Source organism: Streptomyces sp. NPDC025793 (genome assembly GCF_055558375.1).
Genome location: NZ_JBVHMR010000005.1, coordinates 313997 through 426362 on the forward strand (window position 1 = coordinate 313997; position 112366 = coordinate 426362).

At 72.3% G+C, this 112366-nt stretch carries 104 protein-coding genes (2 of these 104 cut by a window edge); 40 read left to right on the forward strand and 64 right to left on the reverse strand.

Annotated features, from left to right (window positions below):
- The 6 genes from ACZ4MF_RS13725 to ACZ4MF_RS13750 form a co-directional block, all read right to left on the reverse strand.
- Positions 1 to 349: the 5' portion of a DUF6271 family protein gene (locus tag ACZ4MF_RS13725; protein ID WP_467492200.1), read on the reverse strand. The gene continues 941 nt to the left of window position 1, outside the view; the window shows 349 of its 1290 coding nt (coding positions 1–349); its start codon is at positions 347 to 349; the stop codon falls past the left edge of the window.
- Positions 346 to 1380, reverse strand: a complete 1035-nt coding sequence (locus ACZ4MF_RS13730) for a phytanoyl-CoA dioxygenase family protein (RefSeq protein WP_467492201.1) — start codon at positions 1378 to 1380, stop codon at positions 346 to 348. The genes ACZ4MF_RS13725 and ACZ4MF_RS13730 overlap by 4 nt, the downstream gene beginning before the upstream one ends.
- Positions 1381 to 1500: 120 nt before the next feature.
- On the reverse strand, positions 1501 to 2988 hold the full coding sequence (locus ACZ4MF_RS13735) for a glycoside hydrolase family 3 protein (protein WP_467492202.1): 1488 nt from the start codon (positions 2986 to 2988) through the stop codon (positions 1501 to 1503).
- A gap of 8 nt (positions 2989 to 2996) precedes the next feature.
- The gene (locus ACZ4MF_RS13740; protein WP_467492203.1) at positions 2997 to 3827 is read right to left on the reverse strand and encodes a carbohydrate ABC transporter permease; all 831 of its coding nucleotides are present in this window, start codon (positions 3825 to 3827) and stop codon (positions 2997 to 2999) included.
- Positions 3824 to 4822 carry a carbohydrate ABC transporter permease gene (locus ACZ4MF_RS13745; protein ID WP_467492204.1) on the reverse strand — a complete coding sequence of 333 codons (999 nt, stop codon included), beginning with the start codon at positions 4820 to 4822 and terminating at the stop codon, positions 3824 to 3826. Before ACZ4MF_RS13745 ends, ACZ4MF_RS13740 begins: the two co-directional genes overlap by 4 nt.
- 82 nt (positions 4823 to 4904) lie before the next feature.
- Positions 4905 to 6182, reverse strand: coding sequence for an extracellular solute-binding protein (locus tag ACZ4MF_RS13750; RefSeq protein ID WP_467492205.1), 1278 nt, complete (start codon positions 6180 to 6182; stop codon positions 4905 to 4907).
- 313 nt (positions 6183 to 6495) lie between these two features.
- Between ACZ4MF_RS13750 and ACZ4MF_RS13755 the strand changes: the two genes are divergently transcribed.
- Positions 6496 to 7284, forward strand: a complete 789-nt coding sequence (locus ACZ4MF_RS13755) for a GntR family transcriptional regulator (RefSeq protein WP_467492206.1) — start codon at positions 6496 to 6498, stop codon at positions 7282 to 7284.
- Between the two features lie 23 nt (positions 7285 to 7307).
- Here ACZ4MF_RS13755 and ACZ4MF_RS13760 read toward each other — a convergent pair whose 3' ends face one another.
- The 3 genes from ACZ4MF_RS13760 to ACZ4MF_RS13770 all read right to left on the reverse strand — a co-directional run bounded on the left by ACZ4MF_RS13760 (position 7308) and on the right by ACZ4MF_RS13770 (position 10350).
- Positions 7308 to 8876 (reverse strand): MmgE/PrpD family protein, encoded by a 1569-nt coding sequence (locus tag ACZ4MF_RS13760; RefSeq protein WP_467492207.1) that lies wholly within the window; start codon positions 8874 to 8876, stop codon positions 7308 to 7310.
- A gap of 93 nt (positions 8877 to 8969) precedes the next feature.
- The gene (locus ACZ4MF_RS13765) at positions 8970 to 9338 is read right to left on the reverse strand and encodes a nuclear transport factor 2 family protein (RefSeq protein ID WP_467492208.1); all 369 of its coding nucleotides are present in this window, start codon (positions 9336 to 9338) and stop codon (positions 8970 to 8972) included.
- Between the two features lie 49 nt (positions 9339 to 9387).
- Positions 9388 to 10350 (reverse strand): diacylglycerol/lipid kinase family protein, encoded by a 963-nt coding sequence (locus ACZ4MF_RS13770; RefSeq protein ID WP_467492209.1) that lies wholly within the window; start codon positions 10348 to 10350, stop codon positions 9388 to 9390.
- Between the two features lie 229 nt (positions 10351 to 10579).
- Here ACZ4MF_RS13770 and ACZ4MF_RS13775 point away from each other — a divergent pair, with 229 nt between their 5' ends.
- A complete protein-coding gene (locus ACZ4MF_RS13775) occupies positions 10580 to 11467 on the forward strand; it encodes a maleylpyruvate isomerase N-terminal domain-containing protein (RefSeq protein WP_467492210.1) in 888 nt (295 codons plus the stop codon).
- 83 nt (positions 11468 to 11550) lie between these two features.
- On the opposite strand, the gene ACZ4MF_RS13780 is transcribed toward ACZ4MF_RS13775, so the two are convergent.
- The 7 genes from ACZ4MF_RS13780 to ACZ4MF_RS13810 all read right to left on the reverse strand — a co-directional run bounded on the left by ACZ4MF_RS13780 (position 11551) and on the right by ACZ4MF_RS13810 (position 24080).
- Positions 11551 to 12732: a cytochrome P450 gene (locus tag ACZ4MF_RS13780; RefSeq protein WP_467492211.1), complete on the reverse strand. Its 1182-nt coding sequence runs from the start codon at positions 12730 to 12732 to the stop codon at positions 11551 to 11553.
- Positions 12733 to 12875: 143 nt separating this feature from the next.
- Complete coding sequence (locus tag ACZ4MF_RS13785; RefSeq protein ID WP_467492212.1) at positions 12876 to 14345, reverse strand: MFS transporter; 1470 nt, start codon at positions 14343 to 14345, stop codon at positions 12876 to 12878.
- Between the two features lie 169 nt (positions 14346 to 14514).
- Positions 14515 to 15282 (reverse strand): thioesterase II family protein, encoded by a 768-nt coding sequence (locus tag ACZ4MF_RS13790; protein ID WP_467492305.1) that lies wholly within the window; start codon positions 15280 to 15282, stop codon positions 14515 to 14517.
- A 29-nt stretch (positions 15283 to 15311) separates the two neighbouring features.
- A complete protein-coding gene (locus ACZ4MF_RS13795) occupies positions 15312 to 16304 on the reverse strand; it encodes an LLM class flavin-dependent oxidoreductase (RefSeq protein WP_467492213.1) in 993 nt (330 codons plus the stop codon).
- A complete protein-coding gene (locus ACZ4MF_RS13800) occupies positions 16301 to 17902 on the reverse strand; it encodes a long-chain-fatty-acid--CoA ligase (RefSeq protein WP_467492214.1) in 1602 nt (533 codons plus the stop codon). Before ACZ4MF_RS13800 ends, ACZ4MF_RS13795 begins: the two co-directional genes overlap by 4 nt.
- Before the next feature lie 26 nt (positions 17903 to 17928).
- Positions 17929 to 23769: a type I polyketide synthase gene (locus tag ACZ4MF_RS13805; protein WP_467492215.1), complete on the reverse strand. Its 5841-nt coding sequence runs from the start codon at positions 23767 to 23769 to the stop codon at positions 17929 to 17931.
- 11 nt (positions 23770 to 23780) lie between these two features.
- On the reverse strand, positions 23781 to 24080 hold the full coding sequence (locus ACZ4MF_RS13810) for an acyl carrier protein (protein WP_071380245.1): 300 nt from the start codon (positions 24078 to 24080) through the stop codon (positions 23781 to 23783).
- A gap of 161 nt (positions 24081 to 24241) precedes the next feature.
- On the opposite strand from ACZ4MF_RS13810, the gene ACZ4MF_RS13815 reads away from it, so the two are divergent.
- From ACZ4MF_RS13815 to serS, 12 genes are all read left to right on the forward strand, one after another.
- A complete protein-coding gene (locus tag ACZ4MF_RS13815; RefSeq protein ID WP_467492216.1) occupies positions 24242 to 25873 on the forward strand; it encodes an aldehyde dehydrogenase family protein in 1632 nt (543 codons plus the stop codon).
- A gap of 45 nt (positions 25874 to 25918) precedes the next feature.
- A complete protein-coding gene (locus tag ACZ4MF_RS13820) occupies positions 25919 to 27061 on the forward strand; it encodes an acyl-CoA dehydrogenase family protein (protein WP_467492217.1) in 1143 nt (380 codons plus the stop codon).
- A 126-nt stretch (positions 27062 to 27187) separates the two neighbouring features.
- Positions 27188 to 28483, forward strand: a complete 1296-nt coding sequence (locus tag ACZ4MF_RS13825; protein ID WP_467492218.1) for an aspartate aminotransferase family protein — start codon at positions 27188 to 27190, stop codon at positions 28481 to 28483.
- Between the two features lie 2 nt (positions 28484 to 28485).
- A complete protein-coding gene (locus tag ACZ4MF_RS13830; RefSeq protein WP_356021639.1) occupies positions 28486 to 28968 on the forward strand; it encodes a type II toxin-antitoxin system RatA family toxin in 483 nt (160 codons plus the stop codon).
- 20 nt (positions 28969 to 28988) lie between these two features.
- A complete protein-coding gene (locus ACZ4MF_RS13835; protein ID WP_467492219.1) occupies positions 28989 to 29522 on the forward strand; it encodes a hypothetical protein in 534 nt (177 codons plus the stop codon).
- On the forward strand, positions 29519 to 30064 hold the full coding sequence (locus ACZ4MF_RS13840; RefSeq protein ID WP_467492220.1) for a flavin reductase family protein: 546 nt from the start codon (positions 29519 to 29521) through the stop codon (positions 30062 to 30064). Before ACZ4MF_RS13835 ends, ACZ4MF_RS13840 begins: the two co-directional genes overlap by 4 nt.
- Positions 30061 to 31059 (forward strand): ferritin family protein, encoded by a 999-nt coding sequence (locus tag ACZ4MF_RS13845; protein WP_467492221.1) that lies wholly within the window; start codon positions 30061 to 30063, stop codon positions 31057 to 31059. Before ACZ4MF_RS13840 ends, ACZ4MF_RS13845 begins: the two co-directional genes overlap by 4 nt.
- Complete coding sequence (locus ACZ4MF_RS13850) at positions 31056 to 32063, forward strand: beta-ketoacyl-ACP synthase III (RefSeq protein WP_467492222.1); 1008 nt, start codon at positions 31056 to 31058, stop codon at positions 32061 to 32063. Before ACZ4MF_RS13845 ends, ACZ4MF_RS13850 begins: the two co-directional genes overlap by 4 nt.
- Before the next feature lie 44 nt (positions 32064 to 32107).
- On the forward strand, positions 32108 to 32347 hold the full coding sequence (locus ACZ4MF_RS13855; RefSeq protein ID WP_376286796.1) for a phosphopantetheine-binding protein: 240 nt from the start codon (positions 32108 to 32110) through the stop codon (positions 32345 to 32347).
- The gene (locus tag ACZ4MF_RS13860; protein WP_071374140.1) at positions 32347 to 33567 is read left to right on the forward strand and encodes a beta-ketoacyl-[acyl-carrier-protein] synthase family protein; all 1221 of its coding nucleotides are present in this window, start codon (positions 32347 to 32349) and stop codon (positions 33565 to 33567) included. The genes ACZ4MF_RS13855 and ACZ4MF_RS13860 overlap by 1 nt, the downstream gene beginning before the upstream one ends.
- Positions 33568 to 33657: 90 nt before the next feature.
- Positions 33658 to 35142 carry an APC family permease gene (locus ACZ4MF_RS13865; protein ID WP_467492223.1) on the forward strand — a complete coding sequence of 495 codons (1485 nt, stop codon included), beginning with the start codon at positions 33658 to 33660 and terminating at the stop codon, positions 35140 to 35142.
- Complete coding sequence (gene serS, locus ACZ4MF_RS13870; protein ID WP_467492224.1) at positions 35135 to 36412, forward strand: serine--tRNA ligase; 1278 nt, start codon at positions 35135 to 35137, stop codon at positions 36410 to 36412. The genes ACZ4MF_RS13865 and serS overlap by 8 nt, the downstream gene beginning before the upstream one ends.
- 65 nt (positions 36413 to 36477) lie before the next feature.
- Here the strand turns inward: serS and fabI are convergent, their stop codons facing one another.
- The 6 genes from fabI to ACZ4MF_RS13900 form a co-directional block, all read right to left on the reverse strand.
- Positions 36478 to 37245, reverse strand: coding sequence for an enoyl-ACP reductase FabI (gene fabI / locus ACZ4MF_RS13875; RefSeq protein WP_467492225.1), 768 nt, complete (start codon positions 37243 to 37245; stop codon positions 36478 to 36480).
- On the reverse strand, positions 37242 to 37571 hold the full coding sequence (gene fdxA / locus ACZ4MF_RS13880) for a ferredoxin (RefSeq protein WP_467492226.1): 330 nt from the start codon (positions 37569 to 37571) through the stop codon (positions 37242 to 37244). Before fdxA ends, fabI begins: the two co-directional genes overlap by 4 nt.
- 28 nt (positions 37572 to 37599) lie before the next feature.
- The gene (locus tag ACZ4MF_RS13885; protein WP_467492227.1) at positions 37600 to 38967 is read right to left on the reverse strand and encodes an MFS transporter; all 1368 of its coding nucleotides are present in this window, start codon (positions 38965 to 38967) and stop codon (positions 37600 to 37602) included.
- A gap of 59 nt (positions 38968 to 39026) precedes the next feature.
- Positions 39027 to 40142 (reverse strand): fatty acid desaturase family protein, encoded by a 1116-nt coding sequence (locus ACZ4MF_RS13890; RefSeq protein ID WP_467492228.1) that lies wholly within the window; start codon positions 40140 to 40142, stop codon positions 39027 to 39029.
- A gap of 257 nt (positions 40143 to 40399) precedes the next feature.
- Entirely contained in the window at positions 40400 to 40549 is a 150-nt protein-coding gene (locus tag ACZ4MF_RS13895) for a hypothetical protein (RefSeq protein ID WP_356021618.1), read from the reverse strand.
- 52 nt (positions 40550 to 40601) lie between these two features.
- The gene (locus ACZ4MF_RS13900) at positions 40602 to 41621 is read right to left on the reverse strand and encodes a DUF2156 domain-containing protein (RefSeq protein ID WP_467492229.1); all 1020 of its coding nucleotides are present in this window, start codon (positions 41619 to 41621) and stop codon (positions 40602 to 40604) included.
- A gap of 431 nt (positions 41622 to 42052) precedes the next feature.
- Here ACZ4MF_RS13900 and ACZ4MF_RS13905 point away from each other — a divergent pair, with 431 nt between their 5' ends.
- The 3 genes from ACZ4MF_RS13905 to ACZ4MF_RS13915 all read left to right on the forward strand — a co-directional run bounded on the left by ACZ4MF_RS13905 (position 42053) and on the right by ACZ4MF_RS13915 (position 44717).
- Positions 42053 to 42838, forward strand: a complete 786-nt coding sequence (locus tag ACZ4MF_RS13905; protein WP_356021614.1) for an AfsR/SARP family transcriptional regulator — start codon at positions 42053 to 42055, stop codon at positions 42836 to 42838.
- A 110-nt stretch (positions 42839 to 42948) separates the two neighbouring features.
- Positions 42949 to 44493, forward strand: a complete 1545-nt coding sequence (locus ACZ4MF_RS13910; protein WP_356021612.1) for an acyl-CoA carboxylase subunit beta — start codon at positions 42949 to 42951, stop codon at positions 44491 to 44493.
- 11 nt (positions 44494 to 44504) lie between these two features.
- The gene (locus ACZ4MF_RS13915; RefSeq protein ID WP_467492230.1) at positions 44505 to 44717 is read left to right on the forward strand and encodes an acyl-CoA carboxylase epsilon subunit; all 213 of its coding nucleotides are present in this window, start codon (positions 44505 to 44507) and stop codon (positions 44715 to 44717) included.
- 66 nt (positions 44718 to 44783) lie between these two features.
- Here the strand turns inward: ACZ4MF_RS13915 and ACZ4MF_RS13920 are convergent, their stop codons facing one another.
- Positions 44784 to 45242, reverse strand: a complete 459-nt coding sequence (locus ACZ4MF_RS13920) for a DUF6299 family protein (RefSeq protein WP_467492231.1) — start codon at positions 45240 to 45242, stop codon at positions 44784 to 44786.
- Positions 45243 to 45487: 245 nt separating this feature from the next.
- Between ACZ4MF_RS13920 and ACZ4MF_RS13925 the strand changes: the two genes are divergently transcribed.
- A complete protein-coding gene (locus ACZ4MF_RS13925) occupies positions 45488 to 45682 on the forward strand; it encodes a DUF5999 family protein (RefSeq protein ID WP_467492232.1) in 195 nt (64 codons plus the stop codon).
- Positions 45683 to 45702: 20 nt separating this feature from the next.
- Here ACZ4MF_RS13925 and ACZ4MF_RS13930 read toward each other — a convergent pair whose 3' ends face one another.
- Both ACZ4MF_RS13930 and ACZ4MF_RS13935 read right to left on the reverse strand, forming a co-directional pair.
- Positions 45703 to 46110, reverse strand: a complete 408-nt coding sequence (locus ACZ4MF_RS13930) for a RidA family protein (RefSeq protein ID WP_467492306.1) — start codon at positions 46108 to 46110, stop codon at positions 45703 to 45705.
- A 35-nt stretch (positions 46111 to 46145) separates the two neighbouring features.
- Positions 46146 to 47297 (reverse strand): acyl-CoA dehydrogenase family protein, encoded by a 1152-nt coding sequence (locus ACZ4MF_RS13935; RefSeq protein ID WP_467492233.1) that lies wholly within the window; start codon positions 47295 to 47297, stop codon positions 46146 to 46148.
- Positions 47298 to 47462: 165 nt separating this feature from the next.
- Between ACZ4MF_RS13935 and ACZ4MF_RS13940 the strand changes: the two genes are divergently transcribed.
- A complete protein-coding gene (locus tag ACZ4MF_RS13940; RefSeq protein WP_467492234.1) occupies positions 47463 to 49055 on the forward strand; it encodes an AMP-binding protein in 1593 nt (530 codons plus the stop codon).
- Between the two features lie 15 nt (positions 49056 to 49070).
- The gene (locus ACZ4MF_RS13945; RefSeq protein WP_467492235.1) at positions 49071 to 49883 is read left to right on the forward strand and encodes a PaaX family transcriptional regulator; all 813 of its coding nucleotides are present in this window, start codon (positions 49071 to 49073) and stop codon (positions 49881 to 49883) included.
- Between the two features lie 34 nt (positions 49884 to 49917).
- Here the strand turns inward: ACZ4MF_RS13945 and ACZ4MF_RS13950 are convergent, their stop codons facing one another.
- Both ACZ4MF_RS13950 and ACZ4MF_RS13955 read right to left on the reverse strand, forming a co-directional pair.
- Positions 49918 to 52185: a bifunctional salicylyl-CoA 5-hydroxylase/oxidoreductase gene (locus ACZ4MF_RS13950; RefSeq protein ID WP_467492236.1), complete on the reverse strand. Its 2268-nt coding sequence runs from the start codon at positions 52183 to 52185 to the stop codon at positions 49918 to 49920.
- 7 nt (positions 52186 to 52192) lie between these two features.
- Complete coding sequence (locus ACZ4MF_RS13955) at positions 52193 to 53020, reverse strand: enoyl-CoA hydratase family protein (RefSeq protein WP_467492237.1); 828 nt, start codon at positions 53018 to 53020, stop codon at positions 52193 to 52195.
- 283 nt (positions 53021 to 53303) lie between these two features.
- Here ACZ4MF_RS13955 and ACZ4MF_RS13960 point away from each other — a divergent pair, with 283 nt between their 5' ends.
- The gene (locus ACZ4MF_RS13960; RefSeq protein ID WP_467492238.1) at positions 53304 to 53759 is read left to right on the forward strand and encodes an ATP-binding protein; all 456 of its coding nucleotides are present in this window, start codon (positions 53304 to 53306) and stop codon (positions 53757 to 53759) included.
- On the opposite strand, the gene ACZ4MF_RS13965 is transcribed toward ACZ4MF_RS13960, so the two are convergent.
- From ACZ4MF_RS13965 to ACZ4MF_RS14000, 8 genes are all read right to left on the reverse strand, one after another.
- The gene (locus tag ACZ4MF_RS13965; RefSeq protein WP_467492239.1) at positions 53716 to 55164 is read right to left on the reverse strand and encodes an amino acid permease; all 1449 of its coding nucleotides are present in this window, start codon (positions 55162 to 55164) and stop codon (positions 53716 to 53718) included. The two genes, ACZ4MF_RS13960 and ACZ4MF_RS13965, sit on opposite strands and share 44 nt — an antisense overlap.
- A 191-nt stretch (positions 55165 to 55355) precedes the next feature.
- Entirely contained in the window at positions 55356 to 56363 is a 1008-nt protein-coding gene (gene argF, locus ACZ4MF_RS13970; RefSeq protein WP_467492240.1) for an ornithine carbamoyltransferase, read from the reverse strand.
- A 148-nt stretch (positions 56364 to 56511) separates the two neighbouring features.
- On the reverse strand, positions 56512 to 57735 hold the full coding sequence (locus tag ACZ4MF_RS13975) for an arginine deiminase (RefSeq protein WP_467492241.1): 1224 nt from the start codon (positions 57733 to 57735) through the stop codon (positions 56512 to 56514).
- A 375-nt stretch (positions 57736 to 58110) separates the two neighbouring features.
- Positions 58111 to 60654 (reverse strand): polynucleotide kinase-phosphatase, encoded by a 2544-nt coding sequence (locus ACZ4MF_RS13980; protein WP_467492242.1) that lies wholly within the window; start codon positions 60652 to 60654, stop codon positions 58111 to 58113.
- The gene (locus ACZ4MF_RS13985; protein WP_467492243.1) at positions 60651 to 62117 is read right to left on the reverse strand and encodes a 3' terminal RNA ribose 2'-O-methyltransferase Hen1; all 1467 of its coding nucleotides are present in this window, start codon (positions 62115 to 62117) and stop codon (positions 60651 to 60653) included. Before ACZ4MF_RS13985 ends, ACZ4MF_RS13980 begins: the two co-directional genes overlap by 4 nt.
- A 71-nt stretch (positions 62118 to 62188) precedes the next feature.
- The gene (locus tag ACZ4MF_RS13990; protein WP_467492244.1) at positions 62189 to 63136 is read right to left on the reverse strand and encodes a hypothetical protein; all 948 of its coding nucleotides are present in this window, start codon (positions 63134 to 63136) and stop codon (positions 62189 to 62191) included.
- A gap of 125 nt (positions 63137 to 63261) precedes the next feature.
- Complete coding sequence (locus tag ACZ4MF_RS13995; RefSeq protein WP_467492245.1) at positions 63262 to 64041, reverse strand: CbrC family protein; 780 nt, start codon at positions 64039 to 64041, stop codon at positions 63262 to 63264.
- Between the two features lie 431 nt (positions 64042 to 64472).
- Complete coding sequence (locus ACZ4MF_RS14000; RefSeq protein WP_467492246.1) at positions 64473 to 65396, reverse strand: LLM class F420-dependent oxidoreductase; 924 nt, start codon at positions 65394 to 65396, stop codon at positions 64473 to 64475.
- A 205-nt stretch (positions 65397 to 65601) separates the two neighbouring features.
- Here ACZ4MF_RS14000 and ACZ4MF_RS14005 point away from each other — a divergent pair, with 205 nt between their 5' ends.
- On the forward strand, positions 65602 to 65814 hold the full coding sequence (locus ACZ4MF_RS14005; protein ID WP_467492307.1) for a hypothetical protein: 213 nt from the start codon (positions 65602 to 65604) through the stop codon (positions 65812 to 65814).
- Positions 65815 to 66237: 423 nt separating this feature from the next.
- Here ACZ4MF_RS14005 and ACZ4MF_RS14010 read toward each other — a convergent pair whose 3' ends face one another.
- The 4 genes from ACZ4MF_RS14010 to ACZ4MF_RS14025 form a co-directional block, all read right to left on the reverse strand.
- Positions 66238 to 66708 carry a DUF6099 family protein gene (locus tag ACZ4MF_RS14010; protein ID WP_356021576.1) on the reverse strand — a complete coding sequence of 157 codons (471 nt, stop codon included), beginning with the start codon at positions 66706 to 66708 and terminating at the stop codon, positions 66238 to 66240.
- A 177-nt stretch (positions 66709 to 66885) separates the two neighbouring features.
- Positions 66886 to 67254, reverse strand: a complete 369-nt coding sequence (locus ACZ4MF_RS14015) for a nucleotide pyrophosphohydrolase (RefSeq protein WP_467492247.1) — start codon at positions 67252 to 67254, stop codon at positions 66886 to 66888.
- A complete protein-coding gene (locus ACZ4MF_RS14020) occupies positions 67238 to 68545 on the reverse strand; it encodes an AAA family ATPase (RefSeq protein WP_467492248.1) in 1308 nt (435 codons plus the stop codon). The genes ACZ4MF_RS14015 and ACZ4MF_RS14020 overlap by 17 nt, the downstream gene beginning before the upstream one ends.
- 114 nt (positions 68546 to 68659) lie before the next feature.
- On the reverse strand, positions 68660 to 69049 hold the full coding sequence (locus ACZ4MF_RS14025; RefSeq protein ID WP_356021570.1) for a cell division protein SepF: 390 nt from the start codon (positions 69047 to 69049) through the stop codon (positions 68660 to 68662).
- Between the two features lie 278 nt (positions 69050 to 69327).
- On the opposite strand from ACZ4MF_RS14025, the gene ACZ4MF_RS14030 reads away from it, so the two are divergent.
- Positions 69328 to 71040, forward strand: a complete 1713-nt coding sequence (locus ACZ4MF_RS14030) for a hypothetical protein (protein ID WP_467492249.1) — start codon at positions 69328 to 69330, stop codon at positions 71038 to 71040.
- 43 nt (positions 71041 to 71083) lie between these two features.
- Here the strand turns inward: ACZ4MF_RS14030 and ACZ4MF_RS14035 are convergent, their stop codons facing one another.
- Positions 71084 to 71599 (reverse strand): YceI family protein, encoded by a 516-nt coding sequence (locus tag ACZ4MF_RS14035; RefSeq protein ID WP_467492250.1) that lies wholly within the window; start codon positions 71597 to 71599, stop codon positions 71084 to 71086.
- A 96-nt stretch (positions 71600 to 71695) separates the two neighbouring features.
- Between ACZ4MF_RS14035 and ACZ4MF_RS14040 the strand changes: the two genes are divergently transcribed.
- The 4 genes from ACZ4MF_RS14040 (at position 71696) to meaB (ending at position 77312) form a co-directional block, all read left to right on the forward strand.
- Positions 71696 to 72199: a MarR family winged helix-turn-helix transcriptional regulator gene (locus ACZ4MF_RS14040; RefSeq protein ID WP_467492251.1), complete on the forward strand. Its 504-nt coding sequence runs from the start codon at positions 71696 to 71698 to the stop codon at positions 72197 to 72199.
- Positions 72200 to 72326: 127 nt separating this feature from the next.
- Positions 72327 to 74132, forward strand: a complete 1806-nt coding sequence (locus ACZ4MF_RS14045) for a methylmalonyl-CoA mutase family protein (RefSeq protein ID WP_467492252.1) — start codon at positions 72327 to 72329, stop codon at positions 74130 to 74132.
- Positions 74132 to 76300: a methylmalonyl-CoA mutase gene (gene scpA / locus ACZ4MF_RS14050; RefSeq protein ID WP_467492253.1), complete on the forward strand. Its 2169-nt coding sequence runs from the start codon at positions 74132 to 74134 to the stop codon at positions 76298 to 76300. The genes ACZ4MF_RS14045 and scpA overlap by 1 nt, the downstream gene beginning before the upstream one ends.
- Before the next feature lie 7 nt (positions 76301 to 76307).
- The gene (meaB, locus tag ACZ4MF_RS14055) at positions 76308 to 77312 is read left to right on the forward strand and encodes a methylmalonyl Co-A mutase-associated GTPase MeaB (RefSeq protein ID WP_467492254.1); all 1005 of its coding nucleotides are present in this window, start codon (positions 76308 to 76310) and stop codon (positions 77310 to 77312) included.
- A 138-nt stretch (positions 77313 to 77450) separates the two neighbouring features.
- On the opposite strand, the gene ACZ4MF_RS14060 is transcribed toward meaB, so the two are convergent.
- On the reverse strand, positions 77451 to 78491 hold the full coding sequence (locus ACZ4MF_RS14060) for a cation diffusion facilitator family transporter (RefSeq protein ID WP_467492255.1): 1041 nt from the start codon (positions 78489 to 78491) through the stop codon (positions 77451 to 77453).
- Between the two features lie 454 nt (positions 78492 to 78945).
- Here ACZ4MF_RS14060 and ACZ4MF_RS14065 point away from each other — a divergent pair, with 454 nt between their 5' ends.
- Both ACZ4MF_RS14065 and ACZ4MF_RS14070 read left to right on the forward strand, forming a co-directional pair.
- On the forward strand, positions 78946 to 79452 hold the full coding sequence (locus ACZ4MF_RS14065; protein ID WP_467492256.1) for a hypothetical protein: 507 nt from the start codon (positions 78946 to 78948) through the stop codon (positions 79450 to 79452).
- A 15-nt stretch (positions 79453 to 79467) separates the two neighbouring features.
- Positions 79468 to 80166, forward strand: coding sequence for a histone deacetylase (locus ACZ4MF_RS14070; protein WP_467492257.1), 699 nt, complete (start codon positions 79468 to 79470; stop codon positions 80164 to 80166).
- Between the two features lie 9 nt (positions 80167 to 80175).
- On the opposite strand, the gene ACZ4MF_RS14075 is transcribed toward ACZ4MF_RS14070, so the two are convergent.
- The 5 genes from ACZ4MF_RS14075 to ACZ4MF_RS14095 form a co-directional block, all read right to left on the reverse strand.
- Complete coding sequence (locus ACZ4MF_RS14075) at positions 80176 to 81897, reverse strand: LCP family protein (RefSeq protein ID WP_467492258.1); 1722 nt, start codon at positions 81895 to 81897, stop codon at positions 80176 to 80178.
- A gap of 249 nt (positions 81898 to 82146) precedes the next feature.
- Complete coding sequence (locus ACZ4MF_RS14080; protein ID WP_467492259.1) at positions 82147 to 82644, reverse strand: DUF1877 family protein; 498 nt, start codon at positions 82642 to 82644, stop codon at positions 82147 to 82149.
- Between the two features lie 265 nt (positions 82645 to 82909).
- Positions 82910 to 83902 (reverse strand): MerR family transcriptional regulator, encoded by a 993-nt coding sequence (locus ACZ4MF_RS14085; RefSeq protein ID WP_467492260.1) that lies wholly within the window; start codon positions 83900 to 83902, stop codon positions 82910 to 82912.
- On the reverse strand, positions 83896 to 84615 hold the full coding sequence (locus ACZ4MF_RS14090; protein WP_467492261.1) for a HEAT repeat domain-containing protein: 720 nt from the start codon (positions 84613 to 84615) through the stop codon (positions 83896 to 83898). The genes ACZ4MF_RS14085 and ACZ4MF_RS14090 overlap by 7 nt, the downstream gene beginning before the upstream one ends.
- 66 nt (positions 84616 to 84681) lie before the next feature.
- Positions 84682 to 85650, reverse strand: a complete 969-nt coding sequence (locus tag ACZ4MF_RS14095) for an MmyB family transcriptional regulator (RefSeq protein ID WP_467492262.1) — start codon at positions 85648 to 85650, stop codon at positions 84682 to 84684.
- Between the two features lie 80 nt (positions 85651 to 85730).
- On the opposite strand from ACZ4MF_RS14095, the gene ACZ4MF_RS14100 reads away from it, so the two are divergent.
- Positions 85731 to 86513, forward strand: a complete 783-nt coding sequence (locus ACZ4MF_RS14100) for a class I SAM-dependent methyltransferase (protein WP_467492263.1) — start codon at positions 85731 to 85733, stop codon at positions 86511 to 86513.
- 142 nt (positions 86514 to 86655) lie between these two features.
- On the forward strand, positions 86656 to 88116 hold the full coding sequence (locus tag ACZ4MF_RS14105; protein ID WP_467492264.1) for a sensor histidine kinase: 1461 nt from the start codon (positions 86656 to 86658) through the stop codon (positions 88114 to 88116).
- Positions 88117 to 88127: 11 nt separating this feature from the next.
- Here the strand turns inward: ACZ4MF_RS14105 and ACZ4MF_RS14110 are convergent, their stop codons facing one another.
- Together ACZ4MF_RS14110 and ACZ4MF_RS14115 are read right to left on the reverse strand one after the other, a co-directional pair.
- Positions 88128 to 88391, reverse strand: a complete 264-nt coding sequence (locus ACZ4MF_RS14110; protein ID WP_467492265.1) for a hypothetical protein — start codon at positions 88389 to 88391, stop codon at positions 88128 to 88130.
- A 7-nt stretch (positions 88392 to 88398) separates the two neighbouring features.
- Positions 88399 to 88800 (reverse strand): hypothetical protein, encoded by a 402-nt coding sequence (locus ACZ4MF_RS14115; protein ID WP_467492266.1) that lies wholly within the window; start codon positions 88798 to 88800, stop codon positions 88399 to 88401.
- Between the two features lie 289 nt (positions 88801 to 89089).
- Between ACZ4MF_RS14115 and ACZ4MF_RS14120 the strand changes: the two genes are divergently transcribed.
- On the forward strand, positions 89090 to 89653 hold the full coding sequence (locus ACZ4MF_RS14120) for a hypothetical protein (RefSeq protein ID WP_467492267.1): 564 nt from the start codon (positions 89090 to 89092) through the stop codon (positions 89651 to 89653).
- 669 nt (positions 89654 to 90322) lie between these two features.
- Here ACZ4MF_RS14120 and ACZ4MF_RS14125 read toward each other — a convergent pair.
- Positions 90323 to 90856, reverse strand: a complete 534-nt coding sequence (locus ACZ4MF_RS14125; protein ID WP_467492268.1) for a hypothetical protein — start codon at positions 90854 to 90856, stop codon at positions 90323 to 90325.
- A 314-nt stretch (positions 90857 to 91170) separates the two neighbouring features.
- Between ACZ4MF_RS14125 and ACZ4MF_RS14130 the strand changes: the two genes are divergently transcribed.
- Both ACZ4MF_RS14130 and ACZ4MF_RS14135 read left to right on the forward strand, forming a co-directional pair.
- Complete coding sequence (locus ACZ4MF_RS14130; RefSeq protein ID WP_467492269.1) at positions 91171 to 91815, forward strand: TetR-like C-terminal domain-containing protein; 645 nt, start codon at positions 91171 to 91173, stop codon at positions 91813 to 91815.
- Between the two features lie 44 nt (positions 91816 to 91859).
- The gene (locus ACZ4MF_RS14135) at positions 91860 to 92261 is read left to right on the forward strand and encodes a BlaI/MecI/CopY family transcriptional regulator (protein WP_467492270.1); all 402 of its coding nucleotides are present in this window, start codon (positions 91860 to 91862) and stop codon (positions 92259 to 92261) included.
- Between the two features lie 424 nt (positions 92262 to 92685).
- On the opposite strand, the gene ACZ4MF_RS14140 is transcribed toward ACZ4MF_RS14135, so the two are convergent.
- Positions 92686 to 94017, reverse strand: coding sequence for a class I SAM-dependent RNA methyltransferase (locus ACZ4MF_RS14140; protein ID WP_467492271.1), 1332 nt, complete (start codon positions 94015 to 94017; stop codon positions 92686 to 92688).
- Positions 94018 to 94141: 124 nt separating this feature from the next.
- Positions 94142 to 96217, reverse strand: coding sequence for an APC family permease (locus ACZ4MF_RS14145; RefSeq protein WP_467492272.1), 2076 nt, complete (start codon positions 96215 to 96217; stop codon positions 94142 to 94144).
- Positions 96218 to 96378: 161 nt separating this feature from the next.
- On the opposite strand from ACZ4MF_RS14145, the gene ACZ4MF_RS14150 reads away from it, so the two are divergent.
- The 3 genes from ACZ4MF_RS14150 to ACZ4MF_RS14160 all read left to right on the forward strand — a co-directional run bounded on the left by ACZ4MF_RS14150 (position 96379) and on the right by ACZ4MF_RS14160 (position 98071).
- Positions 96379 to 96507: a hypothetical protein gene (locus ACZ4MF_RS14150; RefSeq protein WP_256256021.1), complete on the forward strand. Its 129-nt coding sequence runs from the start codon at positions 96379 to 96381 to the stop codon at positions 96505 to 96507.
- Between the two features lie 221 nt (positions 96508 to 96728).
- A complete protein-coding gene (locus tag ACZ4MF_RS14155) occupies positions 96729 to 97400 on the forward strand; it encodes a potassium channel family protein (protein WP_356021493.1) in 672 nt (223 codons plus the stop codon).
- The gene (locus tag ACZ4MF_RS14160) at positions 97400 to 98071 is read left to right on the forward strand and encodes a potassium channel family protein (protein WP_356021491.1); all 672 of its coding nucleotides are present in this window, start codon (positions 97400 to 97402) and stop codon (positions 98069 to 98071) included. The genes ACZ4MF_RS14155 and ACZ4MF_RS14160 overlap by 1 nt, the downstream gene beginning before the upstream one ends.
- An 88-nt stretch (positions 98072 to 98159) precedes the next feature.
- Here the strand turns inward: ACZ4MF_RS14160 and ACZ4MF_RS14165 are convergent, their stop codons facing one another.
- From ACZ4MF_RS14165 to ACZ4MF_RS14195, 7 genes are all read right to left on the reverse strand, one after another.
- Positions 98160 to 98930, reverse strand: a complete 771-nt coding sequence (locus tag ACZ4MF_RS14165) for a DUF3159 domain-containing protein (protein WP_467492273.1) — start codon at positions 98928 to 98930, stop codon at positions 98160 to 98162.
- A 3-nt stretch (positions 98931 to 98933) separates the two neighbouring features.
- Entirely contained in the window at positions 98934 to 99332 is a 399-nt protein-coding gene (locus tag ACZ4MF_RS14170; protein WP_467492274.1) for an OB-fold nucleic acid binding domain-containing protein, read from the reverse strand.
- A gap of 73 nt (positions 99333 to 99405) precedes the next feature.
- Positions 99406 to 100092: a response regulator gene (locus tag ACZ4MF_RS14175; RefSeq protein WP_467492275.1), complete on the reverse strand. Its 687-nt coding sequence runs from the start codon at positions 100090 to 100092 to the stop codon at positions 99406 to 99408.
- Positions 100089 to 102644 (reverse strand): ATP-binding protein, encoded by a 2556-nt coding sequence (locus ACZ4MF_RS14180; RefSeq protein ID WP_467492276.1) that lies wholly within the window; start codon positions 102642 to 102644, stop codon positions 100089 to 100091. The genes ACZ4MF_RS14175 and ACZ4MF_RS14180 overlap by 4 nt, the downstream gene beginning before the upstream one ends.
- A gap of 168 nt (positions 102645 to 102812) precedes the next feature.
- Positions 102813 to 103571 (reverse strand): DUF3710 domain-containing protein, encoded by a 759-nt coding sequence (locus ACZ4MF_RS14185; protein ID WP_071374222.1) that lies wholly within the window; start codon positions 103569 to 103571, stop codon positions 102813 to 102815.
- Position 103572: 1 nt separating this feature from the next.
- Entirely contained in the window at positions 103573 to 104124 is a 552-nt protein-coding gene (dut, locus tag ACZ4MF_RS14190; protein WP_467492277.1) for a dUTP diphosphatase, read from the reverse strand.
- A complete protein-coding gene (locus tag ACZ4MF_RS14195; RefSeq protein WP_362822528.1) occupies positions 104121 to 104705 on the reverse strand; it encodes a PaaI family thioesterase in 585 nt (194 codons plus the stop codon). Before ACZ4MF_RS14195 ends, dut begins: the two co-directional genes overlap by 4 nt.
- A 58-nt stretch (positions 104706 to 104763) precedes the next feature.
- Between ACZ4MF_RS14195 and ACZ4MF_RS14200 the strand changes: the two genes are divergently transcribed.
- On the forward strand, positions 104764 to 105243 hold the full coding sequence (locus ACZ4MF_RS14200; RefSeq protein ID WP_362822527.1) for a DUF3093 domain-containing protein: 480 nt from the start codon (positions 104764 to 104766) through the stop codon (positions 105241 to 105243).
- A gap of 137 nt (positions 105244 to 105380) precedes the next feature.
- On the opposite strand, the gene ACZ4MF_RS14205 is transcribed toward ACZ4MF_RS14200, so the two are convergent.
- From ACZ4MF_RS14205 to ACZ4MF_RS14220, 4 genes are all read right to left on the reverse strand, one after another.
- A complete protein-coding gene (locus tag ACZ4MF_RS14205) occupies positions 105381 to 106295 on the reverse strand; it encodes a hypothetical protein (RefSeq protein ID WP_467492278.1) in 915 nt (304 codons plus the stop codon).
- 13 nt (positions 106296 to 106308) lie between these two features.
- On the reverse strand, positions 106309 to 106605 hold the full coding sequence (locus ACZ4MF_RS14210; RefSeq protein WP_071374226.1) for a DUF4193 domain-containing protein: 297 nt from the start codon (positions 106603 to 106605) through the stop codon (positions 106309 to 106311).
- Positions 106606 to 106995: 390 nt separating this feature from the next.
- Positions 106996 to 108243, reverse strand: coding sequence for a sensor histidine kinase (locus tag ACZ4MF_RS14215; protein WP_467492279.1), 1248 nt, complete (start codon positions 108241 to 108243; stop codon positions 106996 to 106998).
- Positions 108244 to 108248: 5 nt separating this feature from the next.
- Entirely contained in the window at positions 108249 to 108902 is a 654-nt protein-coding gene (locus tag ACZ4MF_RS14220) for a response regulator transcription factor (protein WP_055494404.1), read from the reverse strand.
- 416 nt (positions 108903 to 109318) lie between these two features.
- Between ACZ4MF_RS14220 and ACZ4MF_RS14225 the strand changes: the two genes are divergently transcribed.
- Positions 109319 to 109492 carry a hypothetical protein gene (locus ACZ4MF_RS14225; RefSeq protein ID WP_167381439.1) on the forward strand — a complete coding sequence of 58 codons (174 nt, stop codon included), beginning with the start codon at positions 109319 to 109321 and terminating at the stop codon, positions 109490 to 109492.
- Between the two features lie 97 nt (positions 109493 to 109589).
- Here ACZ4MF_RS14225 and ACZ4MF_RS14230 read toward each other — a convergent pair whose 3' ends face one another.
- Both ACZ4MF_RS14230 and ACZ4MF_RS14235 read right to left on the reverse strand, forming a co-directional pair.
- Entirely contained in the window at positions 109590 to 110405 is an 816-nt protein-coding gene (locus ACZ4MF_RS14230) for an inositol monophosphatase family protein (RefSeq protein WP_467492280.1), read from the reverse strand.
- 8 nt (positions 110406 to 110413) lie between these two features.
- A complete protein-coding gene (locus ACZ4MF_RS14235) occupies positions 110414 to 111541 on the reverse strand; it encodes a ferrochelatase (RefSeq protein ID WP_467492281.1) in 1128 nt (375 codons plus the stop codon).
- A 182-nt stretch (positions 111542 to 111723) separates the two neighbouring features.
- Here ACZ4MF_RS14235 and ACZ4MF_RS14240 point away from each other — a divergent pair, with 182 nt between their 5' ends.
- A protein-coding gene (locus ACZ4MF_RS14240; RefSeq protein ID WP_467492282.1) for an MFS transporter crosses the window boundary here: on the forward strand, positions 111724 to 112366 show its 5' portion. The gene runs 596 nt beyond the window's last position; 643 of the gene's 1239 nt are visible here — the first part of the coding sequence; the start codon lies at positions 111724 to 111726; its stop codon lies off the right edge, out of view.

Here is a 112366-nt window from a genome sequence, read left to right on the forward strand (position 1 = left end):
CGGCGAGCAGGAAGGCGCGGTCGGTGCAGGCGCCGTAGGAGACGGCGGGCGGGAGCAGCAGGCCGAGCAGCCGGTCGGGGTCGGGCAGGTCCGCGCGTTCGATCGTCCGGAGCAGGAAGACCCGCTGGGCGTCCTCGTCGAGGTGGTGGACGGTGACGCCGGCCGTCCGGGGCAGTCCGGCGACGACCCGGGTGTGTGCGGCACGGGTGTGCTCGTCGGAGGAGTCGAGGATCAGCACCTGGACGTCGGCGTCGAAACGCTCGGCCGCGTAGCCGGCTTCCTGGTGGAGGGCGGCGATGGTGGCGGGGCAGGGGCGGTTCGTGGGCAGGCAGAGGCAGACGCGGTTCACGGTGCCTCTTCCGCCGGGGTGGTCCAGGAGTCCAGGCCGAGGAGTCTTCTGCCCAGGGGGTCGAGGGTGGCGGGGCCGTAGCGGTGGGCCTCGGGGGTGCGGGCGTCGCCGAGGAGGGTGGCGTTCCAGTCGGGGGTCGCGAGGGTGCGCCAGGAGGCGACGCGGGAGTCGCGCAGGGCGGTGTGCTCCTCCAGGGCGGGCATCATCGACAGGTACTGGACGGCTCGGACACCGTTGTCAGAGCGGTTCGGTGCGACGCCGTGCGCCAGCAGCCCGTTGAAGATCAGCAGGTCACCGGCCTGGAGGTCGGGGCGGATCACCGGGAACCCGGCTCGGTCGGTGCCGGGGCGGACGGGGTCGCGGCCCGGTGGCTGGGCGAGGCGCCACTCCTCGAAGCGGCGGAAGAGCTCCGGGGCGCACTGGAAGCCGCCGAGTTCGGGCCGTGTGTCGTTGAGGGCGATGATGCCCTGGACGCGCTGGGGCAGTACGGCGACGGTGGTGTCGACGTCCCAGTGCAGCTCGATGTCGAAGCCCTCGTCGGTGGGCTCGATCAGGGAGCGGGAACGGGTGCGGACGTTGGGCGGGTTGAGGTTGAGCCGGTCGAGGGTGACCCACAGCTCCTCGCAGTCCCAGACGTCCGCGAAGGCGTCGTGGACCCGACGGCTCTGGCGGCTGTCCCAGAGGAGCTGGTGGTGGTACGCCTCGACGAAGCCGTAGATGAACAGGTGCCGGTCGAGTTCGGAGCGGAACTCCGGCTCCTCGTACCAGGACTCGGGGTCGTCGGGGTCCAGGCCCTGGAACTGCCAGGCGAAGTCGAGGAGTTGTGCGGCCTCGCCGGGGGTGATGGCCTCGCGGACGACGACGTAGCCGTACGTCTGCCAGAAGGCGAAGTCGTCTTCCGAGAGCACCCGCAGGGGCTGGGACTTCTTCAGGTCGCGCAGGGGGGTCGGGGCGAGGTAGGTCTCGCCGTCGGCGCTGAAGTAGGGGCGCGGGGAGGCGGCGCGATGGAGGAAGGGGTAGGGCGTCTGCATGCGATTCCTCTGGAAAACAAGGTCGAACAAGTGCGAGCACGTGCGGTTGAGATCCGGGAGAAGAGCACGATCGAGCGGGCCGCCCGCGCAGGTGCGGGCGGCCGGCGGTGGCCGCTTCGGTCAGCCGGCGACGACGGCCTCGGCCGCCGCCACGCCGCAGACGCGGGCGGCGCCGTAGGTGGCGATGTGCAGGGCGCCGCGCGGGGCGGCCTGGGGCAGGCCCATCTCCACGACGATCGTGTCGGGGCGGGCGGCGAGCAGGGTGTCGAGGGCGGCGGCCATCCAGGGGTGCCGGTGTTCGTCGCGGACGACGGCGACGACGCGGCGGCCGCCGGCGGCAGCGAGGACCTGCGCGGCGGCGTCGTCGCCGGTGCAGGAGCCGGTGGTGGTGCCGGGCAGCAGGCGGCGCAGTTCGGTCGCCGGGCCCCAGGGGGTCTGGTCGCCGACGGCGATGTTGCGGGCGGGCTCGAACTGGGCGACGTGCACCGGGGTGTCGAGCGGTGCGACGGCGCCGGTGCGGGTCACGCGCAGCGCGCGGCGGGCGGCGATCAGGCCGATCGCGGGGTCGGGTGCGGTGCCCGGTCCGGCCGTGCGGGCCTCGGCGGTCCAGCGGGCGAGGTCACGTACCCGGGCGGCGGCGTCGGCGAGCCGTTCCTCGGGCAGTTCGCCGGAGCGCACGGCGGCCACGAGCGCGTCCCGCAGGCCGAGGACGGTGCCCTCGTCGCACAGGCCGCCGCCGACACAGATGGCGTCGGCGCCGGCCGCGATGGCGAGGACCGCGCCGTGCTCCAGGCCGTAGGTGCCGGAGATCGCGCGCATCTCCATGCCGTCGGTGACGATCAGGCCCCGGTAGCCGAGTTCGTCGCGCAGCAGGTCGGTGAGGACGCGCGAGGAGAGGGTGCCCGGCCGGTCGGGGTCGAGGGCCGGGACGAGGATGTGCGCGCTCATGATCGCGCGGGTGCCGGCGGCGATGGCCGCGCGGAACGGGGGCAGTTCGCGGGCGTACAGGGTCTCGGCGTCGACGTCGATGCGGGGTACGGCGTGGTGGGAGTCGACGTTGGTGTCGCCGTGGCCGGGGAAGTGCTTGGTGCAGGCGGCGACGCCGGTGGACTGCAGGCCCTCGACCCAGGCGGCGGTGTGCCGGGCGACCAGGCCGGTGCTCGCGCCGAAGGAGCGCACGCCGATGACGGGGTTGTCGGCGTTGGCGTTGACGTCGGCGGACGGCGCCCAGTCGAAGTTGACGCCGCAGGCGGCGAGGCGCCGGCCGAGCTCGCGGGAGACGGCCCGGGTGAGGTCGGGGTCGTCGACGGCGCCGAGGGCGTGGTTGCCGGGGAAGGAGGAGCCGGTGCGCACGTCGAGGCGGGTGACGTCGCCGCTCTCCTCGTCGATGGCGACGAGCAGGTCGTCCCGTTCGGCGCGCAGTTGCCCGGTGAGCGCGGTGACCTGTTCCTCGGTGACGACGTTGCGGCCGAACAGGGCGACGGAGGCGAGGCCCTCACCGAGGCGGCGGCGCACCCAGTCGGGTGCGGTGGTGCCGTCGAACCCCGGCTGGAGGACGGCGAGGGCGTCCCGGGTGAGGGTGTCAGGGCCGGTGGCGAGTGTGGTCATCGGCGGGGTCATCCCTTCACGGCGCCGTCGGTCAGACCGCTGACAGCCTTGCGTTGCAGGAAGATGAAGAGGATCAGGATGGGCAGCGCGAACAGGGACGAGGCGGCCATGGTGGCGCCCCAGTCGTCGCCGAAGGCGGTCTGGAACTGCGACAGCCACAGCGGCAGGGTCTGCTTGTCGTTGGCCTTGTTGAGGATCAGGACGAGCGGGAACTCGTTCCAGGCGGTGATGAAGCCGAACAGCGAGGTCGCCATCAGACCGGGCGCGAGCAGCGGGAAGATGACCTTGACGAAGGCCTGGGTGCGGGTGCAGCCGTCGACCATCGCGGACTCCTCCAGCTCCTTCGGCACGGCGGCGACGTAGCCGCGCAGCGTCAGGACGGTCAGGGGCAGCACCATGACGGCGTAGAAGGCGGTCAGCGGGACGAGGCTGTCCAGCATGTCGGCGTCGCGGACGATCATGTAGATGGCGATGATCATGACCTCCCAGGGGGCCATCTGCGCCAGCATGAACGTCACGATGAAGGCGCGCCGGCCCTTGAACCGCAGCCGGGCGAGGGCGAAGGCGGCGAACAGGGCGATGACGAGGGAGATCAGCACCGAACAGACGGTCACCGTCACGGAGTTGCCGACCAGCGTCCAGAAGTTGTCCGCGTCGACGGCCTTCTGGAAGTGGCTGAAGGTGAGGTGCGTCGGGAACCACACGGGGTTCTCGGAGATGATGTCGCCGGTCGGTTTGAAGGCCGTGGCGAACATCCAGTAGACGGGGAACACGAGGCCGGCGAAGAGGACGACGGCCGTCGCGTTGGGCCAGATGCGGCCGAAGAGCGAGCGCTTCACAGCTCGTCCTCCTCTTGCTTGAGGACCATGCGCAGGTAGTACGAGGTCATGACGAGCAGCACCAGGATGGTCAGGAACGAGATGGCCGCGCCGACGCCGAAGTGCTGGTTGCCGACGCCCTGGACGAAGGCGTAGATCGGCAGGGTCTCGGTGAGGTGGTCCGGGCCGCCCTCGTTGATCGCGAAGATCTGCGGGAACGCCTTGAAGATCCAGATGACTTCCAGGAAGGTCGTCGAGTACAGGAAGGGCTTCAGGAACGGGAAGGTCACCGAGGTGAAGCTCTTCCAGGCGCCGGCGCCGTCCAGGGCGGCGGCCTCGTACAGCTCCCTGGGGATCGTGGTGGTGGCGGCGTAGAGGTTGATCGCCACGAAGGGGATCGACTCCCAGACCAGCAGCAGGATGACCACGGAGAAGGTGGAGGTCTGGGTGCCGAACCAGTTGTAGTCGGCCATGGAGTGCCAACCCAGCTTGTCCAGGACCCAGTTGACGACGCCGAAGCGCTGGGCGAACAGCCACTGGTAGACGGTGGTGGCCGCGATGACCGGCATGGCCCAGGCGAGGACGAGGCCGATCATGAGCAGCAGCCGCATCTTCCTGCCGAGGCGGGCGAGCAGCAGCCCGATCAGGGTGCCGAGCACCATGATCAGGGCGACGTTGATCGCGGTGAAGACGATGGAGCGCTCGACGACGTGCCAGAAGTCCGAACCCGTCAGGACCTCTTTGTAGTTGTCGGTCCCGTTCCACTCGGTGAGGTGCTGGATGAGCTGGCGCGGGTTGAGGTTCTGGAACGACAGCATGCCGTTCTTCACCAGGGGCCAGCCGAGCAGGACCAGGGTGGCCAGCAGCGCCGGCAGCAGGAGCAGATAGGGGGCGGCGGCGCCGCGGCGGGACGGGGACCGGGAGCCGCGGTCCTCACCCGTCGGCGGCCCCGCCGTCCGGGCCTTGCGGACAGCGGGCTCCCCGGCCGTGTCCGTGCCTTCGGTCTGCACTGACATGAGTTGTCATCTCTTCCGTGGCCGAACCGGCCGTACGAACGACTGCGCCGGGGGCGCCGGGTGCGGGCGCCCCCGGGACTGCTCAGTTCTGCTGGGCCAGGCGCTTGTCGATCTCGGACTCGACGTCCTTGGCGGCCGCCGCGGGGTCCTTGCCGTTCAGGACCGAGGTCATGTACGACTTGATCGGGTTCGGGGTGTTCTCCACCGCGGCCCACTCGGGGATGAGCGGGGTGGTGCCACCGCCGGCCGCGGCGGGGGCGGCGGCCTCGGCGGCGGGGTTGCCCTTGACGTTGCCCTCCAGGGACGCCTTGTTCGGCACGATGCCGCTGAGCTTGGCCAGTTCGCCCTCGTACTGGTCGGACAGGGCGACCTTCAGGAACTCCTTGGCCAGGGACTGGTGCTTGCTGTTCTGGGCGACGGCCAGGTTGGAGCCGCCGAGGAAGACGCCCTCGGGCTTGTCGGCACCGGCTCCGGGGATGGTGAAGTAGCCGAGGTCCTTCTCGATGGCCTTGTTGGCCTGGATGGCGGTGGCGGCCTCCCAGCCCATGCCGATGAACGCGCCGGTCTTGCCCTTGGCGAAGACCTGGGCCTGCTGCGGGGTCGCCTCGTCCTTGTCCTTGGGGGCCTTGGAGTAGGAGGCGTACTTCTTGTAGAGCTCCATGGCCGCGGCGACCTTGGGGTCGGCGAGGTTGGAGACGTACTTGCCGCCCTGCTTGGTGACCAGCTCGCCGCCCTGGCCGATGATGAGGCCGTCGAGGAAGTACCAGTTCTGGCCGGGCAGGTAGAGGGGCTCGGCGTCGGTCTTCTTGCCGATGGCCTCCAGGTCCTTGAAGAACTCGTCGCGGGTCTTCGGGGTGGTGGTGATGCCCGCCTTGGCCCAGATCGCCTTGTTGTAGATGACGACGCGGTTGGCGAAGTACCAGGGGGCGGCGTACTGCTTGCCTTCGTAGACGGAGGACTGCGAGACCGACGGCGTCCAGTCGGCGCCTATCTCCTTCTTGACGTCGGCGAGGTCGGCGAGGCCGCCGGTGGCCGCGTAGGCGGGGGTCTGGGTGTTGCCGACCTCCAGGACGTCCGGCGGGGTGTTCTCGGAGAGGGCGGTGGTGATCTTCTGCTGGATCCCGTCCCACTTCTGGATCTGGAAGTTCACCTTGGCGCCGGTCTGCTTCTCGAAGGCGGCCTGTACGTCCTTGGTCCACTGCGGCGGCGCCGAGCCGTCCATGGTCCAGACGGTCAGCGTCTGACCCTTCCAGCTGCTCGGTCCCGCGTCCTTGGAGTCGTCCTTGCTGTTCCCGCCACACGCCGCAACGGAGACCATCATGCCCGCGATCGTGATCGCGGCAGCGAGCTTGCGCTTCACGCCACCCTCCTCAGGGATGCCACTTGCCCCCCACGCCCTCGGCGGTGATCTGCGTACGACGCTGGTGCACACAGGGCTCGGGACCTGGCCACTAATGGTGTAGACCAGTACGGTGGAGCTTGGCCTAGACCTTTCGGGGTGTCAAGGGTGGTCCCGGAAGCCGATTCCGGCCGTTACGAGAACGTCACCGGAGGGCGTCCGTCCGCATCCGCCCCCTTCGTCCCGGCCCTCCGTGACACCGGACCGTTGGACTAGACCATAAGGCAGTCGACCGCTATAACGGGAGACCGTCGACACAGCCGGGAAGGCAGGCATGACCACCGACGTCAGCAGCGCCCAGTCGTACGAAGGGGCGCCCGGCCGCACCGCGCGCGTGCCGAAGTACTACCGGATCAAGCAGCAACTCCTCGCCATGACCGAGGCGTTGCAGCCCGGCTCGGCCATGCCCGCGGAACGGCTGCTGGCCGTCCGGTTCGACACCTCACGCACCACGATCCGGCAGGCGCTCACGGAACTCGTGGGCGAGGGCCGCCTCGACCGGATCCAGGGCAAGGGCACGTTCGTCGCCCAGCCCAAGCTGTACCGCACGCTCCGGCTGACCTCGCACACCGAGGACATGCGCGCCCAGGGACTCACCCCGGCCTCACGGATGCTGGACATCGGGGAGATCCCGGCGGACGAACAACTGGCGGGGCTGCTCGGCATCGGGCTCGGCGAGCGGGTGCTGCGCATCGAGCGGCTGCGGCTGGCGAGCGGCGCCCCGATGGCGATCGAGACGACCCATCTGTCCGCCCGGCGCTTCCCCGGACTGCGCCGCACGCTCGCGGACCGGCCCTCGCTCTACACGGCGCTCACCGAGGTGTACGGCGTCCATCTCGCCGAGGCCGACGAGACCATCGAGACCTCGCTGTCCACCCCGCGCGAGGCGCAGTTGCTCGCCACGGACGTGGGGCTGCCGATGCTGCTGCTGTCCCGGCATTCCCGGGACGCGCAGGGCACCCCGGTGGAGTGGGTGCGCTCGGTGTACCGGGGGTCGCGGTACAAGTTCGTCGCCGCGCTGAGCCGTCCGGCGGGGGAGACGGCGGTTCGACGGCGTCCCTGAGGGGCCTGCCGAACCGCCGGCCGTCAGTCCAGGAACGCCGTCTCGATCCAGCGGCGTACCGCGCGCGGGCGCATGCGGTGCAGGCGGTCCACGGTGTCGGCGACCTCCTGGGCGCCGCCCACCGACAGGAACTTCTCGCGCACCAGGTCGGAGTGGGCCGCCCGGGTCTCGGGGCCCGCCGCGCCGATCGGGATCAGCCGGGTGCGCGAGAGCGTACGGCCGTCCGTCAGCCGTACGGTGACCCGGGCGCCGGTCGCCTTGGTGGAGCGGGAGAAGTCCCGGCCGTCGGCCTCCAACGCGCCCACCAGATCGACCAGTTCGTCCCCGCCGAAGTTGCGCAGCCAGGGCACGGCCAGCTCGCCGGCCTCGCGCACCGCCTCGCCGAACGGCGCGTCGGACAGGAAGAGTTCGCGGGTCATGTCGGTGTCGTGGCGCAGCTGGATCCGCTTGGCCAGCGCCCAGCGGTCGGGGTCGTCGAGGTGCGGCGAGGAGAAGTCGTCCACACCGAACCCGCCGGTGAGCAGCGTGGTCGCGACGGGGTACGGCACGTCGAGGACCAGCGCGCCCAGCGGGGAGCCGGGGCCGGTGACGTAGCGGGCGGCCCGCTCCCCCGCGAACAGGGTGTACAGGGAGGCCTCGACGACGACCTCGGCCACGTCCTGCGGCCGCAGTGCGCCGAGTTCCCTGTGGATCTCGGCCGCGCAGTCCACGGCGGCGTCGATGCCGGGGCCGCCCGGGTGCATCTTGAACGAGAGGGTGTCCGTGTGCCAGCGGCGGCCGAGCCCCTTGGCCACGGCCTGCGGCAACGGCACGGTCGCGAACCGGGCGAGGAAGCCGTCGCTGTGCTCGATGATGTCGGGCGCCCCGCGCAGCCCCGCGTACGCGGCGTCGCAGGCGTCCATCGCGGTGCGCACCGGGGTGAAGGTGTTGAACAGCCGGGCGTCGCTGGCGAGGAAGGCGCGCATCAGCGGCCAGTTGGGCATCGCGAAGGCCAGTCCGAAGGCGTTCTCGAAGTGCGTCGCCGGTGCCCGGTCGCAGTGCAGCCGTCCGGCGACCGCCCCGGCGAGGTGGGTGTGCACGGCGCTCTGGCCGCGCAGCGGACCGAGGGTCGCGGAGGCGGTGATCCGGGCCGCGCACTCGTTGGCCGCGACCACCGCGGTCAGCAGCGACAGCCCGTCCAGCCGACGGGCGTAGGCGAAGGCGAGCGGCACGGCGACCGTGGAGTTCGACAGGTGCCCGGCGTACGCGGTGTCGTCCAGGTTGAGCCAGGAGCCGAGCGCGGCGAACACCCCGGCCGCCTGGCGCGGATCGCGCTGCATGGGGTGCCCGAAGGCGGCCACCAGCCGTCTGCCGAGCGGGTGTTGCAGACCCGCGCGGATGGAGGCGACCTGGGAGAGCACCTGGCTCGCGGCCAGTTTCAGCACCCGGCACGGGATGTCGCTCGGGCGCAGCGTCGCGGCCCAGTGCGACAGTTCGCGCAGCGGGGTGTCGGCGGGGGCGCGGCGGCGGCCGACCCGGGACGGGGTGCCGTACGGCTCGCCCCAGTCGGCGCACAGCGCCCGGGCGACGCTCTCCGCGAGGACGGCGGTCATGGCGGATACACCTTCCGTGCGTCGAGGGGGACACGGCTGCGGGAGCACCGACGGTCCCGGTGCTCCCGCAGGGTCGGACGTGCGTGGGCGGTGTTACGCGGCCGGGACCTTGTCGAGGAAGCCGTAGACACCCTTGATCCGGCCGGCGTCGTCGGTCACGAGGACGTCGAAGCCGATGGCGATCGGCTCGGCGCCCGGCTCGGTCACCAGGCCCCACTGGAAGCGGGCCTGGTTGTGGTGGGCGTCGACGGTGCCGTGCAGTTCGAAGGCGAGGCCCTGGAACTGCTCGCGGGCACCGGCCACCACGGCCCCGAAGCCCTCGTGGCCCTCGACCGCGGCGAGCGGGTCGATGTACGGGGCGTCGGCGGTGAACAGCTCGGCGATGGCCGCGGCGCGCTTGTCGGCGTCCGCCTCGTTCCAGATGTCGAGGTAGCGGGTGACGGTGGTGGTCAGGTCGCTCATGCGGGCGATCTCCTTCGTGGTGTACAACTTCGGTTCTCGGACAGGTGGTTCAGGGGGTGGCCGGCGCCCACACCGGGAGGGCTCCGGGGAGCACCTCGAAGGTGGCCGCGCTGCCGATGCCGGGCTGGTACTCGCCGTCGTGCTCCAGCGGGAGGCGGCGGCCGTCGGTGCGCTCGACGGTGATCGTGCGCCCGCGGGCGTAGACGGTCGCCGGATGGTTCATGTGGGCGGCGTTCAGGGTCAGTTCGGGCACCTGGTCCGCCGGGACGCCGCCGCCGATGACACAGACGTCCAGCAGTCCGTCGTCCAGCAGCGAGTCGGGCAGCACCAGGAACCGGCCGCCGCGGTAGCGGCCCCCGCCGACGTTGGCGAGGACCGTGGGGCCCTCGTGCACCACCCGGCCGTCGACCGTCACCCGGCCCGGGTACGGCGGGTATCCGGCGGCCGTGTCGGCATAGGCGCGGGCGTAGCGCTCCCGGCCCCTCAGCGGCAGCTGCCTGGCGGTGAGCAGCGCGTCGGCGATCACGCCCGAACAGGCGCCGAGGTACACGTAGTTGCGGGTCTCGGCGAGGCGGGCCAGGTCGAGGCGGCGCAGCCGGACGCTGCCGCCGACGCCGGTGTCGGTCAGGATCGCCTTCAGCGACTCGCTCCAGGGCCGCTCGCCCCACAGCATCTTGTAGCCGGAGTTGCCGGTGCCGCCGGGCACGACCGCGAGGGCGGCGTGCGTGGCGGTGGGCACGAGTCCCTGTACGGCCTCGCGGACGGTGCCGTCCCCGCCGATGACGACGATCAGATCGGGCGCGCCCGGGGCGGCGGCGGCCGGCCGCCCCAGGGCCCGGCGCACGGCGGCCGTGGCATCGCCCGGTCCGGTGGTGAGGTGCACCTCGGTGTGCTCCAGGCAGGAGGCGCACAACTGGCGTACCTCCTCGACCAGTTCGGGCGAGTGGCTGCCGGAGGCGGGGTTGCCCAGGACGAGTGCCCGGGTGGGGGCCGGGGCTGCGGTCTCTGCCATGTCGGGCGTGCTCCTTCCCGTCGGACGCACCGGCGGTGGACCGGCCATCCATGACTCTGCCAAGCGCGGCTGATCCGGCGCTGACGCGCGGCTGACACCGCTCCGGGCGGCACCGGTCGCGTCAGTGTCCGGTCAGGTCCGGGGTCTCGAATGGACGAATCGGTGCGTTGGCGGCAACTCTCGCCTCGGCGCACCGACTTCCGCATACACCGCGAAAGGAGTGATGCCCATGACCGCGCCGACCCGTCCGGCGGCCCTGCCTCCCGGCAGGTACACCGCCGAACTGCGCCGTGAGGCGGCCCGGTTCGCCGGGGCCGCCCGGGCGATACCGCTGTCCGAGCCCGTCCCGGCCTGCCCGGGGTGGACGCTGGGCGACCTGGTCCGGCATGTGCGCCAGGGCCACGACTGGGCCACCACGATCCTGGCCACGCGCAGCACCGAGTTCATCCTGCCCGGCGGCGACCTGTCCGGGTCCGGCTCCCCCGACGAGGACAGGAGCTGGACCGAGCGGGTGGCCGAGCTCGGTGCCCGGGGAGGGGCCCAGGAGAGCCGGCTCGCCGACCCGGAGCTGCGCGCACGGTTCGTCGTCGAGGGCGCGGACCGGCTCGTCGAGGCGATCGACGGGGTGGGCCCCGAGGTGCCGGTGTGGGCCCCGCACGGCAGGCAGAACAAGGAGTTCTGGCCGCGCTGGGCGGTGTTCGAGACGGCCGTGCACCGGGCCGACGTGTACGGCATGGCCGGTCTGCCGTTCACACCGGCCGCGGAGGTCGCGCTGGACTGCGTGGACTTCTGTCTGGCCGCCTTCGGGGTGCCCGAGGCGAGGCCGTTCCTGTCGCCGCTGTTCGCCGAGGTGCCCCGCGGCGGACAGACGCTGTGCTTCCGCTCGACGCGGGAGTCGGTGTACGGCCCGTCGAGCTGGCTGGTCACCTGCGCCGCGGGGGGCGTCGAGGTGACCCGGGAGATCCCGGCCGGCACACGGGCGGACGCCACCGTGGTCGCCGCGCCCGCGGACCTGCTGCTGGTGGTCAAGGGGCGGCTGCGGCCGGGGAGCCCGCGCGTGACGGTCCGGGGCGACCGCGAGCTGCTGGACTTCTGGCTGAGCCACGCCGTCTCCTGAGCCCCGGTCACCGGTACGGCGAAGGACCCGGGTCCGCCGAGCTCTCCCTCGGCGGACCCGGGTCCTTCGGCGTCGGCGGCCCGTCACCAGGTGACGGGCAGTTCCTCCAGGCCGTAGACGATCGTGTTCTCGCGGAAGCGGACCTCCTCGGGCGGCACGGCCAGGCGCAGCGTGGGGAAGCGGGCGAAGAGGGCGCTCAGGCACACCTCCAGCTCCATCCGGGCCAGCGAGGCACCGGGGCACAGGTGCGCGCCGAAGCCGAAGGCGAGGTGGCCCGAGGCGTTGCGGCGGATGTCGACGCGGCCGGCGCCGGGGTAGACGGACTCGTCGTGGTTGGCGGCGGGGATCGCGACGATCACACCGTCCCCCTTGCGGATCGTGGCCCCGTTCAGCTCGACGTCGTCCACGGCCGCGCGGACCTGGTTGTCCTGCGAGATGGACCAGTAGCGCAGCAGCTCCTCGACCGCCGGCCGGTACAGGGCGGGATCGGCGCGGAGTTCGGCCAGTTGGGCCGGGTCGCGCAGCAGGCTCAGGACGCTGAGGCTGATCTGGTGGGCGGTGGTCTCGTGCCCGGCAACGAGGAAGAAGCGGGCCATCGCGACGAGGTCCGCGTGCGTCAGCTCGCCGGCCGCCACGTACCGCGTGGCCAGCCGGCTGATCAGGTCGTCGCGCGGCTCGGCGGTGCGCTGCGCGGCCAGGCGGTCCAGGAACCGCGTCATCTCGGCGAAGGCGGCGTACGTCTCCTCGGGGCCGGCCTCCTGGGAGAGGATGACCTGGCTCTGCTCGGTGAAGTCCGCCTCGTCCTGCTCCGGGACGCCGAGCATCCGGGCGATCACCAGCGAGGGCAGCCGGAGCGCGAAACTCCGTACCAGGTCGACCGGGTTGGGGCCCTGTTCGATCTCGTCCAGCAGCCGCGCGACGAGCAGTTCGACCTCGGGGCGCAGGGCGCGGGTGCGGCGGGCGGTGAACTCGGTCAGCGCCATCCGGCGCAGCCGGCCGTGCTCGGGGTCGTCCATGCGGCTGAAGGACATGACGCCGGGCTCGGGCGGCAGCTGGATCCGGATGGGGAAGCCGGGCTGCTGGTCGTCGGAGCTGAACCGGTGGTCGCCCAGCACCTGGCGGACGTCCGCGTGCCGGGTCACCAGCCAGGCCTCGCCACCGCGGATCCGCACGCGCAGCGGGGGTCGTTCTCTCAGCTCCGCGTAGGCGTCGGGCGGTGTGTAGGGGCAGGAGCGGGGCATGGGCCAGGCGGGGAGTTCTGACATGGAGTCCTCCGGCGGTGTGGCAGGAACGGCGATGTTTCGGCCATGTTGACGAAGGGAGCTGACCGGATTCTGATGTACGGCTGACGGGCACGCGGAGTGGTGTCCGCGTGCCCGTCGGGTGTGGCCGGCGCTGTTCGCCCGGCTCAGGAGGCCTTCGCCCGGCCGGGCAGCAGCTGGACCAGGGCGGCCACCACCGCGCAGATCCCGGCCTGCACCAGCAGGCTCGTGCCGAAGGCGTGGGCGTAGGGGTGGGCGCCGGTGCCGTGGCCGACGACGCCGAAGAAGACGACGCCGATCACCGCGATGCCGATGGCGTTGCCCATCTCCTGTGCGGTGGAGAACACCCCGGAGGCGGCGGCCGCGTGGTGCGGGGCCACGCCTTCCAGGACCAGGGAGGCGAGCGGGGCGATGACGAAGCCCATGCCGAAGCCGGCGACCACCATGGCCGGAATGCACCAGACCACGGAACCGCTGCCGTCCAGCTCCCACGCGGTCACGGCGAGGGCCACGTTGCCGACCGCCTGGATCAGCGCGCCGATGGTCAGCACCTGCTTGCCGAGCCTGGCCGCGACCTTCGGCGACTGCGCGGAGCCGATGAAGAAGCCGAGGCCGAGCGGGATGAACAGCAGCCCGGAGCGGAGCGCGGACAGCCCGCGGCCCTCCTGGAGGTAGAGCGCGAGGACCAGGAAGAAGGAGGCCATCGCGGCGAAGAACACCAGCAGGGAGACCACGCCCACGCCGAACGCCCGGTCCTCGAACAGGCTCGGGTGGACCAGCGGCGACTTGTCGCGGGCGGCCTTGCGACGCTGGGTCCACCAGAACGCGGCCAGCAGCGGCACCGCCGCGATCAGGCACTCCCAGGTCCAGGTCGGCCAGCCCTGCTCGCGGCCCTGGACCAGCGGCAGCACGATGGCGGTGAGGCCGGCGGTCACCAGGATCACGCCGGTCCAGTCGAGGCCGGTGCGGCCCTCGGCCCGGGACTCGGGCACCGTCTTCGGGGTGAGCAGCAGGACGACGGCGCCGATCGGGGCGTTGATCAGGAAGATGGTCCGCCAGTCCCAGCCGAAGATGTCGGCCTTGATCAGCAGACCGCCGATCAGCTGACCGAACACGGCCGAGGCGCCCATCGTGATGCCGTAGGCGTTGAACGCGGCGACCCGGGCCTTGCCCGTGTAGGCCGTGGTCAGGATGCCGAGCACCTGCGGGATGACGAGGGCCGCCGCGGCGCCCTGCACCGCGCGCGCCACGATCAGCTCGGCCATGTTCGGGGCGATGCCGCAGACCAGCGAGGACAGCGTGAACAGGGCCAGGCCGATCGAGAACACCTTGCGGCGGCCGTAGAGGTCGCCGAGCCGGCCGCCGGTGATGAGCATGGCGGACAGGCCGATGTTGAAGGTCGCGGCGACCAGCTGGATCTCGGCGCTGGTCGCGTGCATGTCGCGTTGGAGCGAGGGGATGGCGACGTTGACGATGAAGAAGTCGACGTTGGCGATGAAGAGGCCGGCCAGCACCACCAGGAGTGCACCCCAGGCGGGCTTGCCTCCACCCTCCTCGATGTCCGGTGGCGGGGCGGCCGAGGCCGCGCTGCCGGTCAGTTCCGCTTCGGTGGTCATGGACGACCCTCCTAGGTCGTTTCTGTGCTGGTGGGGGGCGTGCCGGCGGGTCTCCGCGCGGCGTGCCGGGGCACGGGACGGCACTCGGTGCGACAGTCCTTCCGAGCACTGTCCCGCGCCCCGCTGACACGGCGCTGACGCGGACCTCGGCACCCGGTGGCCGCGGCGGTCAGCCCACCGGTCCGGCGGTCAGCCGCTGGAGCCGGTGCGCGAAGTGCGCGGTGACGGCCTGGGCGTGGGTGTCGATGTAGAAGTGGCCGCCCTCGTACTCGTTGTGCCCGAGGTACCGGGGGGTGCGGCCGGCCCAGTGGGACATGGCGTCCGGGGCCTCCTGGAGCGGGTCGCTGCGCCCGCCGTAGGAGGCGAGCGGGCAGCTGACGCCGGCGCCGTCGTCGTCGTAGTCCCCGGCGACCCTGAGATCGGCGCGCAGTGCGGGCACGACCAGGGCGAGCATCTCGGGGTTGTCGTAGACCTCGGCCGGGAAGGAGCCCAACTTCTTGATCCACTCGATGAGTTCGGGCTCCGGCATGCGGCTCTGCTCCTCGGTCGGCTTGAAGAAGCCGACGGGCGACCAGCCGGACATGCCGACCATGACGGGGGCCGGGCCGCCCTCCTCCTGCATGCGGATCGCCAGCCGGAACGCCAGCTGGGCGCCGAGGCAGTGCCCGAAGAAGGCGAACGGCCGCTCGTCCAGGTCGTTCAGCACCGCCTCGTGCAGGGCGTCCAGCAGGGGCCAGAAGTTCTCGTACGTCTGCTCCTCGCGGCGATTGTGCCGGCCGGGCAGGGTGACGGCCTGTGCGGCGATGTCCGGCGGGAGCAGGCGTTCCCAGTCGCGGTAGATGATGGCGCCGCTGCCCGCGTGGGGCAGCAGGAACAGCCGGATCGAGGCGTCGGGCGAGGGCTCCACGGGGTGGAACCAGTGGCCCTCGCTGGACATCTGGCTGCCCGGGGCGGCGGTGGCGGTGGTCACGGCTGCGTACTCCCAACGGTGGTGGACGGGCCGAGGGCGCGCAGCGCGGGCAGCAGCACCTCGGCGATCTCCTTCAACTGCGGCTCCGGATCGAGGGATCCGATCCGTACGACCAGGTGCCGGGCGCCGGCCCGGACGTAGCCGCCGAGCCATGCGGCGCACTTCTCGGCGCTGCCCCAGGCGTAGGCCTGGATGGTGCGCATCTGCTCCAGGGAGCGGCCGTAGTAGTGGCTGATGTAGTGCTCCAGTTCGGCCCGGGCGGTGCGCTCGTCGCTGTTCACGGTGACCGTGGCGTACAGCGCGGGCGTGACGGTGCGGCCGGCCTCCGCGGCGATCTCCGAGAGCCGGTGGCGGGCGCGGGCGTAGGCGTCGACGTCGGGCAGGAACGGCAGCCAGCCGTCGTAGCGGGCGGCGGCGCGGGCGAGGACCTTGGGGGTGTCGCTGCCGGCCAGCCAGAGCGGCGGCCCGCCGGGGACGGCCGGTGCGGGCAGCCGGTCCAGGTGCTCGGCCTGCCAGAACCTGCCCTGGAACTCGCTGGGTTCGCCCTCCTCGCCGGACCGCCAGGCCGCGCGCCACAGCGCGGTGATCTCGTCGAGGCGCCCGACCCGGCCCTGGAAGGAGGCGCCGACGGAGGCGAACTCCTCCTCGGTCTCGGCCATCGGGAAGCCCGAACCGAGGCCCAGGATCAGCCTGTTCGCGGCGACGTGGCTCAGGCTCGCGACCAGGTTGGCGCCGATGAGGGGGTGGCGCAGGGCGGGGGTGAGGGCGGCCGTGCCGACGGTGATGTGCCGGGTGGCGGCGGCCGCGGCCGAGAGGACGACCAGGGGGTCCAGCCGGGGGCGGGCGGTCAGGGAGTCCCCGGCCCACAGGGAGTCGAAGCCGAGCGCTTCCGCGGTCCTGGCGAAGTCGAGCAGAGGGGCCGCGGCGTAGGTGCCGTTGATGGCCTGCTCCCGGGTGGGCAGGAGGATGCCGATGCTCAGTGCGGTCACAGTGTGCTCCCCAGGGGGTGCCGGGCCGGTGCCGTCAGCCGGTCGCGCACCGCGCGGCGCAGGATCTTGCCCGACGGGTTGCGCGGCAGGGCGTCCACGACGTGGTAGGTGCCCGGGATCTTGTAGTCGGCGATGCGGCCCCGCAGGGACAGCAGGAGTTCGCGGGGGGTGGCGCTCGTGCCGGGCCGCAGGACGACGGCCGCGTGGACGCTCTCGCCCCAGCGGTCGTCGGGCAGGCCGACCACGGCCGCCTCGGCGACCGCCGGGTGCGCGGCGAGGGCCTTCTCGACCTCGGCCGGGTAGATGTTCTGTCCGGCGACGATGATCGTGTCGTTGATGCGGTCGCACAGGTGGAGGTGGCCGTCCTCGTCGAGGTAGCCGGCGTCGCCCATGTGCAGCCACTCCCCCACCAGGGTGCGGGCGGTGGCCTCGGGCAGGTTCCAGTAGCCGAGCATCCGGGAGGGTGTGCGGACGCAGATCTGGCCGATGGCGCCGGGCGGCAGGGTGTCGCCGTCGGGGCCGACGACCTTGATCTCGGTGCCGGGGCAGGGCAGGCCCACCGAGGTGAGTCTGGTGCTGCCCGGGTGATGGGCCGCCGGCGGCAGGCACACGGCCACGCTGCCGGTCTCGGTGCTGGCGTAGATCTGGGCGAACTCGCAGTCGTAGGTGGCCAGGCACTGTTTGAGCAGGGTCTCGGACATCGGCGCGGCGCCGTAGGCGATCTTGCGCAGTGAGCTGAACGCCTCGGGTCCGGCACCCCGTTCGGCCGCCATCGCCTGGAGCATCGCGGGCGCGGCGAAGGTGGTCGTCACGCGGTGCTCGCGGATGAGGCGGACCGCTTCCTGCGGGTCGAACTGCGGCATGATCACGCTGGTGCCGCCTGCGTTGAAGGTGTGCAGGAACCAGCCGATGCCGGCGACCCCGAAGCCCGGCAGCGAGATCAGGGCGACGTCCTCGGGCAGCCAGTCGATCCAGTCGACGCCCGCGGCGCGGCTCGCGTGCGGCAGGGTGAAGAAGCTGCGGTGGGCGAGGACGGCGCCCTTGGGCAGGCCGGTGGTACCGCTCGTGTAGATCTGGACGACGGCGTCGTCCGGGCCGGTGCCGGGCGCGAGGTCGGTCTCGGGCTGGTCGGCCGCCCAGGCCGACAGGCCGGCGCCGCGCGCGGGTTCGCCGTAGGGGTCGGTGCCGTCGACGCGGATCACCTTGCGCAGTCCGCGCAGTTGGTGGCGGACTTCTGCGACGGTGTCCCAGAACTCGTCGTCCACGAAGATCAGCGCGGCCCGCGAGTCGCGCAGGATGTGGTCGACCTCGTGCGGGGTGAGCCGCCAGTTGACCGGGACCAGGACGGCACCCGCCTTGGCGCAGGCGATCATCACGAGGTAGTAGTTCGCGGACTCGCGGCCCAGGTAGGCGACCCGGTCGCCGCGCCGGATCCCGCTGGTGCGCAGGGCGTGGGCGGCGCGGTTGCTGTCGCGGTGGAACTTGTCGTAGGTGGTGACCCGGCCCTCGCAGACGATCGCGGGGTGCTCCGGTCGGCTTCCGGCGTGGGCCCGGGAGGAGTGGTGGAGCGTCCAGCGCTCCCTGGGTATGTCGGTCATGGTGGTGGTGTCCCGTCCCTTGGTGTTCACGCTGCCGGGGCGAGCTGCCCGTCGAGGAACCGGGCGAGCGCGCGGACCGTGGGGTGGTCGTGGGTGAGGGAGGCCGGCAGGGGCAGCCGGAACGCCTGTTCCAGCGCGGCCTTGACCTGCTGGGCCATCAGGGAGTCCAGGCCCAGCGACACGAATTCGCAGGTCACGTCCAGTTCGTCGGCCTCCTCCAGGTGCAGCACGGCGGCGACCCGCTCGCGGACGGCGCCGGTGACGGCGGCGAGGCGTTCGGCCTCGGGCAGTGCGGTGAGGGCCCGCAGGTCGAGGCCGGTGCCGTCGTCGTCGGTGGTGCGCCGGGCGAGCCGGTCGTAGAACAGGTCGCCGGTGACGCTGCCGGAGACGTAGCGGTCCCAGTCGAACTCGCCGACGATCCGCTGGGTGCGCGGGCGCCCCCACAGCCGGGCGAGGGTGTCCAGGGCGCGGGTCGGGGAGAAGAAGCGGACGCCGCTGCGTTCGATCTCCTCGCTGAGGTGCTCCTCCAGCCGGGCCGACATGCCGACCCGGGCCCAGGCCCCCCAGTTGACCGACAGCCCCGGCACCCCGCGCCGGGCACGCCACTCGGCGAGCGCGTCGAGGGCGGCGCTGGCGGCGGCGTAGTGGCCCTGGGTGGCGCCGCCGAGGACGGAGGCGATGGAGGAGTAGGTGACGAAGAACTCCAGGTCCGGGAAGGACTCCTCGGCGGCCTCGTGCAGCAGCCAGCCGCCGTAGGCCTTCGCGGCGAGCTGGGCGTCGATCGACTCCCAGGTCAGCTCCGAGATGAGCTTCTTGTCGTAGGAGCCGGCGGCGTGCACGATCCCGCCGAGCGGGTACGGTCCGGCCGCGAGGTGGCGGACGAGCCGGCGCACGTCCTCGGGGCGGGAGACGTCGGCGCGTACGACGTCGATCTCGGCGTCGGCGGCGAGGTCGGCGAGGAGTTCGCCGGCCTCCTCGGTGGCCCGGCCGCCGCGGCTGACCAGGGTCAGGTGCCGGGCGCCGAGCGCGGCCAGTTTGCGGGCGGTGACCAGGCCGAGGCCGCCGAGGCCGCCGGTGACGAGGTAGGTGCGGTCGGGGCGCAGTCCGCTCGGTCCGTCCTCGGCGGTCCGGTCGGACCGCCGTTCCTGCGCCGGGTCCTCGGGCAGGGCCACCCAGGTGCGGCCGGCCGGGTCGGACAGGGCGGTGCGCAGGGCCTCGCCGGTCTCGTCGAGGCGGAAGCGGGGCGCGGTGGCGTCGGCGCCGGTGGCGTGCACGACGGCGGGGGCGGGCACGGTGAGCGTGGAGCGGAAGGTGCCGTCGTACCGGACGAGGACCTCGTCGCCCGGCGCGAACCCGGTGCCGTCGGCGGCGGCGAGGACCGTGCCGTGGGCCAACTGGCCGAGCAGCGGCGGGGGTTCCTCCTCGCCCGGGGTCTCCTCGGCGCGCTCGGCCCGGCCGGTGTCGAGGGCGGTGCGGGCGTCCTCGGCGGTCAGGCCGACCAGCCGCACCCGGACCTGTACCTCGCCGTCCCCCGGCGCCCGGTCGGTGACCGGGGCGAGGGCCAGGTCGGACAGGTCGCCGGAGTCGGCGGCGCGCAGTTCGAAGCCCCCGCTCCAGGTGAGGGTGGAGTCACCGGCGAGCAGCCGGCGGACGTAACGGCGGCCGGGGCGGTAGGCGACCTGGAACTCGCCGGGCGGCTCGGCCCGCCATTCCTCGGCGAGCGGGGCGAGGCCGCTGCCCGGGGCGAGGTCGACCAGGGTGGCCCGGTACTGCGGGTACTCGGTGAGCAGCACCCGGCCGAAGCCCCACAGGGTGGCGGCGCCGAGGTGCCCGCCGTCGCCGGCCGGGTCGCCGGGCAGCCACTGGGCGCCCTCGGTGACGAGCCAGAGCCGGGGCGGCCGGGAGGCGGCCTCCAACGCGCCGGTCAGGGCGAGGAGTTCGCGGTAGTTGTCCTCGCACTCGGCGCGCAGCCGGCCGGCGGACATGGGCTCCGCGCGCTGCCGCCACAGCCGGCAGACGTCGGTGACGGTCGGGTCGTCCAGGGCCGCCTTGAGGTCGGTGAGGTCGGTCAGCCAGGTGACCTTCAGACCGGGTTCGGCGGCCAGTTCGGCGGCGCGTGCGGCGGAGGGGTCGAGCAGGACGACGTGCCGGGCCGGGGCGTGCTCCGCCGCGGGCAGGGCGCGGCGCACCCAGTCGGGGCGGTGCAGGAACTGACGGCGGCCGCCGCGTCCCTCGGGGCGGGCCATGCGCACGCCGAGCAGCTCGGCGACCGGGTCGCCGTTCTCCAGCAGCAGCACGTCCGCGAGGCGCCGGTCCTGTTCGCCGCGCACCCGGGCGAGGACGCTCAGGTTCTCGCCGCGCGGCTTGCGGAAGTGCCGTACCACCGCGATCTCGCGCGGCGCGAACACCGGCCCCTCGGGGTCGAGGACGACCAGCGCCTGCACGGCCGCCTCCAGCAGCTCGGCGGGCACGTGCTCGACGGCGGTGGCGTCACGGCCGGTCAGCTCGCCGGTGACCAGGCCGTCGCCGTGCCGGGCGGCGCGCAGGAGCAGCCGCATGCGGGGGCCCTGGGGGCGGCCGACGGAGGCGAGGTCGGTGTAGATGTCCTCGTCGTCGATGTGCTGGGCGGCGGGGGCCAAGCCCTCCGCGGGAAGGGCCGCCATGTGCCGTCGGTCGTCTGCGGGTCCGTCGTGGCTGGTCGCGCCCCGCGGCGGAGCCGCATATCGATACAGCCCCGCACCCCTTCGGGGCGCTGCCGAACCGGTCTCGTTCAGCATGGCGGCGAGTTCGGCCAGCTCCGAGACGGGGACGAGGGGTTCGGGGTCGGCGGCGACGACGGCGGTGGCGTGCAGGTTCTCCTCGCCGCCGACGGTCGTGAACACCTCGACCTCGGCGCCGCCGCCGTGCCGGGGGCGCCAGCGGGTGGTGAGCGCGGTCAAAGTCTCGGCGGGCAGCTCCAGCGGGGCGAGCAGTTTCAGCTCGCGCACGGCGGAGCGGGCGTGGCCCTGGACGGCGTCCTGCACGGCGAGCAGCAGGTCGACGTAGGCACCCGCGGGCAGCACGGTGCGGCCGCCGTCGGCGAGGTCGGCGAGCGCGCCGAGCTCCTCGGCGGTGAACTCGGCGTTGAACTCCCGCACCCCGCTGGCGAATCGCTCCTCGGTGCCGAGCAGCGGGTGGCGGGCGGGGCCGCCGGTGGCGGTGCGGCGCGGGGTGACGGAGGGCAGCCAGTAGCGCTTGCGCTGGAAGGCGTAGGTGGGCAGGTCCACGCGGGCGGGCGCCGGGTGCCCGGCGTGGTAGCCGGTCCAGGAGACGTTCAGGCCGGCCGCGTAGTAGTCGGCGAGCGCGGTGAGGGTGGTCGCGGTCGTGGTGTCCCGGCGGCGCAGGCTGGCCAGCCACAGGTGGTCCTCGACGCTCACGCCGCGCCGGGCGAGCGCGGTCAGTCCGGCCTGCGGGCCGATCTCGACCATGGCGTGCCGGCCGCGCTTGGCGACGGCCCGGATGCCGTCGAGGAAGCGGACGGGCTCGCCGATGTGCCGCACCCAGTAGTCGGGGGTGCCGATCTCGCGGAAGCGGGCGAGGCGTCCGGTGACGTTGGAGACGATGCTGATCTGCGGCTCGTGGAAGGCGATGCCGTCGAGGGCGGCGCGGAAGTCGTCGTAGACCTCGGCCATCAGCGGCGAGTGGAAGGCGTGCGAGACCTTCAGCCGCTCGACACGGACGCCCTTGCCCTCCAGGATCCCGGTGACCTCCGCCAGCGCGGCCGTCGCCCCCGAGATCACCGTCTGGTCGGGGGCGTTGATCCCGGCCAGCGCCAGGTCGTCGTGGCCCTCCAGCAGCGGGGCGACCTCGTCGACCGGGGCGGCGACGGCGGCCATGCCGCCCTCGGTGCGCACGGCCTGCATCAGCCGGGCGCGGGCGGCGACCAGGGTGACCGCGTCGGGCAGGCTGAACAGCCCGGCCACGGCGGCGGCCACCACCTCGCCGATGCTGTGCCCGATGAGCACGTTGGGGCGGGCGCCCCAGGCCAGCCACTGCTGGGCGAGGGCGTACTCCAGGGTGAACAGGGCGGGCTGGGTGTACTCGGTCCGGTCGATCGCCTCGGGGTCGTCGGCGATGCCGAGCAGCAGCGCGCGCACGGAGCGGCCGAGCGGGGCGGCGAACAGCTCGTCGCACTCGTCCACGTGGGCGCGGAAGACGGGCAGGGCCGCGTAGAGGGCGGCGCCCATGCCGGCGTACTGGGAGCCCTGGCCGGTGAACAGGAACGCGGTCTTGCGGATGCCCGAGGGCCCCGCGTGCTCGGCCTCGGCGGCGTGGACCAGGAGCTTGTCCAGCGCCGTCCGGTCGGCGACGGGGGCGGCGATCCGGTACGGGTGGTGGGTGCGTGTGGTGTTGGCGCTGTGGCAGAGCGCGGAGACGGACACCTCGGGCCGCCGGTCCAGCAACTCCCGGTACCGTCCGGCCAGTTCGCGCAGGGCGGCCGCGTTCTTGGCCGACAGGGTGAACAGCGGTGCCGCGCCCGCCGGTTCGGTGCCCGGCGCCGGGCCGGCCGGCGCCGGCTCGGGTGCCTGCTCCAGCACCACGGCGCCGATCGTCCCGGCGAACCCGAAGCTGTTGACGACGGCCCGCCGCACCTCGGCCTCCCAGGGCTCGCAGGCGGTGGGCACGCGCAGCGGGTACAGGTCCCAGGGGATGCGGCCGGAGGGCGTCGTCAGGTTGAGGTGCGGGTAGACCGTGCCGGCGCGCAGCTGGAGCACGGTCTTGATGACGCCGACGATGCCGGAGGCGGGCTCCATGTGACCGAGGTTGGTCTTCGCCGAACCGACCAGCACCGGGCGGTCCTTGGTGTGGGAGTCGACGAAGACGTCCCCGATGGCGCCGAACTCGATGGGGTCGCCGAGCGGGGTGCCGGTGCCGTGCGCCTCGACGTAACTGATGTCCCCGGGTGTCAGCCGGGCCGCGTCGAGCGCGCTGCGGATGACCTTCTCCTGGGCGGGCCCGTTGGGCACGGTCAGTCCGGCGCTGTCGCCGTCCTGGCCGACCGCCGTGCCGCGCACCAGGGCGAGGATCCGGTCGCCGTCGCGCTCGGCGTCGGACAGCCGCTTGAGGACGACGATGCCGCAGCCCTCGGCGCGCGCGTAGCCGTCGGCGGACTCGTCGAACGTCTTGCAGCGGCCGTCGGGCGCGAGCATCTGGGCGTTGGAGAACATCACCGGGATGCGCGGGTGGTGCAGGGCGTTGACGCCGCCGCACAGCGCGATGTCGGTCTCGCCGGCGCGCAGGGCCGTCACGGCGAGGTGCAGGGCGACCAGCGAGGAGGAGCAGGCGGTGTCGACGCTCATGCTCGGGCCGCGCCAGCCGAGGAAGTACGACAGCCGCCCGGACAGCGGGAACATGGTGATGCCGGAGGCCAGATGGCCGTCCAGCTCCTCGTACGGCAGCGAGTCCAGCTCCAGGGCGTAGTCGATGGAGCTGGCGCCGATGTAGACGCCGCCGTTGCCGCGGCGCAGCGGGGCCGGGTCGATGCCGGCGTGCTCCAGCGCCTGCCAGGCGGTCTCCAGCAGCAGCCGCTGCTGGGGGTCCATGTAGCGGGCTTCCTTCGGGGAGATGTTGAAGAAGCCGGCGTCGAACAGGTCGATCCGGTCGAGGAACCCGCCGGCCGAGGCGATGATCTTGCCCTTGTCGTCGGGGCCCTGCGGGGTGAACGCGTCGACGTCCCAGCGGTCCCGGGGGATCGGGCGGATCCCGCTCCCGCCGTCCCGCAGGAAGGCGTCGAACTCGTCGGGCGAGCCGCTGCCGCCGGGGAACCGCAGACCGATTCCGACGATCGCGACCGGCTCGGGCGCCTGCTCTGTCTCCGTACGCGGCATGGAGCGACTCCTCAAGCTTCCTGGATGGCCTGGGTCAGGTGGTCCACGAGATGGGCGATCGTCGGCTCGTTGAAGAGCACGCTGACGTTGATCGACAGGTCCAGGAGCTGCTCCAGGCTCTGCCGTATCTCGGTCAGCCGCAGCGAGGTGAGGCCGAGATCGAAATAGCTGATGTCGACGGGCAGGTCCTCGGATTCCTCCATGAGGAGGACGGCCCGGAATTTCGCGAGGCAGATCGACTCGATTTCGTCGGCGAGTTCACTGCGCGGAAGGTCGCGCAGGCGCCGGCTCGTGCTGTCGACAGGTGGCATGCGCCTAGGCAAGCAGCGCCGGCTGACACCCCACTGACGGCTTCGGGCAGGCCGGTTGGCCGGATCGGACCGGTCAGCCGGGCGTCAGCGCCGGGTCAGATTCCGCTGTCAGGCTCGGCCTTGCTTCAAGAAATCCACTCGCCATATCCGAAAGGCTGAAGATGCTTCGCGAAGCCGCGCAGGAGGAGAGTGCTGAGGCACCTTCCGGATTGAAGAGCTACGACCTCTACATCGCGGGCAAGGACGTCGCCGGGGACGGCTGGGTCTACACCGTCAGCGGACGCTCCCTGCTGGAAGACGTGTTCACCAGCGTGAGCCTGAAGCGCTCGCTCGAACAGGACCCGGAGTCCGAGGCCGCGCAGCACCCCTACGTGGTCGGGCGCTGCGCGATCGCGGACGACTCCGCCATCGACCTGGCCACCCAGGCCGCCGCCGCTGCCGCCCCCGACTGGGCGGCCGTGCCGCTGGAGCGGCGGATGCGGCTGGGCACCCGCTTCCGCGAGGAACTGATCAAGCACCAGGACGAGTTCCTGCGCATGCTGGTCGCCGAGTCCCACCCCGTGAAGCTCGCCCGCTGGGAGCTGAGCTGCCTGTTGCAGATCTACGCCCCCGGCTCCCTGCGCTGGTACCTGAAGCAGATGCGGGTGGAGAAGGAGTACAACGGCCGCACGCTGATCCTGCACCGCCAGCCGGACGGCGTGGTCGCCTTCAACCCGCCGCAGAACGCCCCGCTGCCGAGTGCCGCGCTGTGCGTGCTCGCCCTCATGGCGGGCAACGCCGTGGTGGTCCGGGCGCCGCGCAGCATCGCGCTGTCCACCATGTGGCTGCTGCGGGACGTCGTCGCCCCGCTGCTGGAGGAGATCGACGCGCCGGCCGGGGTGCTGAACGCGGTGTGCTCCAACCCGAAGCAGACCATGGACCGCTGGATCGCCGACCCGCTGATCAACGACATCTTCTACATCGGCGGCAGCCAGGAGGGCCTGCGCTTCGAGCAGGCCTGTGTGGCGCACGGCAAGAAGCCGATCCTCGAACTCGCCGGCAACGACGGCATCGTGGTGTGGAAGGACGCCGACGTGACGTGGGCGGCCGAGGCGATCACGGAGGCGTTCTACGGCTCGGGGCAGATCTGCATGGTCCCCAACTACGTCCTCGTGCACCCCGAGATCGCCGACGCGCTGATCGCCGAGGTGCGCGAGCAGGTCAAGGGCATCCGGCCGGGCCTGCCCGAGGAGGAGGACGTGCTGCTGTCGCCGGTGCGGCGCAGCGAGCGGTTCTTCCGGCTGCTGCGCCAGGCCCTCGACAACGGCGCCGAGCTGATCACCGGCGGGCACCGCACCGAGGTCGACGGCACGGTCTCCGAGACGGGCGTCTTCCTCCAGCCGACGGTGGTGCGCGTGGACGGCCTGGACCGGGCCCGCACCTACGACGTGGTCCGCGAGGAGACGTTCTTCCCGCTGGTCCCGATCGTGGTCGCCGAACGCGACAACGACGACGCCCTGTTGGAGGCCTTCCTCCAGTTCGTCAACAGCAACGACTACGGGCTGCGCAACTCCCTGTGGTCCCGCTCGGACCACGTCGTCGAGACCTTCGTGCGCCGCACCGTCAACGGCGGTCTGCTGAAGGTCAACGACTCGCACATCGGCTTCCTGCCGTACCTGCCGAGCCACGGCGGCACCGGCCGCACCGGCGGCGCGTTCGGCGAGGCCAACTACCCGATGCTCAAGACCTCCCACGTGCAGGGAGTCAGCATCGCCCGCGACGTCAGCCCGTACGACGCGGTGTTCGGCGCCTGATCCGCCCGCCCCCGCCCGCCCTCGACGTATTCCCGGAGGTTCCCCGTGCGTTCCCTCGATGCCGCCCGGTCCGTCTGCGAGCGGTTCCATCCCGGACTGCTCAAGGAGCTGGACCAGATCCCGTACGCCGAGCGGGAGCGGCCCGGCAGCCCGGTGATCGACCTGTTCCGCATCCACGGCGGGGTCGGTCTGCTCATCCCCGAGTCCTACGGCGGCCACGGCGCGTCCCCGCTCGATGCGCTGCGGGTCCAGCTGGCCCTCGGCGCGCTGTCGCCGTCGCTGGTCGCGGCCGTCTCCATGCACCACTTCACGGCCGCCATGCTGTACTCCCTCGCCGTCAAGGACGGCCGGCTCACGCCCGCGCAGACCGAGCTGCTGCACCGGATCGTGCCCGAGCAGCAGGTGATGGCCTCCGGCTGGTCGGAGGGCCGTACCGCGCAGAACATCCTCAAGCCGGCGGTGACCGCGCGCCCCGTGGAGGGCGGGTTCCTGCTGTCCGGGGCGAAGAAGCCGTGCAGCCTGTCCCGTTCGATGAGCCTGCTCACCGCGTCCATCGCCATCCACGGCGAGGACGGCGGCGATCCGGAGCTGGCGCTCGCGATCGTCCCGGCCCGCGCGCCCGGCATGTCCGTGCACCCGTTCTGGGGCAACGACCTGCTGGCCGGCGCGGAGAGCGAGGAGGTCCGGCTGGAGGACGTGTTCGTCCCCGCCGACATGGTCGTGCGGGCGGGCGCCGACGACCCGACCCGGCTGGACGACCTCCAGTCGGCCGGGTTCGTGTGGTTCGAGATGCTGATCTCCGCCGGGTACGCGGGCGGTGCGGCCGCGCTGGTGGAACAGGTGCTGGACCGTAAGCGTGGCCCCGCCGAGGAGCGGGCCGCGCTCGCCGTCGACATGGAGGCCGCGCTGGCCCTGCTGGAGGGCGTGGCCACCGGCACCGGTGCGGAGCCCGGCGACGAGGAGTCGGTGGCGCGGGTACTGGTCGCCCGGTACGCCGTGCAGAGCGCGCTGCCGGCCATCGTCGGTCGGGCGCTGGAGCTGCTGGGCGGGCTGGAGTTCATCAACAACCCCGCTTCTGCGCAGGGCGCTGCCGCGACGAGGGCGCTGGCCTTTCACCCGCCGTCGCGTATCGCCGCGGCCGAGCCGCTGCTCGCGTATTTCGGCGGGGGGCCGTTGGTTCTGGCGTAGCACCGTGCCGGACGAGGCAGTCGAGCGGCTGCGGGCCGGTTCGTGGCTGGTCGCGCCCACGCGGCGGAGCCGCATATCGACACAGCCCCGCGCCCCTTTGGGCGCCATTCCTTGAGGAGTTTGCACGTGACCGTCATGCAGGAGTCTCCGGCGGCGACCGCAGCCGATTCGGAGGCGGAGATCCTCAACCTCTACCGGGCCCACCTCAGCAAGGGCCGGGCCACGCTCGCCGAGTTGTTCGGGAGCCATATGGAGACGGCGTCCGAGGGCGCCTGGCTCACCACCAGTGACGGTGAGCGGTTCCTGAACGCGGGTGGCTACGGCGTGTTCATCATGGGCGCCCGGCACCCGATCGTCATGGAGGAGGTGGAGCGCCAGCTGCGCACCCACCCCACCGCGACCCGCATCCTGCTGGAGCCGACGGTGGCGCGCGCCGCCGAGGCGCTGGTCTCCGTGCTGCCGGAGGGCCTGGACCGCGTGCACTTCGCGCTGTCCGGTGCGGAGGCCGTGGAGACCGGGCTGAAGCTGGCCCGCGCGGGCGGCCGCAAGCGCACCGTCTCGATGCGCGGCGGCTACCACGGCAAGACGCTGGGCGCCCTGTCGGCGACCGCGAAGGACGTCTACCAGGCGCCGTTCCGCCCGCTCGTGCCCGACTTCCAGCACCTGCCGTACGGCGACGCCGACGCCCTGGAGGCCGAGCTGAAGGCCCACCCGGGCGAGGTGTGCGTGATCCTGGAGCCGGTCCAGGGCGAGGGCGGGGTCATCGTCCCGCCGAAGGGCTATCTCAAGCGGGTCGAGCAACTGGTCCGCGAGTACGACGGGTTCCTCATCCTCGACGAGGTGCAGTCCGGGTTCGGGCGGCTCGGCGAGTGGTGGGGCGCCGACATCGAGGGTGTCGTCCCGGACGTCCTGCTCACCGGCAAGGCGCTCGGCGGCGGGGTCATGCCGGTCTCGGCGGCCGTCGCCACCCGCAAGGCGTTCCGGCCCTTCGACAAGGACCCCTACGTCCACACCGCCACCTTCTCCGGGCAGCCGGTGCTGATGGCCGCGGTGCAGGGCGCGATCCGGGCCGTGAAGGAGGAGCGCCTGGTCACCCGGGCCATGGACCTCGGCTCCCGGCTGCTGCCGCGGATCACGGAGGTCGCCCGGCGCAACATCCCCGAGCTGGTCGTGGACGTGCGCGGCCGGGGCCTGCTCATCGGTGTGGAGCTGGTCGAGGCGGGCCTCGCCGGCGAGCTGCTGATCGAGCTGTTCAACCACGGCGTGGTCGCCAACCACTCCATGAACGGCAGCTCGGTGGTGCGGTTCACGCCGCCCGCCGTGCTGGACGACACCGACGTGGACTTCCTCGTCAACTCCTTCGACCTGGCCACCCGCGACCTGATCAAGGGCGCGGCCACAATGCCGAAAGGCGGTAACTGATCGTGCGGCACGTCGAACTCGATGCCCTGATACCCGCGGAGCAGGCGGAAACGGTCCTGCACGCCGTACGGCGCTGGGAGAGGTACCCCGACCTCGCGCCCCACGTCAACGCGACCACCGTGCACGCCTCCTACCCCGACCCGCGGGCCTCCTCCAGCTGGGAGCTGCACTTCCGCAGCGGCCTGCTGCGCTGGACCGAGGACGACACGATCGACCCGGCGGCCGGCGAGATCCGCTTCGAGCAGTCCGACGGCGACTTCGACTCCTTCTCCGGGGTCTGGTCCGTGCGGCAGTCCGAGGAGGACGTCACCGTCCGTTTCGACGCCGACTTCGACTTCGGCATCCCGAGCCTGGAGGGCATCCTCGACCCGATCGCCGAGCGGGTCATCAAGGAGACCGTCGCCTGGGCGCTGACCGGACTGTTCCCGGGCGTGCGCATCCGGGGCGACGTCGAACTGACCACGCCCGCCGCGGTCGGCGCCTAGCACCCGGCGAGGAGCTGACCATGGACCAGGCGAACCCCTTCGAGACCCCGCGCACCTACTCGCTGCACCGCGCCGAGTACCTGGTGGGCCTCGCCGTCACCACCGGCCTGATCGTCTACCACTTCGGCGACATCCGCTGGCTGCCGGCGCTCGGACTGTTCCTCTACATCGACCTGATCGGCTACATCCCGGGCGCCATCGCCTTCCGCAGGAGCGGCGGGCGGCCGATCCCCAAGGCGTACTACGTCCTCTACAACGTCATGCACAGCCTCATCACACAGGGCGCGGTCGCCGCGCTGTGGTGCTGGCTGGTGAGGCCGGAGTGGGCGCTGCTGGTGCTGCCGTTCCATCTGTTCGGCGACCGCGGTCTGTTCGGCAACTTCATGAAGTCCTTCGCGCTGCCCTTCGAACCGGTGCGCCAGGAAGGCTACTTGAAGCTCCTGGACGAGCTGGGCCTGCCGCACCCGAAGCCGGTCGGGCACGCCATGGACCCGGTGCCGGTCGGCCACGTCCCGGCGCGACCGGTCGTACGCGAGACGGAGGCCGTGCGATGACGACCGTCACGGACGTACGGCGTCCGCTCCGGCAGGACCCGGCCGAGCGCCGCCGGGCCCTGTACCACCTGGCCTCCCCGGTGTCGGTGCTCACCACCGGCCCCGAGGACCGGATGCACGGCACGACGGCCAGCACGGTCACCCTCGTCTCGCGCGCGCCCCTGCTCCTCGGGGTCGTGCTGCGCGCGGGCTCGTCCTTCGCCCGGCTGGCCGCCACCGAAGGCCGGTTCGCGGTCAACGTGCTCGGCGCCGAACAGGCCGACGTGGCACGGCGGTTCGCGGACAGCGCGCGGCCCGACGGCGACGCCGCCTTCGCCGGCCTGGCCTGGACGGCGGACCGGTACGCGCACGCGCCGCTGATCGCGGGCGCGCTCGCGCACTACGTGTGCCGTTTCCACTCCGCCCACCCGGCGGGCGACGGCGAGCTGCTGCTCGGCCACGTCGTACGCGCCACGGCGGACGACTCGCTCCCCCTGTTCTCCTACGCCGGCGGGCTGTACGCCGGCTCCCTGCGTCCGGCGAAGGAGGCCGTCGCCCCATGACCGCACCCGTAGCTCCCGAGGCCGACTGGGACAAGGCGCCCGGTCTGCTGGACGGCGCGAAGGAACTCGCCCTCGGCCCGGAGGAGTGCGACCTCGCCTACTGGATCACCTCCGTCGCCCAGGGCACCCTGCGCGACCGCGGGGCGAGTGGCCACCACGAGAACGCGCTCACACCCGACTTCCTGAAGGCGCCCGGCCCGCTGCGCGAGGCCCTGGTGCTGGAGTTCGGCTTCCGGGCCCTGGCGGAGGAGCTGGCCACCCGGCTGCTCGGCCACTACGTCTCCATCGCGCCCGGCATCCCCGAAATGGAGTTCTACGCCACCCAGTTGCTCGACGAGGCCCGCCACGCGCGCGTCTTCCGGCAGCACCTGGTGGAACTGGGCATCCCGCAGAAGACGCTGCTGAAGGACATCGAGGAGATGGCCCGGGACTACCGCACGCGGGTCCTGGACCCGGTGGTGGACTTCACCCTGGACATCGTCCGCGACCGGGCCGACTTCCCCGGCGGGGTGGGCGTGTTCGCCATCATCATCGAGGGCGTGCTCGCCCCGGCCGCCGAGCTGAGCGAGCGCAAGTGGACCCCGCTGTCCCCCGCGACCGGCGAGATCTCGCGCGGCACCGCCATCGACGAGATCCGGCATCTGACCGTGGCCAGCACCATCCTGCGCGACCACGTCGCCCGACACCCCGAGTACAAGCCGAGGCTCCTGGAGGTCCTGCGCGCGGGCGTGAAGCTGTGGGACGAGATCCCGGACCGGGAGTTCGTCATCCACCGCGAGGAGCTGTTCCAGCAGGGCATGCACGAGCACGCGGACCTGATCGGCGACTACGAGATCTGGCCGGGCGTGCGGCTGCTCGACACCACCGCCGTGCAGCGCTACGACATGGCCGAGCGGTGGACCGACGAGATGGCCGAGGTCCGCATGGCCTACATGGGTCTGCCCGTCGAGGTCCTCGCCTCGGAGCACGCCGAGAGCCCGGAGAGCGGCGCATGAGCGCCGGGCGGGCCGCGGTCGTCGCGGGCATCGGCTCGTACGTCCCGCCCAACCTGGTGACCAACGACGACCTGACAGCCCGGCTGGACACCTCCGACGCCTGGATCCGCTCCCGCACCGGGATCGCCGAGCGGTACGTCGTCTCGCCGGGCACGTCCACCGGCGATCTGGCGGTGGAGGCGGGCCTGCGGGCGCTGAAGTCGGCCGGGGACGAGCGGGTCGGGGCGGTGGTGCTGGCCACCACCACCCCGGACCAGCCGTGCCCGGGGACCGCACCGCAGGTGGCCGCGCGCCTCGGACTCGGCCAGGTGCCGGCGTTCGACGTGGCGGCCGTCTGCTCCGGCTTCCTGTACGGCCTCGCCTCGGCCGCCGGGCTGATCGCGGCCGGGATCGCGGACAGCGTGCTGCTGATCGCGGCCGACGCCTTCACGACGATCATCAACCCGGCCGACCGCACGACCGCGGTGATCTTCGCGGACGGCGCGGGCGCGGTGGTGCTGCGGGCCGGCTCGGCCACCGAGCGCGGGGCGATCGGCCCGCTGGTGCTCGGCAGCGACGGCGAGCTGAGCCATCTGATCGCGGTGCCGGCGGGCGGCTCGCGACAGCGGTCGAGCGACCGGCCCGTGGCCCCGGAGGACCACTACTTCCAGATGCTCGGCCGGGACACCTACCGGCACGCGGTGGAGCGGATGACCGCCGCGTCCGCCGGGGCCGCCGAGCGGGCCGGCTGGTCCCTCGACGACGTCGACCGGTTCGCGGCCCACCAGGCCAACGCCCGGATCCTGGACGCCGTCTCGGACCGGCTCGGCATCCCCCAGGAGCGGCGGCTGAGCAATATCGCCCGGGTCGGCAACACCGGCGCCGCGTCCCTGCCGCTGCTGCTCGCCGAGGCCACCGCGGACGGCACGCTCCGGGCCGGCCACCGGGTGCTGCTCACCGCGTTCGGGGGCGGCCTGTCCTGGGGGGCCGCGACCGTCGACTGGCCGGAGCTGCAAACCATCTGACCATCTGTCAGCCCCACCTTTCCTACCTTTCGAAAGGAACAGTCATGACCGTCATGCTGGAGCAGCTCAAGGACATCCTGTCCAACAAACTGAAGGTGTCGCCCGAGGCCATCACCCCGGAGGCCACCCGGGAGGACATCGAGCTGGACTCGCTGGCCGTGGTGGAGCTGTCGCTGCTGCTGAAGTCCGAGCTGGACCTGGACATCAGCGACGACGACCTCCTGGAGGCCGAGACCGTGGCGGACATGGTCCGGCTGATGGAGGAGCGGAGCGCGAAGGTCTGATGGCCGGTATGGACATCGCCGTCACCGGGCTCGGCCTGGTCACCCCGGGCGGGATCGGGGTCGGGCCGAGCTGGGCGGCGGTCTGCGACGGCAGGCCGGCCGCCGCCCTGGATCCGGTACTGGCGGACAATCCCGTACAGATCTCCTGCCGGGTGCCCGGCTTCGACCCCGAGATCCTGCTGAGCGCGCGGCGCGCGCACCGACTCGACCGGTTCGTGCAGTTCGCGCTGGTCGCCGCGCACGAGGCGGTGGCCGACGCGGGGCTGGACCCGCAGACCTGGGACGGCGCGCGGGTGGGTGTGGTGCTGGGCTGCGCCGACGGCGGGCCGGGCACGGTCGAGGACCAGCACCAGGTGCTGCGCGAGCAGGGCGCCGACCGGGTGTCGCCGCTGCTGCTGCCCATGCAGCTGCCGAACATGCTGGCCGGTCAGACGGCCATCGAGTTCGGGGCCACGGGTCCGAACCTGGTGGTGGCCACCGCGTGCGCGTCCGGCGCGACGGCCATCGGCACGGCGCGGGACCTGCTGGCGCTCGGCCGCTGCGACATCGTGCTCGCCGGGGGCAGCGAGGCCATGGTCACCCCGCTGGTCATGGCCGGTTTCGCCCAGATGGGCGCGCTGTCGAAGCGGCACGACGACCCCGCGTCCGCGTCCCGGCCGTTCGACTCCGACCGGGACGGGTTCGTCGCGGGCGAGGGCGCCGGGATCCTCGTGATGGAGCGGGTGGCCGACGCCCGTGCCCGTGGCGCCCATGTGCACGGCCGGATCATCGGCTACGGCGCGACGGCGGACGCGCACCACATGACGTCGCCGCATCCCGACGGCGCCGGCATCGAGGCGGCGGTGCGGGCGGCACTCGCGGACGCGGGCGCCGACCCGGACGACGTGCAGCACGTGAACGCCCACGGCACGTCGACGCCCCTCAACGACCTGTCCGAGGCCCGCATGATCCAGCGGACCCTGCGCGGGGATCCGCTGGTCACCTCCACGAAGGGGGTGACCGGGCATCTGCTGGGCGCCGCGGGGGCGGTCGAGGCCGCGTTCGCCGTGCTCAGCGTGGAGCACGAACTGATTCCGCCCGTCGCCAACCTGGTCATGCCCGATCCCCGGATCGAGATCAAGCTGGCCCAGACCCTGACCGAGATGCCGATCGACCTGGCGCTGAGCACCTCTCTGGGTTTCGGCGGGCAGAACACGGCACTGGCGATCGCCCCTGCCTGAGCCCGCCCCACGACAGCCGTCCGTAGCGAAGCTTCCGCGGGCGGCTGTTCCCCGTTCTCCCGTTCGCCCCGTCCCTGCTCTGGAGTCCCCATGTCCACCACCATGTCCACCAACGGTTCCCCCGCCCCGCCCGGACGGCTCGGCACCGGGCACATCCTCTTCCTCATCGTCGCGGCCGCCGCCCCGCTGTCCGCGATGGTCGGTACCGTGCCGCTCGCGTTCGCCTTCGGCGACGGGCCGGGCGTGCCGGCGGCGTTCCTGTTCGCCGGGGTCACCCTGCTGTGCTTCTCGGTGGGGTACGCGGTCAGCGCCCGGCGCACCGGCGGCTCCGGCGGCTTCTACGCCTCGGTCGCCGACGGACTCGGGCGCCCGCCCGCCGTCGCGGCCGGGTATGTGGCGCTGCTGTCGTACAACTGCGCCACCGTCGGGCTCGCCGGAGCGCTCGGCTACTTCACCCAACTCGTTCTCGCCGCCCACGGGTTGACGGTCTCCTGGGAGTGGTGCGCGGCCGTCGGGCTGGTGCTGACCGCGGTGCTCGGGTACCGGGAGATCGCGCTCAGCGCCCGGGTGCTGGCCCTGCTGATGCTGGGCGAGATCGGCGTGCTGGCCGCGCTGGACATCGCGATCCTCGCCCGGCACGGGCTGCACGCCCTGCCCGCCGCCTCGTTCTCGCCGCATGTCGCGGCCGGGCACGGGGCCGGGGTCTCGCTGATGTTCGCGTTCGTCTCCTTCATCGGCTTCGAGTCGGCGGCCCTGTACGGCAAGGAGGCGAAGGACCCGCGGCGCAGCGTGCCCCGGGCCACCTACGCGGCCGTCGTGCTGATCGCCGGTTTCTACGCGCTGACCAGCTGGCTGGCGGTGGGCGCGGTCGGCACCGGCCGGGTGCGGGAGGTCGCGGGCAAGGAGATGGGCGACCTGTTCTTCTCCCTCGGTGACGACTTCCTCGGCAAGGCCGGCAGCACCGGGCTCCAGGTGCTGCTGTGCACCAGCCTGTTCGCGGCGACGCTGGCCCTGCACAGCGCCGCCAACCGGTACGCCCAGGTCCTCGCCGAGGACGGGCTGCTGCCCGGCGCCCTCGCCGCCGAGCATCGAAGGCACCGCTCCCCGCACCGGGCGAGCCTCGCGCAGAGCGCGCTGACCGCGGTGGTCGTGGGCGCCTTCGCCGTCGCCGGGCTCGACCCGTACGCCGACCTGACGACCAGCATGCTCGGTCTCGGCACCCTCGGCATCGTCGCCCTCCAGGCGCTGGCCGCGCTGTCCGTGCTGGGCCTGCGGGTGCGCGGCGAGGGGGAGGGGCACTGGTGGCGGACGGCGCTCGCCCCGTTGCTCGGCTTCGCCGGGCTCGCCGCCTCGGTGTGGCTGGTCGTCGGCAACTTCGACATGCTCACCGGGTCACCGTCCCGGGTGATCGCCGCCCTGCCCTGGCTGCTGCCGCTGGTCGCGCTCGGCGGGCTGGCGTACGCCGCCCGGCTGCGCGCCGCGCACCCGCTGCGCTACCGCCGGCTCGGCACCCGGCACCTCGACTCCCCCGCCTCCGCGCCCTCCCCCGCCCTGACAGGAGACCGTCATGCATGACGCGCACGAGCTGATCGAGGCGGGCCCCGACGCCGTACGGCGCCTGGCCCGCCGCCGCTACGACCTCGACGTGGCCGCCCTGAGCGGCGCCCTGCGCGCCCGCACCGCGACCCAGGCCGAGGTCAACCGGCTGCGTACCGAGCTGAACCGCACGGCCAAGGCCCGCCGCTCCGGCCCGCCCACCGAGGCCGAGAAGGAGGCGGCGCGGGCGCTGCGGGCCGAGGTGCAGCAGGCGGAGACCGCCGCCCGCGGGGCCGCGGGCGCGCTGTGCGAGCTGCTGCTGTCCATCCCCAACCTGCCGCTGGACTCGGTGCCGGACGGCGACTCCGAGAAGCAGGCCGTGGAGATACGGCGCGGCGGGCCCGCACCGCGTCCGGTGGCGGGGGCCCGCCATCACGCCGAGATCGGCGAGGCGCTCGGCATCCTCGACTCGCCCGCGGCCGCGAAGCTCTCCGGCGCCCGGTTCAGTGTGGCCCGGGGCGCGGGGGCGCGGCTGGAGCGGGCCCTCGGCGACTTCTTCCTCGACCTGCACACCCGTGAGCACGCCTACACCGAGCAGTCCGTGCCGTTCCTGGTCGGCCGCGACACCATGACCGGCACCGGCCAACTGCCCAAGTTCGAGGAGGACTTGTTCCGCACCCAGGTCGGCGAGCGGGAGCTGTTCCTGATCCCGACGGCGGAGGTGCCGCTGACCAACCTGGTGGCCGGCGAGCTGCTGGACGCCCGCAGCCTGCCGTACGCCTTCACCGCCCGCACCCCCTGCTTCCGCGCGGAGGCGGGGGCGTACGGCCGGGACACCCGGGGTGTGCTCAGGCTGCACCAGTTCGAGAAGGTGGAGCTGGTGCGGATCTGCGCGCCGGAGCAGGCGCAGGAGCAGCTGGAGCTGATGGTCGCGCAGGCCGAGGAGTGCCTGCGCCGGCTCGAACTGTCCTTCCGCACCGTGCTGTTGCCCGCGGGCGACATGGGCTTCTCGGCGCGGATGACGTACGACATCGAGGTGTGGCTGCCGGGCGGCGGCGCCTACCGGGAGATCTCCTCCGTCTCCGACTGCGGCACCTTCCAGGCCCGCCGGGCCGACATCCGCGTCAAGCGGGCCGACGGCCGCAAGACGCCGGCGGCCACCCTGAACGGTTCGGCCCTGCCGATCGGCCGCACGGTGGCCGCGCTGCTGGAGCAGGGGCAGCGGGAGGACGGCTCGGTGGTGCTGCCGGAGGCGCTGGTGCCGTACACCGGGTTCCGGCGCATCCTGCCGGGCGGGACGACCGAGTAGCGCACATCAAGAAGAAAAGGGGGCGGGAGTCGAAAGCGACTCCCGCCCCCTTCGGCGTGCGGTGCTCACGCGCCCGTCATGTGCACTCCGCCGTCGACGTGGACGATCTCGCCGGTGGTGCGCGGGAAGAAGTCCGACAGCAGGGCGACGACCCCGCGGGCGGCCGGGCCGGGGTCGGTGAGGTCCCAGCCGGCCGGGGCGCGGCCGGTGGTCCAGACGTCGGCCAGCTCGGCGAAGCCGGGGATGGACCTGGCGGCCATGGAGCGCAGCGGGCCGGCCGCGACCAGGTTGCAGCGGATGCCGCGGCCGCCGAGGTCGCGGGCGAGATAGCGGCTGGTGGACTCCAGGGCGGCCTTCGCGACGCCCATCCAGTCGTAGTGCGGCCAGGCCACGCCCGCGTCGAAGGTGAGGCCGACGACCGCACCGCCGCGCCGCTCCAGCAGGGGCAGACAGGCGGTGGTGAGGGACTTCAGGGAGTACGCCGAGACCTGCACGGCCGTCGCGACGTCGGCCCAGGTGCCGTCGAGGAAGGAGAAGGCGCCCGGGGGCCCGTAGGCGATGGAGTGGACGACGCCGTCGAGGCGGTCGGTGTGCGCGCCGATCCGCTCGGCGAGGGTGTCGAGGTGGTCCTGGTCGGTGACGTCCAGCTCGATGACCGGGGCGGGTCTCGGCAGCTTGTCCGCGAACCGCTCGATCAGGGAGAGCCGGCCGAAGCCGGTGAGCAGCACCTCGGCGCCCTCCTCCTGGGCGACGCGGGCCACGTGGAAGGCGATGGAGGCGTCCGTGACCATGCCGGTCACCAGGACGCGCTTGCCGGCGAGCAGTCCGCTCACGCCACCGACACCCCCTCGGGCAGCTGCGCGACCAGCGGCGAGTCATGGTCCTGGGGGCCGATCGCGCTGCCGCCGCCGGGCGAGCCGAGGCCCGCGAAGAAGGCGGCGTTGGAGGCCGCGTGGTCGCCGCCCCACTCCGCGGGCACGTCGTCCTCGAAGTAGATGGCGTCGACGGGGCAGACCGGTTCGCAGGCCCCGCAGTCCACGCATTCGTCCGGGTGGATGTAGAGGGCGCGGCGGCCTTCGTAGATGCAGTCGACGGGGCATTCGTCGATGCAGGAGCGGTCCTTGACGTCGACGCAGGGCAGTCCGATGACGTAGGCCATGCTCAACTCCTTGTCCAGAAAGGTCGGTTCAGTCGACGGGGGTGCCGGTGGTGCGTTCGCCGAGGGTCAGCACGGTGAGGGCGAGGACGGCCATGGCGGCGGCGATGACGCCGAACAGCGCGCCGGGGCCGTGGGCGTCGAGGACCGGCAGCAGGGCGAACGGCAGGGCGCCGGCGCTGAGTTTGGACAGCGCGTAGGCGGCGCCGGCGGCGGTGGCCCGGATCGAGGTCGGGTACTGCTCGGACAGATAGACGTGCGAGACGCTGGAGAAGACGTTGCTGAACAGGGTGTAGGCGAAGCCGCAGACCACCACCAGGGCGGCCGAGCCCGCACAGGCGAAGCCGAGTCCGGCCACCACCATCGCGGCCGACGACAGGGCGATCAGGGTGCGCCGCTCGACCCGGTCCACGACGGGCAGGGCGAGCGCCGAGCCCACGGGGTACCCGAGGAAGGACAACGCCGTGAACCCGAGCCCGGCGACGATGCCGTACCCCTTGGCGGCGACGATCTGCGGCGCGAGCGTCCCGAAGCCGTAGTACCCGACGACCGAGAGCACGGAGAAGAGCCAGAGGACGAGGGTGCGCCGCCGCAGACCCGGCCGGAGGACGTCCCGGAAGGTGGCCGCGCGCGCGGGGGGCCCGGGCCGCGTCTCGGGAGGGGTGAGGAGCAGGCCGCGGCCGGCCGCCTCCGCCTCCATGCGCGACACCAGCCGCTCCGCCTCGGCGGCGCGGCCGTTCACCGCGAGCCACCGCGGCGACTCGATCAGCCCCCGCCGCAGCAGCCACACCACGGCGGAGCCGAGCGCGCCGAGCACGAACAGCCAGCGCCAGCCCGCCACGCCGAGCGGGGTCCGCGGGACCAGCCACAGCGCGGCGAAGCCCACCGCGGGGACGCCGCAGAAGGCGAGCGTGTAGGCGCCGGAGATGAACCGGCCGCGCCGGCCGGCGGGCAGGACGTCGGCCAGGTAGCAGTCGGACAGGGCCTGTTCGGCGCCGATGCCGAGGCCGGCGAGGAAGCGGGTGCCGATCAGCCACGCGGCGTTCGGGGCGAGCGCGCCGAGCAGCGAGAACACCGAGTAGAGAGCGAGGTTGACGAGGAAGGCCCGGCGCCGGCCGAATCGGTCGGCGATCCGGCCGAGCGTCAGGGAACCGAGGAACTGGCCGAGGAATCCGGAGGCCAGCACGAGCTTGAGCGAGGTCGCGCCGAAGCCGAAGTCGCTCTGCAGCACCTTGCCGAGGGTGCCGGACAGGTTGTTCTCGAAGGTGTCGAAGAACAGGCCGACACCGATGACGGCCGTGAGTCTGCGGTGCAGCGGGAGGATCGGCAGCCGGTCCAGCCGGGCGCCGATCGGGGCGGGAGCGGTGACACCGCCCGCCGCCGCGGTGGTCTGGGACATGGATCGTGCTCCTTGGGGCGGGCGGACGTCGGGACGGCCCGGCGGGCGCGGGCCGGGGCTCAGGCGACCCGGGCGGCCTCGGCCGCCGCTGCCTGGCGGCGGATCTGCTCCGCGACGTCACCGCGTCGCACGGGCGCGCTGACCTCGTGCAGATAGGAGGCGACCTCGCGGTACGAGGCCCAGAACCCGACCTCGTGGTACGGCACCCCGCGCTCGGCGCAGTACTGCATGGTGAGTTCGCGGGCGCGCGGCAGGCTCTTCTGCGGCATGGCCGGGAACAGGTGGTGCTCGACCTGGTAGTTGAGGCCGCCGTAGAGGAAGTCGACGAGCAGGCTGGGCCGGATGTTGCGGGAGGTGAGGACCTGGCGCTCCAGCCAGTCCAGGGTCTCCTCCTCCCCGTCGCGGATCTGCATGCCCTTGTGGTTCGGCGCGAAGATCATCCCGAAGTAGACGCCGAGGGCGGCGTGCTGGACGACGACGAACGCGACCGCGAGCGCCGGGGACAGGACGGTGAGGACGAGGCCGAGGTAGACGGCGGTGCGCAGCAGGATCAGGAAGGTCTCCAGCGCGGGCCGCTTGGTCTTGCCCTGGGCGATGGACAGGACGGCCGTCTTCAGCATCTTGAAGCCTTCGAGCACGAGCAGCACGAAGAACAGCACGCTCTGGTAGCGCACGACGAGCTTCTGGGTGCCCTTGCGGGAGGGGTACTGCTTGATGTCGAAGATGGCGGTGCGCCGGCCGATGTCCGGGTCCATGTCCAGGTGGTTGGGGTTGGAGTGGTGCCGGTTGTGGTGGTTGACCCACCAGCCGTAGCTGACCCCGTTGACCAGGTTGGCGTGCACGTAGCCGACGGCGGAGGCGGCCTTCTTGCTGCGGAACATCGCCTTGTGGCCGGCGTCGTGCCACATGAACGCCGACTGGCCGCCGCACAGGCCCATCCACAGGGCCGTGGCGAGCTGCCACCAGGAGTCGCCCAGCTCGAAGAAGGCGGCGAACCCGATCAGCAGCAGGAGGGTGTTGAGGGCGAGCTTGCCCACGTAGTAGCGCGGGTCGAGGTCGAGCAGTCCCTCGGCCTTGACCCGTTTGAGCAGTTCGGCGAAGGTCGCCGAGGCGCCGGGGCGGGCTGTGGCCGCGGAGGCGGGGGCCCCGGCCGTCTGTATGTGCGGACGCTGCATGCGTTGCTCTCCTTGGGAGAAGTGCCCGGATCGGGCGGCGGCGCCGCGGCCGGGCGGAGCTGCGGGCGCCGCGAGTCGACTTCAGCTCCCGCGCGCGGTCACCGTCGCGGGCGGGGCTCACCCGGCGGACCGGGGCGACGGGAGCACAGTGCGGTGCTCCCGGGTCCGGACCGCCGGGCGAACGTGTGTCCAGCGTTCCGTGGAGCGCTGATGTGACACTGATGTCCCTCTGATCGGACGTGCGGTGCCTGCCGTGCTCAGGCGGCCGCCTCGGCGCGCAGCCGCTCGTCCAGGGCGCGCACGACGGCGTCGGCGGCCTCGGCGACCTGCTGGTCGTCGGGTGCCCCGATGACGGCCATCAGCTGCTCGACCATGGCGTGCTGGAGTTCCTCGGTGGACCGGCTCACGGCTTTCTCCTTGTCGGTGGTCATTGACGATGCGGTGATGTCTGACGATGCGTCAGAAGGCTTTGCAGGCACGGAAGACGTGGGCGAAGCCGGGCAGCGAGGCCTGCGGGCCGTCGATGGCGACGTACTCGGGGATGCTCAGGTCGGGTGCCCACTTCTGCTTGTACGACAGCTGGGTCTGCGCCGGGTACAGCGCGGCGCCCTCGGCCCACAGGGCGTGCATCAGCCATTGGAACGCCGGGCTGTGACCGTCGAGTTCGTGGCTCGCGTCCAGCCCGGTGAAGGGGGTGAACCCGAAGTGCAGCCACTCGACGCCCTCGGCCCGGAACACCTCGATGGCATGCGCGTTGATGGCCTCCATCAGGCCCGGAGAACCCTCGGGGATGCGGCGGCTGAGGTCGTGCATCCAGCCGGCCCGGCTGCCGTACACCGGGGAGTACGAGATGTAGGCGACCGGCGCGCCGTCGATGGTGCCGACGAAGAGCCGGCGGTGGGCCTGGGCCGGGCCGCCGATCTGGCCGACCAGGAACTCCAGTTGCTGGGCACCGCCCTTGGAGCCGAGCCAGGCCGCGTCGATCGCGGCGATGGCCTCGCGCACGTCGGCGGCGTCGGCCTCCTGGACGGTCAGGCCGTTGCGGTGGGCGCGGGAGATCTTGTTGCGCAGCTGCATGAACTTGGTGCCGCGCAGGGTGAATTCGGCGAGGCTCGCCGCCCAGGAGGCGCCGACCTGGTTGACGGTGAAGCCGCGCCGGGCGTAACGCTCGGCGTCGGCGCGCTGGAGCTGGACGCCGACGAGGCCGAGCCCCTCGTCCCGGACGCGCTGCCGGAAGGCGTCGAGGAGGGTGTCGTAGTCCTCCTCGGCGGCGAAGGGGCCGCCGAACTGCACGGCCCAGCGGCCGGTGCGGCGGTACACGACGACACCGTCCGTGCCCGGGGCGGTGAAGACGCTGTTTCCGCTGTTGAGCGCCAGGAAAGAACTCGGATTCTCACTCGCGGTGTGGGATCGTATCGCCTCCAGAATCCGGCTGTCGGTACTGCTTCCGGTGGCGGCCTCGGTGGTGGTGGCGGTCATTCGCGTACCCCTTTCGGGAGCGTTTTCGCGGCATGGGAGCGTTGCAGGGAGTACAGCACCGCCGGACCGTCCGGGAAAAGGGCCGTTGGAAATTCATTGCCCTGCGTCAGAAGCGTGTCAGCATTCCGTCAGCGCACGGTGTCACTGTGGTGGACGTGAACGGCACGGAGCACCGGAGCCGGGATCCCGCCCTCTCCACCGTGGTACGCACCACCGCCGGATCGCGATGTCCGAACGCGGGTGAATGAGAATTCACCATTCCGGATCCCAGGAACCGCCGGCCGCCCCCGTCCCGGCGGACAATCCGCCCCGGCGGGCCGCTGAAGGAAACCGAGGCCCGCCGGGGCGAGGCGTATGCGGTCCCTTTTCTGCCACCGCAGCACCACATCGGAAACACCGTCGCCGAGGAATTGTCATCAAGGGGGAAAGACATGCTGAGGTTCTCCGTTCTCGGACCACTGGAGATACGCACCGACGCGGGCCCGGCGGACGTCCCGGGCGATCTCCAGCGCATCCTGGTGCAGACGCTGCTGGTCAGCGAGGGCCGGCCGGTGTCCGGGGAGAGCCTGGCCGAGGAGATGTGGGGTGAGGCCGCCCCCGACAACCAGGCCAACGCCCTCCAGGCGCACATCAGCCGGCTGCGCCGCAGGCTCCGCACGCTGGAACCGGACCGCGCGGCCTCGCGGGTGACGATCCATCCGGCCGGCTACCGGCTGGGCCTCGGCGAGGGCGAGCTGGACGCGGCCGAGTTCGTCCGGGCCGTACGGCAGGCGGAGGGCGCGGGCGCGGCGGACGCGGGCCGCACCGCCCGGCTGCTGGAGGACGCGCTGGCGCTGTGGCGCGGGGCGGTCTTCGGCGGTTTCCCCGGCGGAACGCTGTGCCAGCTGGCGGGCGCCCGCCTGGAGGAGTACCGGATGCGCGCGATGGAGCTGCGCTTCGACGCCGAGTTACGGCTGGGACGGCACGCGGCCGTCCTCGCGGAGCTGGCCGAGGCACACACCAACCACCCGCTGCGCGAGCGCTTCTGCGAGCAGTTGATGATCGCCCTGTACGGCGCGGGCCGGCAGGCCGACGCCCTCGACGCCTTCCGCCGCATGCGCCGCCGCCTCGACGACGAGCTCGGCATCCAGCCCTCCCCCGCGCTGCGCCGTGTCGAGAGCGCGATCCTCGCCCACGACCCCGCCCTGAGCGGGGACGCCCACCTCCAACTGGCCTGAGGGGCAGCGGTGTTGTCCGGCGTAAGCGGTTCGTCAGTCCCCGGTCAGCCCGCCTTGCCAGGCTGGGCGGACCAGTGGGGTTCCGTCACTTCACGTATGCAGGGGGAGACATGAGGTCCCGCGTCGAGGAACTGGCCGGCATACGCGACAGCGTGCTCGCCGGCCCCAGCGAGAGGGCGACGGCCGCCCAGAGGGCCAAGGGCAAGCTCACCGTGCGCGAGCGGATCGGCCTGCTGCTCGACGCGGGCTCGTTCCACGAGGTCGAGCCGCTGCGCAGGCACCGGGCGACCGGCTTCGGACTGGAGGCGAAGAAGCCGTACACCGACGGCGTCGTCACCGGCTGGGGCACGGTCGAGGGCCGTACGGTCTTCGTCTACGCCCATGACTTCCGGATCTTCGGCGGTGCCCTGGGCGAGGCCCACGCGGCCAAGATCCACAAGATCATGGACATGGCCCTGGCGGCCGGCGCGCCGCTGGTCTCCCTGAACGACGGGGCGGGCGCCCGGATCCAGGAGGGCGTGACCGCGCTCGCCGGGTACGGCGGCATCTTCCGCCGCAACACCGCGGCCTCGGGCGTGATCCCGCAGATCAGCGTGATGCTCGGCCCGTGCGCCGGCGGCGCGGCGTACTCGCCCGCCCTCACCGACTTCGTGTTCATGGTCCGTGAGACCTCGCAGATGTTCATCACGGGCCCGGACGTGGTCAAGGCCGTGACCGGCGAGGAGATCAGCCAGAACGGGCTCGGCGGCGCCGACGTCCACGCCGAGACCAGCGGCGTGTGCCACTTCGCCTACGACGACGAGGAGACCTGTCTGGAGGAGGTCCGCTATCTGCTCTCCCTCCTCCCCCGCAACAACCGCGAGAACCCGCCCCCGGTGCCCTGCGACGACCCCGCGGACCGGCGCTGCGCCGCGCTCGCGGACCTGGTGCCGGTGGACGGGAACCGGCCGTACGACATGGCGAAGGTGATCGAGGAGATCGTCGACGACGGCGACTTCCTGGAGGTGCACCAGCGCTGGGCGCGCAACGTCATCTGCGCGCTGGCCCGTCTCGACGGGCAGGTGGTCGGGATCGTCGCCAACCAGCCGCAGACCCTGGCCGGCGTGCTGGACATCGAGGCGAGTGAAAAGGCCGCCCGCTTCGTCCAGATGTGCGACGCCTTCAGCATCCCGATCGTGACCCTGCTGGACGTGCCGGGCTTCCTGCCGGGCGTCGGCCAGGAGCACGGCGGCATCATCCGGCACGGCGCGAAGCTGCTGTACGCCTACTGCGACGCGACCGTGCCGCGCATCAGCCTCATCCTGCGCAAGGCCTACGGCGGCGCGTACATCGTCATGGACTCCCAGTCGATCGGCGCGGACCTGACGTACGCCTGGCCGACCAACGAGATCGCCGTGATGGGCGCCGAGGGTGCCGCGAACGTCATCTTCCGCCGGCAGATCGCCGAGGCCGACGATCCCGAGGCCCGGCGCGCGGAGCTGGTCAAGGAGTACAGGAACGAGCTGATGCACCCGTACTACGCGGCCGAACGCGGCCTCGTGGACGACGTGATCGACCCGGCCGACACCCGCGCCGTCCTCATCGGGGCGCTGTCGATGCTGCGCACCAAGCACGCCGAGCGCCCCGCCCGCAAACACGGCAATCCCCCACAGTGACGGAGGTTCCCATGTCCGGATCCGCTCCCCTGCCCCCCGCGTCCCCGGTCCCCCCGATCCGCGTCGAGCGGGGCCAGGCCTCCCCGGAGGAGCTGGCCGCGCTCGCGGTGCTGCTGCTCAGCCGCAGCGCCCTGACCGCGCCCGGCACCGCCCCCGCCACCCCCGGCGGCACCTCCTGGCGCCCGCACGCCTACCACGCCCCGCACAGCTGGCAGCGCTCCTGAGCCCGGCGGGGCCGCCGGGCGGTCCGGGCCACTGCGCGCCCGGGCCGTCCGGCTCACGGCCGGGGCTCACTGCTTGGCGAGCGTGATGTCCTGGTCGGCCGTCGCGTGGAAGGCGGGCAGCGGGAGGTCGCCGATGAGGCCGGTGTCCGTGGGCCGCAGTTCCATGAGGGTGGCCTGGACGTGGGCCTTGCCGGTCTTGAGGGTCTCTTCGCCGGGCTTGCCGGAGTTCTTCCAGTGGTGCTCGGCGCCGTCGCACCGCGCGCCGCTGCCGCCGATGCCGTACCGGACGCGGGAGTCGCCCTGGCTGATCGAGGAGCTGACGAACACCGGTCCGGTGCCGGCGGTGCACCGGTAGGTGCCGGAGAGCGTGACGGTGCCGTCGGAGGCGAGCTTGCCGGTGGCGTCGACGGTGACGGTCTCCGAAGGCGCGGCGGGCGAGGCGGGGTCGGCGCCGGCCGGGCCGACGGCGGCGCAGAGCAGGGCCGCGGCGCCGAGGGCCGAGGCGAGAGCGGGGCGAACGGGCATGGGGGTACCTCCCGGTTCCCTGGGGTGATGGGGTCGAGAGTTCCACTGGATACCGGGCGTCCGTGCCGCAGGGCGTGACCGTCACTCCAACGGTGGCGCGTCATGGAACCGTCCGGGAGTTGTCCGGGTGTTGTCACGCTTCACGGCGAGCGGTTCCGGCGCGTTCACGGCGGTCGCATGGTCTGAGGTGACGGGCGACGGCCGGACCCGCCGGCCCCGCTCACGTCCCGTTGTGGAGGTGCGCCATGTGCTCCTGCCGGTCCTCGTGCCCCGCGTCCGCCACGGCTCCGCGGCACCCGGTCGCCGCCCACCCCGAACAGGGCTGGACGCTGCTGTGCGACGGCTCGATCGTCTTCGACGACAGCGGCGAGCTGCACGCGGACGGCAGCGTCGTCCCGCCGTGCCGGCTCCCGGCGGAGCGGCTCCCGGCGGCGGTCTGAACGGCCTGGACGGACGCCGGTCAGGGCAGTACGGCGAACCCGTCAAGCTCGACCATCGCCTGCTCGTCCCACAGCCGTACGACCTCCACGACGGCCATCGCCGGATAGTCCCGGCCCGCGAGGTCCCGCCAGATCCGGCCCAGCCGGCCCGCGTGGGCGCGGTAGGCGGCGACGTCCGTGGCGTAGACCGTGACCCGGGCGAGGTCGGCGGGGGTGCCGCCGGACGCGCGCAGGGCGGTGAGGAGATTGCCGAGCGCCTTCTCGAACTGCTCGGGGAGCGTCGCGCCGGTGATCTTGCCGTCGGTGTCGAGGGCGGTCTGGCCCGCGAGGAACACCACACGGGAGCCTGCGGCGACGACGGCGTGCGAGAAGCCTGAGGGCTGGGAGAGGGTGGGTGGGTTGATACGCGTGAGGGTGGGCGGGTTGATACGCGTGAGGGTGGGCGGGTTGACGCGCTCGGTGCTCACCGGGCCTCCTGATGGTCGGCGGTGGCGTACAACTCCTTGGCGATGATGCCCCGTTGGACTTCGCTCGCGCCCTCGTAGACGCGGGGTGCGCGCACCTCGCGGTAGAGGTGTTCGAGGAGGTGGCCGCGGCGCAGGGCGCGGGCTCCGTGCAGCTGGACGGCGGTGTCGACGACGTACTGCGCGGTCTCGGTGGCGAGCAGCTTGGCCATCGCGGCCCGCCCGGGGACGCCGGGGGCGCCCTGGTCGTACGCGGTCGCCGCCGCGTACACCATCAGCCGGGCCGCCTCGGTGCGCAGCGCCATCTCGGCGACCTGGTGGGCGACGGCCTGGAGGTCCTTCAGCGTGCCCCGGAACGCCTCCCGCCGCCGCGTGTGGTCGACGGTGGCCTCCAGCGCGGCCTGGGCCATGCCGACCGCGAACGCGCCGACGCTGGGCCGGAAGAGGTTCAGGGTGCCCATGGCGACGGCGAAGCCGCGGTCGGTCTCGCCGAGCACGTCGTCGGCGGTGACCGGTACGGCGTCGAAGCGAAGGGCGCCGATGGGGTGCGGGGAGAGCATCTCCAGGGCGGTGCCGGTGAGTCCGGGGCGGTCGGCGGGGACGAGGAAGGCGGTCACGCCCCGGGCTCCGGCGCCGGGTGCGGTGCGGGCGAAGACGGTGTAGAAGTCAGCCTCGGGGGCGTTGGAGATCCAGCACTTCTCGCCGGTGAGCCGCCAGCCGCCGGTGCCGTCGCTGCCGGTGCCGTCCGGCTCGGCGGCGAGGGAGAGCGCGGCCGCGTCCGAGCCGGCGCCGGGCTCGCTCAGCGCGAAGGCCGCGACCGCGCTGCCGTCGGCGACCTTCGGCAGCCAGTGCTTGCGCTGTGCCGGACTGCCGTGGGCGTGCACCGGATGGGCGCCGAGGCCCTGGAGGGCGAGGGCGGTCTCGGCCTCGGTGCAGGCCTGCGCGAGGGACTCCCGCATCAGGCACAGGTCGAGCGCGCCGGAGGTGAACAGCCGCTCCAGCAGGCCGAGTCGTCCGAGTTCGGTGAGGAGCGGCCGGTTGACGTGGCCCGGCTCCCCCTGGTCGGCGAGCGGGCGCAGCCGTGCCGCGGCGAGCGCGCGCAGTTCGGCGCACCAGGCGGTCTGCTCCGGTTCGAGTGAGAATGCGGGCACGGCCGGTCCTCCCTCCGGGGCGGGCCACCGGGCGCCCCGCCCTTCCTCGTTGCCGTCTTCCCTCTGACGTTATCGCGCTAGCTTGACTGCCGTCACCAAGACGATACGCTCCAGGCACGAGCCCGCCGCAGAGTTCCGTCCGTCACGGCAAGGGGGCGAACCGCCATGCACGTCACGGCCCACGTCGACACCTTCGCGCGCGACCATCTGCCCCCGCCGCACGAGTGGCCCGAGCTGCGGTTCGACCTGCCGGAGCTGCGCTACCCCGACCGGCTGAACTGCGCGGCGCAGCTGCTGGACCACGCCGACGCGGACCGCCCGGTCTTCCACACCCCGCAAGGCCCCAGCTGGACGTACGGCGAACTGCGCGCCCGCGTCGACCGGATCGCGCACGTGCTCACCGGCGACCTCGGTGTGGTCCCCGGCAACCGGGTGCTGCTGCGCGGCCCTACCACACCCTGGCTCGCCGCCTGCTGGCTGGCCGTGCTGAAGGCGGGCGCGATAGCGGTCACCGTGCTGGCCCAGCAGCGCCCGCACGAGCTGGCGACGATGTGCGAGATCGCCCGGGTGCGGCACGCGCTGTGCGACATACGCGCGGTGGCCGACCTGGTGAGGGCCGGGACACCGGACCTGCGGATCCTGACCTACGGCGGGGACGGCCCGGACGACCTGCTGCGCCGCCCGGCGCCCGACACCCGGTTCCCGGCGGTCGACACCGCCGCCGACGACATCGCCCTGATCGCGTTCACCTCCGGCACCACGGGTCGCCCGAAAGGGTGCATGCACTTCCACCGGGACGTGCTCGCCATAGCGGACACCTTCTCCCGGCACGTGCTGCGCCCCCGGGCGGACGACGTCTTCGCCGGCTCTCCCCCGCTCGGCTTCACCTTCGGCCTCGGCGGGCTGGTGATCTTCCCGATGCGGGCCGGTGCCAGCAGCCTGCTGCTGGAGCAGGCCGGCCCGAGACACCTGCTCCCGGCGATCGCCGGGCACCGCGTCTCGGTGCTGTTCACCGCCCCGACCGCCTACCGCGCCATGCTGGACGAGCTGGACGGGCACGACGTCTCCTCGCTGCGGCGCTGCGTCTCGGCCGGCGAGAACCTGCCCGCGGCCACCTGGCGGGCCTGGCACGAGCGCACCGGCGTGCGGGTCATCAACGGCATCGGCGCGACCGAGCTGCTGCACATCTTCGTCTCCGCCGCCGACGAGCACATCAGACCCGGGACCACGGGGGTGCCGGTGCCGGGCTGGCAGGCCCGGGTGCAGGACGCGGACGGCCGCCCGGTGCCCGACGGCGAGCCCGGGCTGCTGGCCGTGCGCGGCCCGGTCGGCTGCCGCTATCTGGCCGACCCGCGCCAGCGCGGATACGTCCGCGGCGGCTGGAACGTCACCGGCGACACCTATGTCCGCGAGCCCGACGGCTACTTCCGCTATGTGGCCCGCGCCGACGACATGATCATCTCGGCCGGGTACAACATCGCCGGCCCGGAGGTGGAGGACGCGCTGCTGCGCCATCCGGACGTGGTGGAGACGGCCGTCGTCGGCCGCCCCGACGCGGCGCGCGGACAGGTCGCCGTCGCGTACACGGTGCTGCGCGCCGGGGCGCCGCACGACCCCGAGGCCCTGCGCCGCTTCCTGCTGGCGGAGCTGGCGCCCTACAAATGCCCGCGCGCGTTCGTCTTCCTGGACGCGCTGCCGCGCACCGCCACCGGCAAGCTGCAGCGGTTCCGTCTGCGCACCGATGGTGACCAGCAGTGATGCCGAAGACCTAAAATGATCAACGTGTCCGAGCAGCACGCCCCCCGGTCCCTCATCGTCACGCTCTACGGCGCGTACGGCCGCTTCATGCCCGGCCCCGTGCCCGTCGCGGAGCTGATCCGGCTCCTGGCCGCGGTCGGCGTGGACGCGCCCTCCGTGCGGTCCTCGGTGTCCCGGCTCAAACGGCGCGGCCTGCTGGTGCCGGCCCGCACGGCCACCGGCGCCGCGGGCTACGAACTCTCCTCCGAGGCACGCCAGTTGCTGGACGACGGCGACCGCCGTATCTACGCGTCGGCGCCGCCCGGGGACGAGGGCTGGGTGCTGACGGTCTTCTCCGTGCCCGAGTCGGAGCGGCAGAAGCGGCACGTGCTGCGCTCCCGGCTGGCCGGCCTCGGCTTCGGCACGGCGGCCCCCGGGGTGTGGATCGCCCCGGCACGGCTGCACGAGGAGGCGGAACACACCCTGCGCCGCCTCCACTTGGACCCGTACGTCGACTTCTTCCGCGGTGCGCACCTGGGGTTCGCCCCGACGGCCGAGGCGGTCGCCCGCTGGTGGGACCTGGCCGCGATCGCCAAGGAGCACGAGCTCTTCCTGGACACCCACGCCCCGGTGCTGCGCGCCTGGGAACACCGCCCGGGCACCCCGCCCGAGGAGGCCTACCGCGACTACCTCCTCGCCCTCGACTCCTGGCGCCACCTGCCCTACACCGACCCCGGCCTGCCCACCGACCTGCTGCCCGCGGGGTGGCCGGGGCTACGCTCGGCGGAGGTCTTCCGCGCACTGCACGCACGACTGCGGGACGCGGGCGCGGAGTTCGCCGGGGTGTGAGGGGCCGGTCGCGGCAGCGGACCGCACCGACGACTCAGCGGCCGAGGGTCAGCCGGGGCTTCGGGGCGTCCGTGCGGCCGGTCTGCGGGCGGCGGCTGCCCGCGCGGTAGGGGGCGGGCCAGCCGGCGCCGGGGCCGTCGTAGCCCTGCTCGGCCGCCGCGTGCAGGGTCCAGTGCGGGTCGTACAGATGGGGGCGGGCGAGGGCGCACAGGTCGGTGCGTCCGGCGAGGATCAGGGAGTTCACGTCGTCCCACGAGGAGATCGCGCCGACCGCGATCACCGGGATCCCCGCCTCGTGACGGATCCGGTCGGCGAACGGCGTCTGGTACGACCGCCCGAACTCCGGCCGTTCCTCGGCCACCACCTGCCCGGTGGAGACGTCGATCGCGTCGGCGCCGTGCGCGCGGAAGGCCCGGGCGATCGCGACGGCGTCCTCGGCGCTCGTCCCGCCCTCGGCCCAGTCGGTGGCGGAGATGCGGACGGTCATCGGCCGCTCGGCCGGCCACACCGCGCGGACGGCGTCGAAGACCTCCAGCGGGAACCGCAGCCGCTTCTCCAGCGAGCCGCCGTAGCCGTCGGTGCGGTGGTTGGTGAGCGGGGACAGGAAGCCGGAGAGCAGGTAGCCGTGGGCGCAGTGCAGTTCGAGCAGATCGAAGCCGGCCCGTGCGGCCCGCCAGGCGGCGGCCGTGAACTGCTCGCGCACATCGGTCAGTTGGGCCCGCGACAGCTGCCGCGGCAACTGGCTGCCCGGCTTGTACGGCAGGGGGGAGGCGGCGACGAGCGGCCAGTTGCCCGTGGGCAGCGGCTCGTCCATGCCCTCCCACATCGGCCGGGTGGAGCCCTTGCGGCCGGCGTGCCCGAGCTGCACCCCGATCGCCGTGCCCGGCGCCTGCTGGTGCACGAAGTCGGTGACGCGCCGCCACGCCTCGGTCTGCCGGCCCGTGTACAGCCCGGCGCAGCCCGGGGTGATCCGGCCCTGCTCGCTCACGCACACCATCTCGGTCATCACCAGCCCGGCCCCGCCGAGGGCGCGGGCGCCGAGGTGGACGAGGTGGAAGTCGCCGGGGACGCCGTCGACGGCGGAGTACATGTCCATCGGCGACACCACGACCCGGTTGCGCAGGGTCAGTCCGCGCAGCCGGAACGGGGTGAACATCGGGGGCGTGCCGGGCGGGCAGCCGAACTCGCGCTCGACGGCCCCGGTGAAGTGCGCGTCGCGCAGCCGGAGGTTGTCGTGGGTGACCCGGCGGCTGCGGGTGAGCAGGTTGAAGGCGAACTGGCGCGGCGGCTGGGCGCGGTAGCGGGCCAGGTCCTCGAACCACTCCAGGCTCGCCCGGGCGGCCCGCTGGGTGGAGGCGACGACGGGCCGGCGCTCCGCTTCGTACGCGGTCAACGTCCTTGCCACGTCCGGCTGTTCCTCAAGGCAGGCGGCGAGGGCGAGCGCGTCCTCCACGGCGAGCTTGGTGCCGGAGCCGATGGAGAAGTGGGCGGTGTGGGCGGCGTCGCCGAGAAGGACCACGTTGGTGTGGGACCACCGGGCATTGACCACCGTCCGGAACGTCGTCCAGGCCGACTTGTTGGAGCGCAGGGGGCGGCCGCGCAGGGCTGCGGAGAAGATCTTGGCGCACCGCTCGACGGACTCCGCCGGCTCCGGCTCCTCGAATCCGGCCGCCCGCCACACCTCCTCGCGCATCTCCACGATCACGGTGGAGGCGTCGGCCGCATAGGGGTAGCCGTGCAGTTGCATCGGGCCGTGCTCGGTCTCGGCGATCTCGAAGCGGAAGGCGTCGAAGGGGAAGTCGGCGGCGAGCCAGATGTAGCGGCAGCGGTGTGCGCTCACCCGGGGGCCGAAGGCGTGGGCGTAGGTCTCGCGGGTGGTGCTGTGCACCCCGTCGGCGGCGATGACGAGGTCGTACTCGGCCGACAGCGTGTCCGGGGGCGGGGCCTCGGTGCGGAAGCGGATGTCCACGCCGAGGGCGTGGCAGCGCTCGTGCAGGATCTCCAGGAGGCGCCGCCTGCCCAGTGCCGCGAAGCCGTGGCCGCCGGAGCGGTGGGTCGTGCCCCGGTGCACGATGTCGATGTCGTCCCAGCGGACGAAGTCCCGGCGCAGGGCGTCGTAGACCACGGGGTCGGCGTGTTCGATGCCGCCGAGCGTCTCGTCGGAGAGGACGACGCCGAAGCCGAAGGTGTCGTCGGGGGCGTTGCGCTCCCACAGGGTGATCTCGCGGGCCGGGTCGAGGCGTTTGAGCAGGGCGGCGGCGTACAGACCGCCGGGACCGCCCCCGATGACGGCGACCTTCATGCCGGTGTCACCTCCCCTGCCACTTCGGCGGGCGCTTCTCGGTGAACGCCGCGTGGAACTCGGCGTAGTCCTCGCCGTTCATCAGCAGGGCCTGGGCCTGGGCGTCCAGTTCGACCGCGGCGGCCAGCGGCATGTCCAGCTCGGCCGTCAGCAGGGCCTTCGTCTGGGCGTGTGCCAGGGCCGGGCCGTCGGCGAGGCGGCGGGCGAGGGCCTGGGCCGCCTCGTCCGCGTGGCCCTCGTCCGTCAGCTCGCTGATCAGACCGATGCGCTCCGCCTCGGGGGCGCGGACCGGCTCGCCCAGCATGAGCAGGCGGGTGGCGTGGCCGAGACCGACGACCCGGGGCAGCAGATAGGCCGCGCCCATGTCGCCGCCGGACAGGCCGACGCGGGTGAAGAGGAAGGCGAAGCGGGCCGAGGGGTCCGCGACGCGGAAGTCGGCGGCCAGGGCGAGGACCGCGCCCGCGCCCGCCGCCACCCCGTGCACGGCGGCGATCACCGGGAACGGGCATTCGCGGATCGCCCGCACGACCTGGCCGGTCATCCGGTTGAAGTCGAGCAGCTGGGCGGTGTCCATGGTGAGCGTGGCACCGATGATCTCGTCCACGTCGCCGCCGGAGCAGAAGCCGCGGCCCTCGCCGGCCAGCACCAGGGCGCGCACGGCACGCTCCCGGGAGAGCTCGGCGAGCAGATCGCGCAGGTCGGCGTATCCGCCGAAGGTGAGGGCGTTGAGCCTGTCGGGGCGGGCGAGGGTGACGGTGGCGACCCCGTCGGCGAGAGAGACCCGCAGGTGCTCCCAGTCGGAGGTGCGGGCGGCGGAGCCGGTGAAGGGACTCATGACGTGCGGCCTCCTTGGCTGGGGTCCGTACGTGGCGCTGTGTCCCTCGAAGTTATCACCTGTTTCTGACTGTCGTCACGAGGACGCGACAGGCCTGTGTCACCGATCGGCGACAGGGCCGTAACAGCGGGGACGGGTGGGGGACGCGGGGCGTTCGCCTGGGTAAGCCGCCTGGTACCGGGGTCCGGGCCGACAGGGCCGGGGTCCCGGGCGAAGCCCGCAGGCCGTCCCCGTGGCCGGGGCCCGTACCATTCCTACAGTCGAAAGCAGGACAGCCTGCTCCATGAACGGACTCGCCTTGCACGAACGCCCCACCGAATCGGCCTCCTGGCGCATCGCGCTGCCGCACACCGCCGCGGCGGTGCCCGTGGCGCGGGCCCTGGTGCGCACGGCACTCGCCGAGGTGGAGCACACGGCCGACAGCGACACAGCGGAGCTGCTCACCGCCGAGCTGGTGGCCAACGCGGTGGAGCACACCGCCGGGCGCGGCCCGATAGAGCTGGTGGTGCGGCTGCTGCCGACCGGCTGCCAGGTCGAGGTGCACGACGCGGACCCGGCGCCCCCCGGCCATCTGACCCGGCCGGTGATCGAGGTGCCGGACCCCTGGCAGGAGGACGGGCGCGGGCTGCTGCTCATCCGTGCCCTCAGCTCGTCCTGCGGGCACCGCCCCACCTCGTCGGGCAAGGCGGTGTGGTTCACACTGCCTGTGGTTCCCGCTCAGCGGCGGCGCTCGCTGTGACCTCGGGGGCCGCGGTGGCCAGGGTGGAGCGCCGGCGGCCGTAGGCGGCGTAGATCGCGAGGCCGGCCGCGAGGAACACGGCGAACTGGAGCCAGGTCCGCCAGCCGGTCTCGTACATGAGGTACAGGCAGAAGCCGACGCCGAGCAGCGGGCCCACCGGGTAGAGCGGGACGCGGAAGCTGCGGGTGAGTCCCGGTTCGCGGCGGCGCAGGGCCAGCACCGCGATGTTGACGACGGCCATGATCGCGAGTGTGCCGATGGTGCACAGATTCATCACCGCGTCCAGCGAGGCGAAGGCCGCCGGGAGCGCGAAGACCACGGCGACGATCAGGGTGCCGGCGACCGGGGTGGCGGTCTTCGGGTTCACCTTCTCGAAGACGCGCGGGATCAGGCCGTCCCGGGACATCGACATCAGGATGCGGGTCTGGCCGTACATCACCGCGAGGACGACGGAGGCGATGGCGACGACCGCGCCGAAGGCGATCACACCGCCGCCGACGGTCGAGCCCGTGACCTCGTTGACGACGTAGGACAGGGCCGCGGGGCGGCCGGCGACCTGCTTGCCGCCGATGGCGCCGATCGCGGCGAGCGCGACCGCGCAGTACAGCACGGTCACGATGCCCATGCAGACCATGATCGCCACGGGGATGTCCCGACGCGGGTTCTTGGCCTCCTCGCCGGCGGTGGTGATCGCATCGAAGCCGATGTACGAGAAGAACGCGGCGGTGGTGCCCGCGCCGATGCCGCCGAGGCCGGCCGGCGAGAACGGGGTGAGGTTGCCGTGCTTGAAGGCGCTGTAGCCGATGGCGCAGAAGGCCAGCAGGATGACGAGCTTGACGGCGGCCATGGCGGCCGTCGCCCGGGCGCTCTCGCGCACGCCGCGCACCAGCAGCACCGAGGCCATGGCGATGACGATCACGGCGGGCAGGTTGACGATTCCGCCGTCGCCGGGGCCGGCCGACAGCGCGGCGGGGAGCTGGACGCCGGTGAGGCTGTGCAGCAGTTCGTTGACGTACTGGCTCCAGCCGACGGCCACGGCCGAGATCGAGACGCCGTACTCCAGCAGCAGGCACCAGCCGACCAGGAAGGCGGTGGACTCGCCGAGGCCGGCGTAGGCGAAGGAGTACGAGGAGCCGGAGACCGGGATCGCGCCGCCCAGCTCCGCGAAGGAGAAGGCGGTGAAGACGCAGGTGATCGCGGCGAGCACATAGGAGACGACGACGGCCGGACCGGCCTGGGCGACGGAGTCGGAGAGGCCGACGAAGATGCCGGTGCCGACGATGGCGCCGACGCCGAAGCAGATGAGCTGGAAGAGGCCCATCGTGCGCTTCAGGCCGTGTCCCTCGCGGTCGGCGCCGGATTCGGCGACCAGCGCTTGCGGGGACTTGATGCGGGGAGCGGGCATGCGGGTGGTGCTCGTTTCTCGGTGGTGCGGACGACCGTCGTGGGGTCGTCGTGGCGGCACGCGCGGTCGCCGGAGGACCGCGCCGACGGCACCGAAAGGGGGTGTTTTCGGGCCGCCGGTCAGGATACGGCCTGGTGAGGCCGGTCAGGCAAGGCTGTGTGACGCGGATCGGGCAGGCGGTGCGCCGCGGCTCAGGCGAGGGTGGCCACGAGGACCGCCTTGATCGTGTGCATCCGGTTCTCCGCCTCGTCGAAGACGACGGAGTGCTCGGACTCGAAGACCTCGTCGGTGACCTCCAGCTCGGTCAGTCCGTGCCGCTCGTGGATCTCCAGGCCGACCTTGGTGCCGAGGTCGTGGAAGGCCGGCAGACAGTGCAGGAACTTCACGTCCGGGTTCCCGGTGGCGGCGAGGACGTCCATGGTCACGGCGTACGGGCCGAGCAGCGCGATGCGCTCGTCCCAGACCTCCTTGGGCTCGCCCATGGACACCCAGACGTCGGTCGCGATGAAGTCGGCGCCGCGCACGCCCTCCGGCACGTCCTCGGTGAGCGTGACCCGGGCGCCGGAGGCGGTGGCGAGCTGCCGGGCGACCGCGACGATCGTCTCGTCCGGCCACAGCACCCTGGGCGCGACGATCCGCACGTCCATGCCGAGCAGGGCGCCGGTGACGAGGTAGGAGTTGCCCATGTTGTAGCGGGCGTCGCCGAGGTAGGCGAAGGTGACCTGGTCCAGCGGCTTGTCGGTGTGCTCGGTCATGGTGAGCACGTCGGCGAGCATCTGGGTGGGGTGCCACTCGTCGGTGAGGCCGTTGTAGACGGGGACGCCGGCGTGGGCGGCCAGCTCCTCGACGACACCCTGGCCGTGGCCCCGGTACTCGATCGCGTCGAACATGCGGCCGAGCACGCGCGCGGTGTCCTTCACGGACTCCTTGTGCCCGATCTGGGAGCCGGCCGGGTCGAGGTAGGTCGTGTGGGCGCCCTGGTCGGCGGCGGCGACCTCGAACGCGCAGCGGGTGCGCGTCGAGGTCTTCTCGAAGACCAGCGCGATGTTCCGGCCCCTCAGGTACTGCGGCTCGGCCCCGGCCCGCTTGGCGGCCTTCAGCTCGGCCGCCAGCTCGACCAGGCCGCGGAACTCCTGCTCGGTGAAGTCCAGCTCCTTGAGGAAGTGGCGGCCGGCAAGGGCGGTCGGGACTGTCGCCATGGGGGCGCTCCGGAGGTACGTGAGGGACAGGACTTTGGAATTCTATACGAAGTCATGAATTTCTATGCGGCCTCCTTGGAGTCCGCTTCATCACACCGGCCGGGGACACCGTCACCGGCACGCCCGTCAGTCCCGTCGGGCCCAGCGGTCAGACGGGGTCGCGCTGCACCGGGCAGCTCATGCAGCGCGGGCCGCCCCGGCCCCGGCCCAGCTCGCTGCCCGGGATCTCGATCACCTCGATGCCCTGCTTGCGCAGGTGGGTGTTGGTGGTCGCGTTGCGCTCGTAGGCGACGACGACGCCGGGCTCGACCGCGAGCACGTTGCAGCCGTCGTCCCACTGCTCGCGCTCGGCGGCGTGCACGTCCTGGGTGGCGGTCAGCACCCGGATCTCACCGAGGCCGAGGGCGGCGGCGATGGCGCGGTGCATGTGCTCCGGTGGATGGTCGGTGACCTTCAACTCCCGGTCGCCGACGCCCGGTTCGATGGTGTACGACCGTAGCATGCCGAGGCCCGCGTACTGGGTGAAGATGTCGCCGTCGACCATGGTCATCACGGTGTCGAGGTGCATGAAGGCGCGCCGCTTGGGCATGTCGAGCGCGACGATCGTGCGCGCGGAGCCGGCCGCGAACAGCTGGTAGGCCAGCATCTCCACGGCCTGTGGGGTGGTGCGCTCGCTCATGCCGATCAGCACGGCGCCGTTGCCGATCACCAGCACGTCACCGCCCTCGATGGTGGACGGGTGGTCGGCCTGCCCCTGCGACCAGACCCGGAACGCCTCCTCGCGGAAGAGCGGATGGTGCCGGTAGATCGCCTCGAAGTGGACGGTCTCGCGCTGCCGGGCGGGCAGCCGCATGGCGTTGATGGCGACCCCGTCGTAGATCCAGGCGGAGGTGTCGCGGGTGAACAGGTGGTTGGGCAGGGGGCCGAGGAGGAAGTCGTCGAGGTCCATCACATGGAAGCGGACGGACGTCGGCTCCGCGTGCGCCTGCAGGAACTCCCGCTTGGTCATGCCGCCCACGAGCGCCTCGGCCAGTTCCCGCGCGGGCAGGGCCGCGAAGGCGGCGCGCAGATGGTCGGCGGCGAGCGGGCCGTACTCCTTCTCGTGGAAGACCCGGTCGAGGACGAGATCGCGGGCCGCGGGGAGTTCGAGGGTCTCGGTGAGCAGGTCGCCGAAGAGGTGGACGGCGACACCGCGGTCGCGCAGGACGTCGGCGAATCCGTCGTGCTCGGCGCGCGCCCGGCGCACCCACAGCACGTCGTCGAAGAGGAGGGCGTCCTTGTTGCTGGGGGTGAGCCTTTTGAGCTCCAGGTCGGGCCGGTGCAGGATGACGCGGCGCAGCCGACCGGCCTCGGAGTCGACACGGTAGGTCATGCCTCCATCCTGGCCGCACGCGACCGTCTTCACGCCCCTGTCGCCCGTTTCTGCCACTTCCTGTTCTCGTCCTGCTGACGATAAGCGCAACCCGACGACGGCCGGCGTCAGCTTCTGGTTCCGGCCGCTGAGCGCGGCGCTGTCGGCGGCCCCGGCCGACGGGGGCACGGCGGTGCGCGAGCGGATCGCCGCCGACCCCCGGCCGCAACCCCGGCGGGGAGGCCGTCACCGACCACACCCGTGCCGCCTGGGCCTGGGTGCTGGTGGGGACCGGCACCGAAGCGGACCGTCCGGCCCCGGGCCGGACGGTCCGCTTCGGTGTGTGCGAGCGGCGGCTGCGGCTGGTCGGCTGACCAGGTCGTACGCCCTCAGGCCCTACAGACGGGGGTCGACGGGCTCCGACTCCAGGGCCAGCACCCCGAACACGGCCTCGTGCACCCGCCACAGCGGCTCACCCTCCGCGAGCCGGTCCAGGGCCTCCAGGCCGAGGGCGTACTCGCGCAGCGCCAGGGACCGCTTGTGGTTCAGGAACCGCTGCCGCAGCCGGGCCAGGTTGTCCGGCCGGGTGTACTCGGGCCCGTAGATGATCCGCAGGTACTCCCGCCCCCGGCATTTGATGCCGGGCTGCACCAGCCGCCCCTCCGCGTTCCGGACCACCGCGCCGACCGGCTTGACCACCATGCCCTCGCCGCCGCGGCCGGTCATCTCCAGCCACCAGTCGACACCGGCGCGCACCGACGCCGGATCGCCGGTGTCGACGTACAGCCTCCTGGTCGTCCGCAGCAGCCCGGTGCCGTCGTGCTCCACCAGCCGGTCGAGCAGGGCCAGTTGCTCGTCGTGCGGCAGTGCGGCGAGGCTGCGGGCCTGGACGGCGAGCAGCTGGAACGGGGCCAGGCGGACGCCGTCCAGGCCGTCCGTGGTCCAGCAGTAGCGGCGGTAGGCGGCGGTGAACGCGGCCGCGTCGGCCGCCCGTTCGCGCTGGTGCTCCAGCAGCCCGCCGACGTCCACGCCCCGCGCGGCGGCGGCCTCCAGCGCGCCGAGCGCACCCGGGAAGACCGCGCCCGACGCGGCGCCCACGGCCGCGTACTGGCCGCGCAGCAGACCCGAGGCCTTCAGCGACCACGGCATCAGCTCGGCGTCCAACAGCAGCCAGTCGGTGGCCAGTTCGTCCCACAGCCCGGCGTCCGTCACCGCCGAGCGCAGCCGGGCGAGGATCTCCTCGGTCACCGTCTCGTCGTCGAAGAAGGGGCGCCCGGTGCGGGTGTAGAGGGACCCGGTCGGGCCCTGCACGCCGAAGCGCTTCGCGGCCGCCTCCGGGTCGCGGCACACCAGGGCCACGGCCCGCGAGCCCATGTGCTTCTCCTCGCACACGACCCGCCCGACGCCGTCGCGCGCGTACTGCGCGAAGGCCTCCTCGGGGTGCTCCAGGTAGCCGTCCACCTGTGACGTCGCGGTCGGCGCCATGGTCGGCGGGAGGTACGGCAGCAGGCGCGGGTCGATCGCGAAGCGGCTCATGACCTCCAGGGCCGCCGCCGCGTTCTCCTCACGCACCGCGACCATGCCCGCGTGCCGGGTCTCGACGGCCCTGCGGCCGTGCACGTCGGCCAGGTCCAGCGGCCGGCCGTCCTGCCCGCCGGGCGCCTCGGCGCGCAGGGGGCGGGCCGGCTCGTACCAGACCCGCTCGGCCGGTACGTCGACCAGCTCGCGCTCCGGCCAGCGCAGCGCGGTCAGCTTGCCGCCGAAGACGGCGCCGGTGTCCAGGCAGATGGTGTTGTTGAGCCAGGACGCCTCCGGGACGGGGGTGTGCCCGTAGACGACGGCCGCGCGGCCCCGGTAGTCCTCCGCCCACGGGTAGCGCACCGGCAGCCCGAACTCGTCGGTCTCGCCGGTGGTGTCGCCGTACAGGGCGTGCGAGCGGACCCGGCCGGAGGTGCGGCCGTGGTACTTCTCGGGCAGGCCGGCGTGGCAGACGACCAGCCTGCCGCCGTCGAGGACGTAGTGGCTGACGAGGCCGTCCAGGAAGCGGCGCACCTCGGCCCGGAACTCCTCGCTCTCGCCCTCCATCTGGGCGATGGTCTCCGCGAGCCCGTGGGTGTGCTGGACCTTGCGGCCCTTGAGGTAACGGCCGTACTTGTTCTCGTGGTTGCCGGGCACGCACAGCGCGTTGCCGGACCCGACCATCGACATCACCCGGCGCAGCACGCCCGGCGAGTCCGGGCCGCGGTCGACCAGGTCGCCGACGAAGACGGCGGTACGGCCCGCGGGGTGCACGCCGTCGGCGTAGCCCAACTTTGCCAGCAGTGACTCCAGTTCGGCCGAGCAGCCGTGGATGTCGCCGATGACGTCGAAGGGGCCGGTGAGGTGGGTCAGGTCGTTGAAGCGCTTCTCGGTGACGACGGTGGCGCCGTCGATCTCCTCGACCCCGCGCAGCACGTGCACCTTGCGGAAGCCCTCGCGCTCCAGGTGCCGCAGGGAGCGGCGCAGTTCGCGGACGTGGCGCTGGATGACCCGGCGGGGCATGTCGGCGCGGTCGGTGCGGGCCGCGTTGCGCTCGGCGCACACCTCCTCGGGCACGTCGAGGACGACGGCGATGGGCAGCACGTCGTACTTCTTCGCCAGTTCGATCAGCTGGCGCCTGCTGTCCTGCTGCACGCTGGTGGCGTCCACCACCGTGCGGCGGCCGGCGGCGAGGCGTTTGCCGGCGATGTAGTGCAGGACGTCGAAGGCGTCCCGGGTCGCGCTCTGGTCGTTCTCGTCGTCGCTGACGAGGCCGCGGCAGAAGTCGGAGGAGATCACCTCGGTGGGCCTGAAGTGCCGCCGGGCGAAGGTGGACTTGCCGGAGCCGGAGGCACCGACGAGGACGACGAGGGAGAGGTCGGTGACGGGCAGGACCCGTCCCGTGTTCTGCGTCTCGGTCATGCCGCCTTCGCCTCCTTCTCGGTGCCGTCGCGGTGGAACAGGGCCATCTGGGTGGGCGGGCCGACCTCGGGGTCGTCGGGGCCTATGGGGGCGAACTCGACGTCGTAGCCGTGGAGTCCGGCGAGCCGGGCGGCCCAGTAGCGGAACTCCTCGCGGGTCCACTCGAAGCGGTGGTCGCCGTGCCGGACGTGACCCGCGGGCAGGGTCTCCCAGCAGACGTTGTACTCGACGTTCGGGGTCGTCACGACGACCGTGCGCGGGCGGGCGGCGCCGAACACCGCGTACTCCAGGGCGGGCAGCCGGGGCAGGTCGAGGTGCTCGATCACCTCGCTGAGCACGGCGGCGTCGTAGCCCTTCAGACGCTTGTCGGTGTAGGCGAGCGAGCCCTGGAGGAGCCGGACCCGGGACGCCTGGCGCTCTCCCATGCGGTCCAGCTTCAGCCGCCGCGCGGCGATGGTGAGCGCCCGCGCGGACACGTCCAGCCCCACGATCTCCGTGAACCGCGTGTCCTTCAGCAGTTCCTGCACCAACTGCCCCTGCCCGCAGCCGAGATCGAGCACCCGGGCGGCGCCGGACGCCCGGAGTGCGGCGAGGATCGCCTCCCGGCGCAGCACGGCCAACGGGGTCGGCCTCTCCTCGGTCTCCGTCTCCTCGGCGACCGCGTTGTCGATCTCCTCGACCTCGCTGTCGTCGGCCTCGGCGAGCCGGACCAGCTCCAGCCGCTCCGTCGCCTGCCGGGTCAGCGACCAGCGACGGGAGAGGTACCGGCTGGTGATGAGCTTCTGCTCGGGGTGCCCGGGCAGCCAGCCCTCGCCCGCGCGCAGCAACTTGTCGACCTCGTCGGAGGAGACCCAGTAGTGCTTGGCGTCGTCGAGGACGGGCAGCAGCACGTACAGGTGGCGCAGGGCCTCGGCGAGGGTCAGGGTGTCGGACTCCAGGACGAGCCGGACGTAGCGGGAGTCGCCCCACGCGGGGAACTCGGTGTCGAGCGCGACCGGTTCGGCGGTGACCGTCCAGCCGAGCGGCTCGAAGAGGCGGTGGACGAGGCCGGGGCCGCCGCGCGCGGGCAGCGCGGGCACCTCGACGCGCAACGGCCGTGCCCGCTCCGGGAGTTCCGGGCGGGCGGCGCACACCCCGCGCAGGGCGCTGGAGAAGACGCCGCTCAGCGCGACCGCGAGCAGCGAGGAGGCCGCGTAGGGGCGGTCGTTGACGTACTGCGCGAGCGCCGCGTCCGGGGCGCCGCCGCGGCCCTTGCCCTTGCCCCGCCGGACCAGCGCGACCGTGTCGATCTCCAGGAGCAGCGCGGCCGTGCAGCGCTGCTCGTCCGCCTCGGGGTAGAAGACGTGGGCGGTGCCGTGGGACGTGGAGAACTTCTGCGCCTTGCCGGGGTGCTTGTGCAGCAGGTACCCCAGCTCGGTGGCCGGGTGGGCGGCGTCGCCGCGCGTCGAGATCGTCAGGAACACCTCAGCGATTCTTCCGGGCTCCGACCCCGGTGACCACCGGTTTTCCCGGCCGCTCTCCTCGTCTCCCCTCGTCACGACTCCGCGGCGACGATGGCGCGGGCGTTGCGCACGGCCCGCTGCTGCGCCGCGCGCTGCTCCTCCAGCTCCTGCTTGTTCCGGCTGATGGCGCTCTTCTGGGCGTGCGCCTGAACGGCGTGGACGGACTGGATGTATCCGGTGTCGAGCTTGCACGTCGCGTCGGCGGCGGCCGTCTTCCGCTCCTTGCCGGTGGGCTTTTCGGTGCGGAACCAGGCCATGTCCATGGCTGCCGCGTCCGGGTCGGTGTAGTGGAAACCCCGCTTCTTCATGCAGGCCGACCAGGCACGCTCGGCCTTCTTCCAGGCCGGGTCCTTCCGGGCCTGCTCGCCGGACTGGATCCACAGGCGCATGGCGATCGAGGTGGTGCCGGTGAGCCGCACACCGTCGACCTTCGTGGCGGGCGTGGGGCCGGTGATCTTCTGCCGTGCCTGCCCCAGACAGCCGCCCTCGGGTATGCGGTGTCCGTGCGCGAAGTGGCTGTCGCCGCTCCCGAACTCGGCGGTGAGGGCCAGGAACTGGTCGGTCGGCCACTCCAGGTGCTGGGTGTCGGCGGCCAGGTCCTGGTTGTGGTAGCCGTGCTCGGACGCCAGGTCGGGGTCGTCCACGCCGTACGGCCGGTCGTCGCCGACGGAACTGCTGAGGTCGAGCGTGCCCTGCCGGACCGGGTAGGTCGACTCGACCGACTTGGTGTCCAGCACCGCGAAGCCCGAGAAGCCGAGCCGGACCATGCACCGCTTGGCGAGGATCCACTGCGCCCGGTCGACGGCCTTGTTGTCGGCCGCGGAGGGGTCGATGTCGTACGCGTACAGCGGGAACGCCGAGACGGCGTTGAGGCGGCGGGCCTCACCCGCGGAGTCGTCGTCGCCGCTGAGGCGATCGGTGAACTGGCAGGCCGACAGGGCGAAGAGGGCGGCGAGAGCGAGAGGCAGGACTTTGCGCACGGGGTCATCCGATCAGGCCGCGATCATGGACGCCGTGACGGAGCCCACAATTCCGGCACGCGGAGATCACAACTGGTTCACAATCGCCGGCTCCCGGCTCGGACCGGCCGACGTCGCCCGGGGTTTCAGCTGAAGTCGGCCCGCGCGAGATGCGTCCCGCAGACGCGGCAGCGGAAGAGGTACCCGGTCGGCTGTCCGTCCTTGTCGAGCGCCGCGAGGAACTCCTCGGCCGTGCCGTCCGCCCGGCCCCACGCGGCGCACTCCCGGCGCAGCCGGTCCAACGCGTCGGGACAAGGCCGCAGTTCGCGCACACCGGCCGCGCCGAGGAACACCGCGCCGTCGCGGCAATGTCCCGGCCGACCCCACTCCTGCCAGGTGGCGAAGCCGGGGGTGCGCTCGCGGATCTGCCGCGCCGCCCCGCCCGGCATGCGCCCGGCGTCCACGTCGTTGAAGAACACGCCGAGGCGCCTGACCGCCGTGCCGTACGCGATGCAGTGGGGACACAGCCGTCCGTCCGGCACGTCCTCGCCGTGGACCGGGCCGGTGTGGATCCAGCCCTGGTCGTGCCCGCAGCACGCGCACGGCTCGTCGGCTGCCTTCACCGAGCCGGTGGCGACCGGATCCGGGTGGTACGGGAACGGCGGCAGCGGCGGGCGGCGCCGGGGCTCCGGGCGCGGATCGACGACCTGTTCGATCGCCTGCCCGGTCAGCGCGGCGGGCGGCACCACGACCGCCCGTGCCCGCAGGTCCTCCGGCAGCTGCCGTACGTCGTCCTCGCTGGTCACGATCACCGTCGGATCCCCGAGCGGCACGATCGCCGCGCCGGTGCGGCGGGCCGGCTCGGCGACGATGTCCAGAACACCGGGGCCCGGCCGGTCGAACGACACCCCGAGGTGCAGAGACACGTCGGCGTCACGCCGTCGGCGTCACGCACCCACTCGACCGGCTCGCCGTCGGCAACGTCGTACGGGGCGTACGGGGCGTACGGCACCAGCACCTCACGCACGGCGGCGGCGTCCATCGGCACGACGTCGCCGTCACGGAACGCATGGACGTAGATGCCGGACCCCATGGTCCCTACTCCATCGCATACCGGCACCACCTCGGCATCCCCCGGACCCGGGCAGGCGACCGGGACGGCGGGGCGCACCTCTCCCCGGGGGTGACGGGCGTGACCGCCCACACGGGTACCGCTCCCAACGGCCGTGGTGGAGGCCGCACTTCAGGTCGGGGCGGGTCACGACGGCGCCGCGGGCTCCTCGACCGCGCCGAACGGCGACGTCCTTCCCGGCCCGGCCGGCCGAGCGGGGAAGGACGTGGCCGTGAGCCGTCCGTCCTACGACAGCTGCGACTGCACCTGGGCGGAGATCAGCTCCAGGTGGTCCAGGTCGTCGAGGTCGAGCACCTGGAGGTAGATGCGGCGGGAGCCGATCGCGGCGTACCGGCCGATCTTGTCGACGACCTCGGCCGGGGAGCCGGCCAGGCCGTTGGCCTTCAGCTCGTCCACCTCACGGCCGATCGCCGCGGCGCGCCGGGCGACCTCCTGGTCGTCCCGGCCGACACAGACCACGAGCGCGTTGGAGTACGTCAGGTCGTCCGCGCCGCGGCCGGCCTCCTCGGCGGCGGCCCGCACCCGGCCGAACTGCCGCGCGCTGTCCTCGACCGAGGCGAACGGGATGTTGAACTCGTCGGCGTACTTCGCGGCCAGCCGCGGCGTACGGGTCGCACCGTGGCCGCCGATGAGCACGGGGATCTTGCCCTGCGCGGGCTTGGGCAGCGCGGGCGACTCGGTGAGGTCGTAGTGGGTGCCGTGGAAGTCGAAGGTCTTGCCGGGCTCGGTCGCCCACAGCCCGGTGACGATCGCGAGCTGCTCCTCCAGGCGGGCGAACTTCTCCTTCGGGAAGGGGATGCCGTACGCCTTGTGCTCCTCCTCGAACCAGCCGGCGCCGAGGCCCAGCTCCACGCGGCCGCCGGACATCTGGTCGACCTGGGCGACCTGGATGGCGAGCACACCGGGCAGCCGGAAGGTGCCGGCGGTCATCAGCGTGCCGAGGCGGATGCGCTTGGTCTCGCGGGCGAGGCCGGCCAGGGTGATCCAGGCGTCCGTGGGGCCGGGCAGGCCGTCCGTGCCGCCCATGCTGAGGTAGTGGTCGGAACGGAAGAAGGCGTCGAAGCCGAGGTCCTCGGTGGCCTTCGCCACGGTGAGCAAGGTGTCGTAGGTGGCCCCCTGCTGGGGCTCGGTGAAGATTCGAAGGTCCATACACCTATCCTGCACGCCACGACCCGCGTCAACCTCGCCGGTACCGCCGGGTGCGCGGATCCCCGGTCGGGTGAAAATCGGGGGCGGGGTGCCCGGGGCACCGTGCGGGCCAGTGACCGGCCCCGATGATGATCGTTGGGACGACGGTGCCGGACCGTCCGGCACCCGCGCCGGCCCCGCCGGGCCGGGGGCCGAGGAGGCCGTGATGTCCGAAGAGCTGGGCTCCGCCGGGCAGCCGAAGGGGCTGCTGGAGCAGATGGAAGAGCTGATGGCGGCGCTGAACGCGGATCTGTCGGAACTGGCCGATCTGCACGCCGCGGGAACGGCTCCGGCTCACGCGGACGAAGGCGACACCGACCGACCGGGGCAGTGCCGGCTGACCGGTGCGACACCGGCCGACCGCACCGACGCCGGTTGACCGCAGCGACGTCGACCGACCGAAGCGACGTCGACTGACGGGAGAGGCGCCGTCACCGGGGACGCCTCCGGCGGGGACGAGCGAGAACGGGCTGTGGCGAACGGCGGCGCTTGAGCGACACCGGCTCCGGGGAGCCGCCGCAGCTGAGCGGCATCGGCTCGGGGAGCGGCTCCGCTTGGCGGGAGCGGCGTCGGGCCGAGGCGAGCGGCACCGGTTGAGTGGCATCGGGCCGAGGTGAGCGGCAGCGGTCGGCCGAGCGACGTCGAGCCGACGTGAGCGGCAGCGGTCGCCATGACGACGTCGAGCCGACGCGAGGGACACAGGCCGATCGAGCGGCACCGGTCGACGGGGACGACGCCCGGTCGACATGAGCGGCGCCGGTCGACATGAGCGGCGGCGTCATCGAGGGTGGCTCCGGGTGGGTCAGCCGAATTCGCGCTCCGGTAAGACCTCCTCGCGCGCTGCCAGTTTGCGCAGCATCTCGCGGACGCGGTCGCGGGACTCGTCGGCCGCGTCGATGGCCTCCATGCACTGCCAGTACGTCGTCTCGTCGGCGGCGGCGCTCGCCATGCCGACCAGGGCGATGCCGACCTCGCCGAGCAGACCCCCGAGGCAGAGCAGCGTCTCGCGGGCGTCCTCCAACTCGGTGAGCTGGGCGGCGCGCAGATCGCCGGGGTCCAGTTCGGGCGGGTCCAGGACGCCGCAGCCCCGGCCCGCCAGCTCCGTCAGGCCCAGTGCCTCGCCGCGCAGCTCCGGCGGGCCGGAGACCGCGAGCCGGCTGCCGATCGCCTGGGCCAGGGCCTGGGCCTGCCAGACCTCCGCCAGGATTTCGCCTGCGTTCGCGCCGTTCGCCAGGGCTCGCCTGCTCGCGAGGATGAGCCGTATCGCATCCATAGGTCGCCCCCGTCCCTCCACATGCCTTCTCGCACGTCCGCCGGAACTCTCTTCTCACTACCTAGTCCACTACCCAGAGTGAGGGCGTCTGAGTCGAAAAGCCAGAGGTGGGGGGAAATTTGTGGACAACAATTCGGATTCGACAGGCGATTTCACTACGGAACGTAATAATGGAGTTCAGGAGTCCGGCAGTTGACCCGGTTCGTCCCCGCCCCTGTCCCCCGCGACCGGAAAACGACGCTCATTTCGGTCGATCTTGGCGGCCAGCGCGGCCAGCGGGTCGATGCCGAGGGTGCCGCAGAACTGGAGGAGGTAGGCGAGGACATCGGCGACCTCGTCCTCGACGCGGTGCGCGGTGCCGGCGTCGGCCATCACCCGCGCGGACTCCTCCGGGGTCAACCACTGGAAGATCTCGACCAGTTCGGAGGCTTCCACCGACAGAGCGGCGGCGAGGTTCTTGGGCGTGTGGTAGGGCTGCCAGTTCCGCGCGGCCGCGAACTCGGCGAGCCGGTGCTGGAGTCGGGCCAGGTCAAGAGGTTCCGTCACGGTCCAGGTGTACCACCGTGACGCCCCGGACCCCGGTGGCCCAGGAGCCGTCGCTCACCGCGCCCAGCCACCGGATGTGCCCGCGCTCGCCCATCCGGGCCGCCAGCCACAGCAGTGCGCGGCGCTGGGCGGGGTCGAGGCCGCGGTCGAGGCCGTCGGCGAGAACGGTCAGGCTGCACAGCGCGTCCGGCACCTCGCCGGGGGTGTCCACGGCGAGCACACCGGGCCCGGTCAGCAGCACCAGCGCCAGTGCCAGATAACGGAGTTCGCCGTCCCCGAGCCGGGCCAGCTCGGTGCGCAGGCCGTCACCGCGGTCGAGCAGCGCCCGTACCGTGCCGTCCGCCAGCGGCTCGGCGACCAGATCGGCCACGGGCCCGGCGCAGCCCGCGCGCAGCGCCTGGACCAGCAGAGCGTGCCGGCGGGCGCACTCGGCGCGGGTGCGCCACAACACGTCGGCGAGGTTGTCGCAGCCGGGCAGCAGCCGTCCGGAGCCCATGGGGACGGGCCTGCGCATGGACGCGGGGTGGGGGTCGCACGGGAAGACGGAGCGCAGGGCGACGACCATCTGCTCGGCCGCGGCGAGCACCTGCCGCTGCCCGTCCGTCTTGCCGGCCACGCGCAACGGCAGCAGGGCGGTGCCGAGCCGGTCGTCGGGGAGCGGGGCGCGGGTGACCGGGGCGGAGCCCGCGGTGTGCCAGGCGGCCTGGACGGCGCGGCGGGACGGGTCGCGCAGCGCGGTCTCCAGCAGCACGACGCCGCCCGCGGTCAGCCGCTCCCCCGCGATCCGCAGAACGGGTTCGGCCTGGACGGCGACGTCGAGCCGGACGGGTCCCTCGACCCCGTCGGCCGTACACCCGATGCGGAAGCCGCGGCGTCCGCCCGCGTCGGGGCGCGCCCGCTGCGGCACACAGGCGGCCGGGTCCGGGAACGCCTCCGGGAGCGGGACGCCTGCGGCGAGCCGGGCAAGCGCCTCGTACGCCATGAGCGCGGTCGTCTTGCCCGCGCCGCTGGGCCCCGCGAGCACCGTGACCGGGCCGAGCGGAATCGCGGTCCGCCGGTGCCCGGCGAAGGCCGACAGCCGCAGCTCGGTGATCCGGGCGCGTACGTCGGGGCACCGGGCGGCTTCGGCCGCACCGGCGGGTGCGGCGGATTCGAGGGCTCGGAGGGCTCCGAGGGGTTCGGGGAGTTCGGTTGTTCCCGGGGCGTCCCCGGGCACGCGGGACTGCGCGGGTACGGTCCCGCCGGGCGCGGCGGCCGCCGCGGGCTCGGTGGACACGGAAGGCACGGCCATGCCCCGGACGGTAGAACTCCGCCGCCCCGCCGAACCGTTTGCCCTCGGGACCTTCCTACGAACGGGGGACGCCCGTGGGGCCGTCGGTGCGCCGGCGGCCCCACGGGCAGGGGCTCAGCCCCCCGACATCCCCGCCCCCTCCATCAGCCCGCTGACCTCCGTCCCGGGCGGGGTGAGGAGGAACACGTTCCGGTCGACGCGGTGCATCCCGCTGCCGAGCCCGAAGACCACGCCCGTACTGAAGTCGAGGACGCGCTTGGCGACCTCCGTCTCGGCGCTGGACAGGTCGAGCAGTACCGGCACCCCGGCCATCAGGGTCTCGGCGACCTCCCGCGCGTCCGCGAAGACGTTGACGCGCAGGACCACGAACCGGCGCCGGGTCTCGGTCTCGGCGTCCGGCAGCGCGCGGTGGTTCACCGCGGACGGCCAGGCGTCCCGGCCCCGCAACGGCACGACCTGGGCGAGCCCTTCCCACTGTTCATCGGTGACGTCGTAACGGCTCACCGGCTCCCCCCGACCTGACTCGCACTCAATGCCTGCACCGGCCAATTCTTACGCCAAGTCACCCGTTCGGCCCAACAACGACACGGTGTGCGACCGATCCGATGCCGCGACTCGGGCGTGACACGGGGCACATGTACGAGTTCGCCCGCTTCTTGCCTCTCTCACACCGGACTTTTCACCGGCGGCCATGTCGTGGTCATTTCCCGTCAGTAGCTTCCCGTGCCGTGCACTTGGCAGAAACACCGCAGGTGACACCCGGCCGGCGGACGCAGTCGGCGGTGTCCGCCGTTCCGGGACCCCACCTGGAGTCCGCCCCCGAGGCGCCCGCGCAGTGGCATCGCGTCCTGACGCTGCTCGCCGACGTCAGCCTGTTCATCGGCGCCCGCACGGTGTGGACCCAGGCGGCGACGCACCGGCTGACCCTCGCCGCGGTCATCTCCCTCTGTTACGCCGCGATCCTGGTGACCGGCATCCTCGCGCTCACGGTCCGCCGGGCGCGCTCGCTGGCCCGCCTGGACCTGGTGGTGCTCGTCACCGCCATCGCCCTCACCCTGTGCACGTGGGCGCTCAACCACGCCGGCGGCGACGAGGCGGTCCTGACCACCCAGGCGGCGAGGGAGATCCTCGGCGGGCACCAGGTCTACGACCACCCGTGGCCGTGGCTGTTCCACCTCCCGGGCGTCGCCCTGACGCCGACGACGACCGGCGGCTACGACTTCACGTACGGCTACCCGCCGCTGACGCCGCTGCTCACGCTGCCGTTCCTGGGGCTCGGCCACAACGGCGCGCCGGCCACCGCGGCGGTGACGGTCGTACTGATCGTGGGCACGGTCGTGCTGTGGCGGCGGCTGCCGGCGCCGTGGCGCTCGGCGGCCACGATGATCTGCCTGGGCTTCAGCTTCCTGCCGATGTACGCCCGCCAGGGCTACCCGGCGATCGTCGCCCTGGTCCTGCTGATGCCGGTGGTGGCGGGCTGGACCCGGCTGGGTGCCGGGGGGCGGCTGGGCGCGGCCGGGATCGCGCGTGCCGCGTGCCTCGGGGGCGCGTGCGCGGCGCAGCAACTCCCGTGGTTCCTCACGCCGTTCCTGCTGGCCGGGATCTACGCCGTGCGCCGTGGCGAGCTGGACGGGCGGGCGGCGGCGCGCGTGGTGCTGCGGGTCACGGGCATCGCGGTGCTCACCTGGTTCGTGATCAACGCCTACTTCGTGGTGACCGAGCCCGGCCCCTGGATCCGGGGCATCGTCCTGCCGCTGACCCAGGGCGCGGTGGTGCACGGCCAGGGCCTGGTGGACATCTCGCTGTACTTCACCCACGGCAGCGACCGGCTCGACTGGTACAGCCACGCGAGCATGCTGCTCGCCGCGGCCCTGCTGGGGCTGTTCGTGCTGTTCGTCCGGCGCCTCGGCCCGGCGGCGACCGTGCTGCCCTGGTGCGTCTTCTACCTGGCGACCCGCTCGCAGGACGGCTACTACCTGATGATGACGCCGCTGTGGCTCGCGGCGGCGATCACCACACCCCTGTCGGAGTTCACGCGCGCGTGGCAGCCGCGGCCGGCGTGGCTGACGGCCCGGCGCCGCAGGCCCGCGCTGACCGGAGCCGTGGTGCTGCTCGTGCTGCCCGCGCTGCTGAGCGTGACCGTGGCGGCGACCGGCGGGCCGCCGCTGCGCATGGACATCACGAAGGCCCGGCACGCCCCGGCGGGCGCGCTGTCCACGCTGACCGTGAAGGTCACCAACAGCGGGGGCGACCCGCTCACCCCGCACTACATGCTCACGACGGGCCAGGGCATGGGCAAGTACTGGTCGCTGGCGCACGGCCCCGCCACGATCCCCGCGCACGGCACGGCGACCGTGGTCCTGCGGGCGCCCGACGGCAGCTATCCGCTGCCCACGAGCAAGAGCACCCACTTCCGGCTGCGCGCCTTCACGGCCACCCCGCAGACGCTCTCCACCGAGGACGTGCAGGGGGCGCAGCTGGGCCTGACCGGCTGACGCCCGCAGGCCCCGGCCCCACCGCCCGGCCCGGCCGTCCGGCTCAGGAACCCGCGCGCGTGAAGCGCAGCGCGGCCGTCACCGTGGTCAGGCCGCGCATCATCCCCATCTGGTTCCAGCCCATGCCGAACTGGTCGCGGTCCACGGTGAACTCGGTCTCCAGGGTGAGCCCGCCGGCGTCCACCGAGGCCAGGCGCGCGGTGAGCTCCTGCGGCCGGCTGATGCCCCGCACGGTCAGCTGCCCGGTGACCCGTACGCCGTCCGCGTCGAGCCGCTCGGCGCCCCGGACGGCGAAGGTGATCTCCGGGTGCTGGTCGGTGTCGAGGAAGTCCGCCGAGCGCAGGTGCTTGTCCCGCTTGGCGTGTTTCGTGTCCAGGGACGCGGCGTCCAGGGTCACGGCGCCGGTGGCCGAGCCGTCCGGGCTCACCTCGCCCCCGCCGCTGATCGCGGTGAACGCGCCCTTCACGGTGACCAGGCCCCACATGGTCTTGTGCCGCAGCGCCACGGTGGACGCGCTGGGGTCGAGCTGCCAGGTACCTGTTTCCACGGCGACGGTCATGGTCGTACTCTCCCGAAGGGTGATTCAAATTTGGATAATCGAAGGAGCCCTACGCTAGCCCGTTATCCAAATTTGCACAACGGGTAGACTGGACGTATGTCCGCCACCACCACGCCCCCCGCCGACCAGCCCTCTTGCCCTCTCGCCGAGAGCGGGGAGCGGCTGCTCCCGGACGAGCTGCGCGCGTGGATGGTGCTGCTGGCCGCGACCGGCGGGGTGGAGCAGCGGATGCGGACGGCGGTGAGGGAGACCCTCGGCGTCTCGCACGACGAGTTCCTGATCCTGTGCCTGCTGGCCGAACGGCCGCGCACCGGGTTGCGGATGACCCAGGTCGCCGACCTCCTCGGCCGCCCCAAGACCCGGCTCACCTACCAGATCGCCTGCCTCCAGCGGGCCGGACTGGTCAACCGCCGTGCCGTGTGCGGCGACAAGCGCGGCGTGGAGGTCGCGCTCACCGACAAGGCGCGCGAACTGCTGCGCGAGACCTCCGCGCTGCTCGCCGGGACCGTCCGGCAGGCCCTCGCCGACTCCATGGGCACCGAACAGCGCGCGGCCATGTGCGCGCTCGTCCCCGAGGTCGCACCCCCCGACGGTGCCTGAACTCCCCCTCCACAGCTCCTGAACGTCATCGGCCGACGGGCGGGAGGCGCAGGTCACAGGCGTGAGGAGGGCAACTTCACAGTGCGCTCTTCACCCGTCCTCTAGCATCCTGCCCTAGCATCCGAGCATGACGGTCCTGCCTGACGACGGGCTCTCCCTGGCCGCCGAGTTCCCTGACGCGACGCACGAGCAGTGGCAACGCCTGGTCGAGGGTGTGCTGCGCAAGTCGGGCAAGGAAGTCTCTGGCGCGGCAGCAGAGGACGCCCTGTCCACGACGCTGGAGGACGGGCTGCGCACCCGGCCCCTCTACACCGCGCGCGACGCCGCGCCCGACCCCGGCCTGCCCGGTTTCGCCCCGTACCTGCGCGGCGGCCGCCCCGAGGGCAACACCGCCGACGGCTGGGACGTACGGCAGCGGCACGCGGCACTCGCCGAGGGCGCCGTGCTGGCCGACCTGGAGAACGGCGGCACCTCGCTGTGGCTGGTGCTGGGCGAGGGCGGCTTCCCGGTCGCCGACCTGCCCCGCGCGCTCGACGGGGTCTACCTCGACCTCGCGCCGGTCGTCCTCGACGCGGGCCGCGACACCGAGGCCGCGGCCGCGGCACTGCTGCGGCTCTACTCGGACAGGGGCGTCGACGCCAAGGCCGTACGCGGCAACCTGGGCGGTGACCCGCTCGGCTACGAGGCCCGCACCGGCACCGCGCTCGACGTCGCGCCGTACGCCGCCCTGGCCGCCCGCTGCGCCGAGCAGTACCCGGGGCTGCGCGCGCTCACCGTGGACGCGCTGCCGTACCACGAGGCGGGCGGTTCGGCCGCGCAGGAGCTGGGCGCCTCCCTCGCCACCGGTGTGGCCTATCTGCGCGAGCTGACCGAGGCGGGCCTCGCCGTCGAACAGGCCGCCGCCCAGCTGGAGTTCCGCTACGCGGCCACCGCCGACCAGTTCCTGACCGTCGCCAAGCTGCGCGCCGCGCGCCGGCTGTGGGCGCGCATCGCCGAGGTGTCCGGGGCACCCGGCGCGGGCGCGCAGGTGCAGCACGCGGTCACCTCGCCGGTGATGATGAGCCGCCGCGACCCGTGGGTGAACATGCTCCGCACGACGGTCGCGACGCTGGCCGCCGGAGTGGGCGGCGCCGACTCCGTCACCGTGCTGCCGTTCGACCACGCGCTCGGCCTGCCCGACGCGTTCGCCCGCCGCATCGCCCGCAACACCTCCACGATCCTGATCGAGGAGTCGCACCTGGCCCGGGTCATCGACCCGGCCGGCGGCTCCTGGTACGTCGAGCGGCTGACCGACGAACTCGCCTACGCAGCCTGGGAGTTCTTCCGGTCGATCGAGCGTGACGGCGGCCAGCCGGCCGTGCTGCGCTCGGGCCGGCTGCGCACGGACCTCGCGGCGACGTGGGCGGAGCGCTCCAAGAGGCTCGCCAAGCGGCGCGAACCCATCACCGGCGTCAGCGAGTTCCCGCTGCTCGGCGAGAAGCCGGTGGAGCGCGAGCCCGCGCCCGAACCGCCGTCCGGCGGGCTGCCGCGCGTGCGCCGCGACGAGGCGTACGAGGAGCTGCGCGCCCGCTCCGACGCCCACCTCGCAGCGACCGGCGCCCGCCCCCGGATCTACCTCGCGACGATCGGCTCGGCCGCCGAGTACACCGCGCGCGCCACCTTCGCCGCCAACCTCTTCCAGGCGGGCGGCATCGAGCCGGTCACCGAGGGCCGCTTCGAGGACAGCGGCGCCACCGAGGCCGTGCTCTGCTCCAGCGACGGCCAGTACGCCGAACAGGCCGAGCGCCAGGCCGAGTCGCTGCGCGCGGCCGGTGCCCGTCAGGTCTTCCTGGCGGGCCGGGGCGACTACCCCGGCATCGACGCGCACGTCTTCGCGGGCTGCGACGCCGTCGACGTCCTGTCCACGACTCTCGACCGCATGGGAGTGTCCTGATGGGAATCCCCGACTTCTCCGGCATCGAGCTGGAGACCGCCGAGGGAACGGCCGCCGACGGCAGCGCCGAGCAGTGGCTGGCGGCCGGCGGCGACCGGCCGCTGTGGGAGACCCCGGAGGGCATCGGGGTCAAGGCGCTGTACACCGGCCGTGACCTGGAGGGCCTGGACTTCCTCGGTACCTACCCGGGCATGGCGCCGTACCTGCGCGGCCCGTACCCGACGATGTACGTCAACCAGCCCTGGACGATCCGCCAGTACGCGGGCTTCTCCACCGCCGAGGAGTCCAACGCGTTCTACCGGCGCAACCTGGCGGCCGGCCAGAAGGGCCTGTCGGTCGCCTTCGACCTGCCCACGCACCGGGGCTACGACAGCGACCACCCGCGCGTGACCGGCGACGTCGGCATGGCGGGCGTGGCCATCGACTCGATCTACGACATGCGCCAGCTCTTCGACGGCATCCCGCTGGACCGGATGACCGTGTCGATGACGATGAACGGCGCCGTGCTGCCGGTGCTGGCGCTATACATCGTGGCGGCGGAGGAACAGGGCGTACCGCCCGAGAAGCTGGCCGGGACCATCCAGAACGACATCCTCAAGGAGTTCATGGTCCGCAACACCTACATCTATCCGCCGAAGCCGTCGATGCGGATCATCTCCGACATCTTCGCGTACACCTCGCAGCGGATGCCGCGCTACAACTCGATCTCCATCTCCGGCTACCACATCCAGGAGGCGGGCGCGACGGCCGACCTGGAGCTGGCGTACACGCTCGCGGACGGCGTCGAGTACATCCGTGCCGGGCGTGAAGCGGGCCTGGACGTGGACGCGTTCGCGCCGCGCCTGAGCTTCTTCTGGGCGATCGGCATGAACTTCTTCATGGAGGTCGCGAAGCTGCGGGCGGCGCGGCTGCTGTGGGCGAAGCTGGTGAAGCAGTTCGACCCGCAGAACACCAAGTCGCTCTCCCTGCGCACCCATTCGCAGACATCCGGCTGGTCGCTGACCGCGCAGGACGTGTTCAACAACGTCACGCGTACGGCCGTGGAGGCGATGGCGGCGACCCAGGGCCACACCCAGTCGCTGCACACCAACGCCCTCGACGAGGCCCTCGCTTTGCCGACGGACTTCTCGGCGCGCATCGCCCGCAACACCCAGCTGCTCATCCAGCAGGAGTCCGGCACCACGCGGGTCATCGACCCGTGGGGCGGCAGCGCCTACGTGGAGAAGCTGACGTACGACCTCGCCCGCAAGGCCTGGCAGCACATCCAGGAGGTGGAAGCGGCGGGCGGCATGGCCAAGGCGATCGACGCCGGCATCCCCAAGCTGCGCATCGAGGAGGCCGCGGCCCGCACCCAGGCCCGCATCGACTCCGGCCGCCAGCCCGTGATCGGCGTGAACAAGTACCGCGTGGAGAACGACGAGGCGATCGACGTCCTCAAGGTCGACAACTCCTCCGTGCGCGCCCAGCAGATCGAGAAGCTGCGCCGGCTGCGGGCGGAACGGGACGAGCAGGCCTGCCGGGACGCGCTCGACGCGCTCACCCGGGCGGCCGACGGCGAGGGCAACCTGCTGGAGCTGGCGGTGAACGCGGCCCGCGCCAAGGCCACCGTCGGCGAGATCTCCGACGCCCTGGAGAAGGTGTACGGCCGGCACGCGAGCCAGATCCGTACGATCTCCGGTGTGTACCGCAACGAAGCAGGCCAGTCCCCGAACGTGGACCGCACCCGTGCCCTGGTGGACGCCTTCGAGGAGGCCGAGGGGCGCCGGCCGCGCATCCTGGTCGCCAAGATGGGCCAGGACGGTCACGACCGCGGCCAGAAGGTGATCGCGACCGCCTTCGCCGACCTCGGCTTCGACGTCGACGTCGGCCCGCTGTTCCAGACGCCCGAGGAGGTCGCCCGCCAGGCGGTCGAGGCGGACGTCCACGTGGTCGGGGTGTCCTCGCTGGCCGCGGGCCATCTCACCCTCGTCCCGGCGCTGCGCGAGCAGCTGGCCGAGGAGGGCCGCGAGGACATCATGATCGTGGTCGGCGGGGTGATCCCGCCGCAGGACGTGCCGACGCTGCTGGAGATGGGTGCCACGGCCGTGTTCCCGCCGGGGACGGTGATCCCGGACGCGGCGTACGACCTGGTCGAGCGGCTGTCGGCCGACCTCGGCCACGAGCTGTAGCGCCGCGATGGCCGCGATCGATCTCGACACGTATGTGAAGGGTGTGCTCGACGGCAAGCGGGCCCTGGTGGCCCGCGCCATCACGCTCGTCGAGTCCACCCGACCCCAGCACCGGGCGCTGGCCCAGGAGTTGCTGACGCGGCTCCTGCCGCACAGCGGCCGGGCGCGGCGGATCGGCGTCAGCGGGGTGCCGGGGGTCGGCAAGTCGACGTTCATCGACGCGTTCGGCACGATGCTGACCTCGCTGGGCCATCGGGTCGCGGTGCTCGCCGTCGACCCGTCCTCGACCCGCACGGGCGGCTCCATCCTGGGCGACAAGACCAGGATGGAGCGCCTGTCCGTGGACCCGGCGGCCTTCATCCGCCCCTCCCCCAGCGCGGGCACGCTGGGCGGGGTCGCGAAGGCCACCCGCGAGTCGATGGTGGTGATGGAGGCGGCGGGCTACGACGTGATCCTCGTGGAGACCGTCGGAGTGGGCCAGTCCGAGACGACGGTCGCGGGCATGGTCGACACCTTCCTGCTGCTGACCCTGGCCCGCACCGGCGACCAGCTCCAGGGCATCAAGAAGGGCGTCCTGGAACTGGCCGACGTCATCGCCGTCAACAAGGCGGACGGCCCGCACGAGCGGGACGCCCGTGCGGCGGCCCGCGAGCTGGCGGGCGCCCTGCGGCTGATGCACGGCAAGGACGCCTTCTGGACTCCCCCGGTGCTCAGTTGCAGCGCGCGGGAGTCGGCCGGCCTGGACACGCTCTGGGAACGTCTGGAGCAGCACCGCACGCTCCTGGACTCCACCGGCCGCCTCACCGCCAAGCGGCGCGACCAGCAGGTCGAGTGGACCTGGGCCATGGTCCGCGACGAGCTCCTCGGCCGTCTGCACGCGGCCCCGGCGGTGCGTGAGAGCGCGCCCGATCTCGAACGGAGGGTCAGGGACGGCGAGTTGACGGCGACGCTGGCCGCGGAGCGGATCCTGGCGGCGTTCGAGGGCGGACTGCCCACGGCGGCGCAGGCCTGAGACGACCGGGGCCCTGGGGCCTGTCGTCACATTCCCGCCTGCCGTGCGGCGTGCCCTTCGGGCGGACGACGGGAATGTGACGACAGGCCCTGGGCGGCTCACCGTGTGGTGCCGCGGTCACGACGGCCCGGCTGCCCGTCAGTGTTCGTGCGGGCCGGGACGGTGGACGGGGCCGTGGGCGTCGTCGCAGTGCTCCGCCTGCTGTTCGGCCGACGGTGCGGTGATCTGGAGCAGGTCCGCGGCGTCCGTGTCCTCTCCGAGGTGGTCGACCTGGAGGGTGGCGTGGCCGATGCCGTGCCGGTCGCGCAGCAGGTTCCGGAGGTGGCGCCGTACGGCGTGGCAGTCTCCGCCGGGTTCGACCAGGACGTGGGCGGACAGGGCGGGTTCGCCGGAGGTGATGGTCCACACGTGCAGGTCGTGGATCTCCACGACGGAGGGCTGCCCGGCGAGCTCGTCGCCGATCGCGTCCGGGTCGAGTCCGGCCGGGGCGGCCTCCAGGAAGATCCGTCCGGAGTCCCGAACCAGTCCGTAACCGGCCTTGACCATCAGGGCGACCACGACGAGCGTGGCGATGGCGTCGGCCCGGGCGAACCCGGTGAGGACGACGATCAGCGCGGCGACGGCGGTGCCGATGAAGGCGAACAGGTCGTTGAGGATGTGCTGGTAGGCACCCTCGACGTTCAGGGAGCTGCGGTTCGCCCTGGAGATGCACCAGGTGGCGGCCACGTTCACGGCGATGCCGGCGAGCGCCGTCGCCAGCATCAGTCCGCCCTCGACCTCGGGCGGGCTGATGAGCCGCCGCACCGCCTCGTACGCCAGCCAGGCTCCGAGCAGCAGCAGGGTCAGGCCGTTGGCCTGGGCGGAGAGGATCTCCGCGCGCTTGAGTCCGTAGGTGAAGCCGCCGCGGGCGGGGCGGGCCGACAGACGCATCGCGACGAGGGCGAGCACGATCGAGGCGGCGTCGGTGAGCATGTGTGCCGCGTCGGAGATCAGGGCCAGGGAGCCGGCGATGACGCCGACGGCGACCTCGACCGCCATGAACGCCGTGATCAAGGTGAGCGCACAGGCCAGCCAGCGTCGGTCGGCGTCCGCCGACACACCGTGCGAGTGGCCCGCGTGCCCGCCGGCGCCGTGCGCGTGCCCGTGGTCGTGGTCGTGGTCGTGGTCGTGATCACTCATGTCGTACGCCTCCCCCTCGCGTCGGGTTCCTGGCCGCAGTGAAACGCATGGTCGGTGTATTCACCAAAGGCTGCATCGGTGACCGTTGTCATCTTCTTTAAGGAGGCTCTGACCTGCGGAAACGTAATCCGTCTGGACGGAAATGGGACCGATTTCCACCTTCCCGTCACGTAGCACGGCGCACCTCACCGCACCCGGTTCGACACGCTGGGCCGACAGCAAGTGATGAGGCGTCAGAAGATCCCTCGGAAAGGCTAATGGTGCGACAATCCACTTTTACTCCACGGGACTTGGCGCTTCGGCGCCTTGTCCGCGGGACGGCATCCGGCGCCCCGGATCCCCCGATCAGCCCGTGGTACCGACCTTCTGATATGACCGTCATGTCAGCTGTGTGTACTTTCGTCACAAGCTGGCTGACGGGCCGGCATCTCCGCACACGAGACAGGAGAGCGACATGAAGGTCGCCCGTTCCACCATGGTCACCGCCGCTGTCGGGACCGCCGCCGCCCTGGCCGCGTCCGGCATCACGTACGCCTCGGCTGCCTCGTCCCTGACGTCCCCGGCCGCCCCGGCGGCCACCGCCGCGGCGCCGCAGGGTGGTGACGGCGGACAGAGCAAGGGCAACGAAGGCAGAGGCAACGAGGGCAGGGACAACGAAGGTCATGGGGGCCACGAGGGTTACGAGGGCCGGATCCAGGTCAACGAACGCTCGTACTCCAGCGACCCCGGCGACTGCGTCACCGTGGTCAGCGGCCTGGGCGCCAAGACCCTGAACATCCGCAACGAGAGCCACAGGACCGTCGAGGTGTTCCGCGGGGCGGTCTGCGACAACGGCGCTCCGATCGCCACCGTCGGCCCCCACAGCGACAGTTACGGCGTGGAAGCGGGCCCCACCGACGGCATCTACGTCGACAACGGCGTGGTGGCCAGCTTCCGCGTGGTCCGCCACCACGAGTTCTAGTCCGAAGCCGATCACATGACGAGGAGCCCCGGCCCGCCGCAATCGGGCCGGGGTGGCCATCGCATCGATCCGACCCTGCCGGACGACCCGCGTCCCGAGCGGGTCTGGTACACGTCCTACGGCTCGAACATGCACCTGGACCGGCTTGCCGCCTACGTCCGCGGCGGCCGCCCGGACGGCGCCGCACGGGAGTACCCGGGGTGCCGGAACCCCGCGATGCCCGTGCGGTCCATCCCCGTGGAACTGACCGGGGCGCTGTACTTCGCCACCGAGTCTCCCGTCTGGGGCGGTGGCAGGGCCTTCTACGACGAACGAGTCGACGGGCGCGTACTGGCCAGAGCCCACCTGATGACCGCGGAGCAGTTCTCCGACGTCGCCGCCCAGGAGATGTACCGGGAGCCCGGACCGGACCTGGACCTGCGGGACGTGCTCAGGGACGGTCGCGCCGTGCTGGGCGAGGGCCGCTACGAGACCCTGGTGTGCGCCGGGCAGGTGGACGGCCTCCCCCTCCTCACGTTCACCGCGCCCTGGGGGATGACCGACGTTCCGTGGGTCGCCCCGGCCCCCGCCTACGTCCGCCTGCTCGCCTCAGGCCTCCTCGCGGCCGGTGCCTGGGACATGGACACGGTGGCCGCGTATGTGGCCGGGTGCCCCGGCGCGGCGGAACACTGGTCGCTTGAGGACGTCACCGACCTCTTGAGGGACGAGGCGTAGAACTGCCCCTCAGGAGGCGGAGTCGGGGACATCGCGTGCCGCGGCGTACGCCTGCGCCGGTGTCATCGAGACACCGCCCAGGCTCACGGTCCTGTACTGGCTGACCTGGGCGCAGGTCTTGGAGTCGTCGGCGGTGGAGGCGTGGGCGTTGGAGACGGCGGCGTGGGTGTCCGCGGGCGCGGGGCGGGAGTTGCCGCCGGGGAAGGAGGTGCCGGTGGGCCAGTCCGATCCGATCACCAGGGTCAGGCCCGTGCCGGTGCCCTGCTTCAGGTGCGCGGAGGACAGGCCGAGCGCCTTGGCGGCCGTCTGTGCCTCGCTCTTCTGGCCGCCACCGTACGTCAGCGTGGTCGTCGCCGCGGGGCTGGGCGCGTTGGCGGTGGTGGTGGCGGAGCTGAAGCCCTGGTCGGTCAGGGCGGTCGCGATCTGCGAGGCGCGGCCGGTCACCGCGGTGCCGTTCTCCACCGTCACCGCGATCTGCGCCGCCGGCACCGCCGAGGCGGTGGGCTGCGCCGTCGCCGAGGACGTCGCCGAGGCCGCCGCCGACTTCCCGCCCGAACCGGTCGTCAGGGACTGGTCGTTGGCGATCGTGGAGAACAGCGTCCGCGCGCCCGGCCCCACGACCACCCGGTCCCTGTTGTGCGGGTCGGGGGCGGTCTGCATGGTCGTGAACGTCATGCGTTTCGTGGGCACCTTGTCGACGTCCGACGCGAGCGAGATCAGCTTCTTCACCGTGCCCAGACCGTCGTCCACCGTCAGCGCCTTGGTGGCCGCGTCGGCAAGGCCGTAGACCGCCGTGGGATCGGTGAGCGTGCCCGCGCTCTTGAAGTTGCGCATCATCGCGCTCAGGAAGAGGTGCTGGGTCGTCGTACGGCCCAGGTCACTGCCGTCGCCGAAGCCGTGCCGGGACCGCACGAACTCCAGCGCCGCCTCGCCCTTGAGGGTGTGGTCGCCCTTGGACAGCTTCAGGTGCGAGTACGTGTCGTAGACGTTGTCGCTCACGCACACGGAGACGCCGCCGATCGCGTCCGACATCTTCACCACGCCGGAGAAGTCCAGCTTGACGAAGTGGTCGATCGGGATGCCCGTGAGCTGGTGGACGGTGGCCACCTGACAGGCGGGGCCGTACGTCAGCGCGCTGTTGATCTGGCCGTAGTAACCGGGCGTCGACTGGCCGGAGCCGGGGTCCTGGCAGGCCGGGACCCTGGTCATGGTGTCGCGGGGGATGCTCATCACCGTGGCGTTGGAGCGGTCGGCGGAGATGTGCAGCACCATCTCCACGTCCGCGTTCCCGTTGCCCGACTGCACACCGGTCTGCGAACAGCCGCCGCCCAGCTTGCAGTCCTCCGCGCTGGTGCGCCCGTCGGAGCCCATGACCAGGATGTTGATCGGGGTGCGGCCGAAGGCGTCGGCCTTCTCGGTGCCGCCCTTGCCGTCGAGCGAGAGGCTGTGGATGTTGCCGTTCAGGTGCTCGTAGAACCACCAGCCCGCACCGGCCGTGACGAGGATGAGCGCCGACGTGCCGATGGCGAGGACCTTCAACACCCGCCTGACGCGCCCCGCCTGACGGCCCGCACGACCGCGCCCGGTGTCACGCGAGCGGCCGCCCGCCCGGGCCGCGGCCCTGCCGCCCCGCCGACGCGGTCCCTCGGCCTCGGTCGCCCGCGCCCCAGGGACCCGTGCGCCACGGCTCCGCGTCGCCTGGCGGCCTGGGCCGTCCCACGGGTCGCTCATCTCCCACTCCCATGAACGGTCGGGCCATCGGTCCGGGCCTTCAGGGGTACGACCGGACGCGTGCGGCGTGTGTAAAGCAGGACGCGGCACCGTCCCGCATGGTTGCACAGTTGCGCAATCTTACAAACACTCGTGCCGGACTCGTGCACGGCGACGGCTGGATCGCCCGACGCCCGGCCGCTGCCGCACGCCCGCCATGATCCGGGCCGATCCGGCGGACCGGTTCCGCCGGCGGGGATCAACCACGACTCATGCCTCGGGCAGCCACTTCACCACCGCGTCTCCCGATGCGGCCGTCGTCGCGTAGAACGCCCTCAGCTCCTGGTGCGCCGCCGCGAACGCGCCCCACGTCGCGGACTCCGCGGCCGGGCCGCCGTAGCGCGGCAGCAGGTCGTCGCGGGCGTAGTCCCACAGTGCGTCGAAGTCGGCGGCCGTCAGGAACCCGGCCACCCGGCGGGCCTGCGCCGCCGTCAGCACCAGGAGCGGCGGCTTGTGCCGGCCGGCGCGGAACACGGGCCGGCCGCCCAGCACCACCTGGGCCCGGGACGGGTCCCCGGGGACCTGCGGCGGAGCGCCGGCGTAGATGCGCTCCTGGTCCAGATACCGCTTGTCCAGCACCTCCTCACGGTGCCGGACGGTGCGGTGCCGGACGGTCTCCACGTCGCTGTCGAAAAGCCGTTCCAGCCAGGTCGCGCTGTTGCGCAGTGCCGGTGGCGGCACCGCTCGCAGACGGAGGTACGCACTCATGTCAGAAGGAGCGCACGGGAGCGCCCGAGCATCACGCGGCCGGACGCAAGCGGGGTCGGACGCCAGCGGGGTCGGACGCCAGCGGGGTCGGACGCCAGCGGGGTCGGGGCGGCACCCCCGCCCCTCTCCGTACCGCCACGGGGGGGGAGTCACGAACGGCACGGAGAGGGGTCCGGGACCCCGGCACCGGCAGCGGCAGGCGGTCGCCCCGCGCCGGCGCGGTACCGGGCCCGGCTCTCCCTCAGCGCACGGGCCGCGCGAAACGTCACCCGAGGAAGGCCGAGGCGACGAGTGCGACGGCGCGGTCGTCGTCGTGTGCCAGTCGGCGCAGGACCTCCCGCACGGTGGTCCCCGGCAGCTCGACCAGCGCCTGGATCAGGCGTATGCGCGTCGCGGAATCCGCGGTGGGCGCGGCGAGTTCGTCGACCAGGGCGGTCATGATCCGGTCTCCGCATGCGGGTTCCCCGGACAGCGTTGCCAGGATTTCCGCCGCGTCGACGTCGTGGGAGCCTTCGACCACCATACGGACGAGCGTCGGCACGGCCTCGGTCACGCCGTGCCTGCCCAACGCCAGAGCGGCGTGCCCGCGCACCGTCGGGTCCGGGTCCCGGAGCGCTTCCGCGAGCACCTCGGTCGCACCCGGGGCCTCCGGCATCTCGGCGATCGCCAGCACCGCACGCCGTCGGATGCCGGCGTCCTCCGCGTGCATGCCGGCGGCCAGGGTCCCCACCCCGTCGCCGCCCGATCGGGCGAGCGCCCAGCGCAGGGCGCCCGCGACGTTGGGGTCGGACTCGGCCAGGACCGCGTCGGCGAGCAGCTCGGCGGGAACCGGCCCGCCCTCCGGCCGGGCCAGGACGGCCTGCTGCCTGCGCGCGGCGCTGGGCGAGTCGAGCCCTTGCATGAGCTCGACGACGCGCAGGACGTCCTGCCAGTCGGCGGGCGCCGACGCATCGATCGCCCGGAGCCGCTCCAGCAGCTCCCGTTCCCGCTCGATGCGGTCTTCCGTCCACCGGATGAGGTCGCCCACCAGGGCGGACGGCGTGAACGCCGGGTCCCGCAGCGCGCGCCCGACCTGCTGGAGCGAGAGCCCGAGGGACCGCAGGCTCTCCACGTGGAAGATCCTGCGGACGTCCTCCGCGGAGTACTCGCGGTAGCCGCCGACGGTCCGACCGGTCGGTCGTACCAGCCCGAGGGCGTCGTAGTGCCGGAGCATCCGGGGGCTCACCCCCGAGCGGCGGGCCACTTCGCCGATCAGCACGCCGCGGCCTCCGGGGCCTGCGGGGCCTGCGGGGCCTTCTCGGTCGGGCCGAGTGCGACGACTCGCTTCGCCTCGTCGAGGGCCGCGTCGAAACCGGTCTCCGGGTTCTGCCGGAGCAGTTCGGTGGCACGGGCGTGCGCGGCCACCGCCGGGTCGGGGTGCGCCGTGGCCTCCTCCAGGGCGGGCCCGGTCACGTCGCCGAGGCCGACGAGGGCCCGGCTCAGGCTCAGCCGCACATCGCGGTCGCCGCGGCCGAGCTGCCCGACCAGTGCGTCGGCCAGGTCCTTCTTCCCGTCCTCGGGCACGAGGACGACGGCGACGCGCCATGCGGCCCGCGCGACCTCGTCGTCGGTGTCGCCCAGCATGTCGCGCGTGATCCAGGCCCACGCGCTCTTCTCACCGATTTTGGAGAGCGTGTGCAAGGCCTGGCTGCGGGCCTGCGTGCGCGCGGAGTCGAGCTCCCGGCGGATCCGGGGCAGGGTGAGCTCCGACGGGAGGCGGGTCAGCGCCCAGGACAGCATGTCGCGCACGAAGAAGTCCGGCTCGACCGCGCACCGCTCGACGAGCGCCTCCAGGAAGCCGGGATCGGGGTTCGAGCCGGCCGTCAGGGCCGCCTGGAGCCGGACCGACGTGTCCTCGGCGCTCAGGGCGTCGGCCACGCGGGCGTGCTGCGGGGTTCCGTTGGTCGGGTTGATCGGGACCACCTCCTGCACCCAGCGGACACCTTGTCACTATGTCAAGGTCAAGCCCGTGACCGGCGCAGCGGGGGCGCCGTTGCCTCAGCCGGTGGGATGCCGCGTCGGCGAGGCGGCCGCCTCGGTCGCGGCCCAGGGGGCGAGCAGGCGCAGCCGCTCCTCGGAGGTCGAGCCGGGTTCGGCGGTGTAGATGGTCAGGGTGAGGCCGGGTTCGGCGGCCGTCTCCAGGCCCTCGAAGGCGAGGGTGACCTCACCGCCGGCCGGATGATGGAACCGTTTGGTGCCGGTGCCGGTGCCGTGGCGGCGGACGTCGTGGGCGCCCCAGCGGGTGCGGAACTCCTCGCTGCGGGTGGACAGCTCGCCGACGAGGTCGTGCAGGTCCTTGCTCGCAGTCGTGCCTGCCGCTGCAGTGCGCCGCCTGCCAGGGTCCGGGTCAACCGGCCTCGGCTGCCCAGGACTTCGAGCGGAGCGTCGGGGAGGCGCAGGTCCGCAGCGATGCGGTCCCGGGGCAGCCCGTTGCGCGATTTCCTCCTGGACCATGCCGTTCAGGTCGACCCGGGTACCGGCGGGGCCTCTCCCGCGTCGAGGCGCGCCGGCAGGAGCAGGTCGGCGGCCAGGTGCTGGGGGGCGCAACGAGGCGATGGGGCCGTGCAGTTCGTGGGAGGCGTCGGCGACGAAGCGGTGCCGGCACTCGACCGACTTCTCCAGCACGGCCAGGGTCTCGTTGGTGGCCCGTGCCAGCCGGGCGATCTCGTGGCGCGAGTCCGGATCGGGCACCCGGCGGGTGACCTGGTCCAGGGTGGCCTGTTCGTCCCTCAGCGAGGCGCCGGAGTGGACGGTGTGGGTACGGCCGTCGTACGTCGTGCCGTGGACGGCCGCGGAGCCGTGTTCGTGGGTCTCGTCGCCGACCGTCACCGTGAGGGTCTCAGGGTCGACGTCGGTGCCGGCCTTGCCGCGGGCCGGGGGTGTCGTCGTGGTCGTCGTCGCGGCCGGACGTGTCGGAGGAACCGGGCGGGGACCGCGGCGGCGGACACCCCCGCCCCGCCCGGTCACACCACGCGCTGTGCGGAGGCCGTACCGACGGCCTCGGGCTACGCTGCCGGAGGGGGCTGTTCTCGATCACGGAGTCCTCCATGCCGAAGTCCGAGCTGTCGAGGAACCGGGCGTCTCTGCGGCACCAGCTCAGCTACGCCGTACGGCACCCGGGACGCATCCCCTCCCACCTCCGCCGTGCCGCGCGGGACACCTGGCTGGGCCTCCGGCACCGCGACCACGTCGCCTACTACCGCGCCGTCATGGCCTCCGACACCGCGCGCGGCCCCGAGCGCGCCGTCGGCAGCGGCTCGGAGGCCGGCTGGCTGGCGCTCGGGCAGATGCAGTTCGACTACCTGCTCGAACACGGCCTGACGCCGCAGGACCGCATGCTGGAGATCGGCTGCGGGAACCTGCGCGCGGGGTGGCGGTTCATCGACCACCTCGCGCCCGGCCACTACTACGGGATCGACATCTCGCCGGACATCCTCGTCGAGGCGCAGCGCACCCTCGTCCGCCGGGGGCTGCAGGACCGCCTCGCCCATCTGGCCCTCGTCGAGAACCTGACGCTCGACTTCCTGCCCGCGGGCTGGTTCACCGTGGTGCACGCCCACAGCGTCTTCTCGCACTCGCCCCGGGAGGTGATCGACGAGTGCCTGGCCAACGTCGGACGGGTGCTGGCCCCCGGCGGCTTCTTCGACTTCACCTACGACCGCACGGAGGGCCCCGAGCACCAGGTGCTCCGCGAGGACTTCTACTACCGCACCGAAACCCTCCTCACGCTGGCCGGACGGCACGGCCTGTCCGCCCGCTTCATGGACGACTGGGAGCGGCGCCCGCACGGCCAGTCGAAGATCCGGGTCACGCACGCGGTGGCGGGGTAGCGGCCTCACCCCGCGGTGGTCCTGGTGAAGGTGCTGGTGAGAGGCCAGTAAGAGCATTCGCTGACAGCCCCTGGGTCCTGCCGTCGGCGGCGGTCGGCCAGGCACACTGGCGGCGCCGACCGCCCCAGAGGAAGCCCCGCCCATGGACAGCACAAGACACCGGCTCGCGATCCTGCACCCCCGCCGCAGCCTGGGCACGGTGTTCGCGCTCTCCTTCGCCTGCGTCACCGCTGCCACCACCCTCCTCGGCGGCGTCCTCAGCTACAACGCCGCTGCCCGGATGGTGCGCGTCGACCAGGACGACGTCTTCCACGGCGTCGTCGACGACCTCCACCAGCAGGTCTCCCAGCAGCGGCTGTCGCCGACGGACTACTTCAGCGTGAGCCCCGACACCGAGAGCCCCCGCGACGACCTCTCGCGCCGCATACGCACCGACGTCCAGGTCCTCGGCCGAGCGGGCCGTGTGGAGGAACGCGGCTTCCCGGCGCTGCCGGTCCGCGCGGCCGACCGCGCCGCGGCCTCGCACGCCAGGGCCGGGCACACCATCTACTACAAGGCCGAGATCCAGGGGGACCGCTACCGCGTCGCCACCGTCGCGCTGGGCGGTGGCCGGGGCGCCGTGCAGGTGGCGCAGCAGTACAGCGACACCGAGGATCTGCTCAGGGAACTCAAGGAACGCACCGTCGAGCTGAGCGCCGCCGTCCTCGTCGTCGCGGGCCTCGCGGGCTGGTGGCTGGCCCGCAGGATCGCCGGGCGGCTCGTCCGGCTCACCCAGGTCGCCGAGGACGTGGCCCGCACCGGCCGGCTGGACACTTCGGTCCCGGTCGCCGGACCGGACGAAGTCGGCCGGCTGGGGCGGGCCTTCGACGGGATGCTCGGCCGGCTCGCCGCCTCCGAGGAGGTCCAGCGGCGCCTTGTCCAGGACGCCGGGCACGAACTGCGCACCCCGCTGACCTCGTTGCAGACGAACGTGGCTCTTCTGGACCGTATAGACCGACTGCCGCCGCAGGCCAAGGCGGACCTGATCGCGGACATGAAGAGCGAGACCCGCGAACTGGTCAACCTGGTCAACGAGCTGGTCGACCTCGCCGCCGGCGACCGGGGTGCCGAACAGCCCAGGGAGATCACCCTGGGCGCCCTGGCCGAGGACGCGGCCGCCCTCGCCCGGCGCCGCACCGGCCGGGAGATCCGCATCGAGGCCGACGGCGCCGTCGTACGGGCCCGTCCGGACGCGGTACAGCGGGCGCTGACCAACCTCCTGGAGAACGCGGCCAAGTTCGACCAGGACGGAACCGAGCCGATCGAGGTCGTGATCACCGGTACGCGCGTGGAGGTGCTCGACCGCGGACCGGGCATCGCCGAGGCCGACCTGCCCCGCGTCTTCGACCGTTTCTACCGCGCCGACGGCGCACGCAGCCTGCCCGGCTCCGGGCTGGGCCTGGCCATCGTGCACGCCGTCGCCGTCACCCACGGCGGCACGGCCTTCGCCCGCAACCGCGCCGGCGGCGGCGCGGTCATCGGCTTCACCCTCGACCCCGCCTCCCTCGTCGAACGCCGCCCGCATACGACGCCCATGGCCGACTGCGCCGCCACGCCTCGCTGAGCCGCAGATCATCAGGACGTGTGCGCCGGCGCGCTCATGACCGCGGGAGACAGGTAGATCCGCAGTCCCTCCCGCCGGACGGACCTCCAGGCGCGGGCGTAGGAGGGCGGCGCACCTGAGCCGTCGGCCAGGACCGCGACCGGCGTCCGTTCGCCCGTACGGGTGAGGGCGACAGCCGTCGTGTTCGCGCTGTGGCCGCTGGTGTCGACGCAGAACCCGGCGAGCCGCTCCGGTCGCCCGCCCGCGAGCCCTGCAGACCGTGAGGTGAGCAGCATGCCACGGCTATGGCACAGCGCCCTCTTCGTCCCGAAGCTGCGGGCAGGAGCGGAATCGGTGGAGCAGTTCAAGTGCGGCAGGGCTCTCGGCGTCGAAGGTCTGGCCGCGTTGTTCGACAGGAAGGCTCGCCCCCCAGATACGGGCCCCGTGGCAGCGGAAGCAGAAGGCGATCTCGAAGAGCTGGTCGGTGGAACTGTGCGCCCGGATTCCCCAGCCTGGGAGGAAACAGCGGTACAGCTCGCTTCCTGGTAGGTCGGCGATCAGGGACAGGGCCTGCCGGGCTTGGTCTCCCTCCCAGAGCGCGACAGTGTCACCGGCCAGGTTCTCCGAACTGAGGTGCCTGACGGGGTCGGTGATGCGGACGACCTCGATGAGCTCGGTCTTCCCATGGGTGAGCGGCAGCAGCATGCTCCCAGACTCTCCGATCGTGACGTCACTGACCAGGGACGGCCGCGGCGGCGGGTACGGCGTTGGCGGCGCCGACGTTGGATGTCAGCGCGACAGCTCGGGCATCGGGCAGACCTCCACCGGCTCTTCCGGCCGGTCGGCTCAGCGCCACCAGACATGCCGACCGGTACAAGGACGCACCTTGGGTCAGCGCTCATCCTGGACCCGCGAGCAGGCTGTGGATCCATGGCTTCTGGTTCGACGAACAAACCGTGTGCGGACCGCCCGACGCTGCTCGATGATGTGCCTCATGCAACGCGATGGTGGCGATGGCCTGCTCGGATGGTACGTCGCGGCCAACATCGCCCGTGAGACCGCACACGGCGAGGCTGGGCTGGAGATCCAGCGTGGCCTCAAGCACTTCGCACCTGGCGCGAAGGTATGGATACCTCGGCGGCCGCTGTGGTGGGGTGGCCGCATGACGGTGGCGGGGCATCATCGGGGCAACACCCGCCGCTACGTGAACATGGTCGTGCGGCGCGAGGACCTGGAGAACTTCCGCGTGAAGGGCGTCTACAGCCCGAAGCTGCTGAGGTCACTCAACGGTCACTATCACGAGCTGACCGATCCTCTGAAGCCACAGACCGCTTGGTTCTCGCGTGACGAAGCTCAAGGGTGGGCCGATGCATGGAACTGCCCACAGGAACTGGTGCGGTTGGACGGCCGTTTGCAGACGCATGTCGCCGTGCCCAACCCTCCGCCGGTGGAGCTGGAAGTGGAAGGACGGACGTACTACTTGGCTCACTACAGCACTCGCGGCCCGCGCTACAGTTCCGAGCCGCCACCGCGGGAGCCGGCGCTGCGACGGCCATGACCTGTTCCCGGACATCAACGGCCATGACCTGTTCCCGGACGTCAGCTGTCGCATCACCCGCCACCATACGAGGCATGGATGCGGGGATTGCGGCAATTCTTGCTGCCACAGTTGGGGCGTTGGGCACTTGCGGCGCCGCCTTCGCAACAGGTTGGTGGGGGCGAGACGAGCGCGGCTCCGGACAGCCACGCAAGAGGCGCAATGCCGACGCCGACTTCGCTTCAGTCAGCTGAACGAGGACATGTCCGGGCTTCACTCTTCAGGATCTACATGAACAGGGGAATGTGAAGGCCGGCGGTGTGACCGAGTCAATGCGGCGGGCGCCGGCCGACAGTGAGGACGGCACCCCTGGTAGGCAAAGGCTTTGCGGTCTGCCCTCACCCATATCAGGTCGATCGACCAATCCCCAGATCCTAAATGGCGGAGAGGTCACCGGGAGCCGCCGTGATACGGCGCCGTCCGCCGGTGTTGGTGTCTGACGCGCTTCAAGGCAGTTGAGCATGCCTCAGGCGCGACTTCGGGGAGAGACCGGAACGTCACCACCCGCGCCCTCGCCCGCGCCGCCCTCCAGACCGCCGCGCCACCCCGTCTGTGGCCGCCGGCGTAGCCGTACTGCTCGAACTCCTGGAACACGCGCTGGTGTGACCGAGCCGACTTCGGGATGGTCCGTCAGGAGCCGATGGCGTCGAGCCAGAACGAGACGAGCGAGGCCAGCGCGCCGGGGGCGCCCGCGCCGAAGGCGACCACCATGGCCTGACCGATCGCCACGTCATAGGGGTCGAGGCCGTGGGACCAGGTCAGCCGGGCATCGATGCCGGGGATGCTGCGGAGAGGCCCGTACGCGCCCAGGGTGCCGTGCGCTTCGGCAATGGGCGTGCCATCGCGCAGGAGCCGGGCCCGGCACAGGCTGGTGGGGCGCAGCTCGTAGGTGCGCGCGCCCACCACGGCCGTGCGGGTGCGTGTTCTGCGGCGCAGGGCCCAGCGGCTGTCGCTCCCCCGGCGCGTGGGGACCACCTGCCCATCGACCTTGATGTGGCCGTGCTCGCGGCCGGGCCGGACCGTGACGGGTGGCATGCCGGGTCCCTGGACGAGCGCGATGACGGCGGGCCAGCGGTCGTAGCTGATCCGTATCGGCCCGAACGGGCTGTCGGCCGTGCGGTGCTGCGAGAGCCGGACGGTACGGCGCTTGCTGAAGAAGGACATGGTCGCATCGGCTCCGGAGACGGGGAGTTGAGGACAGGGCGGGCGGCGGGGTGGCCCCGGTCGTGTGCAGCTCGTGGCGTAGCTCGCTGATGCGGTGTCGCCGTGGGGGCCGGGCGGTGCAGGCGACGACGAATCCGTGATCATGGACCTGGATATGTACACCCCCCGGGCATGGCCCTGACGCCTGCGATCTCGCGCACGCCGCTCACCCTAGACGGACGTCCGCCGCTCGGACGCCGCCGTCGGCCGGTGGCGGGAGACCGCTGCTCAGCACCGGGGAATCGGCCCCATGTCCGGTGGTCGTTTTCGGATGGGTGAAGCGTCCGACCGCTCCAGCGCCCCCGTCGCCCTCGACTGCCCCCGCCATCCCCGCGTCGTGCCGGGGCGAAGGCTGCGAGGGCCAGTACCCGACCCTCACCGAACTGGTCCAGGCGCTGACGGCGTTCCTCTACGACGAACTCACCGCCGACCTCGCGCGCGCCCGCGACCAGGCACCCGACCGGTCACCGCAGGCCCGGTTCACCGCGACCGCTCGTGCCCTGCGCACCTGGGCGCTGCACCACAAGCCCGAGTTCACCCTCATCTTCAGCAAGCCCATGTCCGACGCGGACTGCGCACCGGGCGACCCCTGCCACGCGGCCGGCTGGCGCTTCGGCGGGGTGTTCGTGGGCCTGGTGATGGAGTTCTGGCGGACCGGCGCCCTGCCCCTGCCGGAACCCGGCACGCTCGATGCGCGCTGGCTCGCCCAACTGGAGGAGGTCCGCGAACACATCGGCTCGGAACCGCCCCTGGAAGCCCTCTACGTCTTCGTCCTTGCCTGGACCCGCCTGTACGGCATGGTGTCGATGGAGCTGTTCGGGCACCTGGCCTTCGCGCTGACCGACCCCGGCCCGTGCTTCGAGCAGACCCTGCGCGAGGTCCTGGCGCTGCTCGGCGCAGCCCTGCGTACCGGCCAGTAGTCACGCCGTGACCACTCCGGGACGGGCAAGGGAGTGACCACGGCGTGGACCGCAGAGCCCTGCTCGGCATCGGGGACCCCGGTGGCCGCCGCCCCAACGGGGCGCTGGAGGCGGAGATCCTCTCGGCGCTCCGGGCAGCGCACGGCGACCTCGCGGCCGGCGAGGTCCGGGCCCGCCTGACCGGCGGCTTCGCCTGCACCACGGTGGTGACGACCCTGTCCCGCCTGCACGGCAAGGGACTTCCACGGCGCTCCCGCCGCGGCCGCGCCTACGCCTACGCGCCCCTCGACGACGAGCCCGGCCTGGCCTCCCGCCGCCTGCACCAGTTGCTCGCCGACGAACCCGACCGCGAGGCCGTGCTGAACCGCTTCGTCACCACGATGTCCCCGGACGACGAGCAACGGCTGCGCCGCCTGCTGGGCCCGGAGCTGCCCGACGACGACTGACCTCCCGGGCCTCGCTGGCTGCCGACCTCACCGCCCTGGTTCGTCATGACCGCCCAGCTGGCCGCCACCGCGAACCCGCTGCTCCGTCCGCTCGCCCGGCACGTCTCCTACACGGTCGAACGCTGGGGCGACGAGGAAGCCGCTCTCGCCAATGGCGACCGCCGCCGCGTGGCCCGCACGATCGGCAAGGCGGCACTGGCCCGGCAGCGCACAGCGGTCCGGACGTGTGCTCCCTACGGGGTGCTGCGCCTCACCGGCCCCTCGGTCACCGCAGGCCCCGTTCCCCGCAGGGTCGCCGCCCTGCTCGCACCGCCCCACCGCGGCGCCCGCGCACGGCCCCTCGTCCCGGCACTCACCGCACTTCTCGTGGCCACGGCCCCTCCACCGGGCGGGCGCGTCCCGCAGGGGCGGCGCCCGCCGCAGCTCAGGATCCCTTGGCGGCCGGCTCAAGGATCGCCACGCACTCCACGTGATGCGTCATCGGAAACAGATCGAACGCCCGCAGCGTCCGCACCCGGTAGCCGCCGTCGCGGAAGTACCCCAGGTCGCGGGCCAGCGCAGCGGGATCGCAGGCGACGTAGGCGATGCGGCGGGCGCCGAGGGAGGTGAGGTGGGCCACCGTACCGCGGCCCGCGCCGGCGCGCGGGGGATCGAGGACGATCAGGTCGACCTCGGTGATGCCCGTGCGCGGGAGGACCGATTCGACCTTGCCCTGTTCGACGCGGACGCGGGGGAACTCGGCGAGGTTGTGGCGGGCGTCCTCGACCGCTCGTTTGCCGGACTCGATGCCGAGGACCGCGCCCTTCTCGCCGAGGCGGTCGGCCAACGCCCCCGCGAACAGGCCCACTCCGCAGTAGAGGTCCAGGGCCGTCTCGCCCTTGCGGGGCAGCAGGCCCTGCATGACGGCGGTCACCAGGGTGTCGGCCGCCTTCGGGTGGACCTGCCAGAAGCCGCCGTTGCCGACGCGGTGGGTACGGCCGTCCGCGCGTTCGCGGACGAAGGGGCGGCCGTGGACGCGGTGCACGCCCCCCGACTTCTCGTCGACGCGCAGGACCGAGACCGGCTTGTCCAGTTCGACCAGGGGGAGGCGGGCGCCCGGGCGCGGGGTCAGGATGACCTGGCGGTCCTGGGAGCCCGTCGCCGCGATGGCCTCGACCGACTCCATGCCGGTCCAGTCCCGCCGCTCGATGCCCAGCTCGGACACCCCGGCCGCCGCGATCATGCAGTGGTCGATGTGCTCGACCTCGTGCGAGCGGTGGCGGCGCAGGCCCGCCTGCCCCGTCGCGGCGTCCACGGCGTACTGGACGCGGGTGCGCCACTGCGGGACCTCGCCCGCGGGCAGCTTGTCGCCCTCCGCCGGCATCACCGTGCCGTCCCAGCCGGCCTCCTCGGGCGTGAGGCCCGCGAGCCGCTGGAGCTGCTCGGCGATCACCTCGCCCTTCAGCCGGCGCTGGGCGCCCGGCTTGGCGTGCTGCCAGTCGCAGCCACCGCAGCGGCCGGGGCCGGCGAAGGGGCAGGGGGCCTCGACGCGGTCCTTGGAGGGCTCCAGGATCTCGACGGCGTCCGCGCGCAGGAAACGCGCGCCCTCCTCGCCCTCCGTCACCCGGGCCAGCACCCGCTCGCCCGGCAGCGTGTGCCGGACGAACAGCACCTGGCCCTCGGCCGTGCGGGCGATGCAGTGGCCGCCGTGGGCGACGGGGCCGATCTCGACCTCGTACTCCTCGCCCACCAGCGACTTCGTCGGTTCTGCCTGCATGGCGGGGTGACTCCAGATCCAGAAGGGGAAGCGGCCGCAAACGGGTGGGCCGGACAACAGCCCACCAGTCTACGGCCTCGCCGCTCCCCCTCGGTCCGAGGCGGCCGACGCCATCGACGCCGCCTCAGTCCTTCGCCGCCGGGGACTCCTTCGCCGCCGAGGTCGCCTTGGCCCGCTCCGCCGCCGGCCCCCGCCGCACCGCGCCCGGCGCGCTCCACTCCTGGCGCCTGCGGGCGCGCAGCTTGGCCGCCTCGGAGGACGCCAGCTGGTACGGGACGGAGGTGACCATCACGCCGGGCGTGAAGAGCAGGCGGCCCTTCAGGCGCAGGGCGCTCTGGTTGTGCAGCAGGTGCTCGTACCAGTGACCGACCACGTACTCGGGGATGATCACCGACACCGCGTCCCGCGGCGACTCCGCGCGCAGGCTCTTCACGTACTCGATCACCGGGCGCGTGACCTCGCGGTACGGCGAGTCCAGGACCTTCAGCGGCACGTCGATGCCGCGCCGCTCCCACTCCTCGCGCAGCGCCTTGGTCTCCGCCGCGTCGACGTTGACCGTGAGCGCCTCCAGGGTGTCCGAGCGCATCAGCCGGGCGTAGGCCAGGGCGCGCAGCGTGGGACGGTGGATCTTCGAGATCAGCACCACCGAGCGCACCCGCGACGGGCGGGTCAGGTCGTCGTCGGCGTCAGGGGTCTCGGGGGCGGCGATCTCCTCGGCCACGCGGTCGTAGTGCCTGCGGATCGCGGTCATCGTCGCGTAGAAGATGCACATGCCCATCAGGGCGACCCAGGCGCCGTGCGTGAACTTGGTGACGAGGACGACGACGAGCACCAGGCCGGTGAAGAAGGCACCGAAGGCGTTGATCGCGCGGGAGCGCATCATGTGGCGGCGCTTGGCGTCGTCCGTCTCGGTCGCCAGGTGGCGGTTCCAGTGCCGGACCATGCCGGTCTGGCTGAGCGTGAAGGACACGAACACGCCGACGATGTACAGCTGGATCAGCCGCGTGGAGTCCGCGCCGTAGATGATCGTCAGCAGGCTCGCCGCGCCCGCGAGCAGCACGATGCCGTTCGAGAAGGCGAGGCGGTCGCCGCGGGTGTGCAGCTGGCGCGGGAGGTAGCGGTCCTGGGCGAGGATCGAGCCGAGCAGCGGGAAGCCGTTGTACGCCGTGTTCGCCGCGAGGAAGAGCACCAGCGCCGTCGCCGCCGCCAGCAGCACGAACAGGAAGCTGCCCTTGCCGAAGACCGCCTCGGCGACCTGGGAGATCACCGGGTTCTGGACGTATCCGGAGCCGAGGGGCACGCCGTTCCGGATGAGGTCGGTGGCCGGGTTCTCGGCCATGCGGACCTTGGTCGTCATGGCGAGGGCGATGATGCCGCAGAACATGGTGACGGCGAGCAGGCCCATCATCGCGAGGGTCGTCGCCGCGTTCTTCGACTTGGGCTTGCGGAAGGCCGGGACGCCGTTGGAGATGGCCTCCACGCCGGTGAGCGCGGCACAGCCGGAGGAGAAGGCGCGCAGCAGCAGGAAGACGAGCGCGAAGCCGGCCAGACCCTGGTGTTCGGCCTTGATGTGGAAGTCGGCCGTGGGGGCGCGCATGGCGTCGCCGAGGACCAGGCCGCGGAAGGCACCCCAGGCGATCATCACGAAGACGCCGCCGACGAACACGTACGTCGGGATCGCGAAGAGCTTGCCGGACTCCTTGACGCCGCGCAGGTTCATCAGCGTCAGCAGCACGATCACGGCGACCGCGCACAGCACCTTGTGCTGCACCACGAACGGCACCGCGGAGCCGAGGTTCTCGATGCCGGAGGCGATGGACACGGCGACGGTGAGGACGTAGTCGACGAGCAGGGCGCTGGCCACGGTCAGACCCGCCTTGGGGCCCAGGTTGGTGGTGGCGACCTCGTAGTCGCCGCCGCCGCTCGGGTACGCGTGGACGTTCTGCCGGTACGAGGCGACCACGGTGAACATCAGCACCACGACCGCGACCGCGATCCAGGGGCTGAAGTGGTACGCCGACACGCCCGCGATGGACAGGACCAGCAGCACCTCGCCGGGCGCGTAGGCGACGGAGGAGAGCGGGTCGGAGGCGAAGACGGGGAGTGCGATGCGCTTCGGCAGGAGCGTTTCGCCCAGCCGGTCACTGCGCAGTGCGCGCCCGATCAGGATCCGTTTGGGCACGTCGGTCAGTTTGGACACGACAGAGGATCGTAAGGGTTCGAACTGGCTGCCGCCCACCCGGCGTCATCGATCTGCCTCACGAGTGAAATCACGGGAGCGCGCGACTGCGGATTCCGTGGTCCGCGCGCTCCCCGTGCCTAGATGGCAAACCCCGCCCGTCATCGCACTTCGGAGGTTCCATGCCCGCTGTAGCGGAGCTGATCGGGGCGACACTCGCCCTCGTCGGCGTCGGAATCCTGACCCTGTGCAGCGTGCGCAGCATCACGCGTCGGCGTCCGCGTCAGGTGGTCGCCGACGCGGAGCGCTGACGCGCGTACACGTGATCAACACTCCGCACACACGTGATCAACACCATGCACACCCATGATCAACGCTCTGTATGTGCTTGATCATCACCCCGTACACAGGTCGTACACGGCCCTGCCGACCGCACGGGGGTAGCCAACCCCTCGGCGCCGCTGTGTAGCTTTGGGCGTCGGTCTGAGACCCTGAGGCCGAGCAGTAACTTTTGGACACCGGAAGGACGGTCGTGCACATCGTCATCATGGGCTGCGGAAGAGTGGGTTCCGCACTCGCCCAGACCCTGGAGCAACAGGGCCACACGGTCGCAGTGATCGACCAGGACCCCACCGCCTTCCGTCGGCTGGGCCCCGGTTTCGGGGGCCGCCGGGTCACCGGCGTCGGCTTCGACCAGGACACCCTGCGCGAGGCGGGCATCGAGGAGGCCGGTGCCTTCGCCGCCGTCTCCAGCGGTGACAACTCCAACATCATCTCCGCGCGCGTGGCCCGCGAGATGTTCGGCGTCGAGAACGTGGCCGCCCGCATCTACGACCCCCGCCGCGCGGAGGTCTACCAGCGCCTGGGCATCCCCACCGTGGCCACGGTGCGCTGGACCGCCGACCAGATGCTGCGCCGGCTGCTGCCGTCGGGCGCCGAGCCGCTGTGGCGCGACCCGACCGGCGGCGTGCAGCTCGCCGAGGTGCACGCGTCGGCGAAGTGGGTCGGCCACAAGATCAGCAGGCTCCAGGAGGAGACGGGCGTCCGCGTGGCGTTCCTGACCCGCCTGGGCGAGGCGATCCTGCCGAGCTCGCAGACCGTGCTGCAGGAGGGCGACCTCGTGCACGTGATGATGCGGACGGACGACGTGGCCAAGGTCGAAGCCGCCTTCGCCCAGGGCCCCGAAGAGGAGGGCGGTCACTGATGAGGGTCGCCATTGCCGGAGCCGGCGCCGTCGGCCGCTCGATCGCGGGCGAACTGCTGGAGAACGGCCACGAGGTCCTGCTCGTCGACAAGGCCCCGACCGCCATCTCGGTGGAGCGGGTGCCGCAGGCGGAGTGGCTGCTGGCCGACGCCTGCGAGATCACGTCCCTGGACGAGGCGGCGCTCCAGCGCTGCAACGTCGTCATCGCCGCGACCGGCGACGACAAGGTCAACCTGGTGGTCTCGCTGCTCGCCAAGACGGAGTACGGCGTCCCGCGCGTCGTCGCCCGCGTCAACAACCCCAAGAACGAGTGGCTGTTCAACGAGGCCTGGGGTGTGGACGTGGCCGTCTCCACCCCGCGTCTGATGTCCGCCCTGGTCGAGGAGGCGGTGAGCGTCGGCGACCTGGTCCGGCTGCTCCGCTTCAGCCACGGCGACGCCAACCTCGTCGAGCTGACCCTGCCCGAGGAGTCGGCCCTGGCCGGCACCCAGGTCGGCGAGGTCCAGTGGCCGGAGGACACCTCGCTGGTCACGATCATCCGCGGCACCCGGGTCCTGACCCCGTCCGGGGAGGACTCCCTGGAGGCCGGTGACGAACTCCTCTTCGTGGCCGCTCAGGCCCGGGAGGAACAGCTGGAGGAACTGCTGTCGGTGCGGCGCGAAGAGAGCTGACCGCACAGGAGAAGGGCGCCCCTGCTGCCAGGGGCGCCCTTTTTCGTCGTACGACCGCTGTCGTACGGCCGCTGGGTACGACCGACGTCTACGCGTCCCGGCGGTGCCGTCCGCCCGCCTGGTCGCCGCCGCCCTCGGCGGCCAGTGCGGCCTTGCGCTCCTTCTCCGCCTGCTCCTCCGCCTCCATCTCCGCGAACACGTCGATCGGCGCGGGGGCCTTCACGAGGAAGACCCAGGTGAGCCAGACGGCCAGCAGGAAGGGCGGGATCTTCAGGGCGACCAGGATCCAGCCGAGCTTGGTGGTGTCCGACCACCAGTACAGCGGGAAGAGGATCGCGCACTTGGCGAGCAGGATCAGGCCCCAGGCCCAACTGGCCTTCGCATAGGCCTTCTTGCGGCCGGGGTTGCGGGTGCGCCAGGAGAGGTTCTCCTTGAAGACCGGGCCCAGGATGAGGCCGAGCAGGGGCACACCGGCGAGGGTCGTGACGATGTACGCCAGCGCCAGGCCCAGCGTGTAGAGCATGCCGGGGAGGTAGAAGTCCTTGGCGTTGCCGGTGAACATCGCGAAGACGACGCCGAAGGCCACGCCGAAGACACCGCTGAAGGCGTGCTTGACGGTGTCCTTCATGGCCAGCCGGACCACGACCAGGACCAGGGAGACGATCAGCGCGGCGATGGCCGACACGTGCAGGTTCTTGTCGATCGTGAAGATCGCGACGAAGAGCAGGCCCGGCACGACCGTCTCGACCATGCCGCGGACCCCGCCGAACGCCTCGAACAGCGCGGCCTCGGTCACCGCCCGGGCGTCGTCGGTCTGCGCCTGACCGGTGTCTTCGGTCGGCTTGTCGAGGGACGTCACCGGCTACTCCCGTCCGAGGGGTCGCAGTTCGTATTTCGGGTTGAACAGCACCCGGCGGCCCCGGCTCATCGAGATCCGGCCCGATGCGATCAGCTTGCGCCCCGGTTCTATGCCCACGATGGAACGCCTGCCGAGCCACACCACGTCCAGCGCCGCGGAGCCGTCGAACAGCTCGGCCTCCAGGGCCGGGACTCCGGCACGCGGACGCAGGGTGACCGTGCGCAAGGTACCAGTTACGGTGACGATCTGCCGGTCCTGGCAGTCGCCGATCCTGGTGCAGCCGGCGGTGTGGGCGTCTTCCCGCAGTTCCTCGGACTCCAGGTCCTCCTGCGACGAGGACAGCCGGTCGAGCATGCGCCGGAACCGGCCTGCCGGCTTTTCGGAACGGGGAACAGCACTCATACCTGAAGCGTACCGGGGTGGACCGACACCGCCGTAGCCCCGCTCACTACGACCGCCTCACTTCTCGACTGCCTCATTTCTCGAACCGGTACCCCATCCCGGGCTCGGTGATGAAGTGCTTCGGGTGTGACGGGTCCGTCTCCAGCTTGCGGCGCAGCTGGGCCATGTACACGCGCAGGTAGTTGGTCTCGGTGCCGTACGACGGCCCCCACACCTCCTGGAGCAGCTGCCGCTGGCTGACCAGGCGGCCGGTGTTGCGGACCAGCACCTCCAGCAGATGCCACTCGGTCGGGGTGAGCCGGACGTCCTTGCCGGCGCGGTTGACCTTCTTGGCGGCCAGGTCGACGGTGAAGCCGTCGGTCTCCACGGTCGTCAGGTCCTCCTCGCCGGGCCCGACCGGTTCGGCCCGCCGCACGGAGGCCCGCAGCCGGGCCAGCAGCTCGTCCATGCCGAAGGGCTTGGTGACGTAGTCGTCGGCGCCGGCGTCGAGCGCCTCGACCTTCTCGTCGGAGGAGTGCCGGGCGGACAGCACCAGGATGGGCACGCGGGTCCAGCCGCGCAGGCCCTTGATCACCTCGACGCCGTCCATGTCGGGCAGGCCCAGGTCGAGCACGACGACGTCGGGGTGGCGGGAGGCGGCGAGTTCGAGGGCGGTGCGGCCGTCGGGAGCCGCGTCGACCTCGTACTTGCGCGCCTTGAGGTTGATCACGAGGGCGCGCACGATCTGCGGCTCGTCGTCGACCACGAGCACCCGGGTCATAGGGTCTGCCTTTCTGGTTCTGCGAGGTCCCGGCCCGTCGGGAGGGCCCCTGGACGTGATCCTGCCGCGCGGAGGCTGAGGACCATGGTGAGTCCCCCGCCCGGCGTGTCCTCTGCGTTGAGGGTGCCGCCCATGGCCTCCGCGAAGCCCCGGGCGACGGCGAGCCCGAGCCCGACGCCCGCGCCGCGCGGAGCGTCGCCGTAGCGCTGGAAGGGCTCGAATATCCGGTCCTTCGCCCCGTCCGGCACGCCCGGCCCGCGGTCCACCACACGGACCTCGACGCGGTCGGCTATCGCGCTCGCGGAGACGAGCACACGCCGTCCGCGCGGGCTGTACTTGACGGCGTTCTCGACCAGGTTGGCCACGGACCGCTCCAGCAGCCCGGGGTCGACCGCGACCATCGGCAGCGTCTCGGGGACCTCCAGCTCGACGCTGTCCTCGGGCACGCCGACCAGGGCCATCGGGACCACCTCGTCCACGTCGATCTCGCGGATGATCGGCGTGACCGTGCCGGTCTGGAGGCGGGACATGTCGAGGAGGTTGCCGACCAGGTGGTCGAGGCGGTCGGCGCCCTCCTCGATGCCCTCCAGCAGCTCCGCCCGGTCCTCCTCGGACCAGGCCACGTCGTCGGAGCGCAGCGAGGAGACGGCGGCCTTGATGCCCGCCAGCGGGGTGCGCAGGTCGTGGCTGACGGCGGCGAGCAGGGCGGTGCGGATGCGGTTGCCCTCGGCGAGCGTGCGGGCCTGGTCGGCCTCCTCCTGAAGGCGCTTGCGGTCCAGGGCGACCGCGGCCTGCGCGGCGAAGGCCGCGAGCACGCGCTGGTCCTCGGCGGGCAGCACCCGGCCGGTGAGCGCGAGCGCCATGTGGTCGCCGACGGGCATGTCGACGTCGGCGTCCTCGGGCCGCCGAAGCGGGCGCCCGAACCCGGCACGGCCGGCGCAGGTCCACGGCGCGACGTCGCCGGCCCGCTCCAGCAGCGCGGCGGACTCCATGCCGAAGGTCTCCCGGACCCGCTCCAGCAGTTCCTCCAGGCTGGTCTCGCCGCGCAGCACGTTCCCGGCGAGGAAGGAGAGGATCTCCGACTCGGCGCGCAGCCGGGCTGCCTGGTGGGTGCGCCGGGCGGCGAGGTCCACCACCGAGGCCACCGACACCGCGACGCACAGGAAGATCACTATGGCGACGATGTTCTTGGGGTCGGCGATGGTCCACTTGTGCAGCGGCGGTGTGTAGAAGTAGTTCAGCAGCAGCGAGCCGAAGGCCACCGAGGCCAGGGCGGGCAGCAGGCCGCCGAGCAGGGCCGACGCGACCGTGACCGTCAGGAAGAGCAGCATGTCGTTGGCGAGGCCGACGTCGACGCTGTTCAGCAGCACCGCCAGCGCTGCCGGGCCGCCGAGTCCGGCGAGCCAGCCCGAGACGATCCGGGCCCGCCCGAGCCGGGCGCCCCGGGTCACGGGCAGTCCGCGGCCCTTGGCGACCTCCTCGTGGGTGACGATGTGCACGTCGAGGTCGGGGCCGGACTCCCGGGCGACCGTGGCGCCGACGCCGGGCCCGAAGACGTACTGCCATGCCTTGCGGCGCGAGGAGCCGAGGACGATCTGGGTGGCGTTGACGCCACGCGCGAAGTCGAGCAGGGCGGCCGGTATGTCGTCGCCGATCACATGGTGGAAGGTGCCGCCCAGGTCCTCCACGAGGGTGCGCTGGACGGCCAGCTCCTTCGGGGAGCCCGAGGTCAGGCCGTCGCTGCGGGCGATGTAGACGGCGAGCACCTCGCCGCCGGCGCCCTTCTCGGCGAGCCGGGCGGCGCGGCGTATCAGGGTGCGTCCCTCGGGGCCGCCGGTCAGGCCGACCACGATCCGCTCGCGCGAACCCCAGATCTTGGAGACCCGGTGCTCGCTGCGGTAGGCGTTGAGGTACTCGTCGACCCGGTCGGCCACCCACAGCAGCGCCAGCTCCCGCAGGGCGGTGAGGTTTCCGGGGCGGAAGTAGTTGGACAGGGCCGCGTCGACCTTGTCGGGCTGGTAGATGTTGCCGTGGGCCATCCGGCGGCGCAGGGCCTGCGGGGACATGTCGACCAGCTCGATCTGCTCGGCCCGGCGTACGACCTCGTCCGGGACGGTCTCGCGCTGGCGCACCCCGGTGATCGACTCGACCACGTCGCCGAGTGATTCCAGGTGCTGGATGTTGACGGTCGAGATCACGTCGATGCCGGCGGCGAGCAGTTCCTCGACGTCCTGCCAGCGCTTGGCGTTGCGCGAGCCGGGGACATTGGTGTGGGCGAGTTCGTCCACCAGGGCGACGGCGGGCGCCCGGCGCAGCACGGCGTCGACGTCCATCTCGTCGAAGACGGCGTCCCGGTACTCCAGCTTCTTGCGCCGGATCTGCTCCAGTCCGTGCAGCATCACCTCGGTGCGCGGCCGGTCGTGGTGTTCCACGAAGGCCACGACGCAGTCGGTGCCACGCTCCACACGGCGGTGCGCCTCGGAGAGCATGGCGTAGGTCTTGCCCACACCCGGTGCCGCGCCGAGGTAGATCCGAAGTTTGCCGCGTGCCATGGCTCCATTGTCTTCCGGTGACTGCTGCCTACGCAGCGTCGACCTTACGGCCAACGATGCGGACAAAGGGGACGAGGGCCGGGTCAAGGGGGGTCTTTGACGCAATTCTGATGGCGAACGAAACGGGCCGCGCCCGGAAGGGCGCGGCCCGTACGAGAACTGCTGCGATCAGCGAACTTCGGTGATCTCCGGCCCACGCTGCAGTTGGTCGACGCCGCCCGAGAAGCGGGACTCGTCCTGCTGCACGCCCTCGGGGACCATCTGCGCGTCGTTGGGCAGCTTGAGGACGATGGGGTCGCGGGGTGCCATCGGGCCCTCGCCGCGGACCACGACCGTGTCGCGGAAGATCTGCTCCAGCAGCCCTGCGGCCTGCGGCTGCACGGCGCCCTGGCCGGAGATCACGCCGCGCAGGAACCAGCGCGGGCCGTCCACGCCGACGAACCGCACGACCTGGAAGCCGCCGGTGCCGTCGGGCAGCTGCACCGGCACCTGGGCCCGCAGCTCCCAGCCGAGGGGGCCCTCGACCTCGTCGACGATGCCACCCTGCTGGGTGATGCCGGCCCCGATCTCCTCGCGGACCTCGCCCCAGATACCCTCGCGCTTGGGCGCGGCGAAGGCCTGGAGCTGGACCGCGCTGTCGCGCAGCACGACCGTCGCGGCGACGATCGCGTCACCGGCGACCTCGACCCGCAGTTCCATGCCGTCGACGCCCGGGATGAACATCCCGCCGAGGTCCACGCGGCCCTCGCCCGGGTCGCTCACCTCTTCGCTGTCCCAGGGCCCCTCGGGCCGGGGCCCGGGCTCCAGCCGTACGCGCTCGGCCGGCTCCTCGTTCTCGTCCGCCTCGGTGTCGACGCTGTCGACGACCTGCTCGGCCTCGCCGGCCGCGTCCTCGGCGGCACCCTTCTTCTTGCGACGTCCGAACACGTCACTGTCCTTCCCGGTCGGATACGACCGAAGCGTATCGATTCCCACCCGTCGGACCGCCTATGGCGGCCTGACTGCTTGTGCCGCTCTCGCCGCCCACCGCGGCATGGCCACCGGTGGACCCGAAGCCCCCTTCGGCCCGCGCCGAGCCGGGAAGTTCCGCCACCTCCTGGAAGCGGACCCTCTCGACCTGCTGGACGACCAGTTGGGCAATCCGGTCGAAGCGCTCGAACCGCACGGACTCGCGCGGGTCGAGATTCACCACGATCACCTTGATCTCCCCACGGTACCCGGCATCAACCGTCCCCGGGGCATTCACGAGGGCGACGCCGCAGCGGGCGGCGAGGCCGGATCGCGGGTGCACGAAGGCCGCGTACCCCTCCGGGAGGGCGATCGACACTCCCGTGGGCAGTACCGCCCGCTCGCCGGGCTGCAGCTCGCAACGCTCGGTGGTGCGCAGATCGGCCCCGGCGTCACCGGGATGCTCGTACGCCGGAAGCGGTACGTCGGGGTCGACGCGCCGGAGCAGGACGTCGAGGGGGCTGGGGCTCACGGGTTCACCTCGAAGGCGCGGGCGCGCCGGATCTGGTCCGGGTCGTTCATGGCGGCCCGGATCTCCTCCTGGCGGCCGTGGTCGACGAAGTGGTCGACCTTCACCTCGATGAAGAGGGCGTCGGCGCGGACGGCGACGGGCCCGTCGGGGCCGCCGATGCGCCCGACGGCCCTGGAGTAGATCTTCCGCCCGGCGACGGCGGTGACCTCGGCCGCGAGGTGGAGCGTGGTGCCCACCGGGACGGGCCGCGCGAAGTCGGTCTCCAGCCGGCCGGTGACGGCGATGGTGCGCAGCAGCCAGTTCAGCGAGCCGAGGGTCTCGTCCAGGGCCGTGGCCAGCACGCCGCCGTGCGCGAGGCCCGGGGCGCCCTGGTGGGCGGGCTGGACGGTGAACTCGGCGGTCAGCGAGACGCCCTCGCCGGCCCGTGCCTCCAGGTGCAGTCCGTGCGCCTGCCCGGGGCCACAACCGAAACAGTGTTCGTAGTGGGCACCGAGGAGTTCTCCGGGCGCGGGCGCGTCGGGGTGCCGTACCGGTTTCGAGGCGTCGGCAGGAGGCTGAAGGCTTGCGGAACTACCACTCACAGGCGCAGACCTTACCCGTCCGCCCGTCACCCCAGGATCCCGTGCCAAGCTTGGCGTCATGCAGCTCTCCGCCACCCCGTACGAAGAACGCCTCACCGCCCCGCGCTCGTGGTGGTTCATCAGCTTCCTGGTGGGCGTCTCGTTCGCCCTGATCCTGCTTCCGTTCGGCACGCTTCCGCTGCTCGGCGGTCTGGTCGGCGGTACGGCCGCGGCGGCGGTGGTCGCCAGCGCGTACGGGTCCCCGCGCATCCGTGTGGTGGGTGACTCGCTGATCGCGGGCGAGGCGAAGATCCCGGTGTCGGCACTGGGCACGTCGCAGGTGCTGGATGCGGAGGAGGCCCGCGCCTGGCGGACGTACAAGGCCGACACGCGCGCGTTCCTGCTGCTGCGCGCCTACATCCCGGGGGCCCTGCGGGTGGAGGTCACCGACCCCGCGGACCCGACGCCGTACCTGTACCTGTCCACGCGGGAGCCGGAGCAGCTGGCGGCGGCGATCGAGGCGGCGCGGACGGCGCACGCCCAGGGCTCGGGCGCCTAGGTGTACTCGGTCATGACTTTGAGTCGACGCGCGGGGGCCCCTCCCGCGCGAACGAAGCCGAGCGTGGCGAAGTCGGCGACCGACGACAACGCGGCCGGGCCCCTCCGGGGGACGTACCAGGCCTCGCACGGCAGGCCCTAGAGCTCTTCGAGCCCTTCGAGTCCCTCCAGGGGCTTCGCCGGCTCCTCCAGGGGCGGCAGCTCGGGCAGCTCGTCCCAGGGCACCTGGACCTTGCGCAGGTCGGTGCGGATGCGGGCGGCGAGCTTCTTGGTGTCCCGGCGGTTCATGGCCGCGCCGACCGCCGCGCCCACCATGAACGGCATGAGGTTGGGCAGGTCCCGCACCACGCGTTTCATGATCTGCTGGCGCAGCTCGCGCTTCATGTGGCCGCTCAGGGCGGCGTCGTACGTCGACGGCTTCAGCACGTCGATCCCGCGCTCCCCCGACCAGGAGGACAGATACGCGGTGCTCCGGGTCTTGAGGCCGCCCGGCGGGCGTACGCCGTAGACCTCGTGGAGCTCGGCGACGAGCTTCAGCTCGATGGCGGCGACCCCGGTGATCTCCGCGGCCAGTTCGGTGGGCATGGCGGGCGGCACCGGAAGCATCGCCGCGACGCCGACCCCGGCGCCGACCGTCGAGGTCCCGGCCGCCGCTCCGGCCACCAGTTTGTCGGCGAGCTCCTCGGGCCCGAGGCCGGGGAACTGCCTGCGCAGGGTCGCGAGGTCGCGTACGGGGACACGAGGGGCGATCTCGATGACCCGGTCCGCGAGGTACGCCAGACCCGCGCGAGCGCCCCTGCTGCCCTTACGGGCCCCTTCCCGGGCCAGGTCCCGGGCCTTGTCACGCATCACCGCGGCCCGTCGGGCGACGGGCGCGGGCTGCCGCCGCACCGGCGCCGGGTGGTCGGCCCGGTCGTCCACCGGTGCGAGCGAGGCTCCCCTTCCGGATGAGCCCCGCTCTTCTTCACGTGCGCCGTACGGGCCGTCGAACGGCCCTGAGTCCGCTTTCCGCAGAGGGAAGCGGCGCTTCCGGGGAGGGGTCGAGCCAGTCATGGCCGACCCGTCCTCAGTCGCAGTCGCGGCAGATCGGCTGACCGTTCTTCTCGCGGGCCAGCTGGCTGCGGTGGTGCACCAGGAAGCAGCTCATGCAGGTGAACTCGTCCTGCTGCTTCGGCAGGACCCGGACGGCCAGTTCCTCGTTCGAAAGGTCGGCGCCGGGCAGTTCGAGGCCTTCGGCGGCCTCGAACTCGTCGACGTCCACCGTGGAGGAGGTCTTGTCGTTCCGCCGGGCCTTCAGCTCTTCAAGGCTGTCGGAGTCGACATCGTCGTCGGTCTTGCGTGGAGTGTCGTAGTCGGTTGCCATATCGCTCTCCCCCTCTGGGTGTTTGCGGTGTCTCCAGCGCACGTAACGCGTGAGAGGCCGGACTTGTGCCCGACCTGAGGCGGAGATTTTGCCTCACATCAAGGTCTGTTACTCAATCGACACCCAACCCGACCTCTCAAGTGTGATCGGCTTGGATGGCGGTGAGGACCGTACACGGTCCGAATGGGGCACCTCAAAGGCGCCTCACCGTGTACTTCCCGTGATCAATAGCCCCGAAAACCCGGACTTTCCCGGCTTTCCACCATGTGTCATGATCACGGAGAGTGCATGGCCGAAAATCCGCCCATGTGATTGATCACACAGCAAGAACCTCGTGAGAGGTCCGGAAAATTCCGCGTAAAGCGAACACCCTCCGCGTGTGTCAATGGATCACAGCGGCAAGGTGACACGCATCACCAGGCCGCCGCCCTCGCGGGGCCGCGCCGCGATGTGCCCGCCGTGCGCCCGCGCCACGGAGCGGACGATGGACAGGCCGAGACCGACCCCCTTGTCGCTACCCGTACGCTCCGTGCGCAATCGCCGGAAGGGCTCGAACAGATTGTCGATCTCGTACGCGGGCACCACCGGCCCGGTGTTCGAGACCGTGAGCACCGCCTGCCCGTGCTCGATCTCGGTGGTCACCTCGACCCAGCCGCCCTCGGCCACGTTGTAGCGCACTGCGTTCTGCACGAGGTTCAACGCGATCCGCTCCAGCAGGACACCGTTGCCCTGCACCACGGCGGGCTTGCGCTCGCCGCGGATCTTCACGCCCTTCGCCTCGGCCTCGGCGTGCACCTGGTCGACGGCCTGGGTGGCGACCTCGGCCAGGTCGACCGGCCCCCGCTCGACGATCTGGTTGTCGCTGCGGGCGAGCAGCAGCAGGCCCTCGACCAACTGCTCGCTGCGCTCGTTGGTGGCGAGCAGGGTCTTGCCGAGCTGCTGGAGCTCCATCGGCGCGTTCGGGTCCGACAGGTGCACCTCAAGGAGCGTGCGGTTGATCGCGAGCGGGGTGCGCAGCTCGTGCGAGGCGTTGCCGACGAAGCGCTGCTGGGCCGTGAAGGCGCGCTGGAGCCGGTCCAGCATGTCGTCGAAGGTGTCGGCCAGCTCCTTCAGCTCGTCGTCCGGGCCGTCCAGCTCGATCCGGCGGGACAGGTCCGAGCCGGCCACCTGACGCGCGGTGCGGGTGATCCGGCCGAGCGGGGACAGCACGCGGCCGGCCATCGCGTAGCCGAACGCGAAGGCGATCACGGCGAGGCCCAGCAGGGCCAGCAGCGAGCGGCTGAGCAGGTCGTCCAGGGCGGCCTGGCGCTGCCCGTCGACGCACTGGCTGATCGCGTGGTTGAAGTCCGCGAGCGACAGGCTGGTGGTGTTGATCGCCGGGCAGTTGTCGCTGGAGACCTTCAGCTCCTGGAAGCTGACGATCTTGAACAGCGGCTGGTTGCCGGTGCTGATCGCCTGTGCGGCCAGCAGGTAGATGATCGACAACAGCAGGATGCCGGCGATCAGGAACATGCCGCCGTACAGCAGCGTGAGCCGTATGCGGATGGTGGGGCGCAGCCAGGGGAACGGGGGTTGCGGTCTCCTGGGGTCCCAGGTGGGCTTCGGTGGCGCCTGAGCGGGTGCGGGGGTCGCGGCCATGGGGATCAGATCCGGTAGCCGGAGCCGGGCACGGTGACGATGACCGGTGGCTCGCCCAGCTTGCGGCGCAGCGTCATGACCGTCACGCGGACCACGTTGGTGAACGGGTCGGTGTTCTCGTCCCAGGCCTTCTCCAGCAGCTGCTCGGCCGAGACGACCGCGCCCTCGCTGCGCATCAGGACCTCCAGGACCGCGAACTCCTTCGGCGCGAGCTGGACCTCCTTGCCCTCGCGGAAGACCTCGCGGCGGTTGGGGTCGAGCTTGATGCCGGCGCGCTCCAGCACGGGCGGCAGGGGCACGCTCGTACGACGGCCGAGGGCACGCACGCGCGCGATCAGCTCGCTGAACGCGAAGGGCTTGGGCAGATAGTCGTCGGCGCCGATCTCCAGGCCCTCGACACGGTCGCTGACGTCGCCGGACGCCGTGAGCATGAGCACGCGCGTGGGCATGCCCAGCTCGACGATCTTGCGGCAGACGTCGTCGCCGTGCACGAGCGGGAGGTCGCGGTCGAGGACGACCACGTCGTAGTCGTTGACTCCGATGCGCTCCAGGGCGGCCGCACCGTCGTACACGACGTCGACGGCCATGGCCTCCCGGCGCAGTCCGGTGGCCACCGCATCGGCGAGCAGTTGCTCGTCCTCGACGACGAGTACGCGCACGTCGCATCCTTCCTCTGTCCGCCCGCCGTCGCGCACCGTGGGCGCGTGCGGGCAGGGGTGTTCGTGGGGTGTGACCTCCATCCTGCCCTTTTCGGTCGTAAGTCGGCTGTAAGGCGGGTTGCGGACCGTACGGATCGGCGCTCCGGGGCAGGAATGCGAGATTTTCTCCTCCGGTTGAGGTTTCCGGGTGAGGGAGCGGGGGGAGGACGGCTTTACACCCCGCGATCACACTCTGCATGTGCCGCAGCACCATGCGGTACTCCGCCGCCGCTTTTCGCAGAGCGGGCGCGGGTGTCCGGCACCGTCGCCGCCCGGCAGGGCAGCGCTGGGCACTCGCGAGGGCCGTGATCGCCCCTTTTTCCCGACGGCACACCCCCGTGCCACCGACCCACGACCCAAGGACGAGGGGGCGCAGCATGGACGCTTTCACCGCAGGACTTCTCCAGCGCATAAAGGCGACCGAGTCCGACCTGTCGCGGGCTCGTGACGAGGGCGACGACTTCCTCGTCGAGGTGGAGCAGGCAGAGCTCGACGACCTGCGACGCCTCGCCGCCGAACACGGTGTGGAAGTCGGCGCGTCACGCGTCTGATCAGCTTGGCAGCACGACGGCGGGACCCCCGGTGAATCCAGCACCGGGGGTCCCGTCCGTTCTGCCCGGGCTGTTGCCGGACCCGGCTCAGCCGTGCTCAGTCATGCCACGCCCCGAAGTCCTCCAGCAGGCCCTGGAGCGGCTCGAACACGCCCGGTGACCCGGCGACGGTGAGCTCCCGCGAGGGCCGCTCCCCCGCCCGCCCGCCGACCAGCGCGCCCGCCTCCCGGGCGATGAGATCCCCCGCGGCGAAGTCCCATGCGTTGAGCCCGCGCTCGTAGTAGCCGTCCAGCCGGCCGCAGGCCACGTCGCACAGGTCGATCGCCGCCGAGCCGCCGCGCCGGATGTCGCGCAGCAACGGGACCAGCCGCGCGGCCACCTCGGCCTGGTGGGCGCGGACCTCTGTGACGTAGTTGAAGCCGGTGGAGACCAGGGCCTGCTCCAGCGGGGGCGCGGGGCGGCAGGCCAGCGCCCGCTCGCCCTCCCACGCGCCCCTCGCCCAGGCTCCGCCGCCGCGCACGGCGTGGTAGGTCTCGCCGCGCATCGGCGCCGCGACGACCCCGGCGACGGTCTCGCCGTCCTGCTGCGCAGCGATGGACACCGCCCAGGTCGGCAGGCCGTACAGGTAGTTGACGGTGCCGTCGAGCGGGTCGATGACCCAGCGGACGCCGCTCGTGCCCGGGACGGCGGCGCCCTCCTCGCCGAGGAAGCCGTCGTCGGGGCGGCGGCCGGAGATCAGGTCGGTGATCAGCTTCTCGGCCGCGATGTCCATCTCGGTGACGACGTCGATCGGGCTGGACTTGGTCCTCGCCACCGCCAGGTCGGCCGGGCGGCCGTCCCGCAGCAGCTCTCCGGCTCGGCGGGCGGCCTCCTGGGCCAGCTCCAGCAGATCCCGGTGCAGGGCGTCGGTCACGGGGCTCCTCACGCGTAGGGGCTGTCGGCGCCCGCGGCGGCCGGGCGCGGGGCGCGGGCCGGGCAGCAGCCGACGGGGCAGAGGTGGTGGCTGGGGCCGAGGGCGCCCAGGGCGCAGGGGGTGACCTCCTGGCCGCGCTCCACGGCGGCGCGCTCGATGATCAGCTCGCGGACGGCGGCGGCGAAGCGGGGGTCCGCGCCGACCGTGGCCGAGCGGCGCACCGGCAGGCCGAGCTCCTCGGCCTTGGCCCGGGCCTCGGTGTCGAGGTCGTAGAGGACCTCCATGTGGTCCGAGACGAAGCCGATGGGGGCCATGACGACCGCCGGGACACCCGCCGCGTGCCGCTCCTCCAGGTGGTCGCAGATGTCCGGCTCCAGCCACGGGATGTGCGGCGCGCCGGAGCGCGACTGGTAGACGAGCCGCCAGGGGTGGTCGACGCCGGTGCGCTCGCGGACCGCGTCGGCGATCAGCTGGGCCACGTCCAGGTGCTGCTCGACGTAGGCGCCGCCCTCACCGTGCGTCTCGACCGGGCCGGAGGTGTCGGCGGCGGAGGCCGGGATGGAGTGCGTGGTGAAGGCGATGTGGGCGCCCGCGCGGACGTCCTCGGGGAGGTCGGCGAGGGAGCGCAGCACGCCGTCGATCATGGGCTCGACGAAGCCGGGGTGGTTGAAGTAGTGCCGCAGTTTGTCGATCTTCGGCAGCTCCAGGCCCTCGTCCGCCAGCGCGGCCAGCGCGTCGGCGAGGTTCTCGCGGTACTGGCGGCAGCCCGAGTAGGAGGCGTAGGCGCTGGTGGCGAGCACGAGGATGCGGCGGCGGCCGTCGGCGACCATCTCGCGCAGCGTGTCCGTCAGGTACGGCGCCCAGTTGCGGTTACCCCAGTAGACCGGCAGGTCCAGGCCGTGTTCGGCGAAGTCCTTGCGCAGGGCGTCCAGGAGGGCGCGGTTCTGGTCGTTGATGGGACTGACACCGCCGAACAGGAAGTAGTGCTGCCCGACTTCCTTCAGGCGTTCCCTCGGGATGCCCCGCCCGCGCGTGACGTTCTCCAGGAACGGGACCACGTCGTCCGGGCCTTCGGGGCCGCCGAAGGAGAGCAGGAGCAGGGCGTCGTACGGGGTGGCATCGAGCGCGTCTGGCATGACTCGATCCTGCCACCCGGCACTGACAGCCGGGGAACGGCCGGGTGACGAGTCGGGTTCCAGTAGGTTTAGGGCGTTTTTTCCCGCGAATTTCCGTGGCGATATCCGGGTGTGCTGAGGGTTGCCTGACTCGTAAGCTGTATCGGCCGCATTCGGACCTTACGAGCCGTCCCGGAGACCACGTGCCCAGCCCCTACAGCGCCCTGTTCGCCGAGCCCGGCACGAAAGCGTTCTCCGCCGCGGGATTCCTCGGCCGGATGCCGCTGTCGATGATGGGCATCGGCGTCGTCACGATGGTCTCCCAGCTGACCGGCCGGTATGGCCTCGCGGGCGCGCTGTCGGCCACCATCGCGCTGTCCGCGGCGGCGATCGGGCCGCAGGTCTCCCGGCTGGTCGACCGGCACGGGCAGCGCCGGGTGCTGCGCCCCGCGACCCTGGTGGCACTCGCGGCGGCGGCCGGGCTGCTGCTCGCCGCGCAGCTGCGCGGGCCGGACTGGGTGCTGTTCGTGTGCGCCGCCGGGATCGGTTCGGTGCCGAGCCTCGGCGCGATGGTCCGGGCACGCTGGGCGACCCTGTACCGGGGCACCCCGAAGCTGCACACGGCGTACTCCTTCGAGTCGGTCGTGGACGAGGTGTGCTTCATCTTCGGCCCGATCATCTCCATCGGGCTGTCCACGACGTGGTTCCCTGAGGCCGGACCGCTGCTGGCCGCCTGCTTCCTGGCCGCCGGCGTCCTCTGGCTCACCGCCCAGCGGGCCACCGAGCCCGAGCCGCACCCGCGTGAGCGCCACGGCGGCGGCAGCGCCCTGCGCTCGCCCGGGCTCC

Bases quoted from the DNA above. Each gene is read 5' to 3' on its own strand.
- ACZ4MF_RS13730 (WP_467492201.1), bottom strand. From the start codon at position 1,380: ATGCAGACGCCCTACCCCTTCCTCCATCGCGCCGCCTCCCCGCGCCCC.
- ACZ4MF_RS13735 (WP_467492202.1), bottom strand. From the start codon at position 2,988: ATGACCACACTCGCCACCGGCCCTGACACCCTCACCCGGGACGCCCTC.
- ACZ4MF_RS13745 (WP_467492204.1), bottom strand. From the start codon at position 4,822: ATGTCAGTGCAGACCGAAGGCACGGACACGGCCGGGGAGCCCGCTGTC.
- ACZ4MF_RS13755 (WP_467492206.1), top strand. From the start codon at position 6,496: ATGACCACCGACGTCAGCAGCGCCCAGTCGTACGAAGGGGCGCCCGGC.
- ACZ4MF_RS13760 (WP_467492207.1), bottom strand. From the start codon at position 8,876: ATGACCGCCGTCCTCGCGGAGAGCGTCGCCCGGGCGCTGTGCGCCGAC.
- ACZ4MF_RS13765 (WP_467492208.1), bottom strand. From the start codon at position 9,338: ATGAGCGACCTGACCACCACCGTCACCCGCTACCTCGACATCTGGAAC.
- ACZ4MF_RS13770 (WP_467492209.1), bottom strand. From the start codon at position 10,350: ATGGCAGAGACCGCAGCCCCGGCCCCCACCCGGGCACTCGTCCTGGGC.
- ACZ4MF_RS13775 (WP_467492210.1), top strand. From the start codon at position 10,580: ATGACCGCGCCGACCCGTCCGGCGGCCCTGCCTCCCGGCAGGTACACC.
- ACZ4MF_RS13780 (WP_467492211.1), bottom strand. From the start codon at position 12,732: ATGTCAGAACTCCCCGCCTGGCCCATGCCCCGCTCCTGCCCCTACACA.
- ACZ4MF_RS13785 (WP_467492212.1), bottom strand. From the start codon at position 14,345: ATGACCACCGAAGCGGAACTGACCGGCAGCGCGGCCTCGGCCGCCCCG.
- ACZ4MF_RS13790 (WP_467492305.1), bottom strand. From the start codon at position 15,282: ATGTCCAGCGAGGGCCACTGGTTCCACCCCGTGGAGCCCTCGCCCGAC.
- ACZ4MF_RS13800 (WP_467492214.1), bottom strand. From the start codon at position 17,902: ATGACCGACATACCCAGGGAGCGCTGGACGCTCCACCACTCCTCCCGG.
- ACZ4MF_RS13805 (WP_467492215.1), bottom strand. From the start codon at position 23,769: ATGCCGCGTACGGAGACAGAGCAGGCGCCCGAGCCGGTCGCGATCGTC.
- ACZ4MF_RS13810 (WP_071380245.1), bottom strand. From the start codon at position 24,080: ATGCCACCTGTCGACAGCACGAGCCGGCGCCTGCGCGACCTTCCGCGC.
- ACZ4MF_RS13815 (WP_467492216.1), top strand. From the start codon at position 24,242: ATGCTTCGCGAAGCCGCGCAGGAGGAGAGTGCTGAGGCACCTTCCGGA.
- ACZ4MF_RS13835 (WP_467492219.1), top strand. From the start codon at position 28,989: ATGGACCAGGCGAACCCCTTCGAGACCCCGCGCACCTACTCGCTGCAC.
- ACZ4MF_RS13840 (WP_467492220.1), top strand. From the start codon at position 29,519: ATGACGACCGTCACGGACGTACGGCGTCCGCTCCGGCAGGACCCGGCC.
- ACZ4MF_RS13845 (WP_467492221.1), top strand. From the start codon at position 30,061: ATGACCGCACCCGTAGCTCCCGAGGCCGACTGGGACAAGGCGCCCGGT.
- ACZ4MF_RS13850 (WP_467492222.1), top strand. From the start codon at position 31,056: ATGAGCGCCGGGCGGGCCGCGGTCGTCGCGGGCATCGGCTCGTACGTC.
- ACZ4MF_RS13855 (WP_376286796.1), top strand. From the start codon at position 32,108: ATGACCGTCATGCTGGAGCAGCTCAAGGACATCCTGTCCAACAAACTG.
- ACZ4MF_RS13860 (WP_071374140.1), top strand. From the start codon at position 32,347: ATGGCCGGTATGGACATCGCCGTCACCGGGCTCGGCCTGGTCACCCCG.
- ACZ4MF_RS13865 (WP_467492223.1), top strand. From the start codon at position 33,658: ATGTCCACCACCATGTCCACCAACGGTTCCCCCGCCCCGCCCGGACGG.
- serS (WP_467492224.1), top strand. From the start codon at position 35,135: ATGCATGACGCGCACGAGCTGATCGAGGCGGGCCCCGACGCCGTACGG.
- fdxA (WP_467492226.1), bottom strand. From the start codon at position 37,571: ATGGCCTACGTCATCGGACTGCCCTGCGTCGACGTCAAGGACCGCTCC.
- ACZ4MF_RS13885 (WP_467492227.1), bottom strand. From the start codon at position 38,967: ATGTCCCAGACCACCGCGGCGGCGGGCGGTGTCACCGCTCCCGCCCCG.
- ACZ4MF_RS13890 (WP_467492228.1), bottom strand. From the start codon at position 40,142: ATGCAGCGTCCGCACATACAGACGGCCGGGGCCCCCGCCTCCGCGGCC.
- ACZ4MF_RS13900 (WP_467492229.1), bottom strand. From the start codon at position 41,621: ATGACCGCCACCACCACCGAGGCCGCCACCGGAAGCAGTACCGACAGC.
- ACZ4MF_RS13905 (WP_356021614.1), top strand. From the start codon at position 42,053: ATGCTGAGGTTCTCCGTTCTCGGACCACTGGAGATACGCACCGACGCG.
- ACZ4MF_RS13910 (WP_356021612.1), top strand. From the start codon at position 42,949: ATGAGGTCCCGCGTCGAGGAACTGGCCGGCATACGCGACAGCGTGCTC.
- ACZ4MF_RS13915 (WP_467492230.1), top strand. From the start codon at position 44,505: ATGTCCGGATCCGCTCCCCTGCCCCCCGCGTCCCCGGTCCCCCCGATC.
- ACZ4MF_RS13920 (WP_467492231.1), bottom strand. From the start codon at position 45,242: ATGCCCGTTCGCCCCGCTCTCGCCTCGGCCCTCGGCGCCGCGGCCCTG.
- ACZ4MF_RS13925 (WP_467492232.1), top strand. From the start codon at position 45,488: ATGTGCTCCTGCCGGTCCTCGTGCCCCGCGTCCGCCACGGCTCCGCGG.
- ACZ4MF_RS13940 (WP_467492234.1), top strand. From the start codon at position 47,463: ATGCACGTCACGGCCCACGTCGACACCTTCGCGCGCGACCATCTGCCC.
- ACZ4MF_RS13945 (WP_467492235.1), top strand. From the start codon at position 49,071: ATGATCAACGTGTCCGAGCAGCACGCCCCCCGGTCCCTCATCGTCACG.
- ACZ4MF_RS13950 (WP_467492236.1), bottom strand. From the start codon at position 52,185: ATGAAGGTCGCCGTCATCGGGGGCGGTCCCGGCGGTCTGTACGCCGCC.
- ACZ4MF_RS13955 (WP_467492237.1), bottom strand. From the start codon at position 53,020: ATGAGTCCCTTCACCGGCTCCGCCGCCCGCACCTCCGACTGGGAGCAC.
- ACZ4MF_RS13960 (WP_467492238.1), top strand. From the start codon at position 53,304: ATGAACGGACTCGCCTTGCACGAACGCCCCACCGAATCGGCCTCCTGG.
- ACZ4MF_RS13965 (WP_467492239.1), bottom strand. From the start codon at position 55,164: ATGCCCGCTCCCCGCATCAAGTCCCCGCAAGCGCTGGTCGCCGAATCC.
- argF (WP_467492240.1), bottom strand. From the start codon at position 56,363: ATGGCGACAGTCCCGACCGCCCTTGCCGGCCGCCACTTCCTCAAGGAG.
- ACZ4MF_RS13975 (WP_467492241.1), bottom strand. From the start codon at position 57,735: ATGACCTACCGTGTCGACTCCGAGGCCGGTCGGCTGCGCCGCGTCATC.
- ACZ4MF_RS13980 (WP_467492242.1), bottom strand. From the start codon at position 60,654: ATGACCGAGACGCAGAACACGGGACGGGTCCTGCCCGTCACCGACCTC.
- ACZ4MF_RS14000 (WP_467492246.1), bottom strand. From the start codon at position 65,396: ATGGACCTTCGAATCTTCACCGAGCCCCAGCAGGGGGCCACCTACGAC.
- ACZ4MF_RS14005 (WP_467492307.1), top strand. From the start codon at position 65,602: ATGTCCGAAGAGCTGGGCTCCGCCGGGCAGCCGAAGGGGCTGCTGGAG.
- ACZ4MF_RS14010 (WP_356021576.1), bottom strand. From the start codon at position 66,708: ATGGATGCGATACGGCTCATCCTCGCGAGCAGGCGAGCCCTGGCGAAC.
- ACZ4MF_RS14020 (WP_467492248.1), bottom strand. From the start codon at position 68,545: ATGGCCGTGCCTTCCGTGTCCACCGAGCCCGCGGCGGCCGCCGCGCCC.
- ACZ4MF_RS14035 (WP_467492250.1), bottom strand. From the start codon at position 71,599: ATGACCGTCGCCGTGGAAACAGGTACCTGGCAGCTCGACCCCAGCGCG.
- ACZ4MF_RS14040 (WP_467492251.1), top strand. From the start codon at position 71,696: ATGTCCGCCACCACCACGCCCCCCGCCGACCAGCCCTCTTGCCCTCTC.
- ACZ4MF_RS14045 (WP_467492252.1), top strand. From the start codon at position 72,327: ATGACGGTCCTGCCTGACGACGGGCTCTCCCTGGCCGCCGAGTTCCCT.
- scpA (WP_467492253.1), top strand. From the start codon at position 74,132: ATGGGAATCCCCGACTTCTCCGGCATCGAGCTGGAGACCGCCGAGGGA.
- meaB (WP_467492254.1), top strand. From the start codon at position 76,308: ATGGCCGCGATCGATCTCGACACGTATGTGAAGGGTGTGCTCGACGGC.
- ACZ4MF_RS14060 (WP_467492255.1), bottom strand. From the start codon at position 78,491: ATGAGTGATCACGACCACGACCACGACCACGACCACGGGCACGCGCAC.
- ACZ4MF_RS14065 (WP_467492256.1), top strand. From the start codon at position 78,946: ATGAAGGTCGCCCGTTCCACCATGGTCACCGCCGCTGTCGGGACCGCC.
- ACZ4MF_RS14070 (WP_467492257.1), top strand. From the start codon at position 79,468: ATGACGAGGAGCCCCGGCCCGCCGCAATCGGGCCGGGGTGGCCATCGC.
- ACZ4MF_RS14075 (WP_467492258.1), bottom strand. From the start codon at position 81,897: ATGAGCGACCCGTGGGACGGCCCAGGCCGCCAGGCGACGCGGAGCCGT.
- ACZ4MF_RS14080 (WP_467492259.1), bottom strand. From the start codon at position 82,644: ATGAGTGCGTACCTCCGTCTGCGAGCGGTGCCGCCACCGGCACTGCGC.
- ACZ4MF_RS14100 (WP_467492263.1), top strand. From the start codon at position 85,731: ATGCCGAAGTCCGAGCTGTCGAGGAACCGGGCGTCTCTGCGGCACCAG.
- ACZ4MF_RS14105 (WP_467492264.1), top strand. From the start codon at position 86,656: ATGGACAGCACAAGACACCGGCTCGCGATCCTGCACCCCCGCCGCAGC.
- ACZ4MF_RS14110 (WP_467492265.1), bottom strand. From the start codon at position 88,391: ATGCTGCTCACCTCACGGTCTGCAGGGCTCGCGGGCGGGCGACCGGAG.
- ACZ4MF_RS14115 (WP_467492266.1), bottom strand. From the start codon at position 88,800: ATGCTGCTGCCGCTCACCCATGGGAAGACCGAGCTCATCGAGGTCGTC.
- ACZ4MF_RS14120 (WP_467492267.1), top strand. From the start codon at position 89,090: ATGCAACGCGATGGTGGCGATGGCCTGCTCGGATGGTACGTCGCGGCC.
- ACZ4MF_RS14125 (WP_467492268.1), bottom strand. From the start codon at position 90,856: ATGTCCTTCTTCAGCAAGCGCCGTACCGTCCGGCTCTCGCAGCACCGC.
- ACZ4MF_RS14140 (WP_467492271.1), bottom strand. From the start codon at position 94,017: ATGCAGGCAGAACCGACGAAGTCGCTGGTGGGCGAGGAGTACGAGGTC.
- ACZ4MF_RS14150 (WP_256256021.1), top strand. From the start codon at position 96,379: ATGCCCGCTGTAGCGGAGCTGATCGGGGCGACACTCGCCCTCGTCGGC.
- ACZ4MF_RS14160 (WP_356021491.1), top strand. From the start codon at position 97,400: ATGAGGGTCGCCATTGCCGGAGCCGGCGCCGTCGGCCGCTCGATCGCG.
- ACZ4MF_RS14170 (WP_467492274.1), bottom strand. From the start codon at position 99,332: ATGAGTGCTGTTCCCCGTTCCGAAAAGCCGGCAGGCCGGTTCCGGCGC.
- ACZ4MF_RS14175 (WP_467492275.1), bottom strand. From the start codon at position 100,092: ATGACCCGGGTGCTCGTGGTCGACGACGAGCCGCAGATCGTGCGCGCC.
- ACZ4MF_RS14180 (WP_467492276.1), bottom strand. From the start codon at position 102,644: ATGGCACGCGGCAAACTTCGGATCTACCTCGGCGCGGCACCGGGTGTG.
- ACZ4MF_RS14200 (WP_362822527.1), top strand. From the start codon at position 104,764: ATGCAGCTCTCCGCCACCCCGTACGAAGAACGCCTCACCGCCCCGCGC.
- ACZ4MF_RS14205 (WP_467492278.1), bottom strand. From the start codon at position 106,295: ATGACTGGCTCGACCCCTCCCCGGAAGCGCCGCTTCCCTCTGCGGAAA.
- ACZ4MF_RS14210 (WP_071374226.1), bottom strand. From the start codon at position 106,605: ATGGCAACCGACTACGACACTCCACGCAAGACCGACGACGATGTCGAC.
- ACZ4MF_RS14215 (WP_467492279.1), bottom strand. From the start codon at position 108,243: ATGGCCGCGACCCCCGCACCCGCTCAGGCGCCACCGAAGCCCACCTGG.
- ACZ4MF_RS14225 (WP_167381439.1), top strand. From the start codon at position 109,319: ATGGACGCTTTCACCGCAGGACTTCTCCAGCGCATAAAGGCGACCGAG.
- ACZ4MF_RS14235 (WP_467492281.1), bottom strand. From the start codon at position 111,541: ATGCCAGACGCGCTCGATGCCACCCCGTACGACGCCCTGCTCCTGCTC.